The 115,343-nt window shown below is 60.4% G+C and carries 104 protein-coding genes, 2 tRNA genes and 4 pseudogenes (1 of these 110 running past the window's edge); 59 read left to right on the top strand and 51 right to left on the bottom strand.

Going from position 1 to position 115,343, the window contains the following annotated elements; all coding sequences use genetic code 11:
- Both CKW29_RS07750 and CKW29_RS07745 read right to left on the bottom strand, forming a co-directional pair.
- Positions 1-156: the 5' portion of a PilN domain-containing protein gene (locus tag CKW29_RS07750; protein ID WP_095144638.1), read on the bottom strand. The gene continues 411 nt to the left of window position 1, outside the view; the window shows 156 of its 567 coding nt (coding positions 1-156); it begins with the start codon at positions 154-156; its stop codon lies beyond the left edge, outside the window.
- The gene (locus CKW29_RS07745) at positions 156-1,220 is read right to left on the bottom strand and encodes a pilus assembly protein PilM (protein ID WP_095148241.1); all 1,065 of its coding nucleotides are present in this window, start codon (positions 1,218-1,220) and stop codon (positions 156-158) included. The genes CKW29_RS07750 and CKW29_RS07745 overlap by 1 nt, the downstream gene beginning before the upstream one ends.
- Before the next feature lie 219 nt (positions 1,221-1,439).
- On the opposite strand from CKW29_RS07745, the gene CKW29_RS07740 reads away from it, so the two are divergent.
- Positions 1,440-3,878, top strand: a complete 2,439-nt coding sequence (locus CKW29_RS07740) for a penicillin-binding protein 1A (protein ID WP_371850788.1) — start codon at positions 1,440-1,442, stop codon at positions 3,876-3,878.
- 6 nt (positions 3,879-3,884) lie between these two features.
- On the opposite strand, the gene CKW29_RS07735 is transcribed toward CKW29_RS07740, so the two are convergent.
- The 4 genes and pseudogenes from CKW29_RS07735 to rpmE all read right to left on the bottom strand — a co-directional run bounded on the left by CKW29_RS07735 (position 3,885) and on the right by rpmE (position 7,443).
- The gene (locus CKW29_RS07735; protein ID WP_159950264.1) at positions 3,885-4,958 is read right to left on the bottom strand and encodes an acyltransferase; all 1,074 of its coding nucleotides are present in this window, start codon (positions 4,956-4,958) and stop codon (positions 3,885-3,887) included.
- A 202-nt stretch (positions 4,959-5,160) separates the two neighbouring features.
- On the bottom strand, positions 5,161-6,429 hold the full coding sequence (locus CKW29_RS07730) for a malic enzyme-like NAD(P)-binding protein (RefSeq protein WP_095144634.1): 1,269 nt from the start codon (positions 6,427-6,429) through the stop codon (positions 5,161-5,163).
- Positions 6,430-6,610: 181 nt separating this feature from the next.
- Positions 6,611-7,118, bottom strand: a pseudogene (locus tag CKW29_RS07725) (thermonuclease family protein); the annotation flags it as partial.
- Between the two features lie 106 nt (positions 7,119-7,224).
- Entirely contained in the window at positions 7,225-7,443 is a 219-nt protein-coding gene (gene rpmE, locus CKW29_RS07720) for a 50S ribosomal protein L31 (protein ID WP_095144633.1), read from the bottom strand.
- A 322-nt stretch (positions 7,444-7,765) separates the two neighbouring features.
- On the opposite strand from rpmE, the gene CKW29_RS07715 reads away from it, so the two are divergent.
- The 10 genes from CKW29_RS07715 (at position 7,766) to CKW29_RS07670 (ending at position 20,560) form a co-directional block, all read left to right on the top strand.
- Positions 7,766-9,985, top strand: a complete 2,220-nt coding sequence (locus CKW29_RS07715) for a primosomal protein N' (protein WP_095144632.1) — start codon at positions 7,766-7,768, stop codon at positions 9,983-9,985.
- A 165-nt stretch (positions 9,986-10,150) separates the two neighbouring features.
- Positions 10,151-11,887 (top strand): arginine--tRNA ligase, encoded by a 1,737-nt coding sequence (gene argS / locus CKW29_RS07710; RefSeq protein ID WP_095148239.1) that lies wholly within the window; start codon positions 10,151-10,153, stop codon positions 11,885-11,887.
- 1 nt (position 11,888) lies between these two features.
- Positions 11,889-12,587 (top strand): SPOR domain-containing protein, encoded by a 699-nt coding sequence (locus CKW29_RS07705; protein ID WP_095144630.1) that lies wholly within the window; start codon positions 11,889-11,891, stop codon positions 12,585-12,587.
- Positions 12,588-12,821: 234 nt separating this feature from the next.
- Positions 12,822-13,352, top strand: a complete 531-nt coding sequence (gene hslV, locus CKW29_RS07700) for an ATP-dependent protease subunit HslV (protein ID WP_007975582.1) — start codon at positions 12,822-12,824, stop codon at positions 13,350-13,352.
- 54 nt (positions 13,353-13,406) lie between these two features.
- Positions 13,407-14,744 (top strand): ATP-dependent protease ATPase subunit HslU, encoded by a 1,338-nt coding sequence (gene hslU, locus CKW29_RS07695; protein ID WP_095144629.1) that lies wholly within the window; start codon positions 13,407-13,409, stop codon positions 14,742-14,744.
- Between the two features lie 88 nt (positions 14,745-14,832).
- Entirely contained in the window at positions 14,833-15,210 is a 378-nt protein-coding gene (locus tag CKW29_RS07690; protein ID WP_095148238.1) for a gamma-butyrobetaine hydroxylase-like domain-containing protein, read from the top strand.
- A gap of 241 nt (positions 15,211-15,451) precedes the next feature.
- On the top strand, positions 15,452-17,131 hold the full coding sequence (gene phaC / locus CKW29_RS07685; RefSeq protein ID WP_095144627.1) for a class II poly(R)-hydroxyalkanoic acid synthase: 1,680 nt from the start codon (positions 15,452-15,454) through the stop codon (positions 17,129-17,131).
- A 93-nt stretch (positions 17,132-17,224) separates the two neighbouring features.
- Positions 17,225-18,082, top strand: a complete 858-nt coding sequence (gene phaZ / locus CKW29_RS07680) for a poly(3-hydroxyalkanoate) depolymerase (protein WP_095144626.1) — start codon at positions 17,225-17,227, stop codon at positions 18,080-18,082.
- Positions 18,083-18,194: 112 nt separating this feature from the next.
- Entirely contained in the window at positions 18,195-19,877 is a 1,683-nt protein-coding gene (gene phaC, locus CKW29_RS07675) for a class II poly(R)-hydroxyalkanoic acid synthase (RefSeq protein WP_095144625.1), read from the top strand.
- 62 nt (positions 19,878-19,939) lie between these two features.
- The gene (locus CKW29_RS07670) at positions 19,940-20,560 is read left to right on the top strand and encodes a TetR/AcrR family transcriptional regulator (RefSeq protein ID WP_095144624.1); all 621 of its coding nucleotides are present in this window, start codon (positions 19,940-19,942) and stop codon (positions 20,558-20,560) included.
- Positions 20,561-20,673: 113 nt separating this feature from the next.
- Here CKW29_RS07670 and CKW29_RS07665 read toward each other — a convergent pair whose 3' ends face one another.
- The 3 genes from CKW29_RS07665 to CKW29_RS07655 form a co-directional block, all read right to left on the bottom strand.
- Entirely contained in the window at positions 20,674-21,471 is a 798-nt protein-coding gene (locus CKW29_RS07665) for a phasin family protein (protein ID WP_095144623.1), read from the bottom strand.
- Between the two features lie 10 nt (positions 21,472-21,481).
- Complete coding sequence (locus tag CKW29_RS07660; RefSeq protein WP_095144622.1) at positions 21,482-21,904, bottom strand: phasin family protein; 423 nt, start codon at positions 21,902-21,904, stop codon at positions 21,482-21,484.
- A gap of 196 nt (positions 21,905-22,100) precedes the next feature.
- On the bottom strand, positions 22,101-22,376 hold the full coding sequence (locus tag CKW29_RS07655) for a polyhydroxyalkanoic acid system family protein (protein WP_095144621.1): 276 nt from the start codon (positions 22,374-22,376) through the stop codon (positions 22,101-22,103).
- A gap of 155 nt (positions 22,377-22,531) precedes the next feature.
- Between CKW29_RS07655 and ubiE the strand changes: the two genes are divergently transcribed.
- The 12 genes and pseudogenes from ubiE to CKW29_RS07600 all read left to right on the top strand — a co-directional run bounded on the left by ubiE (position 22,532) and on the right by CKW29_RS07600 (position 31,869).
- Positions 22,532-23,302: a bifunctional demethylmenaquinone methyltransferase/2-methoxy-6-polyprenyl-1,4-benzoquinol methylase UbiE gene (gene ubiE, locus CKW29_RS07650; protein ID WP_095148237.1), complete on the top strand. Its 771-nt coding sequence runs from the start codon at positions 22,532-22,534 to the stop codon at positions 23,300-23,302.
- Positions 23,302-23,925, top strand: coding sequence for an SCP2 domain-containing protein (locus CKW29_RS07645; RefSeq protein ID WP_095144620.1), 624 nt, complete (start codon positions 23,302-23,304; stop codon positions 23,923-23,925). The genes ubiE and CKW29_RS07645 overlap by 1 nt, the downstream gene beginning before the upstream one ends.
- Positions 23,922-25,526, top strand: a complete 1,605-nt coding sequence (gene ubiB / locus CKW29_RS07640) for a ubiquinone biosynthesis regulatory protein kinase UbiB (RefSeq protein ID WP_095144619.1) — start codon at positions 23,922-23,924, stop codon at positions 25,524-25,526. Before CKW29_RS07645 ends, ubiB begins: the two co-directional genes overlap by 4 nt.
- A gap of 170 nt (positions 25,527-25,696) precedes the next feature.
- Positions 25,697-26,098 carry a phosphoribosyl-AMP cyclohydrolase gene (hisI, locus tag CKW29_RS07635; RefSeq protein ID WP_095144618.1) on the top strand — a complete coding sequence of 134 codons (402 nt, stop codon included), beginning with the start codon at positions 25,697-25,699 and terminating at the stop codon, positions 26,096-26,098.
- Positions 26,091-26,423 carry a phosphoribosyl-ATP diphosphatase gene (locus CKW29_RS07630; protein ID WP_003220849.1) on the top strand — a complete coding sequence of 111 codons (333 nt, stop codon included), beginning with the start codon at positions 26,091-26,093 and terminating at the stop codon, positions 26,421-26,423. The genes hisI and CKW29_RS07630 overlap by 8 nt, the downstream gene beginning before the upstream one ends.
- Before the next feature lie 25 nt (positions 26,424-26,448).
- Complete coding sequence (locus tag CKW29_RS07625; RefSeq protein WP_095077997.1) at positions 26,449-26,727, top strand: twin-arginine translocase TatA/TatE family subunit; 279 nt, start codon at positions 26,449-26,451, stop codon at positions 26,725-26,727.
- 10 nt (positions 26,728-26,737) lie between these two features.
- Positions 26,738-27,157, top strand: a complete 420-nt coding sequence (gene tatB, locus CKW29_RS07620; protein ID WP_095144617.1) for a Sec-independent protein translocase protein TatB — start codon at positions 26,738-26,740, stop codon at positions 27,155-27,157.
- Positions 27,154-27,948 carry a twin-arginine translocase subunit TatC gene (tatC, locus tag CKW29_RS07615; protein ID WP_095077995.1) on the top strand — a complete coding sequence of 265 codons (795 nt, stop codon included), beginning with the start codon at positions 27,154-27,156 and terminating at the stop codon, positions 27,946-27,948. The genes tatB and tatC overlap by 4 nt, the downstream gene beginning before the upstream one ends.
- A complete protein-coding gene (locus tag CKW29_RS07610; RefSeq protein WP_095144616.1) occupies positions 27,945-28,652 on the top strand; it encodes a 16S rRNA (uracil(1498)-N(3))-methyltransferase in 708 nt (235 codons plus the stop codon). The genes tatC and CKW29_RS07610 overlap by 4 nt, the downstream gene beginning before the upstream one ends.
- 130 nt (positions 28,653-28,782) lie before the next feature.
- Positions 28,783-29,841 (top strand): annotated as a pseudogene (locus tag CKW29_RS26280) (methyl-accepting chemotaxis protein); the annotation flags it as partial.
- The gene (locus CKW29_RS26275; protein WP_371850787.1) at positions 29,836-30,699 is read left to right on the top strand and encodes a methyl-accepting chemotaxis protein; all 864 of its coding nucleotides are present in this window, start codon (positions 29,836-29,838) and stop codon (positions 30,697-30,699) included. The pseudogene CKW29_RS26280 and the gene CKW29_RS26275, both read left to right, overlap by 6 nt.
- A 303-nt stretch (positions 30,700-31,002) precedes the next feature.
- Positions 31,003-31,869, top strand: a complete 867-nt coding sequence (locus CKW29_RS07600; RefSeq protein ID WP_143496849.1) for a hypothetical protein — start codon at positions 31,003-31,005, stop codon at positions 31,867-31,869.
- A gap of 91 nt (positions 31,870-31,960) precedes the next feature.
- Here CKW29_RS07600 and CKW29_RS07595 read toward each other — a convergent pair whose 3' ends face one another.
- The 17 genes from CKW29_RS07595 to hutU all read right to left on the bottom strand — a co-directional run bounded on the left by CKW29_RS07595 (position 31,961) and on the right by hutU (position 53,119).
- Positions 31,961-32,431, bottom strand: coding sequence for an HIT family protein (locus tag CKW29_RS07595; RefSeq protein ID WP_095148234.1), 471 nt, complete (start codon positions 32,429-32,431; stop codon positions 31,961-31,963).
- 137 nt (positions 32,432-32,568) lie between these two features.
- A complete protein-coding gene (locus CKW29_RS07590; RefSeq protein ID WP_095077991.1) occupies positions 32,569-33,303 on the bottom strand; it encodes an amino acid ABC transporter ATP-binding protein in 735 nt (244 codons plus the stop codon).
- On the bottom strand, positions 33,296-34,255 hold the full coding sequence (locus tag CKW29_RS07585; protein WP_095077990.1) for an amino acid ABC transporter permease: 960 nt from the start codon (positions 34,253-34,255) through the stop codon (positions 33,296-33,298). Before CKW29_RS07585 ends, CKW29_RS07590 begins: the two co-directional genes overlap by 8 nt.
- A 142-nt stretch (positions 34,256-34,397) precedes the next feature.
- The gene (locus tag CKW29_RS07580; protein WP_095144863.1) at positions 34,398-35,195 is read right to left on the bottom strand and encodes a transporter substrate-binding domain-containing protein; all 798 of its coding nucleotides are present in this window, start codon (positions 35,193-35,195) and stop codon (positions 34,398-34,400) included.
- Positions 35,196-35,387: 192 nt separating this feature from the next.
- Positions 35,388-37,958: a glucans biosynthesis glucosyltransferase MdoH gene (mdoH, locus tag CKW29_RS07575; protein WP_095144612.1), complete on the bottom strand. Its 2,571-nt coding sequence runs from the start codon at positions 37,956-37,958 to the stop codon at positions 35,388-35,390.
- Complete coding sequence (locus tag CKW29_RS07570; protein ID WP_176465301.1) at positions 37,951-39,738, bottom strand: glucan biosynthesis protein G; 1,788 nt, start codon at positions 39,736-39,738, stop codon at positions 37,951-37,953. Before CKW29_RS07570 ends, mdoH begins: the two co-directional genes overlap by 8 nt.
- A 307-nt stretch (positions 39,739-40,045) precedes the next feature.
- Positions 40,046-40,483: a D-aminoacyl-tRNA deacylase gene (gene dtd / locus CKW29_RS07565; RefSeq protein WP_095144610.1), complete on the bottom strand. Its 438-nt coding sequence runs from the start codon at positions 40,481-40,483 to the stop codon at positions 40,046-40,048.
- A complete protein-coding gene (gene pip, locus CKW29_RS07560) occupies positions 40,480-41,451 on the bottom strand; it encodes a prolyl aminopeptidase (protein ID WP_095077987.1) in 972 nt (323 codons plus the stop codon). Before pip ends, dtd begins: the two co-directional genes overlap by 4 nt.
- 187 nt (positions 41,452-41,638) lie before the next feature.
- Complete coding sequence (gene hutG, locus CKW29_RS07555; protein ID WP_095148233.1) at positions 41,639-42,442, bottom strand: N-formylglutamate deformylase; 804 nt, start codon at positions 42,440-42,442, stop codon at positions 41,639-41,641.
- A 10-nt stretch (positions 42,443-42,452) separates the two neighbouring features.
- Positions 42,453-43,658, bottom strand: coding sequence for an imidazolonepropionase (gene hutI / locus CKW29_RS07550; RefSeq protein ID WP_095144608.1), 1,206 nt, complete (start codon positions 43,656-43,658; stop codon positions 42,453-42,455).
- 17 nt (positions 43,659-43,675) lie between these two features.
- Positions 43,676-45,085 carry an amino acid permease gene (locus tag CKW29_RS07545; protein WP_095144607.1) on the bottom strand — a complete coding sequence of 470 codons (1,410 nt, stop codon included), beginning with the start codon at positions 45,083-45,085 and terminating at the stop codon, positions 43,676-43,678.
- A gap of 80 nt (positions 45,086-45,165) precedes the next feature.
- A complete protein-coding gene (hutH, locus tag CKW29_RS07540; RefSeq protein WP_095148232.1) occupies positions 45,166-46,704 on the bottom strand; it encodes a histidine ammonia-lyase in 1,539 nt (512 codons plus the stop codon).
- A 112-nt stretch (positions 46,705-46,816) separates the two neighbouring features.
- Positions 46,817-48,340, bottom strand: a complete 1,524-nt coding sequence (gene hutH / locus CKW29_RS07535) for a histidine ammonia-lyase (protein ID WP_095148231.1) — start codon at positions 48,338-48,340, stop codon at positions 46,817-46,819.
- 156 nt (positions 48,341-48,496) lie between these two features.
- Complete coding sequence (locus tag CKW29_RS07530) at positions 48,497-49,321, bottom strand: glycine betaine/L-proline ABC transporter ATP-binding protein (protein ID WP_095144604.1); 825 nt, start codon at positions 49,319-49,321, stop codon at positions 48,497-48,499.
- A complete protein-coding gene (locus CKW29_RS07525) occupies positions 49,318-50,169 on the bottom strand; it encodes a proline/glycine betaine ABC transporter permease (protein ID WP_095077980.1) in 852 nt (283 codons plus the stop codon). The genes CKW29_RS07530 and CKW29_RS07525 overlap by 4 nt, the downstream gene beginning before the upstream one ends.
- 69 nt (positions 50,170-50,238) lie before the next feature.
- The gene (locus CKW29_RS07520) at positions 50,239-51,207 is read right to left on the bottom strand and encodes an ABC transporter substrate-binding protein (protein ID WP_095148230.1); all 969 of its coding nucleotides are present in this window, start codon (positions 51,205-51,207) and stop codon (positions 50,239-50,241) included.
- Positions 51,208-51,436: 229 nt separating this feature from the next.
- Entirely contained in the window at positions 51,437-53,119 is a 1,683-nt protein-coding gene (gene hutU / locus CKW29_RS07515; protein ID WP_095077978.1) for a urocanate hydratase, read from the bottom strand.
- 587 nt (positions 53,120-53,706) lie between these two features.
- Here hutU and CKW29_RS07510 point away from each other — a divergent pair.
- The gene (locus CKW29_RS07510) at positions 53,707-54,597 is read left to right on the top strand and encodes an RHS repeat-associated core domain-containing protein (protein ID WP_095148229.1); all 891 of its coding nucleotides are present in this window, start codon (positions 53,707-53,709) and stop codon (positions 54,595-54,597) included.
- An 83-nt stretch (positions 54,598-54,680) separates the two neighbouring features.
- Here the strand turns inward: CKW29_RS07510 and CKW29_RS07505 are convergent, their stop codons facing one another.
- Positions 54,681-55,250: a HutD family protein gene (locus tag CKW29_RS07505; protein ID WP_095148228.1), complete on the bottom strand. Its 570-nt coding sequence runs from the start codon at positions 55,248-55,250 to the stop codon at positions 54,681-54,683.
- A 9-nt stretch (positions 55,251-55,259) separates the two neighbouring features.
- Positions 55,260-55,928 (bottom strand): histidine utilization repressor, encoded by a 669-nt coding sequence (gene hutC / locus CKW29_RS07500; protein ID WP_256577038.1) that lies wholly within the window; start codon positions 55,926-55,928, stop codon positions 55,260-55,262.
- 187 nt (positions 55,929-56,115) lie between these two features.
- Here hutC and CKW29_RS07495 point away from each other — a divergent pair, with 187 nt between their 5' ends.
- On the top strand, positions 56,116-57,480 hold the full coding sequence (locus CKW29_RS07495; protein WP_095148227.1) for a formimidoylglutamate deiminase: 1,365 nt from the start codon (positions 56,116-56,118) through the stop codon (positions 57,478-57,480).
- Positions 57,481-57,541: 61 nt separating this feature from the next.
- Here CKW29_RS07495 and CKW29_RS07490 read toward each other — a convergent pair whose 3' ends face one another.
- Entirely contained in the window at positions 57,542-58,111 is a 570-nt protein-coding gene (locus CKW29_RS07490; protein ID WP_095077974.1) for a lipocalin family protein, read from the bottom strand.
- A gap of 31 nt (positions 58,112-58,142) precedes the next feature.
- Positions 58,143-58,397: a hypothetical protein gene (locus CKW29_RS07485; protein ID WP_095144599.1), complete on the bottom strand. Its 255-nt coding sequence runs from the start codon at positions 58,395-58,397 to the stop codon at positions 58,143-58,145.
- A gap of 280 nt (positions 58,398-58,677) precedes the next feature.
- On the opposite strand from CKW29_RS07485, the pseudogene CKW29_RS26270 reads away from it, so the two are divergent.
- Both CKW29_RS26270 and CKW29_RS26265 read left to right on the top strand, forming a co-directional pair.
- Positions 58,678-59,712 (top strand): annotated as a pseudogene (locus CKW29_RS26270) (cache domain-containing protein); the annotation flags it as partial.
- A gap of 63 nt (positions 59,713-59,775) precedes the next feature.
- Positions 59,776-60,570 carry a methyl-accepting chemotaxis protein gene (locus CKW29_RS26265; RefSeq protein ID WP_371850646.1) on the top strand — a complete coding sequence of 265 codons (795 nt, stop codon included), beginning with the start codon at positions 59,776-59,778 and terminating at the stop codon, positions 60,568-60,570.
- A 60-nt stretch (positions 60,571-60,630) separates the two neighbouring features.
- Here the strand turns inward: CKW29_RS26265 and CKW29_RS07470 are convergent, their stop codons facing one another.
- The 5 genes from CKW29_RS07470 to CKW29_RS07450 all read right to left on the bottom strand — a co-directional run bounded on the left by CKW29_RS07470 (position 60,631) and on the right by CKW29_RS07450 (position 70,052).
- The gene (locus tag CKW29_RS07470) at positions 60,631-61,233 is read right to left on the bottom strand and encodes a DUF924 family protein (protein ID WP_095144596.1); all 603 of its coding nucleotides are present in this window, start codon (positions 61,231-61,233) and stop codon (positions 60,631-60,633) included.
- Between the two features lie 2 nt (positions 61,234-61,235).
- Positions 61,236-62,246 carry a class 1 fructose-bisphosphatase gene (locus CKW29_RS07465; RefSeq protein ID WP_095144595.1) on the bottom strand — a complete coding sequence of 337 codons (1,011 nt, stop codon included), beginning with the start codon at positions 62,244-62,246 and terminating at the stop codon, positions 61,236-61,238.
- 289 nt (positions 62,247-62,535) lie between these two features.
- On the bottom strand, positions 62,536-63,909 hold the full coding sequence (locus CKW29_RS07460; RefSeq protein ID WP_095144594.1) for a DUF3999 domain-containing protein: 1,374 nt from the start codon (positions 63,907-63,909) through the stop codon (positions 62,536-62,538).
- On the bottom strand, positions 63,906-67,475 hold the full coding sequence (locus CKW29_RS07455) for a DUF2339 domain-containing protein (RefSeq protein WP_095148224.1): 3,570 nt from the start codon (positions 67,473-67,475) through the stop codon (positions 63,906-63,908). Before CKW29_RS07455 ends, CKW29_RS07460 begins: the two co-directional genes overlap by 4 nt.
- 126 nt (positions 67,476-67,601) lie before the next feature.
- A complete protein-coding gene (locus CKW29_RS07450) occupies positions 67,602-70,052 on the bottom strand; it encodes a glycogen/starch/alpha-glucan phosphorylase (RefSeq protein ID WP_095144592.1) in 2,451 nt (816 codons plus the stop codon).
- A 216-nt stretch (positions 70,053-70,268) separates the two neighbouring features.
- On the opposite strand from CKW29_RS07450, the gene CKW29_RS07445 reads away from it, so the two are divergent.
- Entirely contained in the window at positions 70,269-70,703 is a 435-nt protein-coding gene (locus CKW29_RS07445; protein ID WP_095144591.1) for a YkgJ family cysteine cluster protein, read from the top strand.
- Between the two features lie 188 nt (positions 70,704-70,891).
- On the opposite strand, the gene typA is transcribed toward CKW29_RS07445, so the two are convergent.
- Together typA and thiI are read right to left on the bottom strand one after the other, a co-directional pair.
- Entirely contained in the window at positions 70,892-72,712 is a 1,821-nt protein-coding gene (typA, locus tag CKW29_RS07440; protein ID WP_095148223.1) for a translational GTPase TypA, read from the bottom strand.
- Between the two features lie 139 nt (positions 72,713-72,851).
- On the bottom strand, positions 72,852-74,306 hold the full coding sequence (gene thiI / locus CKW29_RS07435) for a tRNA uracil 4-sulfurtransferase ThiI (RefSeq protein WP_095144589.1): 1,455 nt from the start codon (positions 74,304-74,306) through the stop codon (positions 72,852-72,854).
- Positions 74,307-74,637: 331 nt separating this feature from the next.
- On the opposite strand from thiI, the gene glnA reads away from it, so the two are divergent.
- The 4 genes from glnA (at position 74,638) to ntrC (ending at position 79,588) form a co-directional block, all read left to right on the top strand.
- A complete protein-coding gene (gene glnA / locus CKW29_RS07425) occupies positions 74,638-76,044 on the top strand; it encodes a glutamate--ammonia ligase (protein ID WP_095148222.1) in 1,407 nt (468 codons plus the stop codon).
- A gap of 202 nt (positions 76,045-76,246) precedes the next feature.
- Positions 76,247-76,753: a DUF4124 domain-containing protein gene (locus CKW29_RS07420; RefSeq protein ID WP_095148293.1), complete on the top strand. Its 507-nt coding sequence runs from the start codon at positions 76,247-76,249 to the stop codon at positions 76,751-76,753.
- 316 nt (positions 76,754-77,069) lie between these two features.
- On the top strand, positions 77,070-78,155 hold the full coding sequence (gene glnL / locus CKW29_RS07415) for a nitrogen regulation protein NR(II) (protein ID WP_095077956.1): 1,086 nt from the start codon (positions 77,070-77,072) through the stop codon (positions 78,153-78,155).
- Positions 78,152-79,588, top strand: coding sequence for a nitrogen regulation protein NR(I) (ntrC, locus tag CKW29_RS07410; protein WP_095144587.1), 1,437 nt, complete (start codon positions 78,152-78,154; stop codon positions 79,586-79,588). Before glnL ends, ntrC begins: the two co-directional genes overlap by 4 nt.
- Before the next feature lie 463 nt (positions 79,589-80,051).
- Here ntrC and CKW29_RS07400 read toward each other — a convergent pair whose 3' ends face one another.
- Entirely contained in the window at positions 80,052-80,492 is a 441-nt protein-coding gene (locus tag CKW29_RS07400) for a hypothetical protein (protein WP_095148221.1), read from the bottom strand.
- On the opposite strand from CKW29_RS07400, the gene CKW29_RS07395 reads away from it, so the two are divergent.
- Complete coding sequence (locus CKW29_RS07395) at positions 80,491-80,946, top strand: tRNA (cytidine(34)-2'-O)-methyltransferase (RefSeq protein ID WP_032862277.1); 456 nt, start codon at positions 80,491-80,493, stop codon at positions 80,944-80,946. The genes CKW29_RS07400 and CKW29_RS07395 overlap by 2 nt on opposite strands.
- 101 nt (positions 80,947-81,047) lie before the next feature.
- Here the strand turns inward: CKW29_RS07395 and secB are convergent, their stop codons facing one another.
- The 3 genes from secB to CKW29_RS07380 are packed head-to-tail and all read right to left on the bottom strand — an operon-like array spanning position 81,048 to position 82,256.
- Complete coding sequence (secB, locus tag CKW29_RS07390) at positions 81,048-81,530, bottom strand: protein-export chaperone SecB (RefSeq protein WP_095144584.1); 483 nt, start codon at positions 81,528-81,530, stop codon at positions 81,048-81,050.
- Between the two features lie 56 nt (positions 81,531-81,586).
- Positions 81,587-81,841, bottom strand: a complete 255-nt coding sequence (gene grxC, locus CKW29_RS07385) for a glutaredoxin 3 (protein ID WP_095148220.1) — start codon at positions 81,839-81,841, stop codon at positions 81,587-81,589.
- Position 81,842: 1 nt separating this feature from the next.
- The gene (locus tag CKW29_RS07380; RefSeq protein WP_095148219.1) at positions 81,843-82,256 is read right to left on the bottom strand and encodes a rhodanese-like domain-containing protein; all 414 of its coding nucleotides are present in this window, start codon (positions 82,254-82,256) and stop codon (positions 81,843-81,845) included.
- A gap of 154 nt (positions 82,257-82,410) precedes the next feature.
- Here CKW29_RS07380 and gpmI point away from each other — a divergent pair, with 154 nt between their 5' ends.
- The 4 genes from gpmI to CKW29_RS07360 all read left to right on the top strand — a co-directional run bounded on the left by gpmI (position 82,411) and on the right by CKW29_RS07360 (position 87,489).
- A complete protein-coding gene (gene gpmI / locus CKW29_RS07375; protein ID WP_095148218.1) occupies positions 82,411-83,940 on the top strand; it encodes a 2,3-bisphosphoglycerate-independent phosphoglycerate mutase in 1,530 nt (509 codons plus the stop codon).
- A 139-nt stretch (positions 83,941-84,079) separates the two neighbouring features.
- Positions 84,080-85,366 (top strand): murein hydrolase activator EnvC, encoded by a 1,287-nt coding sequence (locus tag CKW29_RS07370; RefSeq protein ID WP_095148217.1) that lies wholly within the window; start codon positions 84,080-84,082, stop codon positions 85,364-85,366.
- A 31-nt stretch (positions 85,367-85,397) separates the two neighbouring features.
- A complete protein-coding gene (locus CKW29_RS07365; protein ID WP_095144580.1) occupies positions 85,398-86,705 on the top strand; it encodes a S41 family peptidase in 1,308 nt (435 codons plus the stop codon).
- 1 nt (position 86,706) lies between these two features.
- Complete coding sequence (locus CKW29_RS07360) at positions 86,707-87,489, top strand: divergent polysaccharide deacetylase family protein (RefSeq protein WP_095148216.1); 783 nt, start codon at positions 86,707-86,709, stop codon at positions 87,487-87,489.
- Positions 87,490-87,531: 42 nt separating this feature from the next.
- Here CKW29_RS07360 and CKW29_RS07355 read toward each other — a convergent pair whose 3' ends face one another.
- The 6 genes from CKW29_RS07355 to hisB form a co-directional block, all read right to left on the bottom strand.
- The gene (locus CKW29_RS07355) at positions 87,532-88,287 is read right to left on the bottom strand and encodes an ABC transporter substrate-binding protein (protein WP_095144578.1); all 756 of its coding nucleotides are present in this window, start codon (positions 88,285-88,287) and stop codon (positions 87,532-87,534) included.
- Positions 88,288-88,353: 66 nt separating this feature from the next.
- Complete coding sequence (gene hisF / locus CKW29_RS07350; protein WP_095144577.1) at positions 88,354-89,124, bottom strand: imidazole glycerol phosphate synthase subunit HisF; 771 nt, start codon at positions 89,122-89,124, stop codon at positions 88,354-88,356.
- A 91-nt stretch (positions 89,125-89,215) separates the two neighbouring features.
- Positions 89,216-89,965, bottom strand: a complete 750-nt coding sequence (gene hisA, locus CKW29_RS07345; protein WP_095148215.1) for a 1-(5-phosphoribosyl)-5-[(5-phosphoribosylamino)methylideneamino]imidazole-4-carboxamide isomerase — start codon at positions 89,963-89,965, stop codon at positions 89,216-89,218.
- A 42-nt stretch (positions 89,966-90,007) separates the two neighbouring features.
- A complete protein-coding gene (locus CKW29_RS07340) occupies positions 90,008-90,265 on the bottom strand; it encodes a DUF2164 domain-containing protein (RefSeq protein ID WP_095077943.1) in 258 nt (85 codons plus the stop codon).
- Positions 90,266-90,904, bottom strand: coding sequence for an imidazole glycerol phosphate synthase subunit HisH (gene hisH / locus CKW29_RS07335; RefSeq protein WP_095148214.1), 639 nt, complete (start codon positions 90,902-90,904; stop codon positions 90,266-90,268). It abuts the gene before it with no gap.
- On the bottom strand, positions 90,904-91,497 hold the full coding sequence (gene hisB, locus CKW29_RS07330) for an imidazoleglycerol-phosphate dehydratase HisB (protein ID WP_095077941.1): 594 nt from the start codon (positions 91,495-91,497) through the stop codon (positions 90,904-90,906). The genes hisH and hisB overlap by 1 nt, the downstream gene beginning before the upstream one ends.
- Positions 91,498-91,890: 393 nt before the next feature.
- Here hisB and CKW29_RS07325 point away from each other — a divergent pair, with 393 nt between their 5' ends.
- The 7 genes and pseudogenes from CKW29_RS07325 to CKW29_RS07295 all read left to right on the top strand — a co-directional run.
- Complete coding sequence (locus CKW29_RS07325) at positions 91,891-92,289, top strand: acetyl-CoA sensor PanZ family protein (RefSeq protein WP_095148213.1); 399 nt, start codon at positions 91,891-91,893, stop codon at positions 92,287-92,289.
- Between the two features lie 84 nt (positions 92,290-92,373).
- A complete protein-coding gene (locus CKW29_RS07320) occupies positions 92,374-94,599 on the top strand; it encodes an AsmA family protein (RefSeq protein WP_095144574.1) in 2,226 nt (741 codons plus the stop codon).
- Positions 94,596-95,663: an A/G-specific adenine glycosylase gene (gene mutY, locus CKW29_RS07315; RefSeq protein ID WP_095148212.1), complete on the top strand. Its 1,068-nt coding sequence runs from the start codon at positions 94,596-94,598 to the stop codon at positions 95,661-95,663. The genes CKW29_RS07320 and mutY overlap by 4 nt, the downstream gene beginning before the upstream one ends.
- On the top strand, positions 95,660-95,932 hold the full coding sequence (locus tag CKW29_RS07310; protein WP_095144572.1) for an oxidative damage protection protein: 273 nt from the start codon (positions 95,660-95,662) through the stop codon (positions 95,930-95,932). The genes mutY and CKW29_RS07310 overlap by 4 nt, the downstream gene beginning before the upstream one ends.
- A 103-nt stretch (positions 95,933-96,035) precedes the next feature.
- Positions 96,036-96,111: transfer RNA gene (locus CKW29_RS07305), tRNA-Phe, on the top strand.
- A gap of 103 nt (positions 96,112-96,214) precedes the next feature.
- Positions 96,215-97,318, top strand: a complete 1,104-nt coding sequence (locus CKW29_RS07300) for a hypothetical protein (protein WP_095148211.1) — start codon at positions 96,215-96,217, stop codon at positions 97,316-97,318.
- A gap of 163 nt (positions 97,319-97,481) precedes the next feature.
- A pseudogene (locus CKW29_RS07295) lies at positions 97,482-97,658 on the top strand (type I restriction-modification system subunit M N-terminal domain-containing protein); the annotation flags it as partial.
- A 132-nt stretch (positions 97,659-97,790) separates the two neighbouring features.
- On the opposite strand, the gene CKW29_RS07290 reads toward CKW29_RS07295, so the two are convergent.
- Both CKW29_RS07290 and CKW29_RS07285 read right to left on the bottom strand, forming a co-directional pair.
- Positions 97,791-98,093 carry a hypothetical protein gene (locus CKW29_RS07290; RefSeq protein ID WP_256577035.1) on the bottom strand — a complete coding sequence of 101 codons (303 nt, stop codon included), beginning with the start codon at positions 98,091-98,093 and terminating at the stop codon, positions 97,791-97,793.
- 148 nt (positions 98,094-98,241) lie between these two features.
- The gene (locus tag CKW29_RS07285) at positions 98,242-98,694 is read right to left on the bottom strand and encodes a hypothetical protein (protein WP_095144570.1); all 453 of its coding nucleotides are present in this window, start codon (positions 98,692-98,694) and stop codon (positions 98,242-98,244) included.
- Positions 98,695-98,955: 261 nt separating this feature from the next.
- On the opposite strand from CKW29_RS07285, the gene CKW29_RS07280 reads away from it, so the two are divergent.
- The 4 genes from CKW29_RS07280 (at position 98,956) to CKW29_RS07265 (ending at position 101,969) form a co-directional block, all read left to right on the top strand.
- A complete protein-coding gene (locus CKW29_RS07280; RefSeq protein ID WP_095144569.1) occupies positions 98,956-100,008 on the top strand; it encodes a YhcG family protein in 1,053 nt (350 codons plus the stop codon).
- 71 nt (positions 100,009-100,079) lie between these two features.
- Positions 100,080-101,054 (top strand): alpha/beta fold hydrolase, encoded by a 975-nt coding sequence (locus CKW29_RS07275; protein ID WP_095148210.1) that lies wholly within the window; start codon positions 100,080-100,082, stop codon positions 101,052-101,054.
- 38 nt (positions 101,055-101,092) lie between these two features.
- Positions 101,093-101,509 (top strand): hypothetical protein, encoded by a 417-nt coding sequence (locus CKW29_RS07270; RefSeq protein WP_095144567.1) that lies wholly within the window; start codon positions 101,093-101,095, stop codon positions 101,507-101,509.
- Positions 101,510-101,516: 7 nt separating this feature from the next.
- On the top strand, positions 101,517-101,969 hold the full coding sequence (locus tag CKW29_RS07265) for a hypothetical protein (protein WP_095148209.1): 453 nt from the start codon (positions 101,517-101,519) through the stop codon (positions 101,967-101,969).
- A 73-nt stretch (positions 101,970-102,042) separates the two neighbouring features.
- On the opposite strand, the gene gabP is transcribed toward CKW29_RS07265, so the two are convergent.
- Positions 102,043-103,434, bottom strand: a complete 1,392-nt coding sequence (gene gabP, locus CKW29_RS07260) for a GABA permease (RefSeq protein WP_095144565.1) — start codon at positions 103,432-103,434, stop codon at positions 102,043-102,045.
- A gap of 552 nt (positions 103,435-103,986) precedes the next feature.
- Between gabP and CKW29_RS07255 the strand changes: the two genes are divergently transcribed.
- The 11 genes from CKW29_RS07255 (at position 103,987) to CKW29_RS07200 (ending at position 114,958) form a co-directional block, all read left to right on the top strand.
- Complete coding sequence (locus tag CKW29_RS07255) at positions 103,987-104,760, top strand: ABC transporter ATP-binding protein (RefSeq protein ID WP_095077931.1); 774 nt, start codon at positions 103,987-103,989, stop codon at positions 104,758-104,760.
- Positions 104,761-104,773: 13 nt separating this feature from the next.
- Entirely contained in the window at positions 104,774-105,529 is a 756-nt protein-coding gene (locus tag CKW29_RS07250; RefSeq protein ID WP_095148208.1) for an ABC transporter substrate-binding protein, read from the top strand.
- A 77-nt stretch (positions 105,530-105,606) separates the two neighbouring features.
- A complete protein-coding gene (locus CKW29_RS07245; RefSeq protein WP_095144562.1) occupies positions 105,607-106,302 on the top strand; it encodes an ABC transporter permease in 696 nt (231 codons plus the stop codon).
- A complete protein-coding gene (locus CKW29_RS07240; protein WP_095077928.1) occupies positions 106,299-106,988 on the top strand; it encodes an ABC transporter permease in 690 nt (229 codons plus the stop codon). The genes CKW29_RS07245 and CKW29_RS07240 overlap by 4 nt, the downstream gene beginning before the upstream one ends.
- Positions 106,969-108,198, top strand: a complete 1,230-nt coding sequence (locus tag CKW29_RS07235; RefSeq protein ID WP_095148207.1) for a methyltransferase — start codon at positions 106,969-106,971, stop codon at positions 108,196-108,198. Before CKW29_RS07240 ends, CKW29_RS07235 begins: the two co-directional genes overlap by 20 nt.
- 298 nt (positions 108,199-108,496) lie before the next feature.
- Positions 108,497-109,738: a nucleoside deaminase gene (locus tag CKW29_RS07230; protein WP_095148206.1), complete on the top strand. Its 1,242-nt coding sequence runs from the start codon at positions 108,497-108,499 to the stop codon at positions 109,736-109,738.
- A gap of 164 nt (positions 109,739-109,902) precedes the next feature.
- Complete coding sequence (locus CKW29_RS07225) at positions 109,903-110,724, top strand: FkbM family methyltransferase (protein WP_095148205.1); 822 nt, start codon at positions 109,903-109,905, stop codon at positions 110,722-110,724.
- Positions 110,725-110,958: 234 nt separating this feature from the next.
- Positions 110,959-111,034 (top strand) — tRNA-Thr (locus CKW29_RS07220).
- A 161-nt stretch (positions 111,035-111,195) separates the two neighbouring features.
- Positions 111,196-112,515 (top strand): integrase arm-type DNA-binding domain-containing protein, encoded by a 1,320-nt coding sequence (locus tag CKW29_RS07215; RefSeq protein ID WP_095148204.1) that lies wholly within the window; start codon positions 111,196-111,198, stop codon positions 112,513-112,515.
- Between the two features lie 779 nt (positions 112,516-113,294).
- Positions 113,295-114,278, top strand: coding sequence for a hypothetical protein (locus CKW29_RS07205; RefSeq protein ID WP_095148202.1), 984 nt, complete (start codon positions 113,295-113,297; stop codon positions 114,276-114,278).
- Positions 114,275-114,958 (top strand): hypothetical protein, encoded by a 684-nt coding sequence (locus CKW29_RS07200; protein ID WP_047272871.1) that lies wholly within the window; start codon positions 114,275-114,277, stop codon positions 114,956-114,958. The genes CKW29_RS07205 and CKW29_RS07200 overlap by 4 nt, the downstream gene beginning before the upstream one ends.
- A gap of 36 nt (positions 114,959-114,994) precedes the next feature.
- Here the strand turns inward: CKW29_RS07200 and CKW29_RS07195 are convergent.
- Positions 114,995-115,343, bottom strand: a 349-nt coding sequence (locus CKW29_RS07195) for a transposase (protein ID WP_143496847.1), incomplete at its 5' end; no start/stop codon positions are given.

The following is a 115,343-nucleotide window of genomic DNA, read 5'->3' as shown; positions in this document are numbered from 1 at the left end:
GGCGATCTGCCGTTCGATGGCGCTGTTGATCCAGTGATTGCCCAACAAAATCACGCCAACCGCCACGACCACGACCCCCACCAATAACAGCAGGAAACGCTGACGACGCTCCTCACGCTGCGCTTCACGCCAGGGCAGTAGATTGATCCGCGCCATCAGTCGAAGCTCCTCAGCGCCAGACCGCACGCAATCATCAAGGCCGGTGCATCAGTCGCCAGCGCAACGGCATTGACCTTGCGACCCAAGGTCATGCCGACGAACGGGTTGGCCACGAGCGTTGGCGTCTCCAGACGTTGCTCGAGCATGCGGCCCAGACCGTCGATCGAAGCCGTGCCACCGGCCAGCACGATATGGTCGATCGTGCTGTACTGGCCTGAGGCAAAGAAAAACTGCAAGGAGCGCGACACCTGTTGCACCAGCGTCTCGCAAAAGGGCTGCAGGACTTCTCGAGCGTAGTTTTCCGGCAGCCCACCTTGTCGTTTGGCCAGCATCGCCTGCTCGACAGACACGCCGTATCGTCGCTGTATGTCCTCGGTCAACTGGCGACCGCCGAACAGTTGCTCACGGGTGTAGATCACTCGACCATTGAGCAGCACGTTGAGCGTGGTCATGGTGTCACCGATGTCGACCAGCGCCACGATCGAGCGCTCACGTAAACCCGCCAGCCGTGGCACCAGCAAGCCATAGGCCCGCTCCAGCGCAAACGCCTCGATGTCGACCACCTTGGCCGTCAGACCCGCCAAGGCCAGCGCAGCCTCACGCAGCTCGATGCTTTCCTTGCGACAGGCCGCCAGCAGCACCTCTACCCGCTCAGGACTGTGACGAGCGACACCCTGGACCTCGAAGTCGATGGCGACTTCGTCGAGGGGATAGGGAATATACTGGTCGGCGTCGAGCTTCAATTGACACTCCATCTCATCGACTGACAGCCCGGCATCCAGTTCGATGACTTTGGTGATGACCGCTGATCCGGAAACCGCCACCGCGGCATTCCTGACATCGCTTCTGGTCCTTTGCAGCAGCCGGGACAGTGCCGCCCCGACAGCGTCGAGTTCGACAATGTTTTTCTCGACCACCGCACCGGCTGGCAACAGCTCCATCCCACTGGCTTCGACGCAATAGCGCGTTCCAGAGCGGCTCAGCTCCACAAGCCTGACCGAGGTTGAACTGATGTCGATGCCCAACAGCCTGCGGCGCTTTTTATTGAAGAGTCCTGGCACTACCAATTCCCTATGACTTTCCGTGAGTTACGGACTCTTTATTGTTCGTTGCGTTCAATAGCCGAGTCTTGACACTGGGGCCAAATGCGCCTGAGGTAGAAAAAGTGCTTATAATGCCCATCGTTTTTTTCCGCTTTTCGCAAGCGCAGGCCGATCCTTGCTAACCCTGAATGCCCTGACGCCTAATTCATTCTTTACCCTGGATATCCAAAAGCCTTGATTCGTCTGCTGAAATTTTTCGGGTGGTCCATCGTCGCCATTTTCTGCGGACTGCTCCTGAGTCTGAGCGGCGCGTTTCTTTACCTTAGCCCGGGCCTCCCCTCGGTGGAGGCGCTCAGAAGCATCCAGTTGCAGATCCCTTTGCGGGTCTATAGCAGCGACGGCAAGTTGATCGCAGAATTTGGCGAAATGCGCCGTACACCGATACGTTTCGCCGACATTCCCCCCAATTTCATTAATGCGTTACTAAGTGCTGAAGACGACAACTTCGCCAATCACTATGGCGTCGATCCCAGCAGCCTGATGCGTGCCGCCACCCAGCTGATCAAAAGCGGACACATCCAGTCCGGCGGCAGCACCATCACCATGCAGGTCGCCAAGAACTTCTTCCTGACCAGCGAACGCAGCTTCTCGCGCAAGACCACGGAGATTCTCCTGGCCTTGCAGATCGAGCGTCAGCTGACCAAGGACGAGATCCTCGAGCTCTATGTGAACAAGATCTACCTGGGCAACCGCGCCTACGGCATCGAGGCCGCGGCACAGGTGTATTACGGCAAGTCGATCCGTGACGTCAGCCTGGCGCAGATGGCAATGATTGCCGGCCTGCCCAAGGCCCCGTCGCGCTTCAACCCGCTGGCCAACCCGACACGCAGCAAGGAACGTCGCGACTGGATCCTGGGGCGCATGTACAAGCTCGGTAAAATCACCGAAGCCGACTACACCACGGCGATCAACGAACCGCTGAACGCCAGCTACCATGTGCCGACTCCGGAAGTGAACGCGCCGTACATCGCTGAAATGGCCCGCGCCGAAATGGTCGGGCGCTATGGCAGCGATGCCTACACGGAAGGTTTCCGCGTCACCACCACCGTGCCGAGCAACCTTCAGGAGATGGCCAATACCGCCGTCCATGAAGGCCTGATGACCTACGACCAGCGCCACGGCTATCGCGGCCCTGAATCGCGCCTGCCGGGCAAGACGCTCGACGCCTGGGCTGCCGAGCTGACCAAGCAGCGCACCATCAGCGGCCTGGAGCCTGCCATCGTCACCCAGGTCGACAAGCTGGGCCTGCAGGTGCTGACCCGCACCGGCGCGGAGCACGTCAGCTGGGACACCATGAAGTGGGCGCGGCCGTTCCTGAATACCAACAGCATGGGCCCTGTCCCGCGCCAGCCTTCGGACGTCGCCCAGGTCGGTGACCTGATCCGCGTACAACGTCAGCCGGATAACAGCCTGAAGTTCAGCCAAGTCCCGGTCGCTCAGGGCGCACTGGTCTCGCTGGATCCACAAAACGGGGCCATCCGCGCACTGGTCGGCGGCTTCGCCTTCGAACAGAGCAACTACAACCGCGCCATGCAGGCCAAGCGTCAACCGGGCTCGAGCTTCAAACCCTTCGTCTACAGCGCCGCGCTGGATAACGGCTACACCGCCTCCAGCCTGGTGAACGATGCGCCGATCGTGTTTGTCGACGAGTACCTGGACAAGGTCTGGCGCCCGAAGAACGACACCAACACCTTCCTCGGCCCGATCCGCATGCGTGAAGCGCTGTACAAGTCGCGCAACCTGGTGTCCATCCGTCTGCTCCAGGCGCTGGGCGTGGACCGCACCATCGACTACATCAGCAAGTTCGGCTTCAACAAGGACGACCTGCCACGCAACCTCTCGCTGGCCTTGGGCACGGCGACGCTGACTCCGATGGAAATCGCGACCGGCTGGAGCACCTTTGCCAACGGCGGCTACAAGATCACTCCGTACATCATCGACAAGATCGAGAGCCGCAATGGCGACACGCTGTTCGTCGCCAACCCGCCAAGCGTGCCCCAGGGAGCCATCGCCAGCGACGGCATTGCCGTACCGACTACCGAAGCCTTCACGGTCAACGCCGCGCCAGCCCAGCCCCCGATCGATCAAGCCGTCGCACCCGCGCCGGCCGTTGCCGAGCGCATCATCGACGGGCGCACGACCTACATCCTCAACAGCATGCTGCAGGACGTGATCAAGCTTGGCACGGGCCGCCGCGCCCTGGCCCTGGGGCGCACCGACCTCGCCGGCAAGACCGGGACCACCAACGAATCCAAGGACGCCTGGTTCTCGGGTTACAACGCCGACTACGTGACCACCGTCTGGGCCGGATTCGACCAGCCGGAGAGCCTGGGCAGACGGGAGTACGGCGGCACGGTGGCACTGCCCATCTGGATGAACTACATGGGCGCAGCGCTCAAGGACAAGCCGCCCCATACCCAGGCCGAACCTGAAGGCATACTCAGCCTGCGAGTTGATCCGATCAGCGGTCGCGCGGCATCGCCAGGCACACCGGGCGCCTACTTCGAACTGTTCAAGAGCGAAGACACGCCACCGACCGGCAGCGAACTGGGCAACGGCACCGCACCGGGCAGCCCGCTGCCAGCGGACGAAGTCGCGCCGATCGATTTGTTCTGACCTCGCTCATTCACCCCGCAATTCGCTGCGCTCCACCGGCAACTCCGGTGGCAGCTTCCCAACCCGATGACGGTCGAGGAAGATGACGCGCAGCCGCCTGGTCAATGGCAACTCCACCAGCCGATAGATGCTGATTGCGACCAGATAACACAGGCCGATGGCCAGCGCTGCCATCAGGTAGGCGAGCAGGCCCGACGTATCGAACACGTGGAAAACCTTGTTGAACACCTTCATCACGTAGGGGTGGAACAGATACAGGGAATAGCTGGCGTCGCCGAGCAGCACCATCCCCCAGGGCAGGCGCAGACCTGCCAGACCATGCACCATCGCCAGAAAGCACAAGGTGGCCGGAATCCCCCAATAAATGCTGCGCCACAGAGTCGTCGCAAAGGTCTCATTGAACGGCATGCTGGCAATACAGGTGACACTGATCAGCACCAAAACCACTCGCACCCCGATCGTGGGCCCGGAGGCACGCCAGCCAGCGGTGCGGGCATACAGCGCGTAGCAGCCCATGCCAAAGGCAAATTCCGCAAGAATTTCAGAGCTATAGAAATCCAGAATCACTGAGTCGAACTTCATCCACTGCCCCAGCAACACCAGGACCATGAGTACGAGCGAGCAGATCAGCAGGCGGTGGCGATGACTGATGGCCATGGACAGAGCAAACAGGACGTAGAAGAACATCTCGAAGTTCAGGGTCCAGCCGAGGAACAACAGTGGCTGAACGTACTCACCCTTCTGGTAGGGAATGAACAGCAGCGACTTGATAAGGCCGGTCAGATCCGCCGTGGTGTTGTCCAGCAAGCTGGGCAGCAGCAGAGCCACGCCAAATACGCCAAAGGTGCCCAGCCAGTAAAGCGGCACGACCCGGATCACACGCTTGGTGAAAAAGTGTCTTTTCGACTTGGCGGTAACCAGGGCCATGATGAAGCCACTGATCACGAAAAAGATGTCGACGCCCCAGGCACCATTGCGAAACAGCGGGACGTGTTGAACGACCACGGCCGTCGCCGCTATTGCCCGCAGAAACTGGACGCTGTCCAGCTTGTCGACCGAAGCCTCGATGGCGGAAGACATGCAGAACCCCTTTTCAATCTGCTCGAGCAAAGCGACATTGAGCATGCTTTCATAGAAAAGAAGCTTCTTCGCACGACTACGCCTCTTGGCAAGGCTGAGTAAAGCAGATCGCACCGATCCCGCTACACCACCCATCGCCCGCCAGAATGCAAAAAGCCCCGACTCGCGAGAGCCGGGGCTTGGGGCTTGACGCTACGCAGGCTTAGCCGTTGAACACGTCATCCACGCTTTTGAGCGGGTAGTTCTTCGGATACGGCAGGGTCGCCACGCCGGTCTCGATCGCGGCCTTGGCCACAGCGTCGGAGATCACGGTGATCAGACGGGCATCCATTGGTTTCGGGATGATGTACTCACGACCGAATTCCAGCTTGATGCCGCCGTAGGCGTCGCACACGTCCTGAGGTACCGGCAGCTTGGCCAGTTCACGCAGGGCGTTGGCCGCTGCCACTTTCATTTCTTCGTTGATGCGCTTGGCGCGAACGTCCAGGGCACCACGGAAGATGAACGGGAAGCCCAGTACGTTGTTCACCTGGTTCGGGTAGTCCGAACGGCCGGTCGCCATGATCACGTCGTCACGGGTGGCGTGTGCCAGTTCCGGGGCGATTTCCGGATCCGGGTTCGAGCAGGCGAACACGATCGGGTTGGCCGCCATGGATTTCAGGCCTTCGGCGCTCAGCAGATTCGGGCCGGACAGGCCAACGAACACGTCAGCACCTTGCAGGGCGTCTGCCAGGGTGCGCTTGTCAGTCGCGTGAGCGAAGACCGCCTTGTACTGGTTCAGGTCGTCACGGCCGGAGTGGATCACACCGGTACGGTCAACCATGTAGATGTTTTCGATGTTGGCGCCCATGCTCACCAGCAATTTCATGCAGGAGATGGCGGCAGCACCAGCACCCAGGCAGACGATCTTGGCATCGGCAAGGGTTTTGCCCGCGATTTCCAGGGCGTTGATCATGCCGGCAGCGGTCACGATCGCTGTACCGTGCTGGTCATCGTGGAACACCGGAATGTCGCACTGCTCGATCAGGGCACGTTCGATCTCAAAGCACTCAGGTGCCTTGATGTCTTCCAGGTTGATGCCACCGAACGTGATGGAGATGCGCTTTACGGTATCGATGAAAGCCTGTGGGCTTTCGGAGTCGACTTCGATGTCGAACACGTCGATACCGGCGAAGCGCTTGAACAGTACGCCCTTGCCTTCCATCACTGGCTTGGACGCCAATGGGCCGAGGTTACCCAGGCCGAGAATCGCGGTGCCATCGGAAATGACTGCAACCAGGTTGCCCTTGCCGGTGTACTTGTAGGCCAGTTCAGGATCGCGAGCGATTTCGCGTACTGGCTCGGCTACGCCGGGGCTATAGGCCAGCGACAGGTCGCGAGCGGTAGCAGTGGCCTTGGTGAGCTCGACACTCAGCTTCCCTGGACGAGGATTGGCATGATATTCGAGAGCGGCAGTTTTCAGATCAGACATGGGGGCATTCCGCTTTTACTGTTGGACAGACTGGTCGCCGAGGATACGCGCCTCGCAAAGTCCCCACAAGACTGACCAGTCACCCCTGTCAAGCGCCCGGCCCTACGACTTTGGGCCAAGAGCCACGGAACACAAGGGCTTAACTGTTCACAATCACTATAAAAAATGTCTACAATTTTTCTCAAGTGGGCACCTGCAGCATCGTCGGATGGGTCAATGACCACAACCAGTGCGCCCGAGCGGATTGCAAACGCCCTTGCCACGAACGATCGAGTACCCGGCCACACGCCTCGATCCGCTTGCCTTTGCGTCGTTCCAGTGTCGGCAGATCAAATGGATTGAACTGATTGGGTGCAACGCGCAATACAACCGAGCCCTGCAACTCGATCCAAACCCCACCACGATTGCATTGGCCCCTGCTCACACGACCACTGACCACGGCGAAGCCGTAAGCCGTGATCTGCTCCGCTTTCAGCACAGGAGACTGCCGCCAAGGCCCCAGCCCAGCCTGTCGAGCAACGCGTTCGGCAACCTGCCAGCAACTAGACCAGATCGGCATTCGCCGGCACCGACACCCGATAAGCGAAGCCCTCGGCGAGCATGTGCGCCTCACGATTGATCCCCTCGACCTCAAAAACGCGGATCAAGGCACGACCGCAACGGTCTTTGCATTCTTTTCCGGGCAGAAGGCTGGAGCCGCGGACAGCCAAATCGCGGACACAAAAAAGGCGTCCGCAAGGGACGCCTTTTTCATCAGTCTGGAGAAGTCGAAACGACCTTCCAAATCGATAGGCCTTAGGCCTTTTTGGCACCGAACATACCGAAACGGTCGGCGAACTTCTGTACACGGCCGCCAGTATCCAGAGTCTTCTGCTTACCGGTGTAGAACGGGTGGCACTCGTTGCATACGTCGATCGCCAGAGGCTTGGCCAGGTTCGAACGAGTTTCGAACTTGTTGCCACAGCTGCAGGTTACTGCGGTGATTTCGTATGTTGGATGGATATCGGCTTTCATGGTGATTCCTCAGGCTAGCGTGCCGCCACTCAACACCATTGTTGAATACCGCACGTAATTAGGCCGCGGATTCTACCAGACCTTTTCAATCCCGCAAGCGGTCCAAAGCGCCCTCCATCAGAAAATATGGCCTGCTGCCAGCGGCGTCTTTCAACGCCATTCGGCGCTGCTACCCCCATAGTGCCAAGCGTCATCGTAGCGCCTTGCCTGGCATCAGAATCCGCTCGACAACAGGTGAACGGCTTCCTGATGGAGGACACGACCCCGACCGTCTGCTAGGCTCCGCCCCCTCTTCACCACCCGCCCAATGAGATCATCCCGCGTGCCCGACGCCATACTGCGCCTCGCCCTGCCTTCGCCCCTGCGCCGCCTGTTCGACTACCGCGCGCCGGCCGGTGTCCTGCGCAAGCAGCTGCAGCCAGGCATGCGTTTGCGCGTGCCATTCGGTCGACGGGAGATGATCGGCATTCTGGTGGAAGTCACCAGCCACAGCGATGTACCGGCAGACAAGCTCAAGCCGGCACTGGCCCTGCTCGACACCACGCCACCGCTGCCGGCGGCACTGTTCAAGCTGTGCCTGTGGACCTCCCAGTACTACCAGCACAGCCTCGGCGACACCCTGAGCTGGGCACTACCAGTGCTGTTGCGCCAAGGCGAACTGGCCGAAGCACGCCAGGAGCGCTTCTGGTCGATCACCCCGGGCGCCAGGCTCGACGATCCGCGCATTGCCCGCGCCCCGCGCCAGCGCGAGGCCCTGGCGACCCTGGCCCAGCATCCCCACGGCGTCGCTCATCAACTGCTGAGCAAGCTGATGCTGAGCAAGGACAGTCTTGACCTGCTGCTGGCCAAGGAGCTGGTACAGGTGGACATCCGCAAGCACGCGCCCGGCGAGCGTCACGAACATTGGCTAGCCCAGCCGGAGCTGCCACTGAACCCGGAGCAACGCGCCGCTTACGAAGCCATCAGCGCGGGCCTGGACAGCTTCCATGCGTTCCTGTTGGCCGGCGTGACGGGCAGCGGCAAGACCGAAGTCTATTTGCAACTGATCCGCGAGACCCTCGAGGCCGGCAAGCAAGCGCTGGTGCTGATTCCCGAGATCAACCTCGGGCCGCAAACCCTGGCGCGCTTCGAGCAACGCTTCAATGCGCGCATCGCGCTCGTGCACTCGTCAGTCAACGACCGTGAACGCCTGGAGTCTTGGCTGGCGGCCCGCGATGGCGAGGCCGACATTATTATCGGCACCCGCTCGGCGCTGTTCACGCCGATGAAAAACCCCGGCCTGATCATCATCGACGAAGAACACGACGGCTCCTATAAACAGCAGGAAGGCTTGCGTTACCACGCCCGTGACCTGGCGCTGGTGCGTGCGCGACAGGAAAACATCCCGATAGTCCTGGGTTCTGCGACCCCCTCCCTGGAAAGCCTGCACAACGCCTACACCGGTCGCTACGGGCTACTGCGCCTGAACGAACGGGCTGGCGGCGCCAAGCAACCGCGCTTCCTGCGCCTGGACGTGAAAAGTCGTCCGCTGGACAGCGGCATCTCCGGCCCCATGCAACAGGCCATCGGCCAGACCCTCGCCGCCGGTCAGCAAGTCCTGGTGTTTCTCAACCGCCGAGGGTTTGCGCCAACCCTACTCTGTCACGATTGCGGCTGGATGTCCGAATGCCAACGTTGCGACGCGCGCATGACCGTACACCAGCGCCACGGCGAATTACGCTGCCACCACTGCGGCTATGTAGAACGGGCTCCGCGCAATTGCCCGAAATGCGGCACGGTCGATCTGCGGCCGGTGGGCGCCGGCACCGAGCGCGCCGAAGAACGCCTGGGGATATTGTTCCCGGACTACCCGGTGCTGCGGGTCGACCGCGACAGCACGTCGCGCAAAGACGCAATGAACCAGCTGTTCGCGACCATCCAGAAAGGTCAGCCATGCATTCTGGTGGGCACGCAGATGCTCGCCAAAGGGCATCACTTCCCCCGGGTGACCCTGGTGTCGATCCTCGATGCCGATGGTGGGTTGTTCTCGGGTGACTTCCGCGCCAGCGAGCGCATGGCCCAATTGATCGTGCAAGTCGCCGGTCGTGCCGGTCGCGCCGAAGAGCCGGGCAAAGTGATCATCCAGACCCACCTGGCAGACCATCCATTGCTGGTGCAATTGACCGAACAAGGTTACTTCGCCTTTGCCGAACAGGCCTTGAGCGAACGCCGCGCCGCCGGACTGCCGCCCTTTGCCCACCTGGCGCTGCTGCGCGCCGAAGCACACAAGCCGGGGCAGGCCGAAGGCTTCCTTGACGAGGCCTGCAGCGAGGCCGAGCGCCTGCTGGCCGGACAGAACCTGAGCGGGATCGAACTGCTCGGCCCGGTGCCGGCCCCCATGGAGCGCCGGGCGGGACGTTATCGCGCACAACTGTTGCTGCAAGCCACGGCACGGGCGCCGCTGCATCGGCTGCTCAGTGCGTGGCTGCTGGTACTGGAGCAGATGCCGAGCGGTCGAGCGGTGCGCTGGTCGCTGGATGTCGACCCGGTCGATTTGTATTGACCGCAAGATCGCTCTCGCGAGCCTGCTCGCGATGACGGTCGAATTTTCGCCACATATCCATAACCGGCCTGCTAAGGTTGGCAAGCCCGACTTCGCAACGGATAATGCCCAGTTTTTCCACCCGCGCATTGATGCGCCGCCGCTCTGCGGTTGAAAGAGAAGACCATGAAAGACACCATTCGCCAGTTGATCCAGCAAGCCCTCACCCAACTCGTTACCGACGGTGTGTTGCCTGAAGGCCTGACGCCGGCGATTCAGGTGGAGAACTCCCGTGACAAGACTCACGGCGACTTCGCCAGCAACATCGCCATGATGCTGGCCAAACCTGCCGGCATGAAACCGCGCGACCTGGCGGAAAAAATCATTGCCGCGCTGCCGGTTGACGAAAACGTCAGTAAAGCTGAAATCGCCGGCCCCGGCTTCCTCAACTTCTTCCAGAACACCCAGGCTCTTGCTGCGCGCCTGGATGCGGCCCTGGCCGACGCTCAAGTGGGCGTACGCAAGGCCGGTCCCGTACAACGCACCGTGGTCGACCTGTCGGCACCGAACCTGGCCAAGGAGATGCACGTCGGCCACTTGCGCTCGACCATCATCGGCGACGGCGTGGCGCGAGTCCTGGAGTTCCTCGGCGACACCGTGATCCGCCAGAACCACGTTGGCGACTGGGGCACCCAGTTCGGCATGCTGATGGCGTACCTGCAGGAAAACCCGATCACCAGCGACGAGCTGTCGGACCTCGAGAACTTCTACCGTGCCGCCAAGCAACGCTTCGACGAATCCGCAGAGTTCGCCGACCGCGCCCGCGGCCTGGTGGTCAAGCTGCAGGCCGGCGATGCGGAATGCCTGGCGCTGTGGACCAAGTTCAAGGACATCTCGCTGTCCCACTGCCAGAAGATCTATGAACAGCTGAACGTCAAACTGACCATGGCCGACGTCATGGGCGAAAGCGCCTACAACGACGACTTGATCAACGTGGTCAACGACCTCAAGGCCAAGGGCATGCTGGTCGAGAGCAACGGCGCCCAGTGCGTGTTCCTCGACGAGTTCAAGAACGCCGACGGTGAGCCGCTGCCAGTGATCATCGTCAAGGCTGACGGCGGCTACCTCTACGCCACCACTGACCTGGCCGCCGTGCGCTACCGTAGCGGCATGCTCAAGGCCGACCGCGCGCTGTACTTCGTCGACCAGCGCCAGGCCCTGCACTTCCAGCAAGTGTTTGCCGTAGCGCGCATGGCCGGCTTCGTGACCCATCCGATGGAAATGGAACACATGGGCTTCGGCACCATGAACGGCGCCGATGGCCGTCCATTCAAGACCCGTGATGGCGGCACCGTGAAGCTGATCGACCTGCTGAACGAAGCCAAGGAACGCGCCTACACCCTGGTGAAGGAAAAAAATCCGGAGCTGGCCGAAGCCGACCTGCGCAACATCGCCAAAGTCGTCGGTATTGGCGCAGTGAAATACGCCGACCTGTCCAAGCACCGCACCAGCGACTACAGCTTCAACTTCGACCTGATGCTGAACTTCGAAGGCAACACCGCGCCGTACCTGCTGTACGCCTATACCCGTGTGGCAGGCGTGTTCCGCAAGCTTGGCAAGGACTTCAGTGAAGTCGAGGGGCAAATCGTCCTCGAAGCCGCGCACGAACAGGAACTGGCGGCCAAGCTGGCGCAGTTCGGTGAAGTGCTGAACAACGTGGCCGACAAGGGCACGCCGCACATCCTCTGTACTTACCTGTACGACGTCGCCGGCCTGTTCTCCAGCTTCTACGAGAACTGCCCGATCCTCGGTGCCGAAACCCCGGCACAGATGCAGAGCCGCTTGCGCCTTGCCGCGCTGACCGGTCGCACTCTCAAGCAAGGCCTTGAACTCCTGGGCCTGGAAACTCTGGAGCGCATGTAAGTTGGCCGCCAAGAAAAAACCTGCACCCAAGCGTGGCGCCAGCCGTTACCAAGCTCCTGCAAAACAGCCGATCCCGGGATGGCTATGGATGGCCATCGGCCTGACCGTCGGCGCGTTCATCGTGTTCCTGATGAAGCTGGAACCGGGCAAGGGTGACGACGTCAAGCGGGTCAAACAGGAAGAGCAGAAAGCCACGCGGATCGCCGAGGCCAACAAGACCCCGCCGAGCCCGCAGCAGCCGGTGAAACCGAAGTACGACTTCTACACCCTGCTGCCGGAATCGGAGGTCATCGTGCCGCCTGACGCTGTGCCGGAAAAAACCCTGCCGACACCGCAGACCGCCCCGTTGGCGCCTGTGACCCCAGCAGAAGCGGCGAAGATCGACACCGCCCGCGCCCAGGCCGCCCTGAGCGGACTCACCCCGCCGCCAGCGCCGCCCGTAGCCAAGGCGGCGCCAGTGACCAAGTTCTACCTGCAGGCGGGGTCGTTCCGCAAGGAAGCCGACGCCGACAAGGTCCGGGCACAGATCATTCTGCTCGGCCAGGCGGTATCGGTGGAGTCCGGCACCGTGAAGGACGAAACCTGGTACCGGGTCCTGGTCGGCCCGTTCAGCAACCGCGAACAACTGACCACCGCCCAGAAACAACTGGCCGGCAGCGGCTTCAGCAACCTGTTGTTACAACAACGCCAGAGCCGCTGATCCGCAGTTACGCTCGTTCCCACGCTCTGCGTGGGAACGCCTCCAGGGACGTTCCACGTTCCAGCTCCTGAAGGGACGCAGAGCGTCCCGGGCTGCATTCCCACGCGGAGCGTGGGAATGATCATCTGCTCACACCGCTCGTCCCCCGCCACGTCCTACAGTTGAAAAACGCTCAGCCACCCCCATATGAGTTGGCATAAGGCATTTTCGCCCCGCTGCGTGGAGACTCTTCCCTTGACCACCATCGTTTCAGTTCGCCGCCACGGCAAAGTCGTCATGGGCGGCGACGGCCAGGTTTCTCTGGGCAACACCGTGATGAAAGGCAACGCGAAAAAAGTTCGCCGCCTGTACCACGGCCAGGTCATCGCCGGCTTTGCTGGCGCCACCGCTGACGCCTTTACCCTCTTCGAACGTTTCGAAGGCCAGCTTGAAAAGCACCAGGGCCATCTGGTCCGTGCTGCCGTCGAACTTGCCAAGGAATGGCGTACCGACCGCTCCCTGAGCCGCCTCGAAGCCATGCTCGCCGTCGCCAACAAAGACGCCTCTCTGATCATCACCGGCAACGGCGATGTGGTTGAGCCCGAAGATGGCCTGATCGCCATGGGTTCCGGTGGCGCCTATGCCCAGGCCGCCGCCAGTGCCCTGCTGAAAAAAACCGACCTGTCGGCCCGGGAAATCGTCGAAACCGCCCTCGGCATTGCCGGCGACATCTGTGTATTCACCAACCACACTCAGACCATTGAGGAGCAGGACTGCGCCGAGTAAGCCTGTTTCGGCCACACGCCACGACTCACTCTTGCTTGAGGTCCGCCAAATATTATGTCCATGACTCCCCGTGAAATCGTCCACGAACTCAATCGCCATATCATCGGCCAGGACGATGCCAAGCGCGCCGTCGCCATCGCCCTGCGTAACCGCTGGCGCCGGATGCAGCTGCCTGAAGAGCTGCGCGTAGAAGTCACCCCCAAGAACATCCTGATGATCGGCCCGACCGGTGTCGGCAAGACCGAAATCGCCCGCCGCCTGGCCAAACTGGCCAATGCACCGTTCATCAAGGTCGAAGCGACCAAATTCACCGAAGTCGGTTACGTCGGCCGTGACGTCGAGTCGATCATCCGTGACCTGGCCGATGCCGCGATCAAGCTGCTGCGCGAGCAGGAAATGATCAAGGTTCGCCATCGCGCCGAAGACGCCGCCGAAGAGCGCATCCTCGACGCGCTGCTGCCGCCGGCACGCATGGGCTTCAACAACGACGAAGCGCCGGCCCAGGACTCCAACACCCGCCAGCTGTTCCGCAAACGCCTGCGTGAAGGCCAGCTGGATGACAAGGAGATCGAAATCGAAGTCGCCGAAGTGTCCGGCGTCGACATCTCCGCGCCTCCGGGCATGGAAGAGATGACCAACCAGCTGCAGAGCCTGTTCGCCAACATGGGCAAGGGCAAGCGCAAGAATCGCAAGCTCAAGGTCAAGGAAGCACTGAAACTGGTGCGCGACGAAGAGGCCGGCCGCCTGGTCAATGACGAAGAGCTCAAGGCCAAGGCACTGGAAGCGGTCGAGCAGCACGGCATCGTGTTCATCGACGAAATCGACAAGGTCGCCAAGCGCGGTAATTCCGGCGGCGTCGACGTATCCCGCGAAGGCGTACAGCGCGACTTGCTGCCACTGATCGAAGGCTGCACGGTCAACACCAAACTGGGCATGGTCAAGACCGACCACATCCTGTTCATCGCTTCCGGCGCGTTCCACCTAAGCAAGCCGAGCGACCTGGTGCCTGAGTTGCAAGGCCGCCTGCCGATTCGCGTCGAACTCAAGGCCCTGAGCCCGGAAGATTTCGAACGCATTCTCAGCGAGCCCCATGCGTCCCTGACCGAACAGTATTGCGCCCTGCTGAAAACCGAAGGCCTGGGGATCGAGTTCCAGCCAGACGGTATCAAGCGTTTGGCGGAGATTGCCTGGCAGGTCAACGAGAAGACCGAGAACATCGGTGCCCGTCGCCTGCACACCCTGCTTGAGCGCCTGCTCGAAGAGGTGTCGTTCAGCGCTGGCGACCTGGCCAGCACTCACAGCGACCAGCCAATCCGCATCGACGCCGACTACGTCAACAGCCACCTGGGCGAATTGGCGCAGAACGAAGACCTGTCCCGCTACATTCTGTAGAGCGGCAAGCTTCTAGCGACAAGCTGCAAGCTGGACATCACCGGCTTGTAGCTTGTAGCTTGTAGCTTAAAGCCCAGAAGCCCTTCCCATGACCCAACTCCCCACCGCCATCAACCTGCACAAAGCCTCGAAAACCCTGACGCTCAAATATGCGTCCGGCGAGGAATATCACCTGAGCGCGGAATTCCTTCGCGTGCATTCCCCCTCCGCCGAGGTCCAGGGCCACGGCAAACCTATCCTGCAGTTTGGCAAGATCAACGTCGGCCTAAGCAAGGTAGAACCGGCCGGTCAGTACGCACTGAAATTGACCTTCGATGACGGCCACGACAGCGGCCTGTTCACCTGGGAATATCTCTACGAGCTGGCGCGACGTTATGACGCACTCTGGGACGACTATCTCGCCGAGCTCAAAGCCGCCGGAAAATCCCGCGACCCCAGCGAGTCTGTCGTCAAGCTGATGCTCTAGCTCAAGGCTTTCGCACTTTAGAGCGCATTTTCTAATTTCATCTGTTTGAATGCGTCGGCCAAAGGCCAATGACGGGCCTGCTTGCGAAAAAAATTAAACTCCGGTAACCAATGGATCTGGCAAGTTCCGTGCATTTGTAGCGGTGTGCAATTAACGGTCACCTGAGAGTAGTGCCTGGCATTTGCTGTGTGACTACACAGCTAGACTCAGGAACTCATATCAGGACAATGGAGCGTCGTAGATGAGTAACAAGAATAACGATGACCTGAAAACCCAAGCCTCGGAAAATACTCTGGGGCTCAACCCGGTCATCGGCTTGCGTCGAAAGGATCTGCTTACCTCTGCCCGCATGGTGCTAACCCAGGCCATCAAACAACCCATCCACAGCGTCAAGCATGTTGCCCATTTCGGCATCGAGCTCAAGAACGTCATGTTCGGCAAGTCCGAACTGCAACCGGCAGGCGATGACCGTCGCTTCAACGATCCGGCCTGGAGCCAGAACCCGCTTTACAAACGCTACCTGCAAACCTACCTGGCGTGGCGCAAGGAACTCCACGACTGGATAGACGAGAGCAACCTCTCCGATCAGGACATCAGCCGCGGGCACTTCGTGATCAACCTGATGACCGAAGCCATGGCCCCGACCAACAGCGCGGCCAACCCCGCGGCGGTCAAGCGCTTCTTCGAGACCGGCGGCAAGAGCCTGCTCGACGGCCTCTCCCACCTGGCCAAGGACCTGGTCCACAACGGCGGCATGCCGAGCCAGGTCAACATGGGCGCCTTCGAAGTCGGCAAAAGCCTGGGCACCAGCGAGGGTGCCGTGGTGTTCCGCAACGACGTGCTGGAGCTGATCCAGTACCGCCCCACCACCGAGCAAGTGTACGAGCGCCCGCTGCTGGTAGTACCGCCACAGATCAACAAATTCTACGTGTTCGACCTCAGCCCGGAAAAAAGCCTGGCGCGCCACTGCTTGCGCAGCAACCTGCAGACCTTCATCGTCAGCTGGCGCAACCCGACCAAGGAACAGCGCGAGTGGGGGCTATCGACCTACATCGAAGCGCTCAAGGAAGCGATCGACGTCATCACGGCCATCACCGGCAGCAAGGACGTGAACATTCTCGGCGCCTGCTCCGGCGGCATCACCTGCACCGCACTGCTGGGCCACTACGCCGCGATCGGCGAGAAAAAGGTCAACTCCCTCACCCTGCTGGTCAGCGTGCTCGACACCACCCTTGATTCCCAGGTTGCGCTGTTCGTCGACGAACAGACCCTGGAAAGCGCCAAGCGTCACTCCTACCAGGCCGGTGTGCTGGAAGGTCGAGACATGGCGAAAGTCTTCGCCTGGATGCGCCCCAATGACCTGATCTGGAACTACTGGGTCAACAACTACCTGCTGGGCAACGAGCCGCCGGTGTTCGACATCCTGTTCTGGAACAACGACACCACCCGGTTGCCCGCGGCGTTCCACGGCGACCTGATCGAAATGTTCAAAAGCAACCCATTGACCCGCGCCGATGCACTGGAAGTGTGCGGCACGCCCATCGACCTCAAGCAGGTCACAGCCGACGTCTATGCCCTGGCAGGCACCAGCGACCACATCACCCCGTGGAAGTCCTGCTACAAGTCGGCGCAGCTGTTCGGTGGCAAAGTCGAATTCGTGCTGTCGAGCAGCGGGCACATCCAGAGCATTCTGAACCCGCCGGGCAACCCGAAATCGCGCTACATGACCAACACCGAGATGACGGCAACTGCGGATGAATGGCAAGAAAACTCGACCAAGCACACCGACTCCTGGTGGCTGCACTGGCAGGCCTGGCAGGCCGAGCGCTCGGGCAAGCTGAAAAAGGCCCCGACCGTACTCGGCAACAAGACCTACACCGCAGGTGAAGCCGCACCGGGGACCTATGTGCACGAGAGATAGCTGAAAGCTGCAAGCCTCACGCTGCAAGTTGATTAGCTTGAGGCTTGAGGCTTGAGGCTGCCTTTCGCTTAACTGACCCACAGGGCTTGAAGCATGCCGAAACCGTACATATTCCGTACCGTCGATCTGGATGGCCAAACCATCCGCACCGCGGTACGCCCCGGCAAGCCTCACTTGACGCCCTTGCTGATTTTCAATGGCATCGGCGCCAACCTGGAGCTGGTGTTTCCGTTCATCCAGGCACTGGACCCGGACCTGGAAGTAATTGCCTTCGACGTGCCGGGTGTCGGCGGATCATCGACACCCCGCCGCCCCTATCGATTTCCCGGCCTGGCCAAACTGACCGCACGGATGCTCGATTACCTGGATTACGGCCAGGTCAATGTGCTCGGCGTGTCATGGGGGGGCGCACTCGCCCAGCAGTTCGCCCACGACTATCCCGAGCGCTGCAAGAAGCTGGTGCTGGCGGCGACGGCAGCCGGCACCGTGATGGTGCCGGGCAAACCGAAAGTGCTGTGGATGATGGCCAGCCCCCGACGCTACATTCAACCGTCCCACGTGATTCGTATCGCGCCACTGATTTACGGTGGCGCGTTCCGCCGCGATCCGAACCTGGCCGCGGAGCACGCCAGCAAAGTGCGTTCGGCGGGCAAGCTGGGGTACTACTGGCAGCTTTTCGCCGGCCTGGGATGGACCAGTATTCACTGGCTGCACAAGATTCATCAGCCGACCCTGGTACTGGCCGGTGACGACGATCCGCTGATACCACTGATCAATATGCGCATGCTCGCCTGGCGTATTCCCAACGCCCAGCTACACATAATCGACGACGGTCATTTATTCCTGATCACCCGGGCCGAAGCCGTCGCCCCGATCATCATGAAGTTTCTCCAGGAAGAACGCCTACGGGCGGTCATGCATCCGCACCCGACACCCCATGGCAGCACTTGACTGACGGCGTACACCGACAAGGCAGTCGGGAGCCGCAGGGAGGTTCGCAGCCAAGCGTATGCACTGCGAGCGTGATGTACTTGTTGAAGGCTTGACGAAGGAGTGTTGACTCATGCGAGACAAACCAGCGCCGGGCACCTTGCCCACAGCCGCTGCATTCATCAATGCTCAGAATGCGATCACCGGTCTGCGCGGCCGGGATCTGTTCTCGACACTGCGTAGTGTTGCCGCCCACGGCTTGCGCCATCCGGTGCATAGCGCCAGGCACGCGCTGGCCCTGGGCGGTCAATTGGGCCGAGTGTTGCTGGGCGAGACCCTGCATCACCCCAACCCTGCGGACAATCGCTTCGCCGACCCGAGCTGGAGCCTGAACCCCTTTTACCGGCGCAGTCTCCAGGCCTACCTGAGCTGGCAGAAACAGGTCAAAAGCTGGATCGATGAAAGCGGCATGTCTGACGATGATCGCGCCCGTGCGCACTTCGTCTTTACCTTGCTCAACGACGCGGTATCGCCCTCCAACACCCTGCTCAATCCCCTGGCGATCAAGGAGCTGTTCAACTCCGGTGGTCACAGCGTGGTCCGTGGCCTGACGCATCTGTTCGATGACCTGATGCACAACAACGGCCTGCCCAGCCAAGTCGCCAAGCACGCGTTCGAGGTCGGCAAAACGGTTGCCACCACCACCGGTGCCGTGGTGTTTCGCAATGAGCTGCTGGAGTTGATGCAATACAAGCCCATGAGCGAAAAACAGTACGCCAAACCCCTGCTGGTGGTGCCACCGCAGATCAACAAGTACTACATTTTCGACCTGAGCCCGAACAACAGCTTTGTGCAGTTCGCCCTGAAAAACGGCCTGCAGGTGTTCATGATCAGCTGGCGAAACCCGGACATACGCCACCGTGAATGGGGCCTGTCCAGTTACGTCGAGGCGGTGGAAGAAGCCATGAATGTCTGCCGGGCAATCACCGGCAGCCGCGAGGTCAACCTGATGGGCGCCTGTGCGGGCGGGCTGACCATCGCTGCACTGCAAGGGCATCTGCAAGCCAAGCGGCAGCTACGGCGGATCTCCAGCGCCACCTATCTGGTGAGCCTGCTGGACAGCGAGCTGGAAAGCCCGGCCGCCCTGTTTGCCGACGAGCAGACCCTCGAAGCGGCCAAGCGTCACTCCTACCAGAAAGGCGTACTCGAAGGTCGCGACATGGCCAAGGTCTTTGCCTGGATGCGCCCCAACGACCTGATCTGGAACTACTGGGTCAACAACTACCTGCTGGGCAAAGAACCGCCCGCGTTCGACATCCTCTACTGGAACAACGACAACACGCGCCTGCCAGCGGCCTTCCACGGTGACCTGTTGGACTTCTTCAAGCACAACCCGCTGACCCATCCCGGCGGCCTGGAAGTCTGCGGCACGCCGATCGACCTGCAAAAAGTCACCGTCGACAGCTTCAGCGTGGCCGGCATGAACGACCACATCACCCCGTGGGACGCCGTCTACCGCTCAACCCTGCTGCTGGGCGGCAACCGGCGTTTCGTCCTGTCCAACAGCGGTCATGTGCAGAGCATTCTCAACCCGCCGAGCAACCCCAAGGCCAACTATGTCGAAAGCCCGAAACTGACCAGCGACCCACGGGCCTGGTATTACGACGCCAAACATTTCGATGGCAGCTGGTGGACCCAATGGCTTGACTGGATACAGGAACGGTCCGGCACGCAACGCGAAACCCTGATGGCGCTGGGCAATCAGCACTACCCACCGATGGAGGCAGCGCCAGGCACCTACGTGCGCGTGCGCTGATCTGTCTTTGTGCCACGGCCGGCCTGCTGGCCGTGGCTCGACTCGATCACTAAGAAGACTGGATGAAAACCCGCGACCGGATTCTCGAATGTGCCTTGTTGTTGTTCAACCAGAAGGGCGAACCAAATGTCTCCACCATGGAAGTTGCCAATGAAATGGGGATCAGCCCGGGCAACCTCTACTACCACTTTCACGGCAAGGAGCCGCTGATCCTGGGCCTGTTCGAACGCTTCCAGAGCGAACTGACGCCACTGCTCGACCCGCCGTCGGATGTCCGGCTGACACCGGAAGACTACTGGCTGTTCCTGCACCTGATCATCGAGCGACTGGCCCACTACCGCTTCCTGTTCCAGGACCTGTCGAACCTGGCCGGACGCCTGCCGAAACTGGCCAAGGGCATTCGCAACCTGCTTAACGCCCTCAAACGGACACTGGCCTCGTTACTGGCGCGACTCAAGGCAGAAGGGCAACTGGTCAGCGACACCCAGGCCCTGGGGCAACTGGTGGAACAGATCACCCTGACCTTGCTGTTCTCACTGGATTATCAGCGGATTCTCGATCGCGAAGGTGAGGTACGGGTGGTGGTCTACCAGATCATGATGCTGGTGGCCCCGCACCTGCTGCCAACGGCAAAAATCGCCACCGAGCGCCTGGCACTGCAGTATCTGGAAGAGCACGAGTAGGTCCGGCCCGGAAACGATCGTCACCCTGCGCCGGCACCCGTGAAAAGCGCTGAGTCCGCAAACAAAAACGCCCGACCTTCGCAGGCCGGGCGTTTTTGCATGTCCCGTATGAATCAGGACTGACTGGATGGCGCCGATGGTGCTGGCGTTACAGTCGGTGCCGCAGCCGGCGCGGGTGCCGAGACCGAGTTCGCTGGGCTTACCGCAGCGGCAGGTGTTGCCGGCTTGGCAGCGGCCACTGCCGGTTTCGGCGCGGCAGCTTTCGGGGCTGCTGGCTTCTTGGCCACGGGTTTCTTCGCTGCGGCCGGCTTGGCCGCTGCGGTTTTCGCAGCAGGCTTGGCGGCAGCTTTGGCGGCTACCGGTTTAGCTGCGGGCTTGGCCGCTGCCGGTTTGGCGGCTGCGGTTTTCGCTGCTGGCTTGGCGGCAGGTTTTGCAGCAGCCTTGGCCAGCGGCTTGGCTGCGGTTTTTGCCGCAGGCTTGGCCGCAACAGGTGCAACCTTGGCGCCGGTGAGTTTTTCGATTTGCTTGGTCAGGGTATCGACCTTGCTATGCAGCGCCTTGACTTCGTTGCGGCTTGGCACGCCAAGACGGGAAATGGCACTGTTCAGACGCTTGTCGAAAGCCCCTTCCAGTTCGTCCCACTTGCCCAGTGCGCGATCTTTAACGCCACTGATGCGCGACTTGGCCGATGTAGCGGATTCTTTGGCAGCGTCAACTTTTTTGCCGACAGCGCTCTTGGTGAGCTTCTCGGCTTTCTCGCCATCCTTAACCAATGTATCGAAGAGTTTGCTGCCGTCAGTGTCGATCTTCGAGTACACGCCTAAACCGGCCAGCCAGATCTTGCGGGAGTAGTCTTCGACCTTCCCGATCCACGAGCTGCCTTCTTTCTCGGTGTTCTTTTTACCAGCCATCCCGTTCTCCTTAATGTTTACGCGCGACACGTTCAAGCAATGCCGTCAGCTCATCGAGCTTAGCAGAGAGTGTCTCAACGTCATGTTTAGACGCAATGCCGATACGATTCAAGGCACCGGCGACACGCGCATCAAAGGCCTTCTCGACTTTGTCGAACTGGACTTCGACACGGTCCCTGAGGCTGACGACATCAGTCTTGACGCTATCAATCTGGGTGTTGGCGGCTTCAAGTTGTTCAGTCACAACTTCTTTGCCTTTCTTTTCAACAGTTTGACCAGCCTTGATCAACTCTTGAAAGTACTCGCTGCCTTCCTGGCCGACCTTGGCGTAGGCACCCAGGCCTGCCAGCCAGATCTTGCGGGCATAGGATTTCACTTCATTCACCGTGGTCGGCTGAACGTCAGTTTTTTTCTTCAAGGTTACTTTGGCCATGGTGCACCTCACGCGCAGAAGGTTTGAGGAACTGCCCGCAAAAGAGTCGGGCTCAGGCACAAGGTAGGGAGAAAAATTAGAAACGGCACCCTAACAACCGACATAAACAAGCAGTGCCTGTCCGAGATCAATTGTGGCGAGAGCGCTTCGCACCCCGGCGGGAGCAAGTGCCCTCGCCACAGGTATGAGTGCGACCTTATACGAGGACTTTATCGAGGGCCTTTTCGATTTCCGCCTTGATGGTGCCGCTCATGGCCGACATCAGCATGCCCAACTCTACATCGATGCGAATCGAATCCTCGCCGACATGCACCGCGCCCTTCACTCCGGAACGCTTGAGGTTCAGGGTGTCACCCGACCATTGCGGCTCCAGGCCATACTGATCGGCCAGCTTGCTCGCCAGCTTGTCGGCCTTCTCGCGGGCGGCTTCCTTACCCAGACTGTGGGCACGCTCAACACTAATACGGGCCATTGAATGACTCCTGATTTATGAATGCCTGGCCGGCACATCCTGACCCCTGCTGCGTCAAAACGTCCCGACGGTTGCCCATCTTACCTTCAGCCTTGCCAAGACAAAGCATCCCTTGGGGATTAGAATGTCGCGCAATCTCTTTTGGTGACAGCGATATGACTGACCAGCGCAAAGGCAGCGATGCCGAACCCACCACACACTTCGGCTTCAAAAACGTTCCGGAAAGCCAGAAAGCGGAAAAAGTCGCCGAGGTGTTCCACTCGGTAGCCGCCAAGTACGACTTGATGAACGACGTGCTGTCCGGCGGTATGCACCGCCTGTGGAAGCGTTTCACCATCGAACTGTCGGGTGTACGCGCAGGCAATCGCGTGCTGGACATCGCCGGCGGCACGGGCGACCTGGCGGCCAAATTCTCCCATCTGGTCGGCCCGACCGGTCAGGTGGTGCTGGCCGACATCAACGAGTCCATGCTCAAGGTCGGTCGCGACCGTCTGCTGGACAAGGGTGTGGCCGGCAACATCGAATTCGTCCAGGCCGACGCTGAAAAGCTGCCATTCCCGGACAACCACTTCGACTGCGTGACCATCGCCTTCGGCTTGCGCAACGTTACCCACAAGGAAGACGCCCTGCGCTCGATGCTGCGGGTGCTCAAGCCTGGCGGCCGCCTGCTGGTGCTGGAGTTCTCCAAGCCCACCAGCGCGCTGATGTCCAAGGCCTATGACGCGTACTCGTTTGCCTTCATGCCGATGGTCGGCAAACTGATCCTCAATGACCCGGAAAGCTATCGCTACCTGGCCGAATCGATCCGCATGCACCCGAATCAGGAAACCCTGAAGTCGATGATGGTCGAAGCCGGTTTCGACCGCGTGACCTACCACAACATGACTGCCGGCATCGTCGCCCTGCACCGCGGCATCAAACCCTGATGTTGCTCGCCGGCCTGCTCGCCAGTGTCGAACTCGGCCTCAACCGGGTACTGCGGCTCGACAGCACAGCCCTGCCGCGCCTGGCCCATTTGAGCGGCAAGGTGATTGCCGTCGAGTGTCGCAGCCCGGCGCTTGAGCTGTTCATCCTGCCCAGCGATGAAAGCCTGATGCTGGCGTCCCATTGGGAAACCGCGGCCGACTGCACCTTGCGCGCACCCGCCTCGAGCCTGTTGGCGCTGGCCATGAGCAAGGACAAGACCTCGGTCCTGCACCGTACCGAGGTAGAGCTGGACGGTGACAGCGGCGTGCTGCTGGAACTGGCCGCCGTGTTGCAGGACCTGGAACTGGACTGGGAGTATGAACTCTCACGCTGGCTCGGCCCGGTTGCCACGCAACTGATTGGCGGCCACCTGCGCAGCCGCGCACGCTGGTATCAACAAGGATTCACCAGCCTGAACCAGAACCTCGCCGAATACCTCGCCGAAGAATCGCGCACCCTGGTCGGCCAGCGCGAAGCCGAAGCGCGGTTCAGCGAGCTGGACCAGATCAAACTCGACCTGGAACGTCTTGAGGCGCGCTTCGAGCGCCTCTCCCGATCCCTTGATTCAAGCGATAACGCATGAAGCTGCTTGCCGTCCGCCGTTTGTTGCGCATCCAGCGCGTCGTGATCCGCTACCGTCTCGATGACCTGCTGTTCGCCCTGCCACTGCCGTGGTTCCTGCTGGCGTTGCGTTATGCGTTGCCGTGGCGCTGGTTTCCGCGCAAAACCCTGGACCTGAGCCGGGGCGCTCGCTTGCGCCTGGCCTTGCAGGACCTGGGGCCGATCTTTATCAAGTTCGGGCAGATCCTCTCCACCCGCCGCGACCTGCTGCCCGAAGACATCGCCGATGAGCTGATGTTGCTGCAGGACCGGGTACCGCCCTTCGATTCACAGGTGGCGGTCAAGCTGATCGAAGATCAACTGGGCAAGAAGATCAGCGACGTGTTCAGCCGCTTCGACATCGAGCCGCTGGCGTCGGCCTCGGTCGCCCAGGTGCATGCCGCGCAACTCAAAAGCGGTGAAGAGGTGGTGGTCAAGGTCATCCGCCCCGGCCTCAAGCCCATCATCGCCCAAGACCTGGCATGGCTGTTCATTCTCGCCCGCGCCGCGGAAAAGTTCTCTGCCGACGCACGCTTGCTGCACCCGGTAGACGTGGTCAGCGACTACGAAAAAACCATCTACGACGAGCTCGACCTGCTGCGCGAGGCGGCCAACGCCAGCCAGCTCAAACGCAATTTCGACGACTCGCCACTGCTGTACGTACCCCAGGTCCACTGGGACTGGTGCCGGCCGAAAGTGCTGGTGATGGAGCGTATCTACGGGATTCAGGTCACCGACCTGGCGACCCTGGCCGACCAGCGCACCGACATGAAAATGCTCGCCGAGCGCGGCGTGGAGATTTTCTTCACCCAGGTGTTCCGCGACAGCTTTTTCCACGCCGACATGCACCCGGGCAACATCTTCGTCAGCACCGTGAACCCCTGGAGCCCGCAGTACATTGCCATCGACTGCGGGATCGTCGGCAGCCTCACCCCCGAGGACCAGGACTACCTGGCACGCAACCTGTTCGCGTTCTTCAAGCGTGACTACCGGCGCGTCGCGCAGTTGCACATCGATTCGGGCTGGGTGCCGGCTGAAACCAAGCTCAACGAATTCGAGGCGGCGATCCGCACGGTGTGCGAGCCGATCTTCGAAAAGCCGTTAAAGGATATTTCCTTCGGCCAAGTACTGATGCGCCTGTTCCAGACCGCGCGACGCTTCAACATGGAAGTGCAGCCACAGCTGGTATTGCTGCAAAAGACCCTGCTCAACATCGAAGGCCTGGGCCGTCAGCTGTACCCGGACCTGGACCTGTGGAACACCGCACAACCCTTCCTTGAACGCTGGATGCGCGAACGCGTGAGCCCCAAAGCCCTGCTGGGCAACCTGCACAGTCAGGTCGAGCAACTGCCGCACCTGGCCAACATGACCCGCGACCTGCTCGAGCGCATGTCCCTGCCCCACGCGGCCAACCCGCCACCTGCCTGGCACCGCCGCTCGGACGACTGGTTCCTGCGCCTGCTCGGCACCGCCCATCTGGCCGGCGGCGCGATCCTGCTGGCCGGCGGCCCATTGAACGAACTGGGCCACTGGCCGGGGGCGATCATGGTAGCCGTGGGCTTGTATCTGGTCGTTCGCCGATAGCAGGAAACAGCTGCAAGTTATAAGCTTCAAGCTTCAAGCGATGCTCGTAGCACTCACGTTTGCCTTATGCCTGTAGATTTGTAACGTTGCACATGACGAAAGAACGTAGCGGAATGGCTTTTACTTGTAGCTTGACGCTTAAAGCTAGCAACTGCTTTCAAGGCTCAACGATGAAAAACTGGCTGGACGAGATCAAATGGGACAGCGACGGCCTGGTGCCGGCCATCGCCCAGGATCACAAGACCGGGCGTGTGCTGATGATGGCCTGGATGAACCGCGAAGCGCTGGAACTGACCGCCCTCGAGAACCGTGCCATCTACTGGTCACGCTCGCGTGGCAAGCTGTGGCGCAAGGGTGAAGAGTCCGGGCACGTGCAAACCCTGCATGAAATGCGCCTGGACTGCGACGCCGACGTGATCATCCTGATGGTCGAGCAGATCGGCGACATCGCCTGTCACACCGGCCGCCAAAGCTGTTTCTACCGCGTCTTTGAAAACGGCGACTGGAAAACCGTCGACCCGGTGCTCAAGGATCCGCACGCCATCTATTGCGCAGGACACACCCATGAGTGACACCCTGACCCGCCTGGCCCAGGTGCTGGAAGAACGTAAAGGCGCAGCCGCCGACAGCTCCTATGTCGCCAGCCTGTACCACAAGGGTTTGAACAAGATTCTGGAAAAGGTCGGCGAAGAGTCGGTCGAGACCATCATCGCCGCCAAAGACGCCGCCATCAGCGGAGATTGCAGCGATGTCATCTACGAAACCGCCGATCTGTGGTTCCATAGCATGGTCATGCTGGCCCAACTGGGGCAGCATCCACAGGCGGTGCTCGACGAGCTGGACCGCCGTTTCGGCCTGTCCGGTCACGTCGAGAAAGCCTCGCGTCCGTCCGCCTGAACAACTATTTGAGAGGAGCAGCAACATGGGCATTTTTGACTGGAAACACTGGGTCGTCATCCTGGTCGTCGTGGTACTGGTATTCGGTACCAAGAAACTGAAAAACCTCGGCACCGACGTCGGTGAGTCGATCAAGGGCTTTCGCAAGGCCATGAATGACGACGAAAAGCCTGCCGAGCCGGGCGCTGCGCCAACCGCGCAACCAGCACCGCCCGTGCAGCCACACGCCTCGACCCTGAACGAGCCGCACACCATCGATGTGCAGGCCCAGAAAGTCCAAGAGCCGACCCGCAAAGACTCGTGAGCACAGACTAATGTTCGGTATCAGCTTCACTGAACTGCTGCTTGTCGGCCTCGTTGCCCTGCTGGTGCTGGGTCCCGAGCGTCTGCCGGGCGCTGCGCGCACCGCCGGCCTGTGGGTCGGACGGCTCAAGCGCAGCTTCAACGCGATCAAACAGGAAGTTGAACGTGAAATCGGCGCCGACGAAATTCGCCGGCAGCTGCACAACGAGCACATTCTGTCGCTGGAGCAAGAGGCCCGTAAAATCCTCACGCCCGTCCAGCAGCAACCGAGCCCCTTTGAATCGGTGGCCGAGCAGTCGATTGCACCTGCCGTAGCACCGACTGAAGTGCCGCCAGTCGTTGCCACACCACCGGCAACACCGGTGACTCCTGCGGCGGCAACCCCTGCGCCTGCTCCCCTCGACTCAACACTGCCGCCGCGAGCCCCATGAGCGATATTCCAGAGAACGACCAGCACATGCCGCTGGTTTCGCACCTCACCGAGTTGCGCACTCGCCTGCTGCGCTGCGTCGCGGCGATTTTCCTGATCTTCGCCGGGCTGTTTGCCTTCACCCAGCAGATCTACACCTTCGTCTCGACGCCTCTGCGTGCGTACCTGCCCGCTGGCGCGACGATGATCGCCACCGACGTCTCATCGCCGTTCCTGACGCCGCTGAAACTGACGATGATGGTCTCGCTGTTCCTGGCGATTCCGGTGATCCTGCATCAGATCTGGGGCTTCATCGCGCCAGGCCTGTACAAGCATGAGAAGCGCATCGCCGTGCCGTTGCTGGTGTCGAGCATCGTGCTGTTCTACGCCGGCATGGCCTTCGCCTACTTCCTGGTGTTCCCGCTGATCTTCAAGTTCTTCGCCGCTGCCACCCCGGCCGGCGTGGAAATGATGACCGACATCACCAGCTACCTCGATTTCGTCATGACGCTGTTCTTCGCCTTTGGCGTGGCATTCGAGATCCCGGTGGCCGTGGTGCTGCTGGTGTGGATCGGCGTGGTCGACGTCGCCTACCTGAAGAAAATCCGCCCGTACGTGATCATCGGCTGCTTCGTGGTCGGCATGATCCTTACCCCACCGGACATCTTCTCCCAGACCCTGCTGGCCGTACCGATGTGGATGCTGTTCGAAGTGGGCATCCTGTTTGGCAGCCTGATCAGTAAACGCGGCACGCACCCGGACGACCAGCCGGCTGACGATCACAACGACCAGCCACCAGCGACCCAACCGTGAACCTGCTGCTCCTTGAAGAGGCCGACTTCATTGCGGCCGACCGGGTGATCCTGCGTGATCGCCGGCTGACCCATATGCAGGAAGTCCACCGCTGTGAAGTGGGTGACAGCATGCGGGTCGGACGCATCGGCGGGCTGATGGGTTCGGCCGAAGTGCTGCGCCTGGAGCCGGCGGAAGCAGAGCTGCGGGTTACGCTCGACCAGCCTCCCCCGGCCAAGCTGCCACTGACCCTGATCCTGGCCCTGCCCCGGCCGAAAATGCTGCGTCGCGTGTTCCAGACCGTTGCCACCATGGGTGTGCCACGGGTGGTGCTGGTCAACAGCTACCGGGTGGAGAAAAGCTTCTGGCAGACGCCGTTTCTGGAGCCCGAAGCCATTCGCGAGCAACTGATTCTGGGGCTGGAACAGGCTCGCGACAGCGTGCTGCCGGACATCGTCATCGAAAAGCGCTTCAAGCCCTTCGTCGAGGACCGTCTGCCCGCCATCACCGACGGCACCCTGGGGCTGGTCGGTCATCCGGGCAACTTCCCGCCCTGCCCGCGCGGGCTGGACGAGCCGGTCACCCTGGCCATCGGCCCGGAAGGCGGCTGGATCCCCTACGAAATCGATTTGCTGGGCAAGGCCGGCCTGCAACCGGTACAGCTCGGCGAACGCATCCTGCGGGTTGAGACCGCCGTCACGGCCCTGCTCTCGCGACTGTTCTGACCCCATGTGGCGAGGGCGCTTGCTCCCTCGCCACCCGTAGTTACCTGCCCGGACAGCGCGGTACTCCTACAGAATTCCCTCCCCCTGCCGATAGGCTCTCCATAATTCCAATTAATGGGGAGTGCGCAGCATGTACCGATGGTTAGCCGAAAATCTGGGCAACGTGAGCGTCAATCGCAAGCTGGGCATCGGCTTTGGCCTGGTACTGCTGTTGACCCTGTTGATCACCGTCAACGGCTGGTCGGGAATGAGCAGCATCATCAGCCGCGGCGATAAGCTGGGTTACATCTCCAGCCTCAACGAGCTGACCAAAGACCTGCGTATCGCCCGCATGGACTATGAAATGCGTCGTGGCGAACAAGGCCCCGCTGCCGTGACTGACCTGCTGAACAAGCTCGACAGCGGCCTCAAAAGCGCACTGACGATGATTGAGCAACCGGCTGACCTGGCCCTGCTCAACCAGCAACTGGAGGCCGTCAGCAAATACCGGCACGCCTTTGCCGACATGACCCAGGCCACCGCCAACCGCGAAGCCGCCCGCGCCCAGCTCGGCGCCACCGCCGACCATGCCGTGGCCCGCGTGGCCGAGGTCGAAAAAGCCCTGCTGCAGGGCGATAACGTCAGCCAGTTCAACGCTGTCATCGAGCTCGGCAAGCTACTGCAGCAAGCGCGTTTCCAGGTGCGCGGCTACACCTACAGCGGCAAGGTCGAGGCCCAGCAACCGGCACTGGACGCCATCGACAATGCCCTGAAATACCTCAAGACCTTGCCCGGGCAACTGCCGGAGCAGCACGTCGGCAACCTGCAACAGGCCAGCGACGCGCTGATCGGCTACCGCGCGGCCGTCGCCCGGTTCCGCGACGCCCAACTGGCCAGCGCCACGGCCCTCAAGGACATGTCCGGCCAGGGTGACCTGCTGATGGACTTGAGCAAACAACTCACCACCTCGCAGACCGTCGTGCGTGACACTGACGCCGCCCACGCCAAGAACACCCTGCTGCTGGCTACCGTGCTGGCACTGGTGTTCGGCCTGCTCGCCGCCTGGGCCATTACCCGGCAGATCATCATCCCGCTGACCCAGACCCTCAAGGTCGCCGAGCGCATTGCCGCTGGCGACCTGACCCACAACCTCATCTCGCAGCGTCGCGATGAACTGGGCCAGTTGCAACGCGCCATACAGAGCATGAGCGTCGGCCTGCGCGAACTGATCGGAGGTATCAGCGATGGCGTGACGCAGATAGCCAGCGCCGCCGAACAACTCTCCGCCGTGACCGAGCAGACCAGCGCCGGGGTCAACAGCCAGAAGGTGGAAACCGACCAGGTGGCCACGGCCATGAACGAAATGGCCGCCACCGTCCAGGAAGTCGCGCGCAACGCCGAGGAAGCCTCCGAAGCCGCCGTCGCTGCCGACCAGCAGGCCCGTGAAGGTGACAAGGTGGTCGGCCAAGCCATCGCCCAGATCGAGCGCCTGGCGACCGAGGTCGGCCACTCCACGGTCGCCATGGGCGATCTGAAGCGCGAGAGCGACAAGATCGGCAGCGTCCTGGACGTGATCAAGTCCGTGGCCCAGCAAACCAACCTGCTGGCCCTCAACGCCGCCATCGAGGCCGCGCGTGCCGGTGAAGCCGGTCGTGGCTTTGCCGTGGTCGCCGATGAAGTGCGCAGCCTGGCGCAACGCACCCAGAAGTCCACCGAAGAGATCGAGGAATTGATTGTCGGTCTGCAGAGCGGCACCCAACAGGTCGCCACCATCCTGGACAACAGCCGCAGCCTCACCGACAGCAGCGTCGAACTGACACGTCGCGCCGGCGGCTCGCTGGACAACATCACCCGCACCGTTTCAGCGATTCAGGCGATGAACCAGCAGATTGCCGCCGCAGCCGAGCAACAAAGCGCTGTGGCCGAAGAGATCAACCGTAGCGTGCTGAATGTGCGTGATGTATCCGAACAGACTTCGGCCGCCAGCGAAGAAACCGCCGCCTCCAGCGTCGAACTGGCGCGATTGGGGGCGCATCTGCAGATGTTGGTGGGCAAGTTCAAAGTTTGAGACCGGTGTGAAATGCCTCCTCCCATATGGGAAGGAGGCCAGCACACACTGTTAAACAAACATTAAAACCAAATATTAAAAATGAAAAACAAACTTCACCAAACATCAAAACAGCACAGCACCCAACAAAAACATTAGAAACACATACAACACTCACTAACCAATCCTTATGCTAAGTTAAAGCCTTACACAAACCCAGGCTTCGACTTTGCAAATCAAGCAACCCAGCAAAACAACCACAACACCATTTAAAACCGACGACCCGCAAAGTCAGCTGCCTTTTATTACATGAGGGCAACTACAATGAATAGCACAGCACGCAATAGCAGACACACTTCCTGGATGCAATCCATCTACAACACTATCAAGCACTTAAAACTTCATGAGCTTGCGCTGCCATCGGCCCACAACTCAGGTATGGATAAAGGTGTGGCCGAGCCCATAAGCAGACACTGGGCGGTTTGCCAGGACCATATATTCTCCGTTCAAATGAACCATGGCGCTCGCGTTCTCGACCTGCGCATCGTCGACAACAGTTACAAAAAAGATGTCGGCGGCTCGAAAATTCCAAAATACAGGTTCGTGGAAAATATCACCTGCCAGCATGGAATCCAAGGCCGTAGTCTCGACCGATGTGTATCTTCAGTACGCTCATTCGCTGAAGCCAATCGCGGTGAGATCATCATATTGGACATTCACTCTTATAGTCCAGGACGAAACCTTAACAATGCGATCCAGCGCTGTAAGAACAAACTCAGCACCTTGGCCAACCTATTGATTCCTCCTACCGCGAGCGCACTGACGCTTGAAGAAATTCGTCAGACTTACCCCGGGAAAAACATCATTATTTGCTGGAGTCAGGGAGGTTACTGGCCGACGATCCAACACCGTTGGTCTGGCAATAACATTACATCAGAGAGCCAACTAATGGCGTTCATTCAGAGGTCCAGAAATGAATCAGCAAAAGGCGCTCTCAACTCCCTATCAGCTACCGCATACACCGTGGCTAACGGCCCTGTACGCATAAAGAATGGCAATAGTATCTGGGATGAAGTTTTCAGCCCCCTGCAACAATCGTTCAACATTATAAATGCTGATTTCCTTCAAGACACTGGCGTCGTGGAGCGATGCATTGCACTGAACAACGCGAGAGGCAGCAAGACATTTTAGCCTCCCTTCAACCACCCGAGAGTTATCGTGGCGTGCTGCAAGGCACACCTGCGTTTGGCTTTAACGTTTGGAATGAGGAGCAGCCGCTAGTTTATACCTCGATGTCGCCAACACCACGAATATGCTGCGCCATGCCCGCCAAGTCCTGGGTGGCCTCGCCCTTGAAATCATGGGACGAGATATAGCCTTCGTAGCGCTCGAAGAACTTGTCGACATTGGAGCTGATGGGCTTGAAGGCGCTTGAGTCGCCCGTCCCGTGCATGGGAAAGAGCTTGGCGTGCAAATGGTCAACGCCATAGCCCTCAAGCATCAGGCCGGTTCGGCCTACGTCCGGAAGCGCTTTGTCGATCAACAGCGCGACTTTTTTCGCGGCGATCATCAGCGCCGACAACACTTCGTCAGACTGGGCAAACGCATAGCTGCCAACGTGCTGCTTGGGCACAACGACCGAAAAACCCGGGGTGTTAGGGCGACTGGACAGGAAGGCCGCGTGGGCATCGTCTTCCCAGATCAGGTGCATGGGCGCCTGACCGGCGAGCATTGTGCAAAAGATACATTCCATGTATTTACCGCTCCGTGGATTTATTGCCGACCCTTGAATGAACGCACGAACCATTCGGCGATTTAGCGCTTCACGCTGAATCGGTGAACGAAGGGAGCCCCTGAGCATTCCCACGGGAACGCTCAGGGGCGACGCCGTTACAGGACCTGGCGCAAGAACGCCTGCGCCCGCGGATCCTTTGGCGCATCGAAGAACTCGGCCGGCGAGGCGTCTTCCAGCAGTTTTCCATGATCGAAGAACAACACCCGATCCGCCACTTCCCGGGCAAAGCCCATCTCGTGGGTGACGCACACCATGGTCATGCCTTCCACGGCCAGGGTTTTCATCACGTCCAGCACTTCGCCGACCATTTCCGGATCGAGCGCCGAGGTCGGTTCGTCGAACAGCATGACCTTGGGCTCCATCGCCAACGCCCGGGCGATTGCCACCCGCTGTTGTTGACCGCCGGACAGGCGTGACGGGAACTCGTGGGCCTTCTGCGCAATACCGACCTTTTCCAGCAGCGCCATGGCCTTGGCCTCGCGCTCCTTCTTGCCGCGCTTGCGCACGACCTTCTGCGCCAGGCACAGGTTTTCCAGCACCGTCATGTGCGGGAACAGGTTGAAGTGCTGGAACACCATGCCGACTTCACGGCGATAGGCGTTGACGTCGGTTTTCGGGTCGGCCAGTTGCAGGCCGTCGATACTCACCGAGCCGGAATCGAACTCTTCCAGGCCATTGAGACAGCGCAGGAAGGTCGACTTGCCGGAGCCGGACGGACCGATCACCACCAGCACTTCGCCCTTGGCCACTTGGGTGGTGACGTTATCCACCGCGCGAACCACCTGGCCACGGGTGTCGAAGACTTTTATCAGATCGCGGACTTCAATCACTTTGCGCGAGCCTCCGCTCAAGCCGGCTGGCCATTTTCGACAGCGGCAGGTTGATCAACAGGTACAGCCCGGCCACGCAGAACAGGATTTCGAACGGCGAGAACGAGGTGGTGATGACTTCACGGCCACTTTTCAGCAGTTCGGTGATGGCGATCACCGACACCAGCGAGGTGTCCTTGACCAGGCTGATGAACTGCCCCGCCAACGGCGGCAACACGCGCTTGAACGCCTGCGGCAGCACCACGTGGCGCATCGACTGGCTGGCATTCAGGCCCAGCGAGCGAGCCGCTTCGTTCTGCCCACGGGCAATCGACTGTACGCCGGAACGAATGATCTCGGCCACATAGGCACCGGTGAACAGCGACAGCGCGGCGATCCCGGCGAACTCGCGAGACAGGTTCAGCACCGTGCCGATGAAGAAGTAGAAAATGAAGATCTGCACCAGCAGCGGCGTACCACGCACCAGTTCGATGTAGACGATCGACAGGTCACGCAAGGTCGGGTTATTCGACAGCCGGCACAGGCCCGTTGCCAGCCCGATCAGCAACCCGAGCACACCGGACACCACGGACAGCCACAAGGTGGTCCAGAGGCCCCACATCAGCGGCCCCGCGGCCCAATGCCGGGTGACACCAATCACGTCGCCCTCGGCCACATCGTCGCCACGGGCCACTTGCAGGCTGTTGTCGTCGACGGTCAGCACTTGTTCGGTGCCGGCATCGTTGCGCAGGGTCACTTGCGCTTTGTCGCCCTTGCGCACCAGTTCACTGACGGTGGAGATGTCGGCGGCACGCTGGGTTTCTTCGGCGTGGTAGGCGAAGTACTGCGGCACGCGGTTCCAGCGCCACTCGTAGGACATCAGCGAGGTGGCGTAATACAACGCGCCAGCCATGCCGATCAGCACCAGCACGGTCAGCACGTGCCAGGGCCATTGGGCTTTTTTATGTTTCATCTGTAAGACTCTGAAATTCGCTCGTTCCCACGCTCTGCGTGGGAATGCATCCTGTGACGCTCTGCGTCACGCCAGCGAAGGGACGCGGAGCGTCCCGGGCGGTATTCCCACGCGGAGCGTGGGAACGATCATTTACTGGCCCTTACTCCATGTCTTTTTGCCAAGCGGTGTCTTTGAACCACTTGTCATGGATGCGATCGTAGGTGCCGTCTTCGCGGATCTGGTGCAGGAAGTTGTTAATGAAGTTGAGGCTGTCGTAGTCGCCCTTCTTCAGACCGAAGGCCAGTGGCTCGTAGGTGAACGGCTTGTCGAGGAACACCAGCTTGCCGTTGCCAACCTTGTTGACCGCGACCACGTTGTACGGTGCGTCGTAGATAAAGGCATCGGCCTTGCCGTTGACCACGTCGAGCACGGCTTCCTGCTCGTTGTCGTAGCCGTGGTACTTGGCCTTGGAGATCAGCTTCCTGGCGACCATCTCGCCGGTGGTGCCCTGCTTGGAGGTGATGCGGTAGTCAGCGGTGTTCAGGTCTTTGTAGGACTTGATGGTGCCTTCCAGTTCCTTGCGGATCAGCAGGGTCTGGCCGACCACGATGAAGGGTTCGCTGAAGTTCAGGCGCAGGTTACGCTCCTGGGTCAGGGTCATGCCGCTGCCGATCATGTCGAACTTGTCGGTCAACAGGGCCGGGATGATCCCGTCATAGCCGGTGGAGACCAGCTCCAGCTTGACGCCCATGGCCTTGGTCATGGCCTTGAGGAGGTCGACTTCGAAGCCGATGATTTCGCCGCGCTTGTTGGTCATTTCGAACGGCATGTAAGTCGGGTCCATGCCGACTTTCAGCGTGCCGCGCTTGACCGCGTCATCGATGGCGCCGGCTTGCGCCGCGTTGACTGCAACCAGTGCCGTGACGCCGAGCAGCAGCATCGAGAGATACTTCTTCATCATCAAAGTCCCCAATCTTTTTGTAGTAAGGCGCGCAAACCGCCGTTTTCCTTTGGAAAACCGACAGATACGGACAAAAAATTGTCCGGGCGTACCAAAGAAGGGAGCGATGCTAACGCACTCGGCCGTTTGCACAAGGGGTTACAGAAAATCCGCTAAAAAAAAGCCCCGCGGGTTAGCGGGGCTTTCTCATCAGGCCAGTTGCGCCTGGGTCATGACCGGCTTGAGCGGCAACAGCGGTGCGTGAGGATCGGCTTTCACCGAGTCTCGCCACGCGCCCAGCCACTCGGCATGGCCTTCGCTCCAGACCTGCTCATGCAGGCGAGCCAGGGCCACCGGATCGCTGAGCAGTTGCAGGCGGTCATGGTTGTTCAACCCGGCAGGCCCGACTTTCAGGGCATGCCTGACCCGCTCGGTGCGCAGCCACTCGATCGGCTCGGCCTGACCGTGACGCGAAGTCGCCAGCGAGCACGCCAGGGCGTTCTGCTGCGGGTCGACCACGGCACGGATAAAGCCGTCGTTCAGGGCATGCCAACGGTTTTCGTGGGTGTACTGGTCGGTCGCCAGCAAGGCCTGTGGCGGATTGTACTCCTCAGGAATCAGGAACAGGCTCTCGTCACGGGACTTCAGGCCCAGGCCCACGCGACTGGAGATCACCGACACCGGGATCGACAGCATCAGCGAGCCAACGATCGGCACCAGCCACCACAGGAAGCTCGGGTTCAGCCAGATCACCAGCAAGGCCCAGAAGAAGCCCAGCAGGGTCTGCGGACCGTGGCGCTTGACCGCTTCGCTCCACGGCGTGGAGTCGTCGTCACGCTGTGGCGAGTTCCAGGTCGCGGCCCAACCGAGGAACGCGGCGAGCACGAAACGGGTGTGGAAGATCATCCGTACTGGCGCCAGCAGCATGGAGAACAACATCTCCAGCAGCATCGACATCGTCACCTTGAACTTGCCGCCGAACTCTTTCGCGCCCTTGGCCCAGATCAGGATGATGCTCAGCAACTTCGGCAGGAACAGCAGCACGATGGTGGTCGAGAACAGGGCGATGGCCTTGTCCGGATGCCATTGCGGCCACAGCGGATACAGCTGGCGCGGCTCCAGGAAGTACTGCGGCTCCATCAGCGTGTTGACCGCCAGCAGCGCCGTCGACAACACCAGGAAGAAGAACCACAACGGTGCCGACAGGTAGGACATCACGCCGGTCAGGAACACCGCACGGTGCACCGGGTGCATGCCCTTGACCAGGAACAGGCGGAAGTTCATCAGGTTGCCGTGGCACCAGCGACGGTCACGCTTGAGTTCATCCAGCAGGTTCGGCGGCAGTTCTTCATAGCTGCCCGGCAGGTCGTAGGCAATCCACACGCCCCAGCCGGCACGGCGCATCAGCGCGGCTTCAACGAAGTCGTGGGACAGGATGGCCCCCGCAAAGGCACCTTTACCGGGCAACGGCGCCAGGGCGCAGTGCTCGATGAACGGCTTCATGCGGATGATCGCGTTGTGACCCCAGTAGTGGGATTCGCCCAGTTGCCAGAAGTGCAGGCCAGCCGTGAACAGCGGACCGTAGACACGGGTAGCGAACTGCTGCATGCGCGCATACAGGGTGTCCATGCCCGACGCACGCGGCGCGGTCTGGATGATCCCGGCGTCCGGCGTGGCTTCCATCAAACGCACCAGACTGGTCAGGCACTCGCCGCTCATCACCGAGTCAGCGTCGAGCACGACCATGTACTTGTAGTCACCGCCCCAACGACGGCAGAAGTCGTCGAGGTTACCGCTCTTGCGCTTCACGCGGCGGCGACGGCGGCGATAGAAGATCTTGCCGAAGCCCTTGGCTTCGCGGCAGACGTCCAGCCAGGCCTGCTGCTCGGCCACGCAGATGTCGGAGTCGTTGCTGTCACTGAGGACGAAGAAGTCGAATCGATCCAGGTCACCCGTCGCGGCGACCGACTCGAAGGTCGCGCGCAAACCGGCGAACACCCGCGGGACGTCTTCGTTGCAGATCGGCATCACCAAGGCGGTACGAGCGTCCTTGGGAATCGGCTCGTTACCGGCGCTTTTGCCGGAAATACGGTACTTGTCATGCCCGGTGAGCAACTCGAGGAAGCCCATCAGCGCCGTCCAGAAACCGGCCGAGACCCAGCAGAACAGAATCCCGAACAGAATCAGGATGCTGGTTTGCAAGGCATACGGCAGCACCTGGGTGGCGGTTTGCATCAGTGGCTGGTGCAGAACCTCGTCCAGGTCGACGAACGACCAGCCCTGGTACGGCATGATGCCTTTCATGTACCAGCCGGCGACGATGGTCTGGCCGAGCATCAGCACCAACAGGATGTAGCGACGGATCGAACCGACGGTGCGCCAGCGCGCGGCCGGCAACACACGCTCATCTTTCGGCGGGTTCGGCGGGTTGGTACGCCCGGTCAGGCGACGCCAGCCACGCACCAGGATGTTGGTACGCCATGGCTCGGGGACGACCTTGGTCCGACGAATCGGCGGGGTGGCTTTCAGGCACACCCGACCGCTGGCGTCGAGCGCCAGCATCTCGGCGTCCTCCAACTCCTGCGCGGAATTGAGGGTCAGCCGACGACCCACCGAGGCTTGTGCAGCCTCGACCGGTTCGTCGAACGTCTTGGACGACAGGCGCTCATGCAGCTCGCTGAAGGACTTGCAGCCCGCCAGTTCGGCGCGCTGCTCATCGGTCATTGGCAGGTGGGCCAGGTACTCGCTGAGAGACTCTGGCTGTGCTTGGGAATTACTCATCGGCAGGCAACTGATAGCTCCAGGTCTCGGTCAAGACTTGCTCGGTTTTAACCGCTGACTCTGAGGTGGAGAGTGGTGTGGCTGGATTCGCATCGGCAGCCACAGGCTGCTTGGCGTCTTTGTTGTCCTTTTCCTTGGCATCGTTGCCAGCTTGCTGGGCTTCAGCCTGCCTGGCTTCCTTGTCTTTCTTTTCCTGCTGTTTGGCGGCGACCTTGTCAGCCTTGGCAACGGCGGAGTTCGAGGTGGCTACCAGGGTCTTGGCAGGTTCGACAGGGGTAACGTCCTTGACCAGGGCCGCGCGCATCTCGGTGGACTTGCTCGGGTCCTTGATCTTCATGCGCAGCGTCAGGCGCCAGCCCTTGGTTTCAGGGTTGTAGCGCACGCTGTTCTCGACCAGTTCGGCGTTGTCGCCCACGCTCACCTGGCTACGCACTTCGGCCGTTTCCGGCAGGGCCTGCAGGGACGGGCCTTCGAAGTCCACCAGGTAGGCAACGCTGCCGTCCGGCTGACGAATCAGGTTGGACTGCTTCACGTCACCGGTGGAACGCAGGGTCTGTTCAACCCAGGCGCTGTCCGGCGAGTGCAGGGAAGCCTCGTCGATGGTCCAGTGCATGCGGTACGCGAAGTCCAGCGGCTGACCTGCTTCCGGCAGTTTTTCCGGGCTCCAGAAGGCAACGATGTTGTCGTTGGTTTCGTCGGCGGTCGGGATCTCTACGAGGTCGACAGTGCCTTTACCCCAGTCGCCTTTTGGCTCGATCCAGGCGCTTGGGCGCTTGTCGTAACGGTCATCGAGGTCTTCGTAATGACTGAAGTCACGACCACGCTGCAGCAGACCGAAACCACGCGGGTTCTCAACCTGGAAGTTGCTCACGGCCAGGTGTTTCGGGTTGTTCAACGGGCGCCAGATCCACTCGCCGTTACCGGCATGGATCGACAGACCGCTGGAATCGTGCAATTCGCGACGGTAGTTCAGGACTTTCGACGGCTGGTTGGCGCCGAACAGGAACATGCTGGTCAGCGGGGCGATCCCCAGCTTGCTGACCTTGTCACGCAGGAACATCTGCGCCTTGACGTCGACAACGGTGTCGCTGCCCGGACGCAGGGTCAGGCGGTAGGCACCCGTGGCGCGTGGCGAATCCAGCAGGGCGAAAATCACCAGGTGCTTGTCGGTCGGCTTTGGCTGCTCGATCCAGAACTCGGTGAAACGCGGGAACTCTTCACCCGACGGCAGTGCGGTGTCGATGGCCAGGCCACGGGCAGACAGGCCATAGACGTGGCCCTTGCCGACCACGCGGAAGTAACTCGCGCCGAGCATGGTCATGATTTCGTCTTGCTTGTCGGCCTTGTTGACCGGGTACAGGACACGGAAACCGGCATAACCCAGTTGCTCGGTGGCCTTGGGATCGAACTTCACGTCGCCGAAATCGAAACGACTCGGGTCGTACTTGATCTCTTCAACGGTGCTGGCGGTGATTTCGTTGATCTTCACCGGCGTGTCGAAGTGCATGCCCTGGTGATAGAACGACAGCTTGAACGGGGTTTTCTTGTTGGCCCATTCGGCTTTTTCGGTCAGGAAGCGGATTTTTTGATAATCCGCGAACTTCATCTCACGGAATTCGTTCGGCAGATTGCTGCGCGGGGCTTCGTACTTCTTCCCGGCCAGCTCTTTTGCCTTGACCGCCACATCATCCAGGTTGAATGCCCAAAGTTGGCCGGCGCTGAGCAGGCAAAGCAGTGCAGAGCCCGTCACCAGTGCATTACGTAACCGTTTGGCAGACATTCTTGGTGCATTACAGGGACTAACAATCACGAGCAACCCTCGCCGAAAACAAATCAAAAAACCAACGGCTAGCTATCTATGCGCCAGGTTGGCGAGCATTGTTCCGACTCCGCTGGGGCAAAATGATTCCCCAAACGGTCGCGAACAAGTCTCTACCTAAGTCAAAAATGGGCCAACGAACGCTGATCCCCGTAGCGCGGGATTATCTAGTAGCCCGCGTTACAACGCATCAGGGGTAACAAAGTATTTATCGCGAAAAACCCCTGTTTCACCCTGAAATACGCCCGAAAAGATGTTTCAAACGCTTTCAGGTCTGCAACAGGAAGGTCACCGGGCCGTCATTGACCAGGTGCACCTGCATATCCGCGCCAAATCTGCCTGATGCTACTTTGCCATGCAACTGTTGCGCCCTGGCTAATAAATAGTCAAAAAGCGCCTCTCCCAGTGCCGGAGGGGCAGCGGTGGAAAAGCTCGGGCGCAACCCGTTTTTGGTGTCGGCTGCCAGGGTGAACTGCGAGACCAACAGCAAACCACCCTCGACGTCGGCCAAGGACAGATTCATCTTGCCCTCGGCGTCGCTGAACACCCGATAGTTAAGCAGCTTATGCAGAAGTTTGTCGGCGCTGGCCTGCGTGTCGTCCGGTTCCACGGCCACCAGCACCAGTAGCCCCTGGTCGACAGCGCCCACAATCTCCCCCGCCACTTCGACTCGCGCGCCACGCACGCGCTGTAGCAGGCCCTTCATGCTTCTTCAGGCGGCAGATCGAGCAAGCGCCGCGCCATCTGGCTGGCTGCGCGCACCAAGGCATCGGTGATGCCCGGTTCGGAAGCCGCGTGACCGGCGTCGCGGATCACCTGCAGTTCGCTGTTGGGCCAGTTCTGATGCAACTCCCAGGCATTGTCCAGCGGGCAGATCACGTCGTAGCGGCCGTGGACGATGACCCCCGGCAAATGGGCGATCTTGCCCATGTTGCGGATCAACTGGTCAGGCTCGAGAAACGCATTGTTGGTGAAATAGTGGCATTCGATCCGGGCAATCGACAGCGCACGCTGCGGCTCGGAGAAGCGATCGACCACCAGCGGGTTCGGGCGCAGGGTGGCCGTGCGGCCCTCCCAGAGCGACCAGGCCTTGGCCGCGTGCATCTGGGCAATCTGGTCGTTACCGACCAGGCGCTTGTGGAATGCAGTGAGCAGGTCGTCGCGTTCGTCGTGGGGGATGGGCGCGATGTAGTCCTGCCAGTAGTCAGGGAACAGGCGGCTGGCGCCGGCCTGGTAGAACCATTCGATTTCCTGCGGGCGGCAAAGAAAGATCCCGCGCAGAATCAGACCGTGCACACGCTCAGGATGGGTTTGCGCATAAGCCAGGGACAGGGTCGAGCCCCAGGAGCCACCGAACAGCACCCATTTCTCGATGCCCAGATGCTGGCGAATCCGCTCCAGGTCAGCGACCAGATCCCAGGTGGTGTTGTTTTCCAGGCTGGCGTGCGGGGTCGAACGGCCGCAACCACGCTGATCGAAGGTGACAATACGATACAGATTCGGATCGAAGTAGCGCCGGCTCTGTGCATCGCAACCCGCCCCCGGGCCACCATGAATGAACACCACCGGCAAACCTTCCGGTGAACCGCTCTCGTCGACATACAGCGTGTGGGTTTCATCGACGGCCAGATCGTGCCGGGCGTAGGGTTTGATCTGCGGGTACAAAGTCTGCATTGCGCGCTCCGTAAGGGGTCGAGGTCATCCCTGGGGGGACTTCTATTATTCTGCCGTCCGGCATCATAAACCCGAATGGTGCAATGAGCATGTCCTTGGAGAAATTGAGGGAATGTTTCAGGCTTTCGGCAATCTGAAGTGAACCGATGTGGCGAGGGAGCTTGCTCCCTCGCCACAGGGGGTCACCTCAGCTTGCGTAGTGCCTCTGCCCCCAGGCCAGTAGCCCTTGCAGCAGTTCTTTCAACACCACCTGGGTCGACGCCGCCAGGTCAGGGCGATAGCGGAACGGCTCGAACTCTTCCATATAGGTGCACTGGCCCAACTCCAGTTGCACCGCATGAATGTTTTCTGCCGGGTTTCCGTAATGCCGGGTGATGTGCCCCCCCTTGAAGCGCCCGTTGAGTACATGGCTGTAGTCCGGGTGGCGGGCGCAGATCGCTTCCAGTTTAGTCGCAAGCTGTGGATCGCAACTGGCGCCATTGAAGGTGCCCAGGTTGAAGTCCGGCAGTTTGCCATCGAACAGATGCGGGATGATCGAGCGGATCGAGTGGGCATCGAACAGCAGCGCGTAGCCGAATTCGGCTTTGAGCCGCGCCAACTCCTGCTGCAAGGTGCTGTGGTACGGCGTCCAGATCTGTTCCAGGTAGGTGGCACGTTCCTGCGCGGACGGCTCCAGCCCTTCGCGGAACAACGGCACGCCATCAAACAGCGTTGCCGGGTACAGGCCGGTGGTCGCACCGACGTACAGCGGCTTGTCGTCGGACGGACGATTGAGGTCGATAACGAACCGCGAATACTCCGCCGCCAGGGTGCTGGCGCCCAGTTCAGCGGCGAACGCGTAGAGCGTTGGAATGTGCCAGTCCGTATCCGGCAGGCTGTGTGCCTCAGGGATCAAACCGGCTTCCACCGCAGGCGTCAGGCGCACACCGGCATGGGGCATGCTGATCAGCAGCGGCACCCGGCCTTGTTTGAAGTTCAGAACCTTATCCACAGCTGTTCTCCTATAACTCGACTTCAACGCCGTGACGCACGACGCGTTTTTCCAGGTCGCCGCCCAACCAGTACGACAGGTCGGCCGGACGATCGATCTGCCAGGCGACAAAGTCAGCGACCTTGCCGACTTCCAGCGAACCGTGGGTCTGTTCCATGCCCAAGGCCGTGGCCGCATGAATGGTCGCGCCGGCCAGGGCTTCTTCCGGGGTCATACGGAAACAGGTGCAGGCCATGTTCAGCATCAAGCGCACCGACAACGCCGGCGAAGTACCGGGGTTGAGGTCGCTGGCGATGGCGATCTTCACCTGGTGCTTGCGCAAGGCCTCCATTGGCGGCAACTGGGTTTCACGCAGGAAATAGAAAGCACCCGGCAGTAACACGGCAACGGTACCGGAGGCAGCCATGGCAATGGCATCGTCTTCGGTCATGAACTCCAGATGATCGGCCGACAACGCGTGATAACGCGCCGCCAGGCTGGAACCGTGCAGGGACGACAGTTGCTCGGCGTGCAGTTTCACCGGCAAACCGAGTTTCTGTGCAGCGATGAACACCCGCTCGACCTGGGCCGGCGAAAACGCCAGGTACTCGCAGAACGCATCCACCGCATCCACCAGCCCTTCGGCTGCCAGTGCCGGAAGCATTTCGCTGCAGATATGGTCGATGTAGTCGTCGGCGCGGTCGGCATACTCCGGCGGCAAGGCGTGAGCGGCCAGGCAGGTGCTGCGCACGCTGACAGGCAGTTCGGCGCCAAGACGACGGATCACCCGCAGGATTTTCCGCTCGCTGGCCAAGTCCAGGCCATAACCGGATTTCATCTCGATGCTGGTCACACCGTCACGCAGCAGGCTTTTCAAGCGCTTGGCGGCGCTGGCAAACAGTTCGTCCTCGCTTGCTGCGCGAGTCGCGCGCACGGTGCTGGCAATGCCACCACCGGCGGCTGCGATCTCGGCATAACTGACGCCCTGCAGACGTTGTTCGAACTCGCCGCTGCGGTTACCGCCGAACACCGTATGGGTGTGGCAGTCGATCAGGCCCGGAGTGACCCAGGCCCCCGCGAGGTCATGGACCTCGGGGTAATAATCGGACGGCAGCTCGCTACGTGGACCGATCCACTCAATGTGCGCACCTGACGTCACGATGGCGGCATCCTCGATGATCGAGTAAGTGCCCTGCGCCATGCTTGCAACGTGGCAGTGTTGCCAGAGAGTTTTCATCCGAGGCCTCCGTTAGGTTATCGATGGGACAAAGAAGAGTCGGGGGTGACCTCGACCGCTTGCCCGGCCGCCGGTTTGACCCACAGCTTGTAAGCGATCACCAGCAGCACGATCCACACCGCGCCGACCACCAACGCCGCCTGGGTATCTGGGAAGTAACCCAGTACGCCGAAGACGAACAGCATGAACACAATCGCCGCCGCCGGCGCATAAGGCCAGAACGGAACCGGGAAGTGCAACTGAGCGACTTGCTCGCGAGTCATGGAGCGACGCATGGCCACCTGAGTGATCAGGATCATCAACCAGACCCAGACGGTCGCGAAGGTCGCAATCGAGGCGATCACCAGGAACACGTCTTTCGGGATCAGGTAGTTCAACACCACGCCGCCGAGCAACGCTGCACCCATGACCACCACGGTCATCCAGGGCACGCCCTGTTTCGACAATTGGGCAAAACTTTTTGGTGCATGACCTTGCTGGGCCAGACCGTACATCATGCGGCCGGCGCCAAAGATGTCGCTGTTGATCGCCGAAACCGCCGCCGAGATCACCACGATGTTGAGGATTGTCGCCGCCGAGCTGATGCCCAGGTTGTCGAAGATCTGCACGAACGGGCTGCCCTGGCTGCCAATCTGCGGCCACGGATAGATGGCCATCAGTACAAACAACGTCAGCACGTAGAACAGCAGAATCCGCAGTGGCACCGCATTGATCGCCCTTGGAATCACCCGCTGTGGGTCCTTGGCTTCACCCGCCGTGATGCCGATGATTTCGATGCCACCGAAAGCGAACATCACCACGGCCAACGATGCGATCACGCCACCGATGCCATTAGGCATGAAGCCGCCATGGGCCCAGAGGTTGTCCAGGCCGGTGGCCTGTTCGGTGCTGGCGGAACCGATCCCGAACAGCATGATGCCGAAACCGCCGAGGATCATCGCGACGATGGCAGCGACTTTCAGCAGCGACAGCCAGAACTCCATCTCACCGAAGACTTTGACGTTGCACAGGTTAAGCCCACCAATCAGGAGCACGATGCCCAATACCCAGACCCAGCGTGCGACCTCCGGGAACCAGAAGCCCATATAGATGCCGAACGCAGTGACGTCCGCTAGGCAGACGATGATCATCTCGAAGGCATAGGTCCACCCCAGGATGAAGCCGGCCATCGGCCCCAGGTAGGTGCTGGCGTACTGACCGAAAGAGCCTGCAACCGGGTTGTGCACCGCCATCTCGCCGAGGGCGCGCATGACCATGAACACCGCTGCGCCACCAATCAGGTAGGCCAGCAGCACGGCCGGGCCGGCCATCTGGATGGCCGAGGCAGAACCGTAGAAAAGCCCGGTGCCGATCGCCGACCCCAGTGCCATGAAGCGAATATGTCGGGCGGATAGCCCGCGTTTCAAGCCTTTATCTGGCTGTTGCATTTCTCGTCCCTAATTATTCTTATCGGGGAAATCGTCATGTTGATCGTTCCCACGCTCCTGCGTGGGAACGATCATCGGACTTACAGGCTCGGCAGCAACTTCGCTACGACCAGCTCATTCAGGCAGCGCGATGCCAGCAGCTCGCTCGCGGCATTGATGTCCGGTGCGAAGAAACGGTCTTTCTCGTAGAACGGCACTTTGGCGCGCAAGGTGCTGCGGGCTTTTTCCAGTTTCGACGAGGTTTTCAGGCCGTCGCGCAGGTCCAGGCCCTGGCAGGCAGCCAGCCACTCGACCGCCAGGACACCACGGGTGTTCTCGGCCATTTCCCACAGGCGCTTGCCAGCCGCCGGAGCCATGGACACATGGTCTTCCTGGTTGGCGGAAGTCGGCAGGCTGTCCACCGAATGCGGATGGGACAACGCCTTGTTCTCGCTGGCCAGTGCGGCCGCGGTTACCTGGGCGATCATGAAGCCGGAGTTCACGCCACCGTTGGCCACCAGGAACGGCGGCAGTTGCGACATGTGCTTGTCCATCATCAACGAGATGCGGCGTTCGCTAAGGGAGCCGATTTCAGCGATGGCCAGGGCCATGTTGTCGGCGGCCATGGCAACGGGTTCGGCGTGGAAGTTACCGCCGGAGATCACGTCACCTTCAGCCGCGAACACCAGCGGGTTGTCCGATACGGCGTTGGCTTCGATCGCCAACACTTCAGCGGCCTGGCGGAACTGGGTCAGACAGGCGCCCATGACTTGTGGCTGGCAACGCAGGGAGTACGGGTCCTGAACCTTCTCGCAGTTCTCGTGCGAATCGGACACTTCACTGCGCTCGCCCAGCAGGTCGCGGTAAGCCGCGGCAGCGTCGATCTGGCCTTTCTGGCCACGGGCAGCATGGATCCGCGCATCGAACGGCGAGCGCGAGCCCAGTACCGCTTCAACGGTCAGGCCACCCAGCGCCAGGGCGCCAGCGAACAGGTCTTCACCTTCGAACAGGCCACGCAGGGCGTAAGCGGTCGACACTTGAGTGCCATTGAGCAGGGCCAGGCCTTCTTTGGCGGCCAGGGTCAGCGGGGTCAGGCCCGCGACTTTCAGTGCCTCGGTGGCCGGCAGCCATTCACCTTTGTAACGGGCCTTGCCTTCGCCCAGCAGTACCAGCGACATGTGGGCCAGGGGCGCCAGGTCGCCGGACGCACCGACCGAGCCTTTCAATGGGATGTGCGGGTAGACCTCGGCGTTGATCAGGGCGATCAGCGCGTCGATCACTACCCGGCGAATACCGGAGAAGCCACGGCTCAGGCTGTTGACCTTAAGCACCATGATCAGGCGCACCAGGGCGTCGGAGATCGGCTCGCCGACACCGGCGGCGTGGGACAGCACCAGCGAGCGCTGGAGGTTTTCCAGGTCTTCGCTGGCAATACGGGTCGAGGCCAGCAGGCCGAAACCGGTGTTGATGCCGTAGGCCGTGCGGTTTTCCGCGAGGATCTGTTCCACACAGGCAACGCTGGCTTCGATTTGCTCCGATGCACTGTCGTCCAGCGTAACGCTGACCGGTTGTTGGTACACGGCACGCAGTTGGGCAAGGCTCAGTTGGCCTGGGATAAGGTTCAGCGCAGTCACATTCATTCTCCTTTTGAGAGTTTTCTATTAACTAACCAGACGCTCCGGATAATTCCGTTGTCCGTCGCTTCCCGCTTTTTAAGGGGGTTAGCGCCTTGGCACGCTGGCTGGGTCGATATCAGTTCAGGGTCGGTAAAGCGTTTTGCAGCAATGTCGGGTCTTTCAAAATCGAGGCCGCGCTGGCGATGTCCGGTGCCAGCCAGCGATCCTGGTCGTAGGCCGCAACGCGCTCACGCAACAGGCGCCAGGCGGTGTCGGTACCGGCGCCGAAACGCTGGTCCTTCAGGAATTCGAATGCCTGGGCGGCCAGCAGGTACTCGATGGCGAGGATCTGCGTGCAGTTTTCCAGCACCCCGTGCAGTTTCAGCGCCGCGTTGGTGCCCAGGCTCAGGTGGTCTTCCTGCAGGCCCGAGGTCACGTAGTTATCGAGTACCGCCGGTTGCGCCAACTGGCGGTTTTGCGCACACAGCGAGGCCGCGACGTACTGGACGATCATCATCCCGGAGTTCACCCCGGGATTGGCTACCAGGAACGCCGGCAGGCCACTGACGTGCGGGTTGATCAAGCGATCGAGGCGACGTTCGGCAATCGAGCCGATTTCCGCCATGGCAATCGCCAGCAGGTCGGCCGCCATGGCCACCGACTGACCGTGGGGGTTAGCCTGGGACACCACCCGGAAGTTGTCCGGCGTGCCCAACAGCATCGGGTTGTCGGAAACGCCGTTGAGCTCGGTTTCAATCTGCCGGGTCGCGTGTGCCAGCTGATCGCGGGCAGCACCGTGAACCTGCGGGATCGAACGAATGCTCAGGGCATCTTGAGTACGAATACCCAGGCTGGACGCGATCACTTCGCTGCCATCGAGCAAGGCCCGCAGATTGATCCCCACTTGCTGCATGCCCGGGTGCGGCTTGAGCGCAATGATCTCGGCATCGAACGCTGCGATCTGACCGCGCTGGGCTTCGAAGCTCATGGCGCCGATCACGTCGGCCCATTGCAGCAAATGGGTAGCGTCGGCCAAGGCCAGGCAGCTGAGACCGCTCATGCACGGCGTACCGTTGACCAGGCACAGGCCGTCTTTGGCGCCGAGCACGACCGGTTTCAGGCCTTCTTCGGACAGGGCTTGCTGCGCCGGGACGATCTGCCCGCGGTAGCTGACATTGCCGACACCCAGCAAGGCAACGCCGATGTGGGCCATGTGCGTCAGGTAACCCACCGAGCCTTGGGACGGCACTTGCGGGGTGATGCCCCGGTTGAGCAGTGCCAGCAGCCCTTCGACCACTTGCCGGTGCACGCCGGACTTACCATTGCTGTAGTTGAGGATCGCCGCGCAAATGATCGCCCGGGTCTGCTCGTTCGTCAGTGGCGCGCCAACGCCACAGGCGTGGCTGAGCAAGGTGTTGCGCGATAGCTGGCTCAACTGCTCGCCTTGCAGGGAGACGTTGCACAGCGCGCCTAGACCGGTGTTGACGCCATAGGCGCGTTCGCCGCTGACAACGATGCGCTGGACGATGGCCTGGGCGTTTTCGATCCGCGCCCAGGTGCTGGCCGCCAACTCAAGCGGCGCGCCACCACGGGCGACCGCCACCACATCCTGCCAACGCAACGGGGTATCGGCGATAACGATTTTTTCAGTCTGGGACATTTGAAGCCTCATACAAACTTTGTTGATGCGTTACACCCGTGGCGAGGGAGCTTGCTCCCGCTGGGGTGCGAAGCAGCCCCAAACACTCTGCGACCGCTACGCGGTCGAACGGGAGCAAGCTCCCTCGCCACACAACAGTCTCGCCATCATCGACACTCAAACCACCGCCGCGCGCCGCTGCACGAAACGGTCGACGTACTCGTCAGCCGGCGAATGCAGGATCTCTTTCGGCGTGCCGACCTGGATCAGACGGCCGTCCTTGAGGATCGCGATGCGGTTACCGATGCGCACGGCTTCATCGAGGTCATGGGTGATGAACACGATGGTCTTGTGCAAGGTCTTCTGCAGTTCCAGCAACTGGTCCTGCATTTCGGCGCGGATCAGCGGGTCAAGGGCGCTGAAGGCTTCGTCCATCAGGATGATGTCGGTGTCGGCCGCCAGTGCCCGGGCCAGACCTACGCGCTGACGCATGCCACCGGACAGCTGATGCGGGTATTTGTTTTCGTAGCCTTTGAGGCCCACGGTGTTGATCCAGTGCAGGGCGCGCTCACTGCACACTTGCTTGCTTTCGCCGCGCACTTTCAGGCCGTAGGCGACGTTGTCCAGCACGCTCTTGTGGGGCAGCAGGCCGAAGCTCTGGAACACCATGCTGATCTTGTGCCGGCGAAACTCGCGCAGTGCCTCCATGTCGTATTGCAGGATGTCCACGCCATCCACCAGGATCGCGCCGCTGGTCGGGTCGATCAGGCGGTTGAAGTGGCGCACCAGTGTCGACTTGCCGGAACCCGACAGGCCCATGATCACGAAGATCTCGCCGGTACCAATGCTCAGCGACAGGTCGTTGACCCCGACCACGCAGCCGGTTTCGGCCAGCACCTGGTCTTTGCTCTTGTTCTGGCGAATCATGTCCAGCGCGTCAGCCGAACGATTGCCGAAAATCTTGAAGACGTTTTTGACTTCGATCTTGGCTGCGTTGCTCATTTGCTCACCTCATGCCGTGGCCGGCCGTAGGCCTGGGTAATGCGGTCGATGACCACAGCGAGAATCACGATCGCCAAGCCGGCTTCCAGGCCGCGTCCGACGTTGAGGGTCTGAATGCCGACCAGCACGTCCTCACCCAGGCCACGGGCGCCGATCATCGAGGCGATGACCACCATCGACAGGGCCATCATGGTGGTCTGGTTGATCCCGGCCATGATGCTCGGCAGGGCCAGTGGCAATTGCACACCGAACAGTTGCTGCCAGCGGTTGGCACCAAACGCATTGATCGCTTCCATCACCTCGCCGTCGACCTGGCGGATACCCAGGTCGGTCAGACGAATCAGCGGCGGCGCGGCGTAGATCACCGTGGCGAAAATCGCCGGGACCTTGCCCAGGCCGAACAGCATCAGCACCGGAATCAGGTACACGAAGCTCGGCATGGTTTGCATGATGTCCAGCAGCGGCATCAGCACCGAACGCAGACGGTTGCTGCGCGCCGACAGAATGCCCAGCGGCACGCCGATCAGCACCGAGATGACCGTCGCCACCAGCATCAGCGCGAGCGTCTGCATCAGTTTGTCCCACAGGCCAACCGCGCCGACCAGGAACAGCAGACCGACGATGACGCCCGTGGTCACCACTTTGCGGGTCGCGTGCCAGGCAACGCCCGCCACGATCGCCAGCATCAACCACCAAGGCGCCGCACGCAGCAGGCCTTCGAGGTTGACGATGGCCCAGAGCAGGGTGTCGGAGATATGGCGGAACACATCACCGTAGTTGGTGACCAGCGAATCGACCCAACTGTTAACCCAGTCGGCGATGGAAAAGGTAAAGCTTTCGGGAAACATAAGAGGCTCTCAATCAAGGGGTTGCGATCAAGTGTCCGACTGCCGAATACGGCAGCCGGAAGGCTTGACCTACAAGGCCGCGTCGATTTTCTTGGCGGCGTCTTCACTCACCCATTGGTGCCAGACTTCAGGATGTTCCTTCAGGAAGATCTTGGCCAGTTTTGGCGACTCGATCCGCTCTTTGGTCATGCGCGCCAGGTTCTGGTTCAACAGATCGATGGGCAGGTTGACCTTCTCGAGCACGGTGACCAGTTCCGGTGCCTCGTCGTGGAAGGTCTTGGACAGACCGACCTTGATGTTCACGCTCTTGTCCACGCCCGGCTTCTCTTCCAGCTTCACCACGTCGATCTGGCCCATCAGCGGGGTTGGCGACCAGTAGTAGAACAGGATCGGCTCGCCACGCTTGTAGCTCGACAGTACGGCGGCATCCAGCGCCGGGCCGGTGCCTGGGCGGAAGTTGGTGTAGGTGCTTTCCAGGCCGTAGCTCTTGAGCATTTCGCTGTTGTCCAGCTCACAGGTCCAGCCAGCCGGGCAGTTATAGAAACGGCCCTTGGACGGCTCTTCCTGATCCTTGAACACCGCTGAGTATTTACCCAGGTCGGCAATGTTTTTCAGGTCTGGCGCCTTGGCTTCCAGCTTGCGCTTGGCATCGCCTTCAATCACATAGCGCGGTACGTACCAGCCTTCGACGGCACCCACCACCGGCGCGCCGACACCGACGACCTTGCCGGCTTTCTCGGCCTTGTTCCAGACTTCGCTGCGGCCTACCCACTCCTCGGCGAAGACTTGAATATCGTTGCTGCTCAGGGCGTTCTCCATGGTGATGGAGTTGCCTGGCAGGCTGTCAGTCTTGCAGTCGTAGCCTTTCTCCAGCACCACCTGCATCACGTCGGTCAGCAGCATGGCGCTTTCCCAGTTCAGCCCGGCGAATTTCACCGGCTTGCCGGATTCACACCAACCGGCGGCCTGAGAGGCGCCTGCGCTGGCCAACAGGCCCACGGAAATCAAAGTGCTCAGCAGAGTCTTGTTCATTTTCATTGTATGACGCTCCTAATCAAGAATTGGCTTACGGCAGTCAAGAGGCATCCAGTCCTGTCCACGTCCAATTGAGCCAGACCGCTGTAGCGCGGCGTGCTCCACTCAGCTTTCGTACGGTCACCGCCTTGATCTGCGGGCTATCGCCTGGACGATCGCCAACCTCTGCGGGCACTGCTGCGGGCGCTGGCTTGCCTGACACGCGGACAAGCCAGCCCCTGCAGACCGGGTGTTACTTACCCGTGATCATCGGCAGGTTCAGACCCTGCTCTTTGGCACAGTCGATCGCGATCTGGTAGCCGGCGTCGGCGTGGCGCATAACGCCAGTGGCCGGGTCGTTGTGCAGAACACGAGCAATGCGCTCAGCCGCTTCGTCAGTACCGTCGCAGACAATCACCATGCCCGAGTGCTGGGAGAAGCCCATGCCGACGCCGCCGCCGTGGTGCAGGGAAACCCAGGTCGCGCCGCTGGCGGTGTTGAGCAAGGCGTTGAGCAGTGGCCAGTCGGACACGGCGTCGGAACCGTCCTGCATGGATTCGGTTTCGCGGTTAGGGCTGGCAACCGAACCGGAGTCCAGGTGGTCGCGACCGATCACGATCGGTGCCGACAGCTCGCCGCTACGCACCATTTCGTTGAACGCCAGGCCGAGCTTGGCGCGCAGGCCCAGGCCTACCCAGCAGATACGGGCCGGCAGCCCCTGGAAGCTGATGCGCTCGCGCGCCATGTCCAGCCAGTTGTGCAGGTGGGCGTCGTCCGGGATCAGTTCCTTGACCTTGGCGTCGGTCTTGTAGATGTCCTCGGCATTACCCGACAGCGCCGCCCAGCGGAACGGGCCGATGCCACGGCAGAACAGTGGACGGATGTAGGCCGGAACGAAACCCGGGAAGTCGAATGCGTTCTCGACGCCTTCTTCTTGCGCCATCTGGCGGATGTTGTTGCCGTAGTCGAAGGTCGGAACGCCCATCTTCTGGAAGTCCAGCATGGCCTTGACGTGCACGGCCATCGATTGCTTGGCGGCTTTCACCACAGCGGCCGGTTCGGTCTTGGCGCGAGCGCGGTATTCGTCCCAGGTCCAGCCGGCTGGCAGGTAACCGTTGAGCGGGTCGTGGGCGCTGGTCTGGTCGGTGACCATGTCCGGGCGTACGCCGCGCTTGACCAGTTCTGGAAGGATTTCAGCCGCGTTGCCCAGCAGAGCGATGGAAATCGCTTTGCCTTCCTTGGTGTATTTGGCGATACGCGCCAGAGCGTCGTCGAGGTCGGTGGCTTGCTCATCGACATAGCGGCTGTTCAAACGGAAATCGATGCTGACCTGCTGGCACTCGATGTTCAGCGAGCAAGCGCCGGCCAGCGTCGCGGCCAGAGGTTGAGCACCACCCATACCGCCCAGACCTGCGGTCAGGACCCAACGGCCTTTCAGGTCATCGTTGTAGTGCTGGCGACCGGCTTCGACGAACGTTTCGTAGGTGCCTTGAACGATGCCCTGGCTGCCGATGTAGATCCAGCTGCCGGCGGTCATCTGGCCGTACATGGCCAGGCCCTTGGCATCGAGCTCGTTGAAGTGCTCCCAGCTCGCCCAGTGCGGCACCAGGTTGGAGTTGGCGATCAGTACGCGCGGGGCGTTGCTGTGAGTCTTGAACACGCCGACCGGCTTGCCGGATTGCACCAGCAGGGTCTCGTCGTCGTTCAGGTTGGTCAGGCTTTCGACGATCTTGTCGTAGCATTCCCAGTTACGTGCCGCGCGACCGATACCACCGTAAACCACCAGTTCTTTAGGGTTCTCGGCGACTGCCGGATCGAGGTTGTTCATCAGCATGCGCAGCGGCGCTTCGGTCAGCCAGCTCTTGGCGGTCAGCTTGTTACCGCGAGCAGCGCGGATTTCAACGTCACGAAATTTCGTCGGTTTATTCTCAGTCACGAAAAGAACTCCTCAGCAATCAATCCAAACCAACCCAGGCAGTGGGCGAGCAAGCCAATGGGCAATCAATGCACACCGGCGAATCAGTGGACGATGGTCGAGTCTCCGTGACTCATACGCATACGTCTTTACTTGTACATACAAGCATATGCAATCAAGCGGCCAACTTGTTGGCGAACCGTTCAATAAAGTCCTGAACCTGGCTGAAACGCCCATAGGGCAAGGGCTTGGCGAGTGGCGATTTTTTTCGGAGGCGTTTTGCGAGGAGGTGACGAATGTTACTTGAGCGGGATTTTGCGCCACGCTGGGGCGTTCGGTAACATTTTGAGCGATGCAGGTGCGCGGAAGGGAACGACTTGCGTCGCTAGGCAATGGATCGCACAAAATCAGCAATGCACACCCATCTGAAACACAGTGCCAACAACGGGTTGCTAGAAACCATAGGCACCATTAGCTACCTCCGACCCTCAGCCCACCCGCTCCACACCAGAGCGACTGAAACACTAGCAGTTGTGCTAGTTCACGGCGCTTGCCGATTGCTCTAGCCTGAGACGTCAGTTCAGTGAGTCTTTTGAGAGCCTAAGAACATGCCGACCGCACTCAAACCCAAAGCTGTCATTTGCCGATATTGCTACGACCCACTGGATCGCTTGGTTGAATGCACCCCTTCGACACTGGCAACCATCCAGCGGTTTTATCTGCAGAGCAAGCTTGTCACAGAAATCCAGGGGCAGGAGCAGAGCACGTTTTTTCAGCATAACGACCAGCTATTGGCACAACAACAGCGTCAGTCGGTGGCCGTCAGTACCACTCTGCTGCTCACCGATCAACAGCGCTCGATACTCCACACGCTTGGTACTCAAGAGCGTTTACTGAAGTACACGCCTTATGGTCATCGAGAAATCAGCCCGAGCAGCTTGCTTGAGTTCAATGGCGAACGCCGAGATCCAGTAACCGGGCATTATCTGCTGGGCAATGGTTACCGCGCTTACAATCCGGTGCTGATGCGGTTCAACAGTCCGGACAATCTGAGCCCATTTAAGGAGGGCGGGCGAAACCCATACGCGTATTGCCTGGGAGACCCCGTCAACCATTCCGACCCGACCGGACATTTCATTGCAGCCCTTCTCACAGGACTATCTACAAAAGCGATTGGCATAATGGGAGGAGGAATTTCTGTAGCAGTTGGATTCACGGCTGACACGCTGAACATGTCGCGAAGCTTGGTTTACGCTGCCGCCACATCAGGGGTTACCGCTGCCGCCGCTGTCGGCCTAGCCACAGCTCCGGCCACATTTGTGCTTACGCATCAAGTTGCTCATGTAGCTGCCCGGGCTGCATATACCGCAGCAACCACCTTAGCAGTTACCATGGCAGTCCCCGCCGCCGCCAGAGCTGTCGTACATGTTGGAAGGGCTGTTCAACCCATATTGGCTCGAGCCCCCCGAGCGTTAGCATCCTTGGTAAGAAATCGATAGCGTAACCACTTGCAGAGTCAGTCGCAGCATTAGTACAAGTACTTATGCGTGGCACACATCGCTGCAAAATGTGTGAACTCTGGTCAAACCGCAGCCAGTTCAATCACGCAGCATGGGCCGTTACTGGAGACTTCCAACAGGCCAGTGTTACCGTCGAGCTGCAGGCAATCGTGTCGGCCCAGTTGCGAAACACTGTTACCGACCTTCAGCTCAAGCGCTTGGCTGACACTGAACACCAGCACAGTCCCTGCCTCGCTGAAAAACCGTTGCTCACCGTCCAGCCACTGCAATCGCGCGCTATAACGCTTTGGCGCATAGATCAGGTTGAAGTCACGAATCGCCCCACCCAACAGTGTGCAGGACACCTGGCTCTCGCCACTGAAGGCAAAGGGGTCCAGCGGTAACAGGGGGCGTGCGTCCTGGCCGTCGACGGTCAAGGTCATGCCATCACCTTGCAGCACGGTGATGACCCGCTGATACCCGGCGAAGGTGGAAAAGCCGCCGGACTCGCCAATATCGGCAATCGAGAGGCGCCAGCCAAACCCGTCCAGGCCCGTGCCCGCATCGCGGGTGATTTCTTCGGTGCTACCGCCGCCGTTTTTCCACGGCATGCGCGGATAATCAGCCGCGCGCAATACCTTCAACTGACTCATTTACGCCTCTCACTTATGAAACCGCCCTTCCAGGCGATGACGGGAACCGGGATGGATCAAACGGGCGGCTGTCACCGGCTGACGACCCGACCAGGTGCGGCGACGAATCAGCAGGCACGGCTCGCCCTTTTCGATTTGCAGCAGTTTGCATTCGCTCGACTCGGCCAGGATCGCCTCGACGACGTGCTCGCCCTCCGTCAACGGCGCCACCTGATTCAGGTAGGCGTATGGCGTTTGCACGGTGAAATCCTGCTTGAGGTAGTCCGGCGCCACCAGCGCGTTGACGAAGCGATCCTCGATTTGCACCGGGATGTCGTTTTCGTAGTGCACGATCAGCGAATGGAAGACCTTTTGCCCTTCACGCATGTCCAGCGCCAGAGCGCGCTCGGAACCAGCGGCTTCTTCTTCCAGGGTAATGACCTGGCAGGTGTGGCGATGGCCACGGGAAGCGATTTCGTCGGCAATGTTGTGCACTTCAAACAATGCAGACTGGCTCTTGGGTTCGGCGACAAAGGTGCCGACGCCCTGCATGCGCACCAACAGGCCGTCCGCCGTCATCTCGCGCAGGGCGCGGTTGATGGTCATGCGGCTGAAACCCAGCTGGTTGACCAGCTCGCTTTCCGACGGCACACGGTAGTGCGGCGGCCAGTTCCCACTGTCGATTTGCTGGGTGATCATCTGTTTGACGCGGGCGTACAAGGGCGCCGGACTGTCGCCCAGATTGGCACTCAGCGGCGTGATGGCAGGCGGAGTCGGCACAGGAAATCCTTGATGGTTGATGAAAGTGACTAGCTTGCCGGAGTTTACCGAGCAGGCAAACGTCTGTATATGTATATACAAATATCACACGATGGGGTGCTGAACCATGTCCGCCTTCTTTGCCGAACGCGCGTTACTGCCTAGTGGATGGGCCAACAATGTACGTCTAGAGGTCAGTGCCGATGGCCTGCTGACCCACATCCAGGCCGATGCGAGCGCTGAAGGCGCCGAACGATTGAGTGGTCCTGTGCTGCCGGGCATGCCGAACCTGCACTCCCACGCGTTCCAGCGGGCGATGGCCGGCCTGGCCGAGGTGGCCGGCAATCCGAACGACAGCTTCTGGACCTGGCGCGACCTGATGTATCGCCTCGTCGGAAAAATCAGCCCGGAACAACTGGGGATCATCGCTCGCCAGCTGTACATCGAAATGCTCAAGGCCGGCTACACCTCGGTCGCCGAATTCCATTACGTGCACCACGACCACAACGGCCAGCCTTACGCGGACCCGGCCGAACTGTCGCTGCAGATCAGCCAGGCGGCCAGTGCCGCAGGGATAGGCCTGACCTTGCTGCCGGTGCTCTACAGCCATTCCGGGTTTGGTGGCCTGGCACCGAACGACGGCCAGCGGCGCTTTATCAACAGCACGGAAAACTACCTGAGCCTGCAAGCACGCCTGCAACCGATCCTGGCGCAGCAAGCGGCGCAAACCCTGGGAGTGTGTTTCCACTCGTTGCGCGCGGTCACGCCACAACAAATCAGCGAAGTACTGGCGGCCAGCGACAAGCAGTGCCCGGTGCACATCCACATCGCCGAACAGCAAAAGGAAGTCGACGACTGCCTGGCCTGGAGCGGTCGCCGTCCACTGCAATGGCTCTACGAAAATACCGACGTCGATCAGCGCTGGTGCCTGGTCCACGCCACCCACGCCAACCCGGAAGAAGTCAGCCTGATGGCCAAGAGTCGCGCCATCGCCGGCCTGTGCCTGACCACCGAAGCCAACCTGGGCGACGGGATTTTCCCGGCCGTGGATTTCCTCGCCCAAGGCGGACGCCTGGGCATTGGCTCTGACAGCCATGTATCGCTGAGTGTGGTGGAAGAACTGCGTTGGCTGGAATACGGCCAGCGCCTGCGCGACCAACGCCGCAATCGCTTGTATGGCACCCATCAGCCGATGGTCGGTCGCACCCTGTACGACGCCGCGCTCGATGGCGGCGCGCAAGCCCTGGGCCAGCCGATAGGCGCCCTGGAGGTCGGCAAGCGCGCCGACTGGCTGGTACTCGACGGCAACGACCCTTACCTGGCGACCGCCAGTGGCGACGGGATCCTCAACCGTTGGTTGTTTGCCGGCGGCGATCGTCAGGTGCGCGACGTACTGGTCAATGGCAAGTGGGTGGTGCGCGACGGGCATCATGCCGGCGAGGAAGAAAGCAGCCGGGCCTTCACCCAGGTACTGCGCAACCTGCTCGGCTGACCGCCGGGACTGGCCGAGGGCTTGATCGTTCCCCCGCGTGGGAACGATCTCATGCAGAGCGTTATTTGGAGGTCTGTGCCATCTTGGTGTCCGACACCCGCCAGATCAGGCGTGTGGTGTCGTAACCCTGCTGACGCGCCCTGCTCAGCAGTTCTTCACGGGTATCGGCATTGACTTCGGGCTTGCGCGACAGCAACCAGAGGTAACGTCGATCAGGGTTGCCGACAATCGCAGTCTGGTAGTCGTCGCTGACGTACAACACCCAGTAATCGCCCTTGAATCCACCTGGCAACAGGCGGGTAAACCAGTTATCGAAGTTCACCCACAGCTTGTCGGCCTTGCCCGGAACCTGCGGCGTCGCGGTGCCCCGAACCTCTTCCCACGTCCACTCAGGCGTCAGGCAGCGATTGAGCACATCCATGTCACCGTCCGGCTTGAGGGCATAGTGGGCTTCGGACTGCGCGCAGTTACGCTGGAAGTACATGGGCATGCGCGCCAGCTCGTACCATTTGCCCTGGTAACGCTTGAGGTTGACGCTACTGGCCGTTTTCGGCGCAAGCGAATCATTGCCAGAAGTGGCGCAGCCGGCCAACAACAGACCGGCCAAAAGAGCTATTACTAACCGCATCATTATTCTTCTCCCGTGGGCACATAGCCCCGGTTTACTTCAGGCCTTGTCCGGAAAACATCAACACTTTGTCACCGGCGAATTGCACGCTGATAAAGCTGTTCTTATCGCCCCAGGTGCAGCTGGACATGCCCAGTGCGCCGGAACAATCGGCAGGTTTGCCCAACAGTGTTTCGACTTCGACCTTGGGCATGCCCGCCGACAGTTTCGAGTAGTTTTCCTGGTTGACCTTGCTGCAGGCGGCTAACAGCACGCAAAACGACAGCAAGGCGATAGAACGCAGCGACATGGTGAAACTCCTGGAAAGAGGGGAAGGCATGGCTGCCAACCAGAAGCTTAGAAGAGAAAACCCCCTTCTGGTTCCCACCGCCGCCGGGTATTTCTTGAACGGTTGCCTGTGCATTTTTCCCGTAAATCAGACACTTTCTCGCGCCAGTCGACATTTCGTCGATTTTCGCCAAACCCGCCTAATCTTTGGCGCCGACCTGTCGACATAGAAGCAGCGCCTGGCCTCGACCGAGGCAATTTGACGCACCTCGCTGATCAGTCCTCCCGCGGTAGCTCCTCTAATGACCAGAAACATGAAGTTCAGCCACAAGATCCTGCTCGCCGCTGCCCTTGTGGTGGCCGTTGCGTTTGCCTGTTTCATCCTGTTCAACGACTACCGCCAGCGCCAGACCCTGCGCGCCAGCACCGAATCCTCGATGCAGGAGCTCGGCAGCCTGACCACCAGCAACATCCAGACCTGGCTGGAAAGCCGCATGCAGCTGCTGCAATCGCTGGCCCAGCAAGTGGCCGTCGACGGCCCGGCACTGGACGCTCTCAAACGCGCGATCGACCTGCCGGCGTACACCAGCAACTTCCAGCTGAGCTACTTCGGCGGTGCCGACGGCGTGATGTTCTCGGTGCCGGCCGGTAATCGCGCGGCGGACTACGACCCACGCGCCCGTGGCTGGTACAAGGCCGCCAACGGCGCACAGCAGACCATCGTCACCGAACCCTACATCGCCGCGTCCTCGGGCAAGCTGGTAATCACCGTGGCCACCCCGGTACGCCATCAGAACCAGATGATCGGCGTGGCCGGTGCCGACATCGACCTGGGCAATGTCAGCGCTATCATCAACTCGCTGGACTTCGACGGACACGGCCACGCCTTCATCGTCAGCGCCGATGGCAAGATCCTCATTCACCCGGACAGCAAGCTGGTGCTCAAAAGCCTTTCCGAAGCCTATCCGGCCGGCGCGCCAAAGGTCAGCCCGGGCATGCAGGAAGTCGAGGTCAACGGCAAGACCCAGTTCATCTCGTTCACCCACGTCAACGGCGTGCCCTCGGCCGACTGGTACGTGGCCCTGGTGCTCGACCAGGACACCGCCTTTTCCATGCTCAGCGAGTTCCGCACCTCGGCGATCATCGCCATGCTGATTGCCGTGGTGATCATCATCGCCCTGCTGGGCATACTGATCCGCGTGCTGATGCAACCCCTGCTGACCATGGGCCGGGCCATGCACGACATCGCCGAAGGTGAAGGCGACCTGACCAAGCGCCTGACCATCCATGGCCATGACGAATTCGGCGCACTGGGCACTTCGTTCAACCGTTTCGTGGAGCGGATCCACACCTCGATCCGCGAAGTGTCGTCAGCCACCGGCCAGGTCAACGAAGTGGCCATGCGGGTCGTCAGCGCCTCCAACTCATCGATGTTCAATTCCGACCAGCAAGCCTCGCGCACCAGCAGCGTCGCGGCGGCAATCAACCAGCTCGGGGCCGCCGCCCAGGAAATCGCCCAGAACGCCGCACTCGCGTCGCAGCACTCCAGCGACGCCCGCAGCCTGGCCGAGGACGGTCAGCAGGTGGTGGATAAAACCATCACGGCGATGCAGCAGCTGTCCGCCAAAATCAGCGACTCATGCGGCAGCATCGAAACACTGAACAGTAACACCGTGAACATCGGGCAAATTCTCGAGGTGATCACCAGCATCTCGCAGCAAACCAACCTGCTGGCCCTCAACGCCGCGATCGAAGCCGCCCGCGCTGGTGAAGCCGGACGCGGCTTCGCCGTGGTCGCCGACGAAGTGCGCAACCTCGCCCACCGCACCCAGGATTCGGCGCAGCAAGTGCAGAAGATGATCGAAGAACTGCAAGTCGGTGCCCGTGAGGCCGTCGCGATCATGACCGACAGTCAGCGCCAGAGCGAAAGCAGCGTCGGCATCGCCAACCAGGCCGGCGAACGCCTGGGCAGCGTGACCCAGCGCATCGGCGAAATCGACGGCATGAACCAGTCGGTCGCCACCGCCACCGAGGAGCAGACCGCCGTGGTCGAGTCGATCAACGTCGACATTACCGAGATCAACACACTGAACCAGGAAGGGGTGGAAAACCTGCAATCGACCTTGCGGGCCTGTGCCGACCTTGAGCAGCAGGCGGCGCGGTTGAAGCAGTTGGTGGGCAGTTTCAGGATCTAGCGCCTTCAAGAACCCCTTCGCGGGCTTGCCCGCGAAGGCAGCACCAGTCGCAATGAAAATCTAGAAACTTGAACCTGGCTTCGAGAGAAACACTAACTCCTCGGCCGTCGATTCCCTGCCCAACACCGCATTGCGATGGGGAAAGCGTCCAAACCGGGCGATGATTGTCTGATGCCGTTCGGCGTAATCGAGGTTATCGGCAAACACCGCGCGTTCCGCCTCGGGTTGTTCGGCCAGCAACTGCGCAAAGCGCGAAACCGCTTCGTTCTGCACCGCCAGGTGCTCGCAATGCTCGAACACCAGGTAGATGAACACCCGCTGGATCGGCCGCAGCTGCCGATCGAAATCCGCGGCAATGCCCTGCGCCACGAGCTTTTGGGCACGCAGATCACCGGCATAGGATTTGGGGTTTTCGCGAAAGATCATTCGCGGTAACTGGTCGAGCAATAACACCAGGGCCAGCCAACCTTCGGGACGTTGCGTCCACTCAGGTAGTCCGCCGGCCAGTGCCTGTTCCACCAGGTCCCCGAAACGCGTGCGCGCTTCGAGGTCCTGGCTGTCACGCTTACCGAACCACAGACCGCCCTTCTGCGCCGCTACTTCGTTTGGGCTGTCGGCTGAACCGAACCACCAATCAAGCAACGGCTGCCAGGGCGCGGTCATGGTTACTCCTTGTGGTAAGCCGTGACGCGTTCAACTTCCTGCTTCGAGCCCAGGAACACCGCTACGCGCTGGTGCAGGCCTTCGGGCTGGATGTCGAGGATGCGCTGGTGACCGTCGGTGGACGCGCCGCCAGCCTGTTCAACCAGGAACGACATCGGGTTGGCTTCGTACATCAAGCGCAGTTTGCCCGGCTTGGAAGGCTCGCGGCTGTCACGTGGGTACATGAACAGGCCACCACGGGTCAGGATGCGGTGTACGTCGGCTACCATCGCGGCGACCCAGCGCATGTTGTAGTTCTTTTTCAGCGGGCCTTCTTCGCCAGCCAGCAATTCGCCGACGTAGCGTTGTACCGGGGCTTCCCAGTGACGCTGGTTGGACATGTTGATCGCGAATTCCTGAGTGGACTCCGGGATTTTAATGTCTTCATGGGTCAGCACGAAGCTGCCCATTTCACGGTCCAGGGTGAAGCCTTTGACGCCGTCGCCCAGGGTCAGTACCAGCATGGTCTGTGGACCATAGATCGCGTAACCGGCGGCTACCTGCTGGGTGCCTGGCTGCAGGAAGGCCTTTTCGTTCAAGGCCTCGTTCTGGCTCAGGTGTTCGTTCGGGCAACGCAGCACCGAGAAGATCGTACCGACCGGTGCGTTGATATCGATGTTCGACGAGCCGTCCAGCGGGTCGAATACCAGCAGGTACGCGCCTTTCGGGTATTTGCCCGGGATCTGGTAGGCATTGTCCATTTCTTCGGACGCCATGCCGGCCAGGTGACCACCCCACTCGTTGGCTTCGAGCAGGATCTCGTTGGAGATCACGTCGAGTTTCTTCTGCACTTCGCCTTGCACGTTTTCAGTGCCCATGCTGCCCAGAACACCACCCAGGGCGCCTTTGGAGACGGCGTGGCTGATTTCCTTGCAAGCACGCGCTACCACTTCAATCAAAAAGCGCAGATCGGCAGGGGTGTTGTTGCTGCGGGTCTGCTCAATCAAATAGCGACTCAAGGTAACGCGGGACATGGACGGCTCCGGAGGAATGGGGGCTAAAAACCCGCGCAGTTTAACGCGAGTCGATGCGCAATTGTTCCTATCAGACGAGATTCGCTCAATAGAGTTCATGCGCGGGGATGAGCGTAGTTCGAATCGAAAGGGTCGTGGCGTGAGGATTGACAGAAAATCGGCGGCTTTTGCCAGTAAACAGGCCGCCTTCGCCAGCACCCTCGCTCCCGCACAGATCGGCATCGCCTTGGCGAACACGATCAACGGCGGGAGCGAATGTGCTCGCGATGGGGTGCCAAGGCACCCTCATTCAGGACTTGGCAGGCGGCTTGCGCAGCAAACTGAATGCCATCGCCGCCAGGAACAGTACGCTCAGCAGCAACACGGCCCACAAGCCGATTTTTTTCCAGTTCGTCGCCGGGGCAGCCGACGGCGCCAGCTCTGTCGCCTGCGTGACTGCAACCCCGCCATCCACCGAGGCCTGCCCCAGGGTCGTCAGGCGCTCGGGCCGGTAATCAGGAATCAGCGTCGCCAGCGGCAAGTTCGCCGCTTTCACCGTCGCATTGCCCAGCGCCAGGGTGTACGGCCCGGCTCCTCGTGCAAGGAACACCAACTGCGTCGAGCGTACGGCATAACGCACCTTTGGCGCCTCAGCCCCCAGTCCGCCGCCACGCTCATCCACGGTCAGCTTCAACTGTTGCACGACATGGCCGGGCACCTGCAATTGATTTTGCACCACGTCCTGTCCGTTCTGTGTCAGGCGATAGAGCAGACCGCTGCTCAAGGTCTGCCATGGCAGGCTGGTTTCTCGACGCCCTTCCAGGGTCACCGGTGCCAGGCTGTTGGCCTCGCCCAGTTCGACCTCGACACGCTCCACCCTCAGCCCCATCGGCAACTGCCATACGTATTCACCGTCCTTCAAACGGCTACCGGACAACGGCCCGGACCAGACCAGGGGTTGCGAGACCGCACTGGAGCTGGCGCTTTTCAACTGCACCGAGGTCAATGCCGGGGCCGTCTCCGGGGCTTGCCACAACAGGCGCAAGTAACGCGCGCGCTGCCCTGGCAAACCGACTTCGTGCTGTTCGACCCGCTCATCAGCAAATGACAAGCGCGCGACCTGCCCTTCTCCCCACCCGTGCCACCGCTGCAGGTCGTCGCTGGCCTCGATGCTGAAGCGCTGGAAGCCATCGCGCTCACTGGTCCAGTCGAGGATCAACTGCTGCAAGGGTGCCTTGATCGCACTGGCGTCCAGCAACCAGCCACGCAGTACTTCTTCGCCGGCCTCCAGCTGACTGGACGGCTGAACCTCCACCAGCGTGCCATTGGCACTGGATTGCACCCGCACGCCTGGCACCCCGTCGCGGGCATCCGCATTGTCGTACAGCGGGAACCACTTCACCTCATTCAGCACACCCTCGTTGCCGTCCGGTGCCTGCTCCCGCGCCAGTGAATAGGCCTGAGCCTCACCGTTGCCGTTGAAGACCCGCACATCACCGAGATCGGTCTGGCGCGCGCTCAACTGCACGTCCAGCGGCAGCGACAGGCGATACCAGGGGCCTTCGCCGCTCAGGCTCAACGGCACTAGCGTGGTGAAGTCCGCCGGCACTTCCTGTGCCTGGACTGACAGTGCCATACAGAATCCAACAACACCCAGCCAGCCCGGGTTCAACTTCATGTTCAAGACGACGCTCCTTCAGATTCATTGCCCGATGCCTGTGGCCCGGGTGCAACATCGACACGCTTGGGTGGCAGCGGGGCAAAATAGCCCACGACCAGCAACAAGACGCCCACGCCGATAAACGACACGATCCGTGCGAGCCCGCCACGGTTGCTCAATTCAACAAAGATCAGTTTGGCAACCACCAGTGCGATCAACGCCGCTCCCACCAACCATACTTCCCGACGATGACGCAGATGCCCGCCAATCATCAAACTCAAGGCAATCAGCGTCCAGACGATCGACAGTCCCGCCTGCACCAGCATCGACTCCAGCAAGGCATCCAGTTCGAACGGCACCCCGCCCCACTGGTGAGCACTGCGCATCACCAAGGCCGTGAAGAAGACGAACAGCGAAACCCCGGCCACCCCCTCAGTCGCCGCTGCGGCGTAGGGCAAGCGAATCGACAACTGGTCGAGCGCACTACGCGACCAGGCATACACGCCGAACAAGGCAAACAACAGGCCGATTTCCAGTGGATTGAGCAACGGCACATAGGGCAAAGGCTCGGCTGTGCCGTCACTGGCGATGTTCGCCAACCAGAACCAGCCGAGCATCAGCAACGCCAGCGGCAGTGCAGCGTAGAGACGGTACTCGCGGGCATGGGCCGACACCGGCCACGGCCAGGTGCGAGGCGCGGCCACCAGCAGCAGATACAGGCTCGGCAGAATGGCCCAGCCCAGCCAGCGCCAGGCGTTGTACTGCTCGGACAGCACCAGCAGGCCATAACGCAGCTCCAACGCCAATACCGCGATCAACAACCAGCAACCCAGCACATGGGCCGTGCTCGACACGCGTGGCGGGAGCATCGCAGCCATACGCCGCAGCGAGATGAAATGCACCGCGAACACCGCCAGCCAGGCCAGCCAGCCAAAGTCGGCAGCCGGGTGATAACGCGAATGCCAGGCCGCGACCAGCACCAGCGACGCGACGGGAATCAGTAAACAGCCAAGAATGCCCAGCGACGGCCATTTCAAACGCAACGCCAGCCACGCCCACAGCGCGACACTCAATGCCGAGAAACCCAGCAACAGCGCGGCTTGCAGATGCGGCGGCGCGAACCGCAGCACCTCGGTAACCACGGCCAACGCCCACCAGGCCGCGCCCCACACCAGCAACAGTTCGGACAGACGCCCTAGGCTCAACGCATCGAACGCGCTGGCGTGCTGGCCAAACTGCAAGCGCCAGGCGCCCACCATGGCCGCCAGACCCAACACCATGGGCGTCCAGAACCCGCTATGGCCCAACGGCCGCAAACCTTCACTGAGCAGGGGGCCAAGCAACCCGGGAGCGGCGATCAGAAACACCGCGCCGCCCGTCACCTGTAACAACAAACCGAAGACAAAGCTCACACGCTGCTGCAAATACAGGCTCAACCAGATGATCAACAGACCGCTGGCGGCCCACACCGCACTCGCCGTTTGCCATGGCAAGACGAACAGCACCGCCAGGTTGATCAGCACCAACCCAGCCAGCAACACCAGCGACAAGCCCCGCAGCAAACGCACATCGCTGCGTACCATGTCATCGCGAGCGGCGAACAACATGCCGCCGATCAGCGCCAGGCCGATCAGCGAAGCCGTCATCAGTCCACTCCAGCCCGCACCGAGCACGGCCGTCGAATCGTCGCTGGCGCCGTGCAGGCGCAGCAGAAACAACACACCACCCAGCAGTTGCACGGCAAACGCGGCGAACAGGAACGTGCGCGATTGCAGGCGCAGGCCGACGAACAAGGTCACCAGGCCAGCCAGCGCCCAACTGATCGCCGTGCCATGGGTGAAGAAAAACAGCGGCGCCAGCAGATAGAGAAAGGTCAGGCCAGCGCAGGCCAGCACCGGCAGACCTTTTCGCTCCCAGGCATGGGTGTGCTCAGGGGAGGCACTGCGCAACTGATGGAAGCTGAACAGCAGCGCCGCGCCGAGCATCAACGCACCCAGCGGTGGGCCGTCGAGCAGGCTGCCGCCGCCGAAACCCAGTTCACTGAGGAAGGCCAGCGCCGCCCCCAGTTGCAGCAACAAGGCAAAGGTCCGGGCCAATGGCCGATGTTGGCGCAACCCGAGCCAGTAGATCCCCGCCCCCTCCACCGCCCAGGCCGCCGCGGTCCAGCGCGCCTCCAGCGCCAATGGAATCGCCAGGCTGGCGAAAATCACCCCCAGCGCCAGGCAGGTTTCCGCCAGCAGCAAGGCGCGGCCACCGCTGAGCAAACGCGCCAGCCCCATGTAGACGAAGCCCAGCACCAGGGCACTGAAGGCAGTGGCGAACTCCAGGTGTTGAACCAGCGCAAACTGCAGGCCGAAGCCCACCAGCGGCGGGCCGAACAGCATCGTGCCGTCGACATAATCGCCCTTGCGCGCAGACCAGTGCAGCAGCGCCTCACGGCTGTCATCCTCGGGTCCGTCGCTCAGCGACTGCAGTTTACGCCGGGCAAACAACAGGCCAATGGCCAGGTACATCAGGAAAAACAAGACCAGGAACGGCTCGGTGCTCCACAGCAGTTCCGGCGTGTAGGAGCGCAGGCCCCAGGCGAAACCGATGCCGAAGGTGCCGGCAAAGCCGATCAGGTTCAGCAGCCGCCAGGCCTTGAACCAGGCAATGGCCAGGATGCCGGCATTGAGCAGGGCGAAATAGCTGAACAGCGCGACATGATTGCCGGCACCCGTGGAGGTCAGGATCGGCGCGGCAAAGCCGCCCAGCGCGGCCACGCAGGCCAGGGCCAGGGAGTCTTGAGTGATGGCCAGAATCGCCGAGAACAGCGTCACGACCACCAGCAGCCCCAAGGCCGCCGTCGGGTCGAGCAACGGGTGCAAGCGCATGGCGGCGAACACCGTCAGGTACAGCACCGCGATCCCGGTACCCTGCAGCATCAGCGCGTACTGGGTGTTGCGGCGTCGCAGCCACCAGCCCAGGCCAAGCAAGGCCAGCGCAGCGGCGGCAACACCGGCGTAACGCAGTTCAATCGGCACCACCATGCCTTCGGTGGCGTAGCGCAGCAGGAACGCCAGGCCGAAGAACAACAACACCACGCCGACCCGCAGCACGGTATTGCCGCCGAACAGCCAATTGCGCGCAGCCGCGATGGCGCGCTCGATCAGATTCGGTCCACGGGGTTCGGCGGGGGGCTGCGGTTGAACGGGTCGTGCAGTCCAGGGATCGACCGGTTCAGGAGTGATCGCGGTCTGTACCGTGGCCATTTCGGGCGGCAGCTCCCAGACCAGCTCCTGCAGCGCAGGCACAGGTTCCGGTATGGGTGCTTGCTCAACGACGATTTCGGATGAAGGCGCCGGCTCAGTGACCGGGGTTGCACCCGTGCCGCCGGTTTCGAGCAAGGCAAGCCGCTGCTCGACCGCGCCCAGGGCCACCTTCGCCAGCTCCAGTTGACGCTGCTGCTCGCCCGCTTGCGCATTCAGGCGCCGCAGCACAAGCGTCTGGCCGATACCCAGGCCGATCAGCGCACCGATCAACGCGTCGCCGAAGGACTCATCCAGTATCCAGCCCAACCCCCACCCAATCAGCATGAACATCCATTGCATGGTCGATATCCCTAAGCGGCCCATGGCAGGGCGAATCCGGGTAGTCCCGCAGCCCGGTGCAACTGCTGCTTAGTATATCGATCCGGCCCAACAACCGTTGGGCCGGGCGCAAAATTGTTACACCCTCTACTCCAACGCCTTCCAGATATCCGTGGCGTACTCGCGAATGGTCCGGTCAGAGGAAAACCAGCCCATACGCGCGCTGCTGAGTACCGCCGAGCGCCACCACGCCTTCGAATCGTGCCAATGGGCGTCGACCCGCATCTGCGCGGCCCAGTAAGACTCGAAGTCGGCGCAGACCAGGAAGCGGTCGTATTCGATCAACGAATCGATCAGCCCGGTGTACCGCATCGGATCATCCGGCGAGAACACCCCGCCCCGAATCGCTTGCAGGACATCGCCAAGCCGGTGGGAAGCGGCGATGTCCGGTGCGGCATGAAACTCGTGGTTCTGTTTACGCGCCTCGACCTGCTGGGCGCTCAGGCCGAAGATGAACATGTGCTCGGCACCGATGCGCTCGCACATTTCCACGTTGGCGCCGTCCAGGGTACCGATGGTCAACGCACCGTTGAGGCCGAATTTCATGTTGCTGGTGCCGGAGGCCTCGAAGCCCGCGGTAGAAATCTGCTCCGACAGGTCGGCCGCCGGAATGATGCTCTCCGCCAGGCTGACGTTATAGTTGGGCAGGAACACCACTTTCAGCAGGCCGCGCACCGTCGGGTCGTTGTTCACGGTACGGGCGATATCGTTGGTCAGCTTGATGATCATCTTGGCCTGGTGATAACTGGCCGCTGCCTTACCAGCGAAGATCTTCACCCGCGGCACCCAGTCCACTTCCGGCTCGGCACGTATCGCCTGGTACAACGCCACGGTATGCAACAGGTTGAGCAACTGGCGTTTGTATTCATGAATCCGTTTGACCTGCACGTCGAACATCGCCACCGGGTTGACCGCGACCCCCAGGCGTTCATGGATCAGATAGGCCAGGGCCTTTTTGTTGTGCAGCCGCTGCTCGGCGAACTGCTTGCGGAACGCGGCTTTTTCGGCAAACGCCTCCAGGCCAGCCAAGAGCTGCTCCGGATCATCCAACAGCTCAGGGCCCAATGCATCGACCATCATCGAGGTCAGTTCGGGGTTGGCCTGATAGAGCCAGCGGCGAAAGGTAACGCCATTGGTCTTGTTGTTGATGCGTGCCGGGTACAGCTTGTGCAACTCGGAAAACACGGTTTCGCGCATCAGCTGGGTGTGCAGACCCGACACGCCGTTGACACTGTGGGAGCCCAGAAAGGCGAGATTGCCCATGCGCACCCGCCGGCCGTTGTCTTCTTCGATCAACGACACCGCGCGCAGCACGTCGAAATCGTGGATGCCCTTGGCCCGCAGCGAGTCGATGTGCTGGGCGTTGATCAGGTAAATGATCTGCATGTGCCGGGGCAGCATCCGCTCCATCAACCCCACCGGCCAAGTCTCCAGGGCCTCGGGGAGCAACGTGTGGTTGGTGTAGGACAAGGTGTCGACGGTAATCTGCCAGGCCGCCTCCCACGCCACGTCATACACATCGACCAGTTGGCGCATCAGTTCGGCCACGGCAATCGAGGGGTGGGTGTCGTTGAGCTGGATCGCCGCATGATCCGCCAGGGTCAGCACCGAGGTGTGCATGTTGCGATGGCGGCGCAGCAGGTCCTGCAGGGACGCGGCGACGAAGAAGTATTCCTGGCGCAGGCGCAGTTCCTGCCCCGCTTCGGTGCTGTCGGCCGGGTAAAGCACCCGGGAGATGCTTTCGGCGCGAGCCACTTCAGCCACGGCCCCTAGATGGTCGCCGGCATTGAAGCGCTCCAGGTGCAACTCTTCCATGGCCCGCGCCCGCCACAGCCGCAAGGTGTTGACGCTCGCCCCGCGCCAGCCGACCACCGGCGTGTCATACGCCACCGCCCGCACGGTCTCCGCAGGCGACCAGATCTGCTTGCTCTTGCCGTTGGCATCGACAACGGTGGCGACGCCGCCACCAAAACCGATCGGGTAGATCACCTCTGGCCGCTCGAACTCCCAGGGGTTGCCGAAATCCAGCCAATGCTCGGTCTGCTCCTGCTGCCAGCCGTCGACAATCGCCTGGCGAAACAATCCGTGCTCGTAGCGAATACCGTAGCCGTGGCCGGCAATGCCGAGGGTCGACATGCTTTCCATGAAACACGCCGCCAGGCGACCGAGACCTCCATTGCCCAGCGCCGCGTCCGGCTCCAGCAGCCGAATGCGCTCCAGGTCCACGCCCAGCTCGGTCAGGGCTTCGCGGGCAACGTCGAGCAAACCGAGGTTGCTCAGGCTGTCGTAGAGCAGGCGACCGATCAGGAACTCCAGCGAGAGGTAGTACACCCGCTTCTGGCCCTTGCGGTAGATCTGGCGCGTGTGATCCATCCAGTGCTCGACCATGTGATCACGCGCCGCCAGGGCGATGGCTTCGAACCAGTCATGGTCGAAGGCGTGATCCGGGTCCTTGCCCACTGCATAAGTGAGTTTGGTCAGGACGGCTTCGCGGAATGCGGCCACCTCAGCTTCGCGAACAAGTGGTTCTTGAGTCATCGATAGGACCTCGGGCGAGCATGGAATTGACTGAGCCTAGACGGTCTGACAAACGGCGCAGGCGCTGGTTCGGGTGTTTTACGCAATGACCTGAATTGAGCGGTTCAGGGGCAAAAGGATGCAGGGGCCGTGCCGAAACCTTGAAAAAGTTGTTCAAAAAACCACCAATCCCGTATGATCCCGCGCCCGGATACAACGCTACCCCTTGGAAACCTGATGAAGCCTCAACTGATCGCCGCCGCGGAACTCGACCGTCTCGAGACCTGGCAGAAATACTCCAGCCATATGTGCGGCGGCTGCGTGTCCAGCTGCTGCACGCTGCCGGTCGAGGTCAAGATCAAGGATCTGATCCGCATCGGCATCGTTGATGAGTTCGAACGCGGCGATCCGCCGAAGAACATCGCCAAGCGCCTGCAAAAGGAAGGGATCGTCGAGCGTTACAACCAGAAGTCGGAAATCTTCACGCTCCAGCGCATGAGCAACAACGATTGCCTGTACCTGGATCGTAAGAGCCGTTTCTGCACTATTTATGACAAGCGCCCGGATACCTGCCGCAACCACCCGAAAATCGGCCCGCGGCCGGGGTATTGCGCATACAAGCCTAAAGAAGTGGTGCGCGAGAGCAGCCGCCGCACGATCGAAAAATTCTGATCTGATCGTTCCCACGCTCCGCGTGGGAACGCAGCCGGGGACGCTCTGCGTCCCAAGAGCCGAACGCGGAGCGTCCGTTGAGGCATTCCCACGCAGAGCGTGGGAACGATCCATCAAGCAAACCCCAGACAAACAAAAACGCCCCCGGCCTTTCGACCGGGGGCGTTTTTGTTAAGCCAGGCTAAATCTTATGCCTTGGCTTTCTTGGCAGCGCGGGTACGCTCGCTTTCGTCCAGGATCTTCTTGCGAAGACGGATGGACTTAGGCGTCACTTCACACAGCTCGTCGTCCTGGATGAATTCCAGAGCCTGTTCCAGGGTGAAGCGAACAGGTGGAACCAGAGCGATGGTTTCGTCTTTACCCGAAGCACGCATGTTGTCGAGCTTCTTGCCCTTGGTAGGGTTCACGCCCAGGTCGTTGTCACGGCTGTTCAGACCAACGATCTGACCGTTGTAGATTTCCTGACCGTGTTCAACGAACAGCTTGCCACGCGCCTGCAGGGTTTCCAGGGAGTAGGTCAGCGCCTTGCCGGTTTCAACCGAAACCAGTACACCGTTCTGACGGCCGGACATGTCGCCGGACTTCATCACGTCGTAACGGTCGAAGATCGAGGTCAGGATGCCAGCACCGTTGGTCAGGGTCAGGAACTGGTTACGGAAACCGATCAGACCACGAGCAGGGATGTTGTATTCCAGACGTACACGGCCCTTGCCATCCGGCACCATGTTGGTCAGGTCGCCCTTACGCAGGCCCATCTCTTCCATCACCTTGCCCTGGGATTCTTCCGGCAGGTCGATGGTGACGTTTTCGAACGGTTCGTGCTTCACGCCGTCAACCAGACGGATGATCACTTCCGGACGGCCTACAGCCATTTCGAAGCCTTCGCGACGCATGGTTTCGATCAGTACCGAGAGGTGCAGTTCGCCACGGCCGGAAACCTTGAACTTGTCAGCCGAGTCGCCTTCTTCAACGCGCAGTGCAACGTTGTACAGCAGCTCTTTGTCCAGACGTTCCTTGATGTTACGGGAAGTCACGAACTTGCCTTCTTTACCGCAAAATGGCGAGTCGTTTACCTGGAAGGTCATGGAAACGGTTGGCTCGTCGACGGTCAACGGCTTCATCGCTTCGACCGTGTCCGGGTGGCACAGGGTGTCGGAGATGAACAGCGAGTCCATACCGCTGATGCACACGATGTCGCCTGCAGCTGCTTCTTCAACGTCGATACGGTGCAGACCGTGGTGACCCATCAGCTTCAGGATACGGCCGTTACGCTTCTTGCCGTCGGCGCCGATGGCGACAACTGGAGTGTTCGGCTTGACGCGACCACGAGCGATACGGCCAACGCCGATAACACCCAGGAAGCTGTTGTAGTCCAGTGCCGAGATTTGCATCTGGAACGGACCGTCACGGTCAACTTTTGGTGCTGGAACGTGGTCAACAATCGCCTGGTACAGCGGGGTCATGTCTTCAGCCATCTCGTTGTGGTCCAGACCGGCAATACCGTTCAGGGCCGAAGCGTAGACGACTTGGAAGTCCAGTTGTTCTTCGGTGGCACCCAGGTTGTCGAACAGATCGAAGATCTGGTCCAGAACCCAGTCCGGACGCGCGCCTGGACGGTCAACCTTGTTGATGCACACGATTGGACGCAGGCCGGCTTCGAAAGCCTTCTTGGTCACGAAACGGGTTTGCGGCATAGGGCCGTCTTGAGCGTCAACCAGCAGCAGAACGGAGTCGACCATCGACATTACGCGTTCAACTTCGCCGCCGAAGTCGGCGTGGCCCGGGGTGTCCACGATGTTGATGTGGTAGCCGTTCCAGTTGATGGCGGTGTTTTTCGCCAGAATGGTAATACCGCGCTCTTTCTCCTGGTCGTTGGAGTCCATCACGCGCTCGTCGTTGAGCTCGTTGCGCTCCAGGGTGCCGGATTGACGCAAGAGTTTGTCTACCAGGGTGGTTTTACCATGGTCAACGTGAGCAATGATGGCGATGTTGCGTAGATTTTCGATCACTTGTGTATCTCGATCAGAGGATTCGGTGTGCTGACAAGTCTTGGCAGCGATTTACAGTAGAGTCAGGCCTTGCCGTTACAGCTTGACGGCAGAGTCGGGGGGCCGGTGACGCAGGCCACAGGCATACAGCCCCGGGCTCTTAGCTCGGTCGATAAACGCGCACATTGGCATGCCCCTCACTGAGCAAATGGTGGGCATGCAGGCGACTCATCACGCCTTTGTCGCAATACAGCAGGTACTGGCGAGTAGGGTCCAGTTCCTTGAAACGAGCGTTCAGTGCATAAAACGGCATCGTTTGTACCTCGACGCCAGCCAACTCCAGCGGGTCGTCTTCAGCGGCATCCGGGTGACGGATATCGATGACGATCTGACCGGCCAGCGCTTCGCTGACTTCTTCAATCTGCAAGTCCTGGCCCAACTCGTCGATCACCCGATCGATCGGCACCAGTTTGGCGTTCTCGAGCGCACGCTCGAGCACGGCCATATCGAATTCTGTCTCTTCATGCTCCACGCGCGGACGCTTGGCGTGGGTCTTGGGGTTCACCGAGATGACCCCGCAGTACTCCGGCATGTGCTTGGCGAAGTCGGCGGTGCCGATTTCGTTGGCCAGGTCGATGATGTCCTGCTTGTGACTGGCGATCAGCGGGCGCAATACCAGCTTGTCGGTCACGCAGTCGATCACCGACAGGTTCGGCAGCGTCTGGCTGGAAACCTGGGAAATCGCCTCACCAGTGACCAGCGCCTCGATATCCAGTCGATCCGCGATTCGGGACGCAGCGCGTAACATCATACGCTTCAATACTACGCCCATATGACTGTTATCGACTTTGCCGAGAATTTCTCCCAGCACTTCCTCGAACGGCACACTGACAAATAACACGCGCTGGGAGCTGCCGTACTTCTTCCAGATGAAGTGCGCGACTTCCATCACGCCCAACTCGTGGGCACGCCCACCGAGGTTGAAGAAGCAGAAGTGCGCCATCAGCCCGCGACGCATGATCTGGTAGGCCGCGACAGTGGAATCGAAACCGCCGGACATCAGTACCAGGGTCTGTTCCAGCGCGCCCAACGGATAACCGCCGATGCCGTTGTGCTGGTTGTGAATCACGAACAACCGTTTGTCGCGAATTTCGATGCGGACTTCGATTTGCGGCTCTTTCAGGGAAATCCCGGCTGCGCCGCACTGACGACGCAGCTGGCTGCCGACGTATTTCTCGACGTCCATCGAGCTGAATTCGTGCTTGCCGGCACGCTTGCAGCGCACCGAAAAAATCTTCCCGGCCAGCGCCTCGCCGAAGTGCAGCTTGCACTTGGCGACGACGTCGTCGAAGTCGCCCAGCGGGTACTCGTCGACCTGCAGGAAATGCGCGATACCCGGCATGCAGCTCAGGCGCTCGGTCATGTCCTTCAAGGCTTTGGGGTCGGTGACGTGCGTTTCCAGCTCGAGATTGTCCCACACGCCGTTCACCACCACGGCCGGGTCCAGATCGCGGAGCACGGCACGGATGTTCTTGGCCAACTGACGGATGAAACGCATCCGTACCGGGCGGCTTTTGATGGTGATCTCGGGGAAGACTTTTACGATTAGTTTCATGAAAACAGCGCGCGCACGGCCAGCCGAAAAAGGGGGGCGCGGATTATAGCGGAAATTGCTCAAGGTTTAACCAGTTAATATGCAGAAGGTTTTCGATGCACCAAAACGGGTCATTTGCAGCGGATGGCGCTACATTAGAGGGCGCTATTTTTCGTATTTCAGGGCTTTGCGCCTTTATAAGCGTGATATTGGGGCAAAAAACCCAAGTCGGGGCACTGGCATGCAATTTGCTCCCTTGTGAGGCAGGTTGCCTTGGCAGAGTATTCGCGCCGGCATCACCCACATTCCAAGGGCTATCCATTACTAAGCCCGAAGCCACCCGGAGGACACTATGTCGAAGTCGGTTCAACTCATCAAAGATCATGACGTCAAATGGATTGATCTGCGCTTCACGGACACCAAAGGCACTCAGCACCACGTGACCATGCCGGCTCGCGACGCGCTGGATGATGCTTTCTTCGAAGAAGGCAAAATGTTCGACGGTTCCTCCATCGCCGGCTGGAAAGGCATCGAAGCCTCCGACATGATCCTGATGCCGGACGACACCACTGCCGTCCTCGACCCGTTCACCGAAGAGCCGACCCTGATCCTGGTCTGCGACGTGATCGAGCCTTCGACCATGCAAGGCTACGACCGCGACCCACGTGCGATCGCCAAGCGCGCCGAGGAATACCTGAAGTCGACCGGTATCGGCGACACCGTATTTGTTGGTCCAGAGCCAGAATTCTTCATCTTCGACGAAGTGAAGTTCAAGTCCGACATCTCCGGCTCGATGTTCAAGATCTTCTCCGAACAAGGTTCGTGGATGTCCGACCAGGACGTGGAAGGCGGCAACAAAGGCCACCGTCCAGGCGTCAAAGGCGGCTACTTCCCTGTTCCGCCGTTCGACCACGACCACGAAATCCGTACCTCCATGTGCAACGCCATGGAAGAGATGGGCCTGGTCATCGAAGTTCACCACCACGAAGTGGCGACTGCCGGCCAGAACGAAATCGGTGTGAAGTTCAACACCCTGGTTGCCAAGGCTGACGAAGTTCAGACCCTGAAGTACTGCGTACACAACGTTGCCGATGCCTACGGCCGCACCGCGACCTTCATGCCTAAACCACTGTACGGCGACAACGGTTCGGGCATGCACGTTCACCTGTCCATCGCCAAAGATGGCAAGAACACCTTCGCAGGCGAAGGCTATGCCGGGCTGTCCGACACCGCCCTGTACTTCATCGGCGGCATCATCAAGCACGGTAAGGCCCTGAACGGCTTCACCAACCCGTCGACCAACTCCTACAAGCGTCTGGTCCCAGGCTTTGAAGCTCCGGTCATGCTGGCCTACTCGGCTCGCAACCGCTCCGCTTCGATCCGTATTCCTTACGTGTCCAGCCCTCGCGCTCGCCGTATCGAAGCCCGCTTCCCGGATCCAGCAGCCAACCCATACCTGAGCTTCGCTGCACTGCTGATGGCTGGCCTGGACGGCATCCAGAACAAGATCCACCCTGGCGACGCTGCTGACAAGAACCTGTATGACCTGCCGCCTGAAGAGGCCAAAGAGATCCCACAAGTTTGCGGCAGTCTGAAAGAAGCCCTGGAAGAGCTGGACAAAGGTCGTGCGTTCCTGACCAAAGGCGGCGTTTTCAGCGACGACTTCATCGACGCTTACATCGCCCTGAAAAGCGAAGAAGAAATCAAGGTTCGTACCTTCGTACACCCACTGGAATACGAGCTGTACTACAGCTGCTGATCCAGTAGCGCCTGCGCAAGCAGCGCGCCCCTAAAGAGGCCTCCTTCGGGAGGCCTTTTTTGTGAGCTCAATCCAGGCACCTTGATAGAGCGCCTGTCGTTTCGAGAAACGCCAGGAAACCATGCGCAACCCTTTCGCGACTTGGGCCAGCCACCCGGCCTGCCTTATGCTACGAGCCAACACCTGCGCATTGGTTGACCTTATGTCTCGCGGTTCTCTGTGGATGTTGCTGCTGATCACCCTGCCCGCCACTGCACAGATCCATGTGTACACCGACGCTCACGGCAACACCGCCTACAGCAGTCGGCCACCCGATGGCGTGGAGAGCCAGGTGATTGAACCTGCGCCAATGAACACCCTTTCGTTCCCGACATCACCCACCACCGTGCAAGCAGCCCCGCGCACCGAGAACACCCGCGCGTACTCGACACTGGAGCTGACCGGCCTGCCCACGCACGAAGCCCTTCGCGCCAACAACGGCACCTTCACCGTTGATGTGCGGATTGAACCGCACCTGCAGGAAGCCCATCGGTTGCGCCTGCTGCTGGACGGCCAGCCCTATGGTCAACCGAGCAACGTGCCGCGCCTGCAACTGGTCAACATCGACCGTGGCGAGCACAGCCTCGCCGTTCAGGTACTGGCGGGAGACACCCCGGTGCAACAGAGCCCCGCGATCACCTTCAGCCTGCAGCGGGCGCGCAAACCCTGAAGCGCTGACAGGCGGCGATCCGTGGCTGCCTCGAAGAAAAAAAACGAAATCTTCTTTCTTCTGACGTCATTCAGGTTTACGCACTATATTGGTGCGATTGGTTGCACCCTTGCCACATGACAACCCATTTTGGTTCGAAAACACCCGGAAAAGCTGGCATAGCGCCACGTAATAGAACTTAAAACGCCCGTTTCAGGGGGTTATTGCTTCTTTTCGGAGCCTTGGTTTGGTTTTTGCATTTTCCTCGCATCAGCGATTTATTCGCGCGCGTAATCCGGGACCGGCCCCGGGTTGCCTTGCTCCAAAAGAGGTCCTAATGACCATCAGCGACGCACTGCACCGCTTGCTACTCGACAACCTGACCACCGCGACCATTCTGCTCAATGCCGAACTGCGGCTTGAGTACATGAACCCGGCCGCGGAAATGCTCCTGGCCATCAGCGGCCAACGCAGCCACGGCCAGTTCATCAGTGAGCTGTTTACCGAGTCGACCGAAGCCCTGAACTCCTTACGCCAGGCCGTCGAGCAGGCGCACCCATTCACCAAGCGTGAAGCGATGCTCACCGCCCTGACCGGCCAGACCCTGACCGTCGACTACGCCGTGACACCGATCCTGAGCAACGGCACGACCCTGCTGTTGCTGGAAGTACACCCACGCGACCGCTTGCTGCGCATCACCAAGGAAGAAGCGCAGCTGTCCAAGCAGGAGACCAGCAAGATGCTGGTACGCGGCCTCGCTCACGAGATCAAGAACCCACTGGGCGGGATTCGCGGCGCGGCCCAGCTGCTGGCTCGCGAGCTGCCGGAAGAAAGCCTCAAGGACTACACCAACGTCATCATCGAGGAAGCCGACCGCCTGCGGAACCTGGTGGATCGCATGCTCGGCTCAAACAAGCTGCCGTCGCTGGCCATGTGCAACATTCACGAAGTACTGGAGCGCGTGTGCAATCTGGTCGAGGCCGAAAGCCAGGGCTGCATCACATTGGTGCGCGACTATGACCCGAGCATCCCGGACGTGCTGATCGACCGCGAACAAATGATCCAGGCGGTACTGAACATCGTGCGCAACGCGATGCAGGCCATCAGCAGCCAGAACGAGCTGCGCCTGGGACGAATCACCCTGCGCTCGCGCGCCATGCGCCAGTTCACCATCGGCCACGTCCGCCATCGCCTGGTGACCAAGATCGAGATCATCGACAACGGCCCGGGCATTGCCGCCGACCTGCAGGAAACCATCTTCTTCCCCATGGTCAGCGGTCGCCCGGACGGTACCGGGCTGGGCCTGGCCATTACCCAGAACATCATCAGCCAGCACCAGGGCCTGATCGAATGTGACAGCCATCCAGGCCACACCACGTTCTCGATCTTTCTGCCACTGGAACAAGGAGCCACATCGACATGAGCCGTAGTGAAACCGTGTGGATCGTCGATGACGACCGTTCTATCCGTTGGGTTCTGGAAAAAGCCTTGCAACAGGAAGGCATGACCACGCAAAGCTTTGACAGCGCCGACGGCGTCATGAGCCGCCTGGCACGCCAGCAACCGGACGTGATCATCTCTGACATCCGCATGCCCGGTGCCAGTGGCCTGGACCTGCTGGCCCGGATCCGCGAACAACATCCACGGCTGCCCGTGATCATCATGACCGCCCACTCCGATCTGGACAGCGCTGTCGCGTCCTATCAGGGCGGCGCATTCGAGTACCTGCCCAAGCCGTTCGATGTCGACGAAGCGGTATCGCTGGTCAAGCGCGCCAATCAGCATGCCCAGGAACAGCAAGGGCTGGAAGTCGCCCCGACCCTGACCCGCACGCCGGAAATCATTGGCGAAGCGCCCGCCATGCAGGAAGTGTTTCGCGCCATCGGGCGCTTGAGCCACTCCAACATTACCGTGCTGATCAATGGTGAGTCCGGTACCGGCAAAGAACTGGTGGCCCACGCCCTGCACCGCCACAGCCCACGGGCGGCCTCACCGTTCATCGCCTTGAACATGGCAGCGATCCCCAAGGACCTGATGGAGTCCGAGCTGTTCGGCCACGAGAAAGGCGCATTCACCGGTGCCGCCAACCTGCGGCGCGGGCGCTTTGAACAGGCCGATGGCGGCACCCTGTTCCTCGATGAAATCGGTGACATGCCGGCCGACACCCAGACCCGCTTGCTGCGAGTGCTGGCAGACGGTGAGTTTTACCGGGTCGGCGGTCATGTGCCGGTCAAGGTCGACGTACGCATCATCGCGGCGACTCACCAGAACCTGGAAACCCTAGTGCATGCCGGGAAATTCCGTGAAGACTTGTTTCACCGCCTGAACGTGATCCGCATCCACATTCCGCGCCTGTCGGACCGTCGCGAAGACATCCCGACCCTGGCCAAGCACTTCCTCTCCCGCGCCGCGCAAGAACTGGCGGTGGAGCCGAAGCTGCTGAAAAGCGAAACCGAGGAATACCTGAAGAACCTGCCATGGCCCGGCAACGTGCGCCAACTGGAGAACACCTGCCGCTGGATCACGGTGATGGCTTCGGGTCGCGAAGTGCACATCGGCGACCTGCCGCCAGAACTGCTGAGCCTGCCGCAGGATTCGGCGCCGGTGACCAACTGGGAGCAAGCGCTGCGCCAGTGGGCTGACCAGGCACTGGCACGCGGTCAGTCGAACCTGCTCGACAGCGCAGTCCCCAGCTTCGAACGGATCATGATCGAAACCGCCCTCAAGCACACCGCAGGCCGCCGTCGCGACGCCGCCGTGCTACTGGGCTGGGGTCGCAACACCCTGACCCGCAAGATCAAGGAACTGGGGATGAAGGTCGACGGCGGGGATGATGACGAGGGCGACGAAGGCTGAATGACACGCCCTACTGTAGGAGCAGCCGGTCGACGCTCGAGTGCTCGCGAAAAACGTCAAGACAGCGCGGTCATCCAGACGACATGCGCCATCGTTGACGACCATCGTCGGAGCGCCGCCCGGAGCAAGCTCGCTCCTACAGTTGATGCACCGCTTCAATGCACTGCGTTCCAGCAGTGCGCACAGTCCCCAAACCGAAAACGACCCGACACCTTAAAAACATCAGTCCCTGAAAACACCAAAGCCCCGTATTCCTGGGCTTTGCGCTTTTAGCTGAGATTTTTTGGCACAACTAGAGAGTTCTGGCACGCCCCCTGCAATAGTCCAGTCACTACCCGGTTTCGGGGACCTTGGTACAGGCAGGCCGGGGATTCCCCTCTTTACACCCGGGGCTCATCACGCAGACCGCGACGAGCCCCTGCCGCTTTGGGGTCCTTGGTACAGGCAGGCCGGGATTCCCTCTTTATTGCTCCTGGAGACGGATCTCCAATCGCCAGCGATCGTCCACCTCGCTGCCGGCCCAGTCGCCCTTCAATGGCCGGGCCGCCACCAGTGTCAGCAACAGCCCCTTGTCACTTACCCGTACCCGCCAGTTCACGTCCTTGCCATTGAGCCTGAGCTGGCCTTTCTGCGCCTTGCCCTCGGCCTCGAACAGCAGCGCGACGCTACCGTCGATCAACTCGCCGTGCGTCCCGGGTTCGTTGTTGAACCACACCACCAGGCCATCGCCCGTCACCTCGACCTGCTGCAGTTCGGTCGGCTCGGGGCTGCTCAGGCGGCCAACCATCAAGCCCACCATCAGGCCGACAATCGCCAGCGAGGCCATTACCCGTGGGAATAGCTTCGGTCGCGAGTCCACTTCAGGCGTAGAATGCTGCCCATCTTTACCTGCGGAGCCGTGCATGTTTCACGTCATCCTTTTTCAACCGGAAATTCCACCGAACACCGGCAACGTTATCAGGCTGTGCGCCAACAGTGGCTGCCACCTGCATTTGATCGAGCCGCTGGGCTTCGAGATGGATGACAAGCGCCTGCGCCGGGCCGGCCTCGATTACCACGAGTATGCCACCCTGCAGCGCCACGCCGACCTCGCCAGCTGTCTGGAAAGTCTCGGCCACCCACGCCTGTTTGCCTTCACCACCAAGGGCTCGCGGCCATTCCACGACGCCAGCTTCGCCGAGGGTGATGCGTTCCTGTTCGGCCCGGAGAGCCGTGGCTTGCCGGCCGAGGTACTGGACGCCCTGCCAGACGGCCAGCGCCTGCGCCTGCCCATGCGCGAAGGCTGCCGTAGCCTGAACCTGTCCAACACCGTCGCGGTTGCCGTGTACGAGGGCTGGCGTCAGCTGGGCTTCAAGTAACACCCGGCGGATCGCTCCCAGGCTCTGCGTGGGAACGAGCAATGGCAGACCCATGAAAAAAGCGCCTGTCACGGCGCTTTTTTCGTTACGGCATCGAATGCTTATTGAACGGTCTGTGTGCCGTCCTGCTGCATACGCTGCAGTTCTTGCGCGTACAGCGCATCGAAGTTCACCGGAGCCAGCATCAGTGCCGGGAACGAGCCACGGGTAACCAGGCTGTCCAGGGTTTCACGGGCGTAAGGGAACAGGATGTTCGGGCAGAAAGCACCCAAGGTGTGGCTCATCGACGCCGGGTCGAGGTTCTTGATCAGGAAGATACCGGCCTGCTGGACTTCAGCGATGAACGCCACTTCGTCACCGTTTTTCACGGTAACCGACAGGGTCAGCACGACTTCGTGGAAGTCTTCTTCCAGAGCCTTCTGGCGGGTATTGAGGTCCAGACCGACACTCGGCTCCCACTGCTGGCGGAAGATCGCCGGGCTTTTCGGGGCTTCGAAGGACAGGTCACGAACGTAAATGCGCTGCAGGGAGAATTGCGGTGCAGTTTCTTCTTCGTTGGCAGCAGTGTTCTGTTGGTCAGTCATCGCAGATCCTTCTTGATCTTGGGTCTTTTAGGTTTGCTTGTTCTTGAACGGAGCAGTCAGGCCTTGAGCAGCGCGTCGAGCTTGCCGGCGCGGTCCAGGGCAAACAGATCATCACAACCACCCACATGAGTGCCGCCGATCCAGATCTGCGGCACGGACGTACGTCCGGCCTTGCTGGCCATATCGGCACGCACCTGCGGTTTGCCATCGACCTTGATCTCTTCGAAGGCTACGCCCTTGTTCTCAAGCAGGTACTTGGCTCGCGAGCAGTAGGGGCAGTAATCGCTGGAATAGACGACGACGTTCGACATATCACTTCACCAGCGGCAGGTTGTCGGCTTTCCAGCTGGAGATCCCACCGGACAGCTTGGCGGCGGTGAAGCCGGATTTCATCAGTTCGCGAGCGTGGGTACCGGCGGTCTGGCCCATGGCGTCGACCAGGATGATGGTCTTGGCCTTGTGCTTTTCCAGTTCGCCCACACGAGCAGTCAGTTTGTCGTGAGGAATGTTCAGCGCGCCAACAATGTGCCCGGCGGCGAAATCCTTGCTCGAACGAATGTCGATCACCACGCCTGTGTCTTTGTTGACCAGCCCGGTCAGTTCGCCAGTGCTCAGGCTGCGGCCGCCGCCTTTCATCTCGTGGGCGATCAGCAACGCCAGCAGAACGGCGAAGATGCCGACAAGCAGATAGTGGGTAGTGGCAAATGCAATCAGGTGATCAACCATCGAAGGAGGTTCCAGGGCGTTAAAATGTCGGCCAGTATACACAGCCACTATGGTGGGCCAAACCCCGTCCGGCGGTGACGGCACCGGAACTTCGCTTTAAACTGCCACTCCCTTTTCCATCGCCCCTTTTTTAACTCAGCCACGAGTGGAATCTATGCCTACCACGCCTAAACCTTTGGTCCTGATGATTCTCGATGGCTTCGGTCACAGTGAGAGCCAGGAGTCCAACGCCATCTTCGCGGCCAGGAAGCCGGTCCTCGACCGTTTGTACGCCACTGTACCGAATGGCCTGATCTCGGGCTCGGGCATGGACGTCGGCCTGCCGGACGGGCAAATGGGCAACTCGGAAGTCGGCCACATGAACCTCGGCGCCGGCCGCGTGGTGTACCAGGACTTCACCCGCGTGACCAAAGCCATCCGCGACGGCGAGTTCTTCGAGAACCCGACCATCTGCGCAGCCGTGGACAAGGCCGTTGCCGCCGGCAAGGCCGTGCACTTCATGGGCCTGCTGTCCGATGGTGGCGTTCACAGCCACCAGGACCATCTGATTGCCATGGCCGAGCTGGCCTTCAAGCGCGGCGCCGAGAAGATCTACCTGCACGCCTTCCTCGATGGCCGTGATACACCACCGAAAAGCGCCCAATCGTCGATCGAACTGCTGGACGAAACCTTCAGGACCCTGGGTAAGGGCCGCATCGCCAGCCTGGTGGGTCGCTACTTCGCCATGGACCGCGACAACCGTTGGGATCGCGTCTCCCAGGCCTACAACCTGATCGTCGACGGCAAGGGTGAGTTCAACGCCGCCACCGCCCAGGAAGGCCTGCAAGCCGCCTACGAGCGTGGCGAAAGCGACGAATTCGTCAAGGCCACCACTATTGGCGAGCCGGTGAAAGTCGAAGACGGCGACGCCGTGGTGTTCATGAACTTCCGCGCAGACCGTGCCCGCGAACTGACCCGCGTGTTCGTCGAAGACGGGTTCAAGGAATTCGAACGTACCCGCCAGCCAAAACTGGCCGGTTTTGTCATGCTGACCCAATACGCCGCCAGCATCCCGGCACCGTCGGCCTTTGCCCCGGGCAGCCTGGAAAACGTACTGGGCGACTACCTGGCGAAGAACGGCAAGACCCAGCTGCGCATTGCCGAAACCGAGAAATACGCCCATGTGACCTTCTTCTTCTCCGGCGGTCGTGAAGACCCGTTCCCGGGCGAAGAGCGCATCCTGATCCCTTCGCCGCAAGTCGCGACCTACGACCTGCAGCCTGAGATGAGTGCACCTGAAGTCACCGACAAGATCGTCGATGCCATCGAACACCAGCGTTACGACGTGATCGTGGTCAACTACGCCAACGGCGACATGGTCGGCCACAGCGGCGTGTTCGAGGCGGCCGTCAAAGCCGTTGAATGCCTGGACCTGTGCGTGGGGCGCATCGTCGAAGCACTGGAAAAAGTCGGCGGCGAAGCGCTGATCACGGCCGACCATGGCAACGTCGAGCAAATGTCCGACGAGTCCACCGGCCAGGCCCACACAGCCCACACCACCGAGCCTGTGCCGTTCATCTATTTCGGCAAGCGCGACCTCAAGGTCCGCGAAGGCGGCGTACTGGCCGACGTGGCTCCGACCATGCTCAAGCTGCTGGGACTGGAAAAGCCTGCCGAGATGACCGGCACCTCGATCCTGGTTTAACGCTCAAAACGCTTCAATAAAGGGCTATAAACCGCTTTTTATGACGAACGCCTCAAAGCAGTTGGCTTTGAGGCGTTTTTTTTGCGGTTCATGGCGGGCATACTAGGCTGTCTTTTTTCCCCCGGTGTCGCCCGCCTCTATGCTACGCGTCCTGATTGCCCTCGCCCTGACCTGCCTGCTCCAACCGGCTTTTGCTGACGAGCGCGCACAAACCCAACAACAGTTGGACGCTACGCGTCAGGACATTGCCGAGCTGAAAAAGCTGCTGGGCAAGCTGCAGGAAGAAAAGTCCGGCGTGCAGAAAGACCTCAAGGGCACCGAGACCGAGATGGGCAAGCTCGAGAAGCAGGTCGATGCCCTGCAAAAAGAGATGAAAAAGAGCGAATCCGAGCTGCAGCGACTCGATACCGAGAAAAAAAAACTCCAGAGCGCGCGCATTGAACAGCAACAACTAATTGCCACCCAGGCTCGCGCGGCCTACCAGAACGGCCGCCAGGAGTATCTCAAGCTGCTGCTCAACCAGCAGAACCCCGAGAAATTCGCGCGCACCCTCACCTATTACGACTACCTGAGCCAGGCCCGCCTGGAGCAGCTGAAGAATTTCAACGAAACCCTGCGCCAACTGGCCAACGTCGAGCAGGATATTGCCCTGCAACAAGCCCAGTTGCTGGTACAGAAAAGCAGCCTGGACAGCCAGCGCGACGAACTCGAGAAAGTCCGCAAGGAGCGCCAGCAAGTCCTGGCCAAGCTCAACAGCGACGTAAAAGCCCGCGACCAGAAGCTGCAAGCCCGCGAGCAGGACCAGGCCGACCTGTCTAAAGTGCTCAAAACCATCGAGGAAACCCTGGCTCGCCAGGCCCGGGAGGCGGAAGAAGCGCGGCAAAAAGCGCTGATCGCCCAGCAGGAAGCCGAAAAAAAGCGTTTACGTGAGGCTCAGGCGGATGCCACTGATGCCCCACGTAAACCCGCCCGTTCAACGCCTGGCGCACTGGTTTCAAGCTCCGGTGAAACCTTTGGCGGTCCTTTTGGGTCAACCCGGGGAAAACTTCCCTGGCCAGTTGATGGTCGATTGCTGGCACGTTTCGGCGAAAGTCGCGGCGACGATGCCCGGGCCAAGTGGGATGGCGTGATGATCAGCGCTTCGGCCGGCAGCCAGGTCCATGCTGTCCATGGAGGTCGCGTGGTGTTTGCCGACTGGTTGCGCGGCGCGGGCCTGTTGGTCATTCTCGACCACGGCAACGGTTATTTGAGTTTGTACGGCCACAATCAGACCCTGCTTAAGTCGGCGGGCGATGTGGTCAAGGCTGGCGAGTCTATCTCCACTGTCGGTAACAGTGGCGGCCAGGATACGCCCGCGCTGTATTTTGCCATTCGCCAGCAGGGTCACCCGAGTGATCCCGCCCAGTGGTGCCGTGCGCAAGGATAAGCGCACCCTCTCATTCAGGAGTTCGTTCGACATGCTGCATTTGTCCCGCCTTACCTCGCTGGCCCTGACGATCGCCCTGGTGATCGGTGCGCCTTTGGCGTTTGCCGCTGAACCTGCCTCGTCGGCCTCGGCCGCGACGACCAAGGCGCCATTGCCGCTGGACGAACTGCGTACCTTCGCCGAGGTGATGGACCGGATCAAGGCGGCCTACGTCGAACCAGTCGATGACAAGACGCTGCTGGAAAATGCCATCAAGGGCATGCTCGGCAACCTCGACCCGCACTCGGCCTACCTGGGACCGGAAGACTTCGCCGACCTGCAGGAAAGCACCAGTGGCGAGTTCGGCGGCCTGGGCATCGAAATCGGCGCCGAAGACGGCTTCATCAAAGTCGTATCGCCCATCGATGACACCCCAGCTTCCAAGGCCGGCATTCAGGCTGGCGACTTCATCGTCAAGATCAACGGCCAGCCCACTCGCGGCCAGAGCATGACCGAAGCCGTGGACAAGATGCGCGGCAAGATCGGCGAGAAGATCACCCTGACCCTGGTGCGCGACGGCGGCACTCCGTTTGACGTCACCCTGACCCGCGCGACTATCCAGGTCAAAAGCGTGAAGGCCCAGTTGCTGGAGTCGGGCTACGGCTACATCCGCATCACCCAGTTCCAGGTCAAGACCGGCGAAGAGGTCTCTCAGGCCTTGGCCAAGCTACGCAAGGAAAACGGCAAGAAGCTCAAAGGCATTGTGCTCGACCTGCGTAACAACCCGGGCGGCGTGCTGCAATCGGCGGTGGAGGTGGTCGACCACTTCATCACCAAAGGCCTGATCGTTTACACCAAGGGCCGCATCGCCAACTCCGAGTTGCGCTTCTCGGCCACGGGCAAGGATGAAAGCGAAGCGGTACCGCTGGTCGTACTGATCAACGGCGGCAGCGCCTCGGCCTCGGAAATTGTCGCCGGTGCCCTGCAGGATCAAAAACGCGCGGTCGTGATGGGCACCACCAGCTTCGGTAAAGGCTCGGTGCAAACCGTACTGCCACTGAACAATGACCGTGCGCTGAAGATCACCACCGCGCTGTACTTCACCCCGAACGGGCGCTCGATCCAGGCCCAGGGTATCGTCCCGGACATCGAAGTACGCAAAGCCAAGATCACCAGCGAGCAGGACGGCGAGTACTTCAAGGAAGCCGACCTGCAAGGTCACCTGGGCAATGGCAACGGCGGCGCCGACAAGCCAAGCCGTACGGGCGCCAAGGCCAAGCCGATGCCGCAGGATGACGACTACCAACTGGCCCAGGCGCTGAGCCTGCTCAAAGGCCTGAGCATCACCCGCAGTCGCTGAGATGCGCTGGCGGTTATGGCTGGGGCTGTTGTGCTGCCTGGCGGGTGCTGTTCACGCGGCGCCCGCCCTGCCCGACTCAACACCACACAAGGCTTACCTGAGCCTGATCATCGATGACCTGGGGCAGAACCTGCCCCGTGATCGTCGCGTGCTGGCGCTACCCGGCCCGGTGACCACCGCCATCATGCCCGACACCCCCCACGCCGCCGAATTTGCCCGGGAAGCCCACCGCGCCGGTAAGATCGTCATCCTGCACATGCCCATGGACCCGGCCACCGGCCCGTTCGCCTGGCACCCCGAGTTGCCCGTTGAAGAGCTTGAGAAACGCCTGAACGCGGCGTTCAAGGCCGTGCCTTACACCGCCGGCATCAACAACCACATGGGCAGCCGCATGACCGCCCAGCGACCGGCCATGACCTGGTTGATGGCCGAGCTGCAGCAGCGGCACAAACTCTTTGTGGACAGCCGTACCAGCGCGCAGACCGTTGCCGCTGCCGAGGCACAGAAGATCGGGCTGGCCAGCGTGTCGCGGGACGTGTTCCTCGATGACGAACGCACCGAGGCGGCGATCTACGCGCAACTGCAAACCGCCATCAACCTGGCGCGCAAGCAGGGTTCAGCGGTAATGATCGGCCACCCTTACCCCCAGACCCTGGCAGTGCTGGAGCGCGAGCTGCCCAGGCTCAAGGCCCAGGGCATCGACTGGATTGATATCAGGCAGATGATCAGCGTACGCGGCAACAAGGCGATGGCCGGGCACGGGAAGGATGGGGTTTACCGCTGATTCAGATCGCTCCCACGCTCTGTGTGGAACAATCATTGAAGCCTACAGATACCGCGCCATGATGTCGTCCACCCCACCTTCCTTGCGCAGCTCATCCAGCGCGGCCTGAAGCCTGGCGACCACCTCGTCCGGCACGTCCTTGTTCAGCGCCAGGTACAGCTCGGCACTGTTGAACCGCAGCACGGTCTTGAGGCCGGTCACGCCTTCCTGACGCGCCAGGTAACGCCCCGCGGGGTCGCCAGTGGCCCACAAATCGATCTGGCCGTTGACCAGCTTCTTCGCATTGTCCTGATCGCGCAGCACCACGATCGGTGCCATGCCTTGCTTGGACAGGGTTTGGGCAATCGCATCGCCCTTGTAGGCACCTATCTTGTATTTGCGCGCCTGCTCCAGGGACTCCAGAACGATCTTGCTATCGGCCTTGGCCAGCATGATCCAGTCGTCCGGTCCCAGCGGGCCAACCCATTTGAAGAGTTTCTCGCGGTCCGGCAGACGCGCCATGACGAATACGCCATAGCCAGGTTTCTCGAGGGCGAGCTTGTAGATACGCTCCCAGGGGAAACGCAGTGTCAGACTGTAGGTGACGTTGGCGCGCTTGCAGATCTCGCGGACGATATCCACGGCGATGCCGTTGATGTTCTCATCCTGAGCGAAGTTCTTGCCGTTTTTCGCCATGTTGTAAGGCGGGAAGTTTTCCGTCAGCAACACCAGGTCGGGGTTGGTTTTTTCTGCCGCCTGTACAGCAGTGGCAAGCAGTAACGAAGCACTGGCGAGAACGAAGAGCAAGCGTCTGAGCATGTCGGGCTACCGGAATCCATGGCGTGCCCAAGCTTGCCTTGAGCCCGCCATGCTGTCCACCGGCCTTTACCGAATGACGATGCCGCGTGCCGCCATATAGGCCTTGGCTTCCGGGACGGTGTATTCGCCGAAGTGGAAAATACTCGCAGCCAATACCGCACTGGCATGGCCTTCGATGATGCCGTCGGCCAAGTGCTGCAGGTTGCCGACGCCGCCGGAGGCGATCACCGGGATCCCCAGTGCATCACTGATGGCGCGGGTCACGCCCAGGTCGAAGCCGTTTTTCATGCCGTCCTGGTCCATGCTGGTCAGCAGGATTTCGCCGGCACCCAGCCCTTCCATTTTCTTCGCCCACTCCACCGCATCCAGCCCGGTAGGTTTGCGACCACCATGGGTGAAGATCTCCCAGCGCGGGGTTTCGCCCGGCAGTGAAACCTTTTTGGCGTCGATGGCAACGACGATGCACTGCGAGCCGAAATGCTGCGCGGCCTCACCGACGAACTCAGGGTTGAACACGGCGGCGGTGTTGATCGAGACCTTGTCCGCGCCGGCATTGAGCAGGTTGCGGATGTCTTGCACCGTGCGCACGCCACCGCCCACGGTCAATGGGATGAACACCTGGCTGGCCATGCGCTCAACGGTATGCAACGTGGTGTCGCGGCCATCGACGCTGGCGGTGATGTCGAGAAAAGTAATTTCGTCGGCACCTTGCTCGTCGTAGCGACGGGCAATTTCCACCGGATCGCCGGCGTCACGGATGTTCTCGAACTTCACGCCTTTGACGACCCGGCCGTTGTCCACGTCCAGGCAAGGGATGATGCGTTTGGCCAGAGCCATACTTAATCTCCGATTAAGAGTTGCAAGCTACAAGCTACAAGCTGCAAGTAAGAGCGGATCGCGGTCGCGCTTTTAACTTGCAGCTTGCAGCTTACAGCTTGGAGCTGGCCGAGTAGCCATCACAGTAAGCTTGAGCCTCAGCAACATCCAGAGTGCCCTCATAAATCGCGCGGCCCGTGATAGCGCCGATGATCCCCGGCGCTTTGGCGTCGAGCAGCGACTTGATGTCACCCAGGTTGTGGATGCCGCCGGATGCAATCACTGGAATCCGTGTCGCCGCGGCCAGTGCCGCCGTATACGACACGTTGCAGCCTTGCATCATGCCGTCTTTGGCGATGTCGGTGTAAACGATCGCGGACACGCCGTCGGCTTCAAACTGCTTGGCCAGGTCGATCACCTGCACGGTGCTGATTTCAGCCCAGCCATCGGTGGCAACGAAGCCGTCCTTGGCATCCAGGCCGACGATCACCTTGCCCGGGAACGCGCGGCAGGCTTCGGCAACAAAGGCCGGATCTTTCACGGCCTTGGTGCCGATGATCACGTAGCTCACGCCGGCCTTGACGTAGTGCTCGATGGTTTCCAGCGAGCGAATGCCGCCGCCGATCTGGATCGGCAGGTTCGGGTAGCGCTTGGCAATGGCGGTGACGACTTCGCCGTTGACTGGCTGACCTTCAAAGGCGCCGTTCAGGTCGACCAGATGCAGACGACGGCAACCGCCCTCCACCCACTTGGCAGCCATGCTCACCGGGTCATCGGAGAACACCGTGGAATCTTCCATGCGGCCCTGGCGCAGACGAACACAGGCACCGTCTTTGAGATCGATAGCGGGAATAATCAGCATCTGGCAAACCTTCAAAATTGAATGTTCAGCTTGGCTCGGAAATCAGTTCTTCTCGAGCGCCCACAGGTCGCTTTCGATGCTTTCAAACCTCTCTTTGAGGTGTGTCTGCACATCGAAAATCGCCCTGTTGTAATAGTGCGGAGCAATTTCGCGGGTAAACAACTCAAGAATCTCGGCCGCCTCGAACGAGCCCAGGTCGAGTTCAAAGCGATCTTCCATGAAACGCTTGATCTTGCGATTGGCCTCGCTCTCCTGCTCGGGAGTGAGGGTCAGGATCGGCGGCTTCTTCTTGACTGCCATTTACCAGCGACCGTCCCACGCCGCGAAGTTCTGCAGCAACTGCAGGCCATGGGTATGGCTCTTCTCCGGGTGGAACTGCACGGCAAAACGCGAGCCTTCGGCCAGCGCGGCAGCGAAGTCGACACCGTAGTGACCGCCACCCACCACCTGGCGCGGATTACCGGCGGCGATGTAGTAGCTGTGCACGAAGTAGAAGCGCGCCAGATCCGGAATGTTGTGCCACAGCGGGTGATCCACCGCCTGCTTCACTTCGTTCCAGCCCATGTGAGGAACTTTGAGGTGTTCGCCGTCCTCGATCAGGCCTTTGCCGAAGAACTTCACCTGGCCCGGGAACAGACCGATGCAGTCGACGCCGTCGTTCTCTTCACTGTGCTCAAGCAAGGCTTGCATGCCCACGCAGATGCCGAGGAACGGACGGTCCTGGCTGACTTCACGCACCAGCGAGTCGAAGCCCAGGCGACGGATCTCCGCCATGCAATCGCGAATCGCGCCGACACCGGGGAAAACCACCCGGTCGGCTTCGCGAATCACATTGGCATCGCTGGTGATCAGCACCTTGCCGGCCCCTACATGCTCGAGGGCCTTGGCCACCGAGTGCAGGTTGCCCATGCCGTAATCGATAACCGCGACCGTCTGCATTACAGAACGCCCTTGGTCGACGGCATTTGCCCGGCCATGCGGTCATCCAGCTCAACGGCCATGCGCAATGCGCGGCCGAAGGCCTTGAACACGGTTTCGATCTGGTGGTGGGTGTTGTGCCCACGCAGATTGTCGATGTGCAAGGTCACGTTGGCGTGGTTGACGAAGCCCTGGAAAAATTCCTGGAACAAATCAACGTCGAAGCCGCCGACCGTCGCACGGGTATAGGGAACATGCATCTGCAGGCCAGGACGGCCGGAGAAGTCGATCACCACGCGCGACAGCGCTTCATCGAGCGGCACGTAGGCATGACCGTAGCGACGGATGCCTTTCTTGTCGCCAATGGCTTTGGTGAAGGCCTGACCCAGGGTGATACCGACGTCTTCCACCGTATGGTGGTCGTCGATATGCAGGTCGCCCTTGCTCTCGATATCCAGGTCGATCAACCCGTGACGGGCGATCTGGTCCAGCATGTGCTCAAGGAAGGGAACACCGATATTGAATCGGGCCTTTCCGGTGCCATCCAGGTTGATCGAGGCTTTGATCTGGGTTTCCAGAGTGTCGCGCTCGACGGACGCCTTACGTTCGGCCATCACCAGCTCCGCAAAATCATTGGGCGAAAAAGGCAGCCATTATAGGCACGCGAGCGGCAAACAGAAACACGCGAGGTGATATCCCTGACGGGCTGAACCCAATGCCTGCGGGGATATACATGTCAGTACAAGCGCTGGGATCTCTCCCACAGAGTCAGGCAACCTTTCAGCCACGGCCTCGTTGCACGCAGGCATGGCCATTTTATTGAGTGAATCCCCGTTGGGCGCCACAATGGGTCACAGAGGGACGGACGAATGGGCAGAGGTTACCATTTGCCCGCAACCGAAAAACCAGACTGATATCGCCCTTTCATGGGCCATCTGCTCCAACTGCACGCCCCCCCTTTCACCCGCCGGCCGCACGACCTGGCTCGCCCTTTCAAAGGAAACCCTATGCCCATCGTCGTTGAATCACTGCGCGACCCCAGTTATCAGGATCAGCAGGATCTACAGAAGATTTACCACGATGCACCCCATTGGCTGTTTGCACCGTTTGAAGGCGCCGCACAACTGATCGAAGACAGCCTGCTTGATGGCACACTGATCGCCGGCAGCTTCAATGATCGGTTGCTCGGTGCGGCACGCCTGAAACGGCACTCGAACACCTGGCAACTGTCTCAATTGTGCGTGCGAAAAGTCACCCGTCGCCGGGGTGTTGCTGAACGACTGGTGTGCGAAGCGCAGGCGATGGCTGAACGGGCCGGGGCAGAACTGCACTTGCTGGCCCCTGCCGGGCACCTTGAAGCCCAGGCGCTGGCTGCCAAACTCAAGCTGCCGCTGGACCCGATCTAAACGCGATCACTGACCAGTCGTCAGTTTCCGGGCGCTATACTCCCCGGCTAAATTTCGAATTTGACTCTCTACAAGGACTCGCCCATGAAAGCGTTCGGCAAAATCCTGGGTCTGGTACTTCTCGGGCTGTTGCTGATCATTGTGGCCCTGGGCTTTGCCCTGACCCACTTCTTCGATCCCAACGACTACAAAGAAGAGATACGCCAGATTGCCCGCGACAAGGCCCACATCGAGCTGACGCTCAATGGCGATATCGGCTGGAGCCTGTTCCCCTGGCTCGGCCTTGAACTGCATGAAGCCAGCGTTGCCACCCTGGCCAACCCCACCGCTCCCTTCGCCGACCTGCAAATGCTCGGCCTGTCGGTGCGGGTCTTGCCGCTGTTGCGTCGCGAAGTGCAGATGAGCGACGTCCGCGTCGAAGGCCTGAACCTGCGCCTGAATCGCGACAAGGACGGCCACGGTAACTGGGAAGACATTGGCAAACCCGTGCCAGTGGCCGGCAAACCTGACTCACCGGCGGGCAGCAGCGAGCCGGTCAGCCAAACCCCGGCCGCAGTGGAAAAACCTGCCCAACCGATGCGCCTCGACATCGACAGCCTGACCGTGAACAACGCCCGGGTCGAATACACCGATGAGCGCACCGGCAAGCAGTTCAGTGCCGAGAGCATCCAACTGAGCACCGGCCCGGTGCACGATGCGACCAACATCAAGGTCAAGCTGACCGCCTTTCTGGCCAGCAACCAGCCGGTTCTGCGGGTCCGTACCGAACTCAACGGCGAACTGCGCTTCGAGCGCGCCCTGCAGCGCTACAAGTTCGAAGACATGAAGCTGACGGGCGAACTCACTGGCGAGCCCCTGCAAGGCAAGACCGTGACCTTTGGCGCACAAGGCCAATTACTCCTGGATAAAGCGGCCAACGTCGCCGAATGGACCGGCATCAAGCTGTCTGCCAACCAACTGCGCGCTTTGGGTGAGCTGAAGGTCAACGACCTGGACAAGACGCCGCAAATCAGCGGCGGCCTGTCGATCGCCCAGTTCGACCTGGCAAAATTCGTCGACAGCATCGGGCAAAAACTCCCGGCCATGGCCGAAGGCAGCCTGAGCAAAGTCGAACTGGTCAGCCGCCTGGCGGGCACGCCGACCAGCCTGTCGCTGGACAACATCAACCTGAAACTCGATGACAGCACTTTCAGCGGCCGCATCGCCGTCGAGGATTTCGCCAGGCAAGCGCTGCGCGTGCAGCTCAAGGGCGATACCTTCAATGCCGATCGCTACCTGCCGCCAAAATCCGCCGAAGCCAACAGTGCGGCCGTGGCGCGCAAGTCGGAAGTCAGCAGCACCGAAGCTGACGCCATGGCCGGCGCGGGCAACACGTCACTGCCCAATGCCCCCACCAAAGGCGCCTGGAGCAACGACAAGCTGATTCCGGCGGAACGCCTGAGCAAGCTGGACCTGGACGCCGACCTGACCTTTGGCCAACTGACCCTCGACAAGCTGCCGATCCAGAATGCCGCACTGAAAGCCAGCGGCCAGGGTGGCCTGCTGACCCTGCAGAACCTGAGCGGCGAGCTGTACAACGGCACATTCAACGCCAAGGGCACGCTCGACGTGCGTCAACCTGTGCCCGCGCTGAGCATGCAAACGGCAATCAGCCGGGTACCCGCGGAAAAAATCCTCGAAAGCCAGGGCAAGAACCCGCCGGTCAAAGGCCTGGTCACGCTCAACAGCAACCTGACCGCCAACGGCAACAGCCAGAAGACCCTGATCGACAGCCTCAACGGTACGGCCGGCTTTGTGATCAACGACGGCGTACTGCTCAATGCCAACCTTGAACAGCAGTTGTGCAAAGGCATCGCCACCCTGAACCGCAAAACCCTCAGCGGCGAGCCGCGAGGCAAGGACACCCCCTTCCAGGAGCTCAAGGGCAACCTGACCGTGCGCAATGGCGTGGCCAGCAACCCGGACCTGAAAGTGCGCATCCCGGGCATGACCGTCAACGGTAACGGCGACGTCGACCTGCGCGTGCTGGGCATGGACTATCGCGTGGGCATCATCGTCGAGGGCGACAAGAGCGACATGCCGGACCCGGCCTGCCAGGTTAGCGAAAAGTTCGCCGGCATCGAATGGCCGCTGCGCTGCCGTGGCCCGCTGGAACTCGGAGCCAAGGCTTGCCGCCTGGACAACGAGCGCCTCGGCCAGGTCGCCAGCAAACTGGCCGGCAACAAGCTCAGTGACAAAATCGATGAGAAGCTTGGCGACAAAGTCAGCCCAGAACTGAAAGACGCACTCAAGGGGCTGTTCAAGCGATGAGAGCCGAGCAGTTTTCAACCGCGGTACTGGACTGGTACGACCGCCACGGACGCCACGACTTGCCCTGGCAACAGGGCATCACCCCGTATCGGGTGTGGGTTTCGGAAATCATGTTGCAGCAGACCCAGGTCAGCACGGTACTGAACTACTTCGACCGCTTCATGGCCTCGCTGCCAACGGTCGAAGCCCTGGCGGCCGCGCCGGAAGACGAAGTGCTGCACCTGTGGACCGGGCTGGGTTACTACACCCGCGCCCGCAACCTGCAAAAGACCGCGAAAATCGTGGTGGCCGAGTACGGTGGCGAGTTTCCACGCGACGTGGAGAAACTCACTGACCTGCCCGGCATCGGCCTGTCCACTGCCGGCGCCATCGCCAGCCTGAGCATGGGCCTGCGCGCACCGATCCTCGACGGCAACGTCAAGCGGGTGCTGGCACGCTTTACCGCGCAAGAGGGTTACCCGGGCGAACCCAAGGTCGCCAAACAGCTGTGGGCCACCGCAGAGCGCTTTACCCCCCAGAACCGCGTCAACGCCTACACCCAGGCGATGATGGACATGGGCGCCACCCTCTGCACCCGCAGCAAGCCAAGTTGCATGCTGTGCCCGTTGGAAAAGGGCTGTGAGGCGCACATGCTTGGCCTGGAGACACGCTACCCGATCCCCAAGCCACGCAAGAGCGCGCCACAGAAGCGCACGCTGATGCCGCTGCTGGCCAACCGCAAGGGTGCCATCCTGCTTTACCGTCGCCCTTCCACGGGCTTGTGGGGTGGTTTGTGGAGCCTGCCGGAACTGGACGACCTCGGCGACCTGGAACATCTGGCCCTGCAACACTCGCTGGAACTGGGCCAACACACCGAGCTGCCCAACCTGGTCCACACCTTCAGTCATTTCCAGCTGGCCATCGAACCCTGGCTGGTCCAGGTCCAGGAGACCGGCCATCACGTGGCCGAGGCTGACTGGCTCTGGTATAACCTCGCCACCCCGCCGCGCCTGGGCCTTGCCGCCCCGGTGAAAAAACTGCTCAAGCGCGCGGCCGACGTATTGAACGCAGGAGAGTCCTCATGACCCGCACCATCATGTGCCGCAAGTACAAAGAAGAATTGCCCGCCCTGGAGCGCGCTCCATTCCCGGGCGCCAAGGGTCAGGACATTTTTGACCACGTCTCGGCCAAGGCCTGGGCCGACTGGCAAAAACACCAGACCCTGCTGATCAACGAGAAACGCCTGAACATGATGAACGCCGAAGACCGTAAATATCTTCAGGGCGAAATGGACAAGTTCTTCTGCGGCGAGGATTACGCCAAGGCCGAAGGCTACGTTCCACCTGCTGAATAACCCCGTAAAAACGGGGGTTGGATCGTAAGCGACGGTAATAATTAAAATTTTTTTGAAAACTTGCTTGACGACCCCCTGAAAAACCCGTTTAATGCGCCCCGTTGCCCAGATAGCTCAGTCGGTAGAGCAGGGGATTGAAAATCCCCGTGTCGGCGGTTCGATTCCGTCTCTGGGCACCAAATACCGAAAACCCTGAATCGCAAGATTCAGGGTTTTTTTTATGCCCGCAGGAAAGTGAAATCAACAAAACTGCTCGAAATCCCACAAGGACGAATCACACGCATGGATATGCAAACCACTGGCAACCCACCCAAAGGTCACAAAGCTCAAGCTGGTGAATCGCAATTTCGGTTGCTGGACAAAGTTTTCGATTTCATCGAAAAGCACAACTGGAAGCTTTTCCACATTGCGTCACTGGCGTTTGGTTTCTTGATCTTCCTGATCTATTTCTGCCAAAACCACTTCTATCCCGATTTCGACCTATTCAGTTTCGTATCGCTTCTGGCAGCGGCAGCACTCATGGGCAGCCTGATGGTCCTGATGATTGGCTTTGGCTTTACAGCGCCTGGCTGGATCTGGTCAGAAGCATTTTTCAGCGACAAGCCCGTACGTAAAGAGCTGGAGTATCGAATTAACAACAACTCCCCCAAAGAAAATTTGGATCGGAGCCTGATCAACCGCTATTTCTTTGCGCCCGGATTCTGCTGCCTGACCATTTTGTGGATGGCTATCTACTTTTTTTCTAATGACGGTAGCGCCTATACCATCGGCTTGCTGACTGGTCCCGCACTAACCGGCCTTGTGTTCGGCTGGTCCCTGCAAAAGAACTACGAGCTACCGCCCTACAGTTGGCTGAAGTTCACCATCACTGCGTTCCTGGTATTTTCCATCGGCAATCTCGTAGCGCTTTTGTCCGCACTAGCGATGGACAAGGGCGTCCCTGAGGTGGCCGAAACCATGGGTGACTATCCGTTCATGGGCCTTTGCTTTCTTGCCTCCCTGTCGATATTTACCGCAATCGCTGCGGTGATCAGAAAAAGCCAGCGCTATGTACTCATCGTCAGCCCGCTACTTGCCATCATGTTGATGCTATGGACCAACACCTGGAGTGCGCTTCCGGACAAAATCGTCAACACATTGGGGCTAGGCAACTACCAGGCAGAACAAGTACTGCTGAGCAGCGACCTCTGCGAAAAATACAAAGCCATAGAGGGCTACGGCGTCAAAGACGACTGTGCGTTGAATGATGTCCACGTAATCTGGTCGATGGGAGGTCTTTCCGTCATCAAGTGGCAAATTGCAGATCACGAGATCAAAGTGAAAATCCCCAGCAGCACAATCCTCTCCATCAGACTTGCAGTGCCCAAAAAAAGAGCTGACACGTAATCAACCAAGGCCCTGCCATTCGCCTGATGGCGACTCGCCTTTTCAGGGCCTTGCTGCACAGTGATGATCGTTCTCCAGCCGGGTTAGCCCGCTTTACGCCCTCCCTTGCTGCACGGCCCGTGCCGGTCATTGCCGGCGCTCGCATGCATTGAGAGGAACACCTGTGAACCAGCAAAACCTGGCCGATTTCATCTGGAACGTAGCAGACGTATTGCGTGGTGACTTCAGGCAATCGGAGTTCGGTCGTATCATCCTGCCGTTCACTGTGCTGCGTCGGCTGGAATGCGTGCTGGAGCCTACCCGTGACAAGGTGCGCACGCAGTTCACCGCCCTGAAGGGCAGCCGCAATCAGCCAGTTGTTCAATGATGTGGCGTTCCAGTTCACATTCGTGGCGGATGTGGGACATGCGCGATCCTTTACAGCTAAATTTGGAGCCCGGTTTGAGCGGGGGAGAGTTTGTCTAGAGTTTGTCTAGATAGAGTCGTTTCCAGAGGGTTTCAGCATCCATCGGCCTTTGTGCAAACCACCTGATTTTTCAATGGTTTTATCGCGTGTCGACATCGCATTGAGCAGGTTGCGGAATTTGTTCTGCCTCTGCTTCTCGTCTAATGCGTCTGAAAGTTTGTCTAGGATCAAGGTGACCAGTTCGTCGCGGGAGGCTGAGCCGTAGTGCCTCAAGTAGTCCAGAATCAACGTCTTGCAACCCGTGACGTATTTATGACCGTGCTGTATGAGTTGTTGAAAAAAGATTCCGGGGGAGAGTTGATCGAACAATCACGCCACGGCTAAGGGCCAATAGCCAAGCCCCGAACCTTCGGGTGTGAGCACCAAGGCCCTGTTCGCAGCGAAAACTTGAGACAGGCGGCATGATCCCGCTGGGGTCATACTGCCTGTCTCTCGGTGGGCGACATCACCAAGGCACCTACTGAGCGTCATCCCAGTGGAAGACCAGATTGCGTGCAGCACCACCCGTGCCGATGTCCGCAACATCTCGCCGTTCCTGGCCATTACGCGAGGCGATGACCGAGTACTTGCCCGCAGGCAGTTTCACGTAAACCAGGGGACCTGCCTCGTTCAGAGTCAGTACGGTCTGCCCTGGGGCTTTTTGAATAAGCACATCGACGTCAGCCGTGTATTCGTTCTGCGCACCGACGGCGAATGTCATGTGCAGGTTGTAGCCCTGCGTTTGCTGAATGCTTTTGGACTCGTCCAGGCCGATACCGCCCGACAGGTAGGTAATCCCGTTTTGCTGTTGCGGCTGGACTTGCACGCCAGCGCTGTCTATCGGTTCAAGACTGGTGGCCTGCACCACGACGGGCAACATCAGCAAGCCGACAGCAGCGAGGGGCAACATGAATGAATGAACGTACTTCATGATGACAACTCCCGGGCTCTGCAGAACCCAATCGTTACTTTTCTTAGATTTCTTGTCGGCGAGTCGAGTTTTAGATCAATTTGTACTTGGGCTCACCTCGAAATGGACTACAGGTGATATTGCCTCGACATAAGGTGCAGTCAGCCTGGTCCCGCCAATCCGATAGCCACTTCCTGCCGACTGACCAGCCGCGCCCGGCATCATCGACCACCCCACTCCTGAGACCCTCCCCTGCCTGCTCTTTCAGCCGCGGAAGCACTCATGAGCCAAATCAAAACCGACTCTCAAGACCCACAACTCGCCTCGCTGCTGGGCCATCTTGGCGAACTGATCCGCCAGGCTCGCCAGAAGGTGCTGCGTGCAGTGGATACCGCTCAGGTGCAAACCTGCTGGCAGATCGGGCGACATATTGTGGAGTTCGAGCAGGAGGGTGCCCGACGCGCCGCGTATGGCAAACAACTGTTATCTACGCTGGCGAAAGCACTGATGGCGGAGTTTGGAAAAGGTTTTGATGAGCGCAACCTGCGGTACATGAGGGACTTCTATCAAACCTTTCCAATTTGGAACGCAGTGCGTTCCGAATTGAGCTGGACCCACTACCGTAGACTCTTGTGCGTTGACAATGACCACGCCCGACACTGGTACATGAACGAATCGGCCACCCAGAACTGGTCGACCCGCGCCCTGGAACGCCAGATCAACACGCTCTACTACGAACGCCTACTGGCAAGCCGCGATCGCTCTGCCGTGGAACAAGAGGCCGCCACCCAAACCCAACGACTGATGACCACCCCTCGGAATTTCGTCCGCGACCCCGTGGTACTGGAATTTCTCGGCCTGCCCAATGCCGGCTCGGTTCTGGAAACAGATCTTGAGCAGGCATTGATCAACCAGCTTCAAGGCTTCCTGCTTGAACTCGGCAAAGGTTTCGCTTTCATCGCCCGCCAACAACGCATTAGTACCGAGAGCAAAGACTTCTACATCGATCTGGTGTTCTACAACTACCTGCTCAAGTGCTTCGTCATCTTCGACCTCAAGCGCGGCGAACTGACCCACCAGGATGTGGGCCAGATGGACATGTACGTGCGCATGTACGACGACCTCAAGCGTGGGGCGGACGACGGGCCTACCGTCGGCATTATTCTCTGCGCACAGAAAGATGAATCAGTCGTGCGGTATTCGGTGCTGCAAGGCAACGAACAACTGTTCGCCAGCAAGTACAAACTGGTGTTACCCAGCGAGGAAGAACTGCGCGCGGAACTGGATCGGGAACGGATTGCGCTCGAGGAACAGTTACTCAACCGAAAGTCCTGAAAGAGGCAGGTGATTGTTCACAGCCCACGGGAAGACTATCGTTGGCAGCTACCCGCAAAGGTCCGAAGCCAATGAATGTGCAGGACACCCCCTCAAGGGCACCGACTCAAATCGAGTTACCGCTGCCGGCGTTGCCTCTCAAGGCACCGTTCAAGGAACCCGCCGCCGACGGCTTCCCCCTTGGCGGTTTCACCTGGCGTCACGCCACCGCGGACGCCTCCCGGGCGGTCGTCATCATCAATGCCGCCACCTCCGTGCGCTGCCGCCACTACTCGCGCTTTGCCGACTACCTGTTCGCCAATGGCTTCGACGTCATCACCTATGACTACCGGGGTATCGGCGAGTCGCGGCCGGCTTCGCTCAAAGGGCTGCAAGCGAGCTGGAGCGATTGGGGCGCCCTGGACTTTGAAGCCATGCTCAAGCGTGCCCAGCGCGAATTCCCCGGCCAACCCATCGACGTGGTCGGTCACAGCTTCGGAGGCTGTGGGGCGGGCTTGGCGGACTCAGGGCACGTGATCCGCCGCCTGGTGACCGTCGGCGCGCAATTCGCCTACTGGCGCGACTACGCGCCCGCCCATCGCTGGCGCATGCTTGCCAAGTGGCATGTACTGATGCCACTGATCACGCTGCTCTGGGGTTATTTCCCCGGCAAGCGCCTGGGCTGGCTGGAAGATACGCCTGCCGGCGTGGTCCGCGACTGGAGCCTGTCCACCGCCCGCTACGAGAAGCGCTACAGCGGCCGCGTGATCCACGCCAGGGCCGGACAGCTACCCTTCGCTGCCGTGACTGCGCAAACCCTAGCTATCAGCCTCAGCGACGATCCCTACGGTACAATCCCGGCCATCGAACGCCTGCTGGGCTACTTCACCAGCAGTACCAACACCCACCTGCGAATCGCACCCGAAGACATCGGCGAGCAAGAAGTCGGACATTTCGCCTTTTTTCGCAGCCCATACCAAGCCACACTATGGCCCATTGCATTGTCCTGGCTGCAACACGGCGAACTGGCCCCCGATCATCCCGGGCGGCGAGTGCCGCGCAGCTGATCGACCTGCACCCTCTCACGACACACGGAACGACGCCCATGGCCTCCGCCAACAAGCAGCACAAACGCGCCACCCGCGCCAAAGCCAAGGCCAAGCACAACCGCGTCCAACGGGCCGCCGCGCCAGTGGAGCTGGACCCGAACGACGATCGCATCGACTTCGAGTCGGTGGACCTGACCGAACTGTTCAAGAAAATGATCGACGCCGAAAAAACCAGCCAGCAGGCGATGTGCGCAGCCTTCCTCGAAGACCCGCTGCTGGAGTTGGTGTACGAGCAGGAAGGCGAAGAAGGCGCGATGGACTTCATCCTCGCGGCCCTGATCGAATATCGCCAATGGTCCACCGAGACCGACGAGGCCGGCGCCCTGGCCTGGATCGAATCACCAGCCTTCCAGGCTGACTACGTGGCGGCGTCCGACGCCATCGCGGCTCAAACTCAACACAAAGCGAACTGAATCTCACATGGCATCCCCGAACAAGCAGCAAAAACGCGCCAAGCGCGCCAAGGCCAAGGCCAAGCAAATCCGCATGGTCGGCAGAAAGCCCCTTGCACTGGACGACGAGCCGGGCCACCTGGCCGAGCCGATCCCCGAGTACACCCTGGCAATGTTCAGCAAGATGCATGACGCGGAAGCCACCAGCCGCAACGACATGCTGCTGATCCTGCTGTCGGAGCTGAGCGGAATCATCAACGACCATCCAGAGCTGCTGGACATGGAGAACGCCGAGAACGAAGCCATGGCCGCCACTCACCTGGCCGCCGACATGTTGATCGACTACCGCATGTGGGCCGATGGCATGGACCGCGAAACCGCCCAGGCCTGGCTCACCGAGCCACAGTTCATCAGCGACTTCGGCCAGGCGCTGGACAGCTACCGCGAGTCGCTGGACGAACCGGACGAAAAGACTGAGTAACGCCTCTCGCTGCAAAAACAAAAACGGCCGCTTGTCATCCCTGACAGCGGCCGTTTTCGTTACGCGGATCGAATCAATTCAGTACCAGCGCACCAAGCTTTTCGCGCTGGCGACGACGTGACACCAGCAGGCCAGCCGCAACCACTAGCAAGCTGAGCAAGCCAGTCGCCAGGATCTCCATGCGATGGGCTTCCTGGAACAGCATGATCGTCAGCACGCCGATGATGAACAGGATCACCGCGTACGTCAGGCCAGGGAACAGCCACATGCGATAGGTGATGGTTTCACCTGCCGCCACGCGCTTGTGGCGCATGCGCAGTTGCGAAAACGCGATCACCAGGTACACCAGCAATGCGATAGCGCCGGAACTCGCCAGCAGGAACTGGAACACCGCCGCCGGCGCCACATAGTTGGCGAACACCGCCAGGAAAGCTGCGGCAGTGGACATAATCACCGCCCAGTAAGGCGTACCCGCACGGTTGGTGCGCTTGGCAGCCGCGGGCGCATCACCGCGCTTGCCCAAGGAGAAGAGCATGCGCGAAGCCGTGTACAGCGCCGAGTTCAGGCAGCTGGTCACGGCAATCAGGACCACCAGGTCAACGATCAGCTTGGCGTTCGGGATACCCATGCGGTCCAGCACGGTCTGGTAGGAACCGACCTGCGCCAGGCTCGGATCATTCCATGGCACCAGGGCGACAACAATGAAGATCGACACCAGGTAGAACAAACCGATCCGCCAGATCACCGAGTTGGTGGCCTTGGAGATCTGCTGGCCCGGGTTCTTCGACTCTGCCGCGGCAATGGTCACGATTTCAGTGCCCATGAACGAGAACATGGTGGTCAACATCGCAGCCAACACCGCGCCCATGCCGTTAGGCAGGAAACCCTGGGTGTCGAACAGGTGCGAAACACCGCTGACCTGGCTGTTGGGCAGGAAACCGAAGATCGCCAGCATGCCGAGGATCACAAAGCCGATGATCGCCACGACCTTGATCAAGGCGAACCAGAACTCGAACTCACCGTAGTGCTTCACGCTGAACAGGTTGGTTGCGGTCAGCAACAAGGTGATGACCAGCGTGAACACCCAGATCGCCACATCGGGGAACCAGGCATTGAGGATGGTCGCCGCGGCGTTGGCCTCCAGTGGAATCACCAGTACCCAGAACCACCAGTACAGCCAGCCGATGGTGAAGCCGGCCCAGTGGCCGATTGCCCGGTCGGCATAAGTAGAGAACGACCCGGTGTCGGGAGAGGCGACGGCCATTTCGGCCAGCATGCGCATCACCAGCACCACCAGCGTACCGGCGGCGGCATAGGCCAGCAGCACGGCGGGGCCGGCTTCGGCGATGGCGTGACCGGAACCGACAAACAGCCCGGCACCGATCACCCCGGCGATCGACAGCATGGTCACATGCCGCGGTTTGAGCCCCTGTTCGAGGTCGTTGGAGGATTGCGTACTGCTCATTGAAACTACCTTTACGAGGAAAGCGTGGGTACACCCTGCCCCGGGATTGCTTTTCGTAAAAAGAATCCAACAGAGCGTTCCTTATTCTGCACGCAATAATTGCGCCAAAATGTTACAGGCCTCCGGTTTACGCGGCCTACACAACGACCCATCTGCATTCGCAACCCATTGATGTTAATGGCATTTCGCCAGAGCGTTACCGTGCCACACACTTATTCAACGAACCAACGCGCCCAATACCCATGGAAAAAACCGCTCACGCACAATAAAAGTGCGGATCCGCAACGTTTGGCCGGTTTGCGCTTCCAACACCCGCCCAAAGCTGGCACCATCGCGCCTTTTTTTACGCGACACCCACGCAGGCACGGCTTCAAACGGATGTTCGGTTGTTGATGGCGCGACAGTCTGCTGCGCTGATGCGACAACCGGATACACACTGCTCGTCTACACCCGTGGGGCTGTTGGCCGCGATTCAAACGCTATGCTAGCTTGGCGCCTCGCCAGGACGGCCGCCGACAGCACAAGCACAACAGAACACAATGAGGACCGCACATGGCCGAGGCCACGCCCGCGCTTGAAATCCGCAACTTGCACAAACGCTACGGCCAGCTTGAGGTGCTCAAAGGCGTCTCGCTGACCGCCCGCGACGGCGATGTGATCTCGATCCTGGGTTCCTCCGGTTCCGGCAAGTCCACGTTCCTGCGCTGCATCAACCTGCTGGAAAACCCGCATCAGGGTCAGATTCTGGTGGCCGGCGAAGAGCTCAAGCTCAAACCAGCGAAAAACGGCGAACTGGTCGCCGCCGATGGCAAACAGATCAACCGCCTGCGCAGCGAAATCGGTTTTGTGTTTCAAAACTTCAACCTGTGGCCGCACATGACGGTGCTCGACAACATCATCGAGGCGCCACGCCGCGTGCTGGGGCAGAGCAAAGCCGAAGCCATTGAAGTGGCCGAAGCCTTGCTGGCCAAGGTCGGCATCGCCGACAAACGCCACGCCTACCCCGCGCAACTGTCCGGTGGCCAGCAACAACGCGCCGCCATTGCCCGCACCCTGGCGATGCAACCCAAGGTCATCCTGTTCGATGAGCCGACTTCCGCGCTTGACCCGGAAATGGTTCAGGAAGTACTAAACGTGATCCGCGCCCTGGCCGAAGAAGGCCGTACCATGCTGCTGGTCACCCATGAAATGGGCTTTGCCCGTCAGGTTTCCAGTGAAGTGGTGTTCCTTCACCAAGGCCTGATCGAAGAGCAAGGATCGCCACAGCAGGTGTTCGACAACCCGCTTTCGGCGCGCTGCAAACAATTCATGTCCAGCAACCGCTAACGGAGCTAACCGCATGCAGACCTACAAGAAATTCTTCCTGGCCGCGGCCGCCACCCTGGTGTTCTCGGCCAACGCAATGGCCGCCGACAAACTGAAGATGGGCATCGAAGCCGCCTACCCTCCGTTCAACAACAAAGATGCCAGCGGCCAGGTGGTCGGTTTCGACAAAGACATCGGCGACGCCCTGTGCGCCAAGATGAAGGTCGAGTGCGAAGTCGTCACCTCCGATTGGGACGGCATCATCCCGGCACTCAACGCCAAGAAGTTCGACTTCCTGGTGTCCTCGCTGTCGATCACCGACGAGCGCAAGCAGGCCGTTGATTTCACCGAACCGTACTACTCCAACAAGCTGCAGTTCATCGCGCCGAAAAACACTGAGTTCAAGACCGACAAGGACTCGCTCAAGGGCAAGACCATCGGTACTCAGCGCGCCACCCTGGCCGGTACCTGGCTGGAAGACACCTACGGCGACGACATCAAGGTCAGCCTCTACGACACCCAGGAAAACGCCTACCTGGACCTGACCTCCGGTCGCGTCGACGGCATCCTCGCGGACAAATACGCCAACTACGACTGGCTGAAGAGCGACGCCGGCAGGAACTATGAGTTCAAAGGCGACCCGGTGGTGGAAAGCGACAAGATCGGCATCGCCGTGCGCAAGGGTGACAACGACCTGCGCAACAAGCTGAACGCCGCACTGAAGGAAATCGTCGCTGACGGCACCTACAAGAAAATCAACGACAAGTACTTCCCGTTCAGCATCTATTGATTCTGACGTGCCTGACCGGTGCCGCCCAGGGTGGCGCCGGTTCTTAGCAAAGCCTGCTGTAACTTGAATAGACATCCATGATTATCGATCTCCAAGGATTCGGCCCGGCGCTCGCCGCTGGAGCGCTGATGACTGTCAAGCTGGCCCTTTCGGCATTGTGCCTGGGGCTGGTGCTGGGCCTGCTCGGCGCCTTGGCCAAAACCTCATCGCACAAGTCGCTGCAGTGGCTTGGCGGTACCTATTCGACCCTGGTGCGTGGCATCCCGGAATTGCTCTGGGTGCTGTTGATCTACTTCGGCACCGTCAACCTGATGCGCGCGCTGGGGGAGTTTTTCGGCAACCCTGACCTGGCGCTCAACGCCTTCGCCGCCGGCGTGATTGCCCTGGGCCTGTGCTTCGGCGCCTACGCCACGGAAGTGTTCCGTGGGGCAATCCTGGCCATCCCCAAGGGCCACCGCGAAGCGGGCGTCGCCCTGGGCCTGTCGAAGTGGCGGATCTTCACCAAGCTGATCATGCCGCAGATGTGGCGCATCGCCCTGCCGGGGCTGGGCAACCTGTTCATGATCCTGATGAAGGACACCGCACTGGTGTCGGTCATCGGCCTGGAAGAAATCATGCGTCACGCGCAAAACGGCGTCACCATGACCAAGCAGCCGTTCACCTTCTACATGGTTGCCGCCTTCATGTACCTGGGTCTGACGGTGATCGCCATGACCGGTATGCACCTGCTGGAAAAACGCGCCGCTCGCGGCTTTGCCCGGAGCACGCAATGAACTGGGAAGTCATCATCAAGTGGCTGCCGAAACTGGCCCAGGGTGCCACCCTGACCCTGGAACTGGTCGCGATCGCGGTCATTCTCGGCCTGCTGCTGGCCATTCCGCTGGGGATCGCCCGTTCGTCGAAACGCTGGTACGTGTGCGCCTTGCCCTATGCGTACATTTTCTTCTTCCGTGGCACACCGCTGCTGGTGCAACTGTTCCTGGTCTACTACGGCCTGGCGCAGTTCGATGCGGTGCGCAGTAGCGTGCTGTGGCCGTACCTGCGCGATCCGTTCTGGTGCGCCACCGCCACCATGACGCTGCACACCGCCGCCTACATCGCCGAGATTCTGCGAGGCGCGATCCAGGCCATTCCACCGGGCGAAATCGAAGCGGCCCGGGCGCTGGGCATGTCACGGCCCAAGGCCCTGTTCTACATCATCCTGCCACGTGCCGCGCGCATCGGCCTGCCGGCCTACAGCAACGAAGTGATCCTGATGCTCAAGGCCAGCGCCCTGGCCAGTACCGTGACCTTGCTGGAACTGACCGGCATGGCCCGCACCATCATCGCCAGGACCTACCTGCCGGTAGAGATCTTCTTCGCCGCGGGCATGTTCTACCTGCTGATGGCCTACGTCCTGGTGCGTGGCTTCAAGCTGCTGGAGCGCTGGTTGCGCGTCGATGCCTGCCAGGGACGTTGATCTGCCGGTGCTGACGGGCGAGCACCTGCTCGCCCGCTTCACGGCACTGAACGCCTTCCTGACCGAACATCAGGCACTCTGGCGGCCACGACCCTTTACCCATCGGCAACTGCCGTGGGAAGCCGACCATCCAGCGCTCGCCGACTGGTTGCGCCAGCGTTCGCTGGAAGACGCGGAAACCAGCCACAACCACCCTGAGCGCCTGCCAGCCCCCGCGCCCTTCCCGGCACTGGCGGCGCGGTCGATGGTCCTCAGCGCGGTCGGTGACTTGCCCACCCAGGCCATTGAGCCCGCATCCCCGCGCTTGAACGTCGACGTACCCGGGCGCAAGTGGCAGCAGATCGAAGCCTTCGCCAGCTGCCTGCAGTTCGCTGAGAAACCCCGGCACTGGCTGGACTGGTGCGCAGGCAAGGGCCACCTGGGACGACGCCTGCTGCAAGCCGGCCAGCAGTTGACCTGCCTGGAATACGACCCGGCGCTGATTGCCAGCGGTCAGGCGCTGAGCCAGCACCATCACCTTGATGCCGCGCACCTTCAACAAGACGTGATGGCCGCGGACACACCTGTGCGCCTGGACGCCGGCCAGACACCGGTCGCCCTGCACGCCTGTGGCGACCTGCATGTACGCCTGATGCAACTGGCCAGCCACGCAGGCTGCAAGCAACTGGCCGTCGCGCCGTGCTGTTATAACCGGATTGCAACCCGTCAGTACCAGGCGCTCTCCAGCGCCGGCAAACACTCGGGCCTGGTACTGTCCCACGATGACCTGGCCCTGCCGCTGAGCGAGACCGTGACCGCTGGGGCCCGCGTCCGACGCCAGCGCGACACGTCCATGGCCCGGCGCCTGGCGTTCGACCTGCTGCAACGGCAATTGCGAGGCATTGACGAGTACCTACCCACCCCATCGCTGCCCAGCGCCTGGCTGGACAAACCCTTCGCCGACTACTGCCATGACCTGGCCGCGCTCAAGGACTTGCCCACAGTCGGCACGCCGGATTGGCCAGCCCTGCAAGCCGCTGGCTGGCAACGCCTGGCCCAGATACGCAACCTGGAATTGCTGCGCGGCCTGTTCCGACGCCCGCTGGAGCTTTGGCTGGTGCTCGATCGCGCCCTGTTTCTCGAAGAACAGGGGTATGCCGTTCGCCTGGGACGGTTCTGTGAAACGCCTCTGACACCACGCAATCTGCTGCTGCTCGGTGAGCGCCGATAAACACCCCCGTACCTGTGGATAACTCTGTTGATGAAATCTGCCAGAAGCCCATGGATCCAAGATTCAAGGCGAAAAACAGCCCTGTCCATTTTTTGCTCAGCCTGTAAAAAAACCCGGAAAACAGGCAGTTGCGCAGCAATGAGAACGGATCCACAAATCTGACATTTATCAAGGTGCAAAACAGCTCGTTGTGCATAAGCGTTAAGCCGAATGGTCATAACCGCCCTTGAAAACCTGAACTATCGTTGCCAAGCGCCAGAAATCTCTGCCGCTCACGACAGCAAGGAGCTGGGACACCATGATCACAGTGAACAGTGCCCAGGAAGCCGTCGATACCGTCGCCAACGAAGCCATTCTCGCCGCCCTTCAACAAACCTTCGCGGTGGGCGGGGCCATCATCCATAACGCCACGGGCGAGGTCATCGCGGCGCTGCATAACAACGTATTGATGCCTTTCCCCGGGAGCAACACCCCCTACTTCCTGCCTCATGACCCGACCGCTCACGGCGAACGACAGCTGGTGGACTGGTATTACGAGAACGCTGCATCACTGGGCCTGCCGCCACCTGGCCAACTGACGGTCGTCACCACCCTGGACCCTTGCGTCATGTGCGCCGGCTTCCTGCTGACGGCGGGCTTCAACGTCGCGGTAAGTGCGATCGACGACTACGCCGGGATCAACTACAACAGCCAGTTCAACTTCCCGTCCCTGCCACCGCAGATCCGTCAGCAGGCACAAAACACCTGGGGCTATTACGCAATCGCCGCGCCCGTCAGCCGAGCCTACCAAGGCGCCAAGAGCCCGGTGTTCAGCGGCCAGAGCATCGACTCGGCAGCGTATTACCTCACCAGCTCGATCTTCTCGGCCAGCGTCAACACCGTACGCAAAGCGAGCAACAACAGCGGCCTCAATCCTTCGAAACTGAAAAACCCGGCCACGCTGCCGGCCAACAGTCCGGTTCGCCAGGCCTTGGCCGCACTGAGCCCCTACGCCCTGACCGTGCAATGCGCCAACCCACGGGACCCGGGTGCAGAGCTGGCGCCACCGCTACTGGCGACGGCGCAGCAAAGCTGCGTGTTCAACTCGGTGGCCCTGATCGACCCCTTTGGCAACTTGCTGGTATGCCTGGGTGGCGTGGAAAACCAGTCGCCGATTCGCACCGCGTTCATGGAAACCACCCGCGGCTATGCGGTGATGCGCTGGACCCTGATGAATGACCCGGACCCGGCGGTACGTGCCCAGGCCGAGCAATACCTGACGCATCCCAAGTACGGCACGTTCGTGTTCCTGTATGCGCCCGACCCGACCACGCCGCAGGCCGTGATGACCTTCGGGGCCTATGGCTCGACCATGGAAGGCCCGGTGCCACAAAGCTACCCGTCGAACCTGCAGTACGTACTGTTGCCGGGTAACACCACCGCTCAAGCGCTGTCGCAACTCGCCCAGAACCTGCCGCCCTTCTACACCCAGAGCGTGCAAGTGGCGCCTGCCCAGGTGCTGAGCCAGGACCTGATCAACACCGTCAAGAACGGCGTGTAACCGGTCAGGCGACAAGCCCTTCGAGCCCTTGAAGGGCTTGTCGCCGACACCCGTATTTGGCGGCTTTGCCGGCACACTTTTCCCGTGATGATCGCTACACTCCGACACCAGGTGCGCGGCTTGCGCGCCCGTTTCCCAGTCATTCGAGCTATCAGGAAGAGACCGTGACGTTCATTTCTTATGCACAGAACTTCGAAGACATACGGTTGTGGCGCGCACTGAAATACTACGAGAACGGCTTCTACATCGACGTAGGCGCCAATCAGCCGGTGTCCGACTCCGTCACCAAAGCGTTCTACGAGCGCGGCTGGACCGGCATCAACATCGAACCGTTGCAGGTCTACCACGAGGCCCTGTGCCAAGACCGCCCCAAGGACATCAACCTGCAATGCGTAGCCGGCGAAACCGCCGAAGCCCTGACCTTCTACGCCATTGCCGGCACCGGGATGTCGACCCTGGAACCCAGCGTCGCCAAGGAACGCCTCGAGGCTGGCATGGACGTGCGCAGCCAGACCGTGCAATCGCGCACCCTGAGCTCCATCTGCGAAGAACACGTCAAAGGGCCGATCCACTTTCTGAAGGTCGACGTCGAGGGTCACGAAGAAACCGTGTTGCGCGGGATGGACTTCACTCAATGGCGCCCCTGGATCATCCTCGTCGAAACCCCGTGGACCCGCGACCAGACCTGGGAGCAACTGCTGATCGACGCCGGTTACCACCCGGTGCTGTTTGACGGCCTCAACACCTTCTACCTGGCCGAAGAACAGCTACACCTCAAAGGCGCCTTCGACCTGGCGCCGTGCAACATGGACGAGTTCCAGTTCTGCTACGGCCACAAATTCAGCTACCCGGTGTCAGACCTGGAACAGGCCCTGCAAGCCGAACGCCAACGCGCCGACCGCGCAGAATCCGAACTGCATGCGCTGCGCAACAGTCGTTCGTGGCGGGCGGTGGAAAAACTCAAGCGAGTGTTGTTGCGGGCGTAACGGCGAGGCGAAAACACTCGTTACGACGCCGCCGTCATTCACTCAACGATCAGGGACGCGCCCCGCCCGATCCGCCTGCACGCACGGCCCTATACCCTGAGCGAGTGAACAAAAACACCGCATTTACCCAAGCCCCACACCCCCGACAGGACCCCAACCAGAGCCCTGCGCAAAAATAGTCTGTTATCAGGGGTTTACAGACGCGAAGCACTCGCTATAATCGTCGCCCAACACGCCGGTATAGCTCAGTTGGTAGAGCAACTGACTTGTAATCAGTAGGTCCCGGGTTCGACTCCTGGTGCCGGCACCATACAAGGTTCCAGAGAAGGCTTTCAAAATCTCTGAAACCCCCGAAAAACCCGCCTTATGGCGGGTTTTTTCGTTTTGGCGTTCCGTCGGATTCCGGTGGCAGCCACAGCTAATAAGGGTAGTTTTAAGGATAGCTCCAGTTCGATATTGGGGAGTACCCTTATGGCCCGCACTACCGCCCCGCTCACAGACACCACCTGCCGCACAGCAAAGCCCCGAGAGCGCAAGTACAAGCTCTTCGACGGCGATGGCCTCTACCTGCTCGTGCAACCCAACGGCCGCAAAGGCTGGCGGCTCAGGTACGTGAGGCCCGATGGTCGCGAAGGCCTCACCGCCCTCGGGAGTTACCCGGTGGTGGGATTGGCCGACGCACGCCGTAAGCGGCTCGAACTCAAACAGCAGCTTGCCAACGGCATCGACCCCATCCAGTCCAAGCAGCAGGCCAAGGCCCAAGCCGTGATCAACGGGCGCACCTTCGAAAGCGTCGCGCTCGACTGGTATGCCGTCATGGTGCCCAAGTGGGCGCCGGGCCACGCCAAGACCGTACTCAGCAGGTTGAAGACCCACGTACTCCCTATCATCGGCGCTAGGGCAATCGTCGAGCTCGATACCCACGATCTCATGCAGCCACTTGAGGCGGTGACGAAGCGTGGCACCATCGACGTTGCACTCAGGATCAAGAACTACCTGCAAAGCATCATGCGCGAGGCCAAGCGCCTTCGGCTGATCACGGTGAACCCAGCTCACGACTTGGATGGCGCAGTCCAAGCGCCAAGGGTGACACACCGTCCCGCACTACCCTTATCGCGGCTACCAGAACTACAGGCGCGTATCGACACCTATAAAGGCCGAGCCCTCACCCGCCTGACGGTGATGCTGTCGCTGCACGTGTTCGTGCGCTCCAGCGAACTGCGCTTCGCACGATGGGGCGAATTCGACCTCAAGCGCGGGATCTGGGAGATCCCCGACACTCGTCCGGCGCTGGACGGCGTACCTTTTTCCACACGGGGTACAAAAATGGCCGGAGACATTCACCTTGTACCCTTATCCCCGCAAGCGGTGGCCTTGCTGGAACAGATCCACACGATCACCGGCAAATTCGACCTGGTGTTTGCCGGAGATGCCAAGCCGTGGAAACCGATGTCCGAGAACACGGTGAACGCTGCTTTGAGGACGATGGGCTACGACACCAAGGTGGACATCTGCGGCCACGGCTTTCGCGCCATGGCGTGTAGCGCGCTGATCGAGTCCGGGTTGTGGTCAGAGACGGCCATCGAGCGGCAGATGAGCCACAAGGAGCGCAACAATGTGCGCGCCGCGTATATCCACAAGGCCGAGTTCCTTGAGGAGCGCCGGATGATCATGACTTGGTGGAGCCGGTTTCTGGAGGCGAACCGTGAGGTCCATGTGACACCGCATGAGTTTGCCAAGCAGGCGGGTGAAAACGTCACGCGCATTCGCAGTGCCAGGTGGGCCGAGTAGCCCGCCGCCCCATCATCCCAAAACCGCTATGAAGTCACCCACAGCACTGCATTTGAAATGACCATGCGGATGATGGACGTCCTGAATTCGATTATGGACGCCATCGCCCGCAAGGACTATGAGAACAGACGCTGCAGGACACTCAGGGCATCGCCGAGGCCAAGGAGCGTGACAGGCTCAGGTTCCGGGTCGAGAGGACCTACAAAGGCCGCGCAGCGAACCATGAGCGCAACACCGCAATTCTGGCGATTTGGGATAGAGGTGGCAGCTGGTCGGAGGCCTGTGCGGCCACTGGCGCCTCTCGGAGCACGCTGCTGAGGCTCTTGAAGACCCGTGAGAATGCTGCGGCGTGAGTGTTCCGCTATCTGTTTTTTGGCTCGTTCGTACTTTTAACAGAAGCCCTCCGGCATGCTTGATGATTGAGAGCTGAACAACCTACAACAATCAATCGCCAGGCTGGTGCTTGTGAATCGGCAGAGTCGGGTGCTTCTTGTCGTTAGGCGGGTTTACATGCCGTCTGCGGTCGTCTTTTCCATCTTCGCGCTTTGGCTTCGGACCCGACTTGATATCAGTGAACATGTGTCCCCCTGTAAGCAACATGGATAGAGACCACAAACGGTAGCACATGGCCACACATTCGCCTGAATTTGAGGGAGCGCCGGGGTTCACAGGCCCAGCGCCAGATGCGTAATCCCCATCTGGCGCTACCCTCTGTTATTTCTCCGAAGTGATGTATGCTCTGGCCAGACAGTCACACTTGCCGCCTTGTGAGCCCGCTGATGAACATGATGTCTAACACGGACGTAGAAGCCTTTGTAGAGTCCCGCTTCGGTCAGAAGAAAGCCAAAACGTTGGGGCACATCGGCCAAGGCGGTGAGAACAATAAGAAAGGCGCTGATTTCGAAGGCGCTTATGCGGTCCACACAGTCTGCCGTATCGGGGCAACCAAGACCCCAGCTGAGTGTGCGCACTATCGCATCAGTTGCCAGGAAGCCGCATTCGTGGATGACCTATGTGTTCGGGAAGTGACGACCGGCCATAAGGTGAACTATCAAGCCAAGAATTCCGATGGGACAGCTGCGAACTGGGATGCAGAAATGCAGAACCGATTCGATATGCAGGCAATCATCGATGCTGACCACCACAAAGCGGCTAGCCATGAGCAGATCTTGGTGGTCAGCTCAGAAGCCAAAGCAGCGGCCAATGATGCAAAAATTCCTGTTGGAATGCGCCGTTTTTGCCGCTCTGAGTATTTCCCGTATGAGCACAGCTCCACTGAGCTCGTGATGGAGCACGGCCCGCTTCGGGATGCACTCACAGCACTGTGCGCGTCTGCAAGGTTGTCTCGGATGGATGAGGCCTATCGTCTCGTTCTCGGCCAATGGCATGCGGACAATCGGAACGGCCGCACCGTTCTAGATGTCCTAACGAAGGCTAAAGCGTCATCTCGACCCGATATTTTCGGCGGGTTCCACCCACCAGAGGTAGACCAGATGGTGGCAGCGAATGATGCTCCGAACACGCCACCGAAATGGCTCACTGAGCTACTTGACCGTTTCCAAATGGGATCGGTAGCGGTAGAATGCACCGCTTTTAAAATCAGCTACAATGGCATGGAAGTGAAGGTCGCAGTCAACGCAGCCGCTCCAGAGCCATCGAAGCTCTCCGAACTGCGCAGCCCTGGGGAGGTCCTCATGCTGCTGATGACAGTGGAAGCGGGAATGCTTGCTGATCGACAGCCCACAGGGGGAGACCAACAATGAGCATTGTTACTAGAAGCTACAGTGCCTTTGCTGCGGAAGAGGCCAAAGCAGGCCTCAGAAACCTGCTGTCGTTTGTGAACAACCCGGAGAGCTACTCTGGCGAGATGTTTAAGCTCGGCTCCCTCTTGGGGAAATTGCTGAGTGACAAGATTTCTCTGTCCGAAAGCTGCCTAGTTGCGGCTACTGCGGAAGATGCAGATTTCTTGGGCCGAGGCATTTATGACTCCCTCAAGCGGGAACACAAAACCAAAGCCGCTGTTTTCTGGAACAATCACTATCAAATTCCAGGTGGTAGCAGCATCGCTCCGGTCGTACACAAGTTCTTGGAACCTGGCTACGAGAGCACTCAGGTGCTCATCATTGCTAAGTCGATCATTTCTGGCAGCTGTGTAGTACGGACAAATCTTTTGGAGCTGATTGAAGATATCCAGCCTCAAAAGATCTTTATTGTTTCCCCGGTCATGCACAGCAAGTCCGAAGAGTCGTTGAGAAAAGAATTCCCACGCTTCATCGCGGACAAGTTCGAGTTTGTGGTTTTCGCTACAGATGCCGAGCGTACCGAATCGGGCGAAGTGAAACCTGGTATTGGCGGAGAGATCTATCCCCTTCTTGGCCTAGCGGATCAACCTGTACGCGTAGGATTCATGCCCAAGCTGGTCCAAGAGCTAGCAGCTCTCTGAAAAAGGCCCTCTTAATGAGGGCTTTTTTTTGGTTCTTCACGGATTACCGGGAAAGACGCTCTTGATCTTCATGAAAAAGAATTCGCTATCCCGGTAACCGTACGCCACCCGCTTGATGACCTTTATTCGATTGTTGATACCTTCCAACTGACCCGTATGCATCGGCCAGCGAACACGGCTGATGATGCCCCGCCAGTAACCCTTTAGTCGTTTGGCAAACTGGATCAGAGCTGGTATTTCGCTTTCATGAGCATGGTGCAGCCATTGCTTCCAGGCTGATCTCCAGCCCCAGGCGGTGCTCGGTGTCCAAAGCGTTTTGAGTTCAGCCTTCATCAAGTAGACCGTCATCAACGCTTGGTTGGCCGCCAGCAGATCTTCCAAACGG

Origin of the sequence: Pseudomonas sp. Irchel s3a18 (assembly GCF_900187535.1) — a bacterium.
Lineage (GTDB): Bacteria > Pseudomonadota > Gammaproteobacteria > Pseudomonadales > Pseudomonadaceae > Aquipseudomonas.
Note: the sequence above shows the minus strand (reverse complement) of the source record. Positions and strands in the feature narration are given on the sequence as shown.

What these genes read in the sequence shown, in the direction of transcription:
- CKW29_RS07670 (WP_095144624.1), top strand. Translation starts at nt 19,940, where the DNA reads ATGAAAACCCGCGACCGGATTCTCGAATGTGCCTTGTTGTTGTTCAAC.
- CKW29_RS07300 (WP_095148211.1), top strand. Translation starts at nt 96,215, where the DNA reads ATGGATATGCAAACCACTGGCAACCCACCCAAAGGTCACAAAGCTCAA.
- gabP (WP_095144565.1), bottom strand. Translation starts at nt 103,434, where the DNA reads ATGAGCAGTACGCAATCCTCCAACGACCTCGAACAGGGGCTCAAACCG.
- tatC (WP_095077995.1), top strand. Translation starts at nt 27,154, where the DNA reads ATGAGCGATATTCCAGAGAACGACCAGCACATGCCGCTGGTTTCGCAC.
- hisA (WP_095148215.1), bottom strand. Translation starts at nt 89,965, where the DNA reads ATGCTGATTATTCCCGCTATCGATCTCAAAGACGGTGCCTGTGTTCGT.
- rpmE (WP_095144633.1), bottom strand. Translation starts at nt 7,443, where the DNA reads ATGAAAGCCGATATCCATCCAACATACGAAATCACCGCAGTAACCTGC.
- CKW29_RS07600 (WP_143496849.1), top strand. Translation starts at nt 31,003, where the DNA reads ATGAATAGCACAGCACGCAATAGCAGACACACTTCCTGGATGCAATCC.
- CKW29_RS07310 (WP_095144572.1), top strand. Translation starts at nt 95,660, where the DNA reads ATGACCCGCACCATCATGTGCCGCAAGTACAAAGAAGAATTGCCCGCC.
- CKW29_RS07690 (WP_095148238.1), top strand. Translation starts at nt 14,833, where the DNA reads ATGACCCAACTCCCCACCGCCATCAACCTGCACAAAGCCTCGAAAACC.
- CKW29_RS07355 (WP_095144578.1), bottom strand. Translation starts at nt 88,287, where the DNA reads ATGCTCAGACGCTTGCTCTTCGTTCTCGCCAGTGCTTCGTTACTGCTT.
- CKW29_RS07340 (WP_095077943.1), bottom strand. Translation starts at nt 90,265, where the DNA reads ATGGCAGTCAAGAAGAAGCCGCCGATCCTGACCCTCACTCCCGAGCAG.
- CKW29_RS07530 (WP_095144604.1), bottom strand. Translation starts at nt 49,321, where the DNA reads ATGAGCAACGCAGCCAAGATCGAAGTCAAAAACGTCTTCAAGATTTTC.
- tatB (WP_095144617.1), top strand. Translation starts at nt 26,738, where the DNA reads ATGTTCGGTATCAGCTTCACTGAACTGCTGCTTGTCGGCCTCGTTGCC.
- CKW29_RS07495 (WP_095148227.1), top strand. Translation starts at nt 56,116, where the DNA reads ATGTCCGCCTTCTTTGCCGAACGCGCGTTACTGCCTAGTGGATGGGCC.
- phaC (WP_095144625.1), top strand. Translation starts at nt 18,195, where the DNA reads ATGCGAGACAAACCAGCGCCGGGCACCTTGCCCACAGCCGCTGCATTC.
- CKW29_RS07360 (WP_095148216.1), top strand. Translation starts at nt 86,707, where the DNA reads ATGCGCTGGCGGTTATGGCTGGGGCTGTTGTGCTGCCTGGCGGGTGCT.
- gpmI (WP_095148218.1), top strand. Translation starts at nt 82,411, where the DNA reads ATGCCTACCACGCCTAAACCTTTGGTCCTGATGATTCTCGATGGCTTC.
- CKW29_RS07585 (WP_095077990.1), bottom strand. Translation starts at nt 34,255, where the DNA reads ATGAAACATAAAAAAGCCCAATGGCCCTGGCACGTGCTGACCGTGCTG.
- glnL (WP_095077956.1), top strand. Translation starts at nt 77,070, where the DNA reads ATGACCATCAGCGACGCACTGCACCGCTTGCTACTCGACAACCTGACC.
- CKW29_RS07630 (WP_003220849.1), top strand. Translation starts at nt 26,091, where the DNA reads ATGAGTGACACCCTGACCCGCCTGGCCCAGGTGCTGGAAGAACGTAAA.
- CKW29_RS07235 (WP_095148207.1), top strand. Translation starts at nt 106,969, where the DNA reads ATGCCTGCCAGGGACGTTGATCTGCCGGTGCTGACGGGCGAGCACCTG.
- CKW29_RS07490 (WP_095077974.1), bottom strand. Translation starts at nt 58,111, where the DNA reads ATGATGCGGTTAGTAATAGCTCTTTTGGCCGGTCTGTTGTTGGCCGGC.
- mutY (WP_095148212.1), top strand. Translation starts at nt 94,596, where the DNA reads ATGAGAGCCGAGCAGTTTTCAACCGCGGTACTGGACTGGTACGACCGC.
- CKW29_RS07265 (WP_095148209.1), top strand. Translation starts at nt 101,517, where the DNA reads ATGGCATCCCCGAACAAGCAGCAAAAACGCGCCAAGCGCGCCAAGGCC.
- dtd (WP_095144610.1), bottom strand. Translation starts at nt 40,483, where the DNA reads ATGAAGGGCCTGCTACAGCGCGTGCGTGGCGCGCGAGTCGAAGTGGCG.
- CKW29_RS07570 (WP_176465301.1), bottom strand. Translation starts at nt 39,738, where the DNA reads ATGTCTGCCAAACGGTTACGTAATGCACTGGTGACGGGCTCTGCACTG.
- CKW29_RS07730 (WP_095144634.1), bottom strand. Translation starts at nt 6,429, where the DNA reads ATGTCTGATCTGAAAACTGCCGCTCTCGAATATCATGCCAATCCTCGT.
- CKW29_RS07270 (WP_095144567.1), top strand. Translation starts at nt 101,093, where the DNA reads ATGGCCTCCGCCAACAAGCAGCACAAACGCGCCACCCGCGCCAAAGCC.
- hutI (WP_095144608.1), bottom strand. Translation starts at nt 43,658, where the DNA reads ATGAAAACTCTCTGGCAACACTGCCACGTTGCAAGCATGGCGCAGGGC.
- ntrC (WP_095144587.1), top strand. Translation starts at nt 78,152, where the DNA reads ATGAGCCGTAGTGAAACCGTGTGGATCGTCGATGACGACCGTTCTATC.
- CKW29_RS07420 (WP_095148293.1), top strand. Translation starts at nt 76,247, where the DNA reads ATGTCTCGCGGTTCTCTGTGGATGTTGCTGCTGATCACCCTGCCCGCC.
- CKW29_RS07240 (WP_095077928.1), top strand. Translation starts at nt 106,299, where the DNA reads ATGAACTGGGAAGTCATCATCAAGTGGCTGCCGAAACTGGCCCAGGGT.
- CKW29_RS07525 (WP_095077980.1), bottom strand. Translation starts at nt 50,169, where the DNA reads ATGTTTCCCGAAAGCTTTACCTTTTCCATCGCCGACTGGGTTAACAGT.
- thiI (WP_095144589.1), bottom strand. Translation starts at nt 74,306, where the DNA reads ATGAAACTAATCGTAAAAGTCTTCCCCGAGATCACCATCAAAAGCCGC.
- phaC (WP_095144627.1), top strand. Translation starts at nt 15,452, where the DNA reads ATGAGTAACAAGAATAACGATGACCTGAAAACCCAAGCCTCGGAAAAT.
- CKW29_RS07545 (WP_095144607.1), bottom strand. Translation starts at nt 45,085, where the DNA reads ATGCAACAGCCAGATAAAGGCTTGAAACGCGGGCTATCCGCCCGACAT.
- phaZ (WP_095144626.1), top strand. Translation starts at nt 17,225, where the DNA reads ATGCCGAAACCGTACATATTCCGTACCGTCGATCTGGATGGCCAAACC.
- CKW29_RS07215 (WP_095148204.1), top strand. Translation starts at nt 111,196, where the DNA reads ATGGCCCGCACTACCGCCCCGCTCACAGACACCACCTGCCGCACAGCA.
- CKW29_RS07230 (WP_095148206.1), top strand. Translation starts at nt 108,497, where the DNA reads ATGATCACAGTGAACAGTGCCCAGGAAGCCGTCGATACCGTCGCCAAC.
- hisI (WP_095144618.1), top strand. Translation starts at nt 25,697, where the DNA reads ATGAAAAACTGGCTGGACGAGATCAAATGGGACAGCGACGGCCTGGTG.
- mdoH (WP_095144612.1), bottom strand. Translation starts at nt 37,958, where the DNA reads ATGAGTAATTCCCAAGCACAGCCAGAGTCTCTCAGCGAGTACCTGGCC.
- hutH (WP_095148232.1), bottom strand. Translation starts at nt 46,704, where the DNA reads ATGAATGTGACTGCGCTGAACCTTATCCCAGGCCAACTGAGCCTTGCC.
- CKW29_RS07455 (WP_095148224.1), bottom strand. Translation starts at nt 67,475, where the DNA reads ATGCAATGGATGTTCATGCTGATTGGGTGGGGGTTGGGCTGGATACTG.
- grxC (WP_095148220.1), bottom strand. Translation starts at nt 81,841, where the DNA reads ATGTCGAACGTCGTCGTCTATTCCAGCGATTACTGCCCCTACTGCTCG.
- CKW29_RS07450 (WP_095144592.1), bottom strand. Translation starts at nt 70,052, where the DNA reads ATGACTCAAGAACCACTTGTTCGCGAAGCTGAGGTGGCCGCATTCCGC.
- CKW29_RS07285 (WP_095144570.1), bottom strand. Translation starts at nt 98,694, where the DNA reads ATGAAGTACGTTCATTCATTCATGTTGCCCCTCGCTGCTGTCGGCTTG.
- CKW29_RS07325 (WP_095148213.1), top strand. Translation starts at nt 91,891, where the DNA reads ATGCCCATCGTCGTTGAATCACTGCGCGACCCCAGTTATCAGGATCAG.
- CKW29_RS26265 (WP_371850646.1), top strand. Translation starts at nt 59,776, where the DNA reads ATGCGGGTCGTCAGCGCCTCCAACTCATCGATGTTCAATTCCGACCAG.
- CKW29_RS07205 (WP_095148202.1), top strand. Translation starts at nt 113,295, where the DNA reads ATGAACATGATGTCTAACACGGACGTAGAAGCCTTTGTAGAGTCCCGC.
- hutH (WP_095148231.1), bottom strand. Translation starts at nt 48,340, where the DNA reads ATGTCCCAGACTGAAAAAATCGTTATCGCCGATACCCCGTTGCGTTGG.
- CKW29_RS07510 (WP_095148229.1), top strand. Translation starts at nt 53,707, where the DNA reads ATGCCGACCGCACTCAAACCCAAAGCTGTCATTTGCCGATATTGCTAC.
- pip (WP_095077987.1), bottom strand. Translation starts at nt 41,451, where the DNA reads ATGCAGACTTTGTACCCGCAGATCAAACCCTACGCCCGGCACGATCTG.
- CKW29_RS07580 (WP_095144863.1), bottom strand. Translation starts at nt 35,195, where the DNA reads ATGAAGAAGTATCTCTCGATGCTGCTGCTCGGCGTCACGGCACTGGTT.
- CKW29_RS07255 (WP_095077931.1), top strand. Translation starts at nt 103,987, where the DNA reads ATGGCCGAGGCCACGCCCGCGCTTGAAATCCGCAACTTGCACAAACGC.
- CKW29_RS07505 (WP_095148228.1), bottom strand. Translation starts at nt 55,250, where the DNA reads ATGAGTCAGTTGAAGGTATTGCGCGCGGCTGATTATCCGCGCATGCCG.
- CKW29_RS26275 (WP_371850787.1), top strand. Translation starts at nt 29,836, where the DNA reads ATGAGCGTCGGCCTGCGCGAACTGATCGGAGGTATCAGCGATGGCGTG.
- CKW29_RS07365 (WP_095144580.1), top strand. Translation starts at nt 85,398, where the DNA reads ATGCTGCATTTGTCCCGCCTTACCTCGCTGGCCCTGACGATCGCCCTG.
- CKW29_RS07320 (WP_095144574.1), top strand. Translation starts at nt 92,374, where the DNA reads ATGAAAGCGTTCGGCAAAATCCTGGGTCTGGTACTTCTCGGGCTGTTG.
- hisF (WP_095144577.1), bottom strand. Translation starts at nt 89,124, where the DNA reads ATGGCTCTGGCCAAACGCATCATCCCTTGCCTGGACGTGGACAACGGC.
- CKW29_RS07380 (WP_095148219.1), bottom strand. Translation starts at nt 82,256, where the DNA reads ATGGTTGATCACCTGATTGCATTTGCCACTACCCACTATCTGCTTGTC.
- ubiB (WP_095144619.1), top strand. Translation starts at nt 23,922, where the DNA reads ATGAAGCTGCTTGCCGTCCGCCGTTTGTTGCGCATCCAGCGCGTCGTG.
- argS (WP_095148239.1), top strand. Translation starts at nt 10,151, where the DNA reads ATGAAAGACACCATTCGCCAGTTGATCCAGCAAGCCCTCACCCAACTC.
- CKW29_RS07400 (WP_095148221.1), bottom strand. Translation starts at nt 80,492, where the DNA reads ATGCACGGCTCCGCAGGTAAAGATGGGCAGCATTCTACGCCTGAAGTG.
- CKW29_RS07645 (WP_095144620.1), top strand. Translation starts at nt 23,302, where the DNA reads ATGTTGCTCGCCGGCCTGCTCGCCAGTGTCGAACTCGGCCTCAACCGG.
- ubiE (WP_095148237.1), top strand. Translation starts at nt 22,532, where the DNA reads ATGACTGACCAGCGCAAAGGCAGCGATGCCGAACCCACCACACACTTC.
- CKW29_RS07470 (WP_095144596.1), bottom strand. Translation starts at nt 61,233, where the DNA reads ATGACCGCGCCCTGGCAGCCGTTGCTTGATTGGTGGTTCGGTTCAGCC.
- CKW29_RS07250 (WP_095148208.1), top strand. Translation starts at nt 104,774, where the DNA reads ATGCAGACCTACAAGAAATTCTTCCTGGCCGCGGCCGCCACCCTGGTG.
- CKW29_RS07665 (WP_095144623.1), bottom strand. Translation starts at nt 21,471, where the DNA reads ATGGCTGGTAAAAAGAACACCGAGAAAGAAGGCAGCTCGTGGATCGGG.
- CKW29_RS07245 (WP_095144562.1), top strand. Translation starts at nt 105,607, where the DNA reads ATGATTATCGATCTCCAAGGATTCGGCCCGGCGCTCGCCGCTGGAGCG.
- CKW29_RS07200 (WP_047272871.1), top strand. Translation starts at nt 114,275, where the DNA reads ATGAGCATTGTTACTAGAAGCTACAGTGCCTTTGCTGCGGAAGAGGCC.
- secB (WP_095144584.1), bottom strand. Translation starts at nt 81,530, where the DNA reads ATGACTGACCAACAGAACACTGCTGCCAACGAAGAAGAAACTGCACCG.
- CKW29_RS07520 (WP_095148230.1), bottom strand. Translation starts at nt 51,207, where the DNA reads ATGAAAATGAACAAGACTCTGCTGAGCACTTTGATTTCCGTGGGCCTG.
- glnA (WP_095148222.1), top strand. Translation starts at nt 74,638, where the DNA reads ATGTCGAAGTCGGTTCAACTCATCAAAGATCATGACGTCAAATGGATT.
- CKW29_RS07655 (WP_095144621.1), bottom strand. Translation starts at nt 22,376, where the DNA reads ATGGCCCGTATTAGTGTTGAGCGTGCCCACAGTCTGGGTAAGGAAGCC.
- hisH (WP_095148214.1), bottom strand. Translation starts at nt 90,904, where the DNA reads ATGCAGACGGTCGCGGTTATCGATTACGGCATGGGCAACCTGCACTCG.
- CKW29_RS07595 (WP_095148234.1), bottom strand. Translation starts at nt 32,431, where the DNA reads ATGGAATGTATCTTTTGCACAATGCTCGCCGGTCAGGCGCCCATGCAC.
- CKW29_RS07735 (WP_159950264.1), bottom strand. Translation starts at nt 4,958, where the DNA reads ATGTCTTCCGCCATCGAGGCTTCGGTCGACAAGCTGGACAGCGTCCAG.
- CKW29_RS07370 (WP_095148217.1), top strand. Translation starts at nt 84,080, where the DNA reads ATGCTACGCGTCCTGATTGCCCTCGCCCTGACCTGCCTGCTCCAACCG.
- CKW29_RS07445 (WP_095144591.1), top strand. Translation starts at nt 70,269, where the DNA reads ATGAAGCCTCAACTGATCGCCGCCGCGGAACTCGACCGTCTCGAGACC.
- CKW29_RS07395 (WP_032862277.1), top strand. Translation starts at nt 80,491, where the DNA reads ATGTTTCACGTCATCCTTTTTCAACCGGAAATTCCACCGAACACCGGC.
- hslU (WP_095144629.1), top strand. Translation starts at nt 13,407, where the DNA reads ATGTCCATGACTCCCCGTGAAATCGTCCACGAACTCAATCGCCATATC.
- CKW29_RS07465 (WP_095144595.1), bottom strand. Translation starts at nt 62,246, where the DNA reads ATGTCCCGCGTTACCTTGAGTCGCTATTTGATTGAGCAGACCCGCAGC.
- CKW29_RS07625 (WP_095077997.1), top strand. Translation starts at nt 26,449, where the DNA reads ATGGGCATTTTTGACTGGAAACACTGGGTCGTCATCCTGGTCGTCGTG.
- hisB (WP_095077941.1), bottom strand. Translation starts at nt 91,497, where the DNA reads ATGGCCGAACGTAAGGCGTCCGTCGAGCGCGACACTCTGGAAACCCAG.
- CKW29_RS07280 (WP_095144569.1), top strand. Translation starts at nt 98,956, where the DNA reads ATGAGCCAAATCAAAACCGACTCTCAAGACCCACAACTCGCCTCGCTG.
- CKW29_RS07275 (WP_095148210.1), top strand. Translation starts at nt 100,080, where the DNA reads ATGAATGTGCAGGACACCCCCTCAAGGGCACCGACTCAAATCGAGTTA.
- hutC (WP_256577038.1), bottom strand. Translation starts at nt 55,928, where the DNA reads ATGATCACCCAGCAAATCGACAGTGGGAACTGGCCGCCGCACTACCGT.
- CKW29_RS07660 (WP_095144622.1), bottom strand. Translation starts at nt 21,904, where the DNA reads ATGGCCAAAGTAACCTTGAAGAAAAAAACTGACGTTCAGCCGACCACG.
- CKW29_RS07485 (WP_095144599.1), bottom strand. Translation starts at nt 58,397, where the DNA reads ATGTCGCTGCGTTCTATCGCCTTGCTGTCGTTTTGCGTGCTGTTAGCC.